The organism is Bacillus sp. JHAA, from assembly GCF_036961585.1.
Taxonomy (GTDB): Bacteria; Bacillota; Bacilli; order Bacillales; family Bacillaceae; genus Bacillus; species Bacillus velezensis.
In genome coordinates this window covers 459,709-575,051 of record NZ_JBAMDE010000001.1, presented here as the reverse complement: position 1 = coordinate 575,051, position 115,343 = coordinate 459,709, and the positions used below count along the sequence as shown (strand labels likewise).

Below are 115,343 nucleotides of genomic sequence, written 5' to 3'. Positions count from 1 at the left end.
GAACTTCCGCTGCTTTTATATCCTTCTGTCGCTAAGACTTGATAAGCCCAATTACTGCCTAGATTCATTCCATGGCTCTTCCAGGCGTTAACATGATTGCTGAAAGTGATTGCAGCGTTGCTTCCGGTTGGTCTCTTCGACTGGCGAACACTCCAGTACTGCGTAAAAGTAGTGTTATCGCCATCAATGGAAGGTGCGTTATAACGTGTTGTTGTATATATGTCATATGTACCTCCATCACTGTTTACAGTACCTTTATACGTTCCGGTAGGTCTGTAAGTACCCCATGAATCCACTACATAATATTCGATGAGAGGTGCTCTCGTCCAGCCATATAAAGTCAAATATCCATTGCCATTCGGCGCCCAGACTCCGGCATTATAGTTTATTGTTCTAAATGGCGAGCCTGTAGTCCAGCCTTTACCAACAACGAAATTTCCGGTATTAGACCAATTAACACTGTAATTCCCGCCAGATCCATTGACAGCGTTGACTGTTCCGCCCCCATCAGTCCAATTTTGCCAGTAATCTGTGCCAGCTGCAGAGGCGGTTGCCGAAAACATGCTGATACTCATGAAAGCAGCCGTTAATCCAACTAAGAATTTCTTTTTAAACTTAAACATATGTTACCTCCTATACTATTTTTTCTGACTTTGACATGAGGCAGCACTCGTAAATATTTAACGAACGCCAACGCTTTTGATCGTTCCTTTCAATATAATAGCATGAATACATGAGTGAATATTAAGAACAATTGTAATTTAATTACAAAGACCCAAAAAACTGTATGATAAGTGGTCTTGTTCCATCAGGGCTTTTATCCTTATTTTCAAACCTGATCAGGAACAGTCGAACAATTAAGTGATTTCAGTTGAAACTCTGAGGAAAAGTTTTATTTGAAAAAACTTTTTTGAGCTGAAGCCGGAATGTCTGAAAGAATATCTGCAGACAGCTGCATCAGCTGCATCAGCTGCGCCATTATGCCATCGCCGTATTGGTAAATCCGAAGCACAAAAACGAACGCTTTACCGTTATTGAAGAAGCGGAATAAGAAAAAATCCCGGGCGGATGCGCCGGGATTTTCCTTTTTAATATGTATTGGCATCAATATTATTAAACACGCCGTCCACGATGCCGAGCGTCATGAGGACAATGAAGAGAATGATACCGAGAACGGACAAGCCGACCGTAACAATCAGGTAGATCCCCTGCATTTTCACGAACTTTGCATAATTCTCCAGCATATGTTCCTCTGTCAGTTCATTGAACTGCTCCGCCATCTGTCCCGCTTCATTTGCCGAGCGCATCAGAAAAATGCCGGCAATGATCTGCAGAACGCCGGGAATGGCTCCGATTAAAAAGAAAAACGCGCCCGACAGCGCCGCAAACGCACCCACGATAATAAATAAAATACCTGTCGCTTTTCCCCATTTCGAAATAGAAATAAGCGAACGATTCACTGATTCAGGTTTCAAACTATGGCACTCCTTTACAAAAAAATACTCACTTTTCATTTATACACTATTCGGTCATTCTTTTGAATATAAAATGTGTTTTTTCATGCCGTGTCCGTTTTTATATCAGAAAATTCCCGAGAAACACCCCGGGAATTACAAAATCGGCGAAAGAAGTCTTGAAATCGATTCTTTAATGCGGATCCACAGCGAACGCTCCTGATATTCTTCATACGTATATTTTCTGGAGACGAGCAGATCTTCTTTAAATGAGGAAATGAGTTTTTTCGCAATGGTGACGTCATAAATAAAGGCGTTGACTTCAAAATTAAGTCTGAAGCTTCTGACGTCGATATTCGCCGTACCGACTGAAGCCGTCTCATCATCGACGACAATCGTTTTTGCATGAATAAAGCCGTTATCGTAAATGTAGACTGAGGCTCCGGCTTTCAAAAGATCGCCGATGTAAGATAAAGTCGCCCAGTAAACGAAAGCGTGATCCGGCTTGTTCGGAATCATGATTTTGACGTCGATGCCTGACAGACAGGCGATCCTGAGGGCATCTAAAAGACTTGAGTCAGGAATAAAGTAAGGCGTCTGAATCAGGATCGACCGTTTGGCCGTTGAGATCATCTTGATATAGCCGTTTTTAATTTGTTCCCATTCTGAGTCCGGTCCGCTCGTGACAATCTGCATCCCGACGTTGCCCTTCGGCTCGCATTCCGGAAAATGATTCGGAACGTATGTGAGCGTATGATGATGGGAGGCTTGGTTCCAATCGAGGATAAACCGTGTCTGAATGGCGTGTACCGCCGTGCCTTGAAGCCTGAGGTGCGTATCGCGCCAGTAGCCGAATTTCGGATTCAGGCCGAGATATTCATCTCCGACGTTAAAGCCGCCGACATAGCCGGTTTCGCCGTCAATGATGACGAGCTTGCGGTGATTCCGATAATTGAGCCGCAAATTAATCGGACGAAGCCTGGAAGGAAAAAAGACTTCCACATGGCCGCCGGCGTCCCGCAGCGGTTTGAAGAATTTTTTTCTGAGTGATCTTGAACCGAGTTCATCATATAACACTCTGACTTTTACGCCTTCGCGTGCTTTTTTCACTAAGGCATCGCGCAATTTTTTTCCCAGTTCATCACCTTTATAAATATAGTATTGAAGGTGAATGTGATCTTTTGCGTTGGAAATGTCCTTCATTAAGCGTTTGAACTTATCGCGCCCGTCCGTCAAAATCTCCACCGAATTATCCTCTGTAAAGACTGCGTGGTTGTTCATGACAAGCATATAGATGAGGTCTTTATTATCCACAGTCGCTCTGTTGTTAAATTGGAATTGCCTCGACTTCAGATCCTTCAGCTGAGACTTCAGCAGCTTTTCAATCCCGATTTTTTTACGGTCTTCCCATTGAAACAGATGCTTGCGTCTCAGGTTATGGCCGAATAACAGGTATAAAATAAACCCTAAAATGGGAATAAAAAAAAGAACCAAGAGCCAAGCCCATGAAGCGCTGGCATCGCGTCTTTCTTTAAAAATCATGATGACGGCCAAAAGTATATTTAAAACGAAAAAAAATCCGAATAAAATAAATGAAATGCTCACTTTGCAACCCCGCTATATCATATTTATCAAGACTGTGCCCATTAGTATTCCGACAAGTGCAGCAATCTGATTCCCATTTCAAATTATAACATTGACATTTTGAAAGAATAAAGAGCCGGAATCAAAGATGAATGCAGTTTTCTTTCAAAGAAAGTTCCGGGTGCGGTAAAATATGCATATATGAAAAAGAAGACAAAAATGACAGCAAAGGGGAGAGGGCATGAAGCTGGAGCATGCGGAACAATTGCCGGGATTCATAAAAAAAGAAATTCAGAAAATACAAATCGCCATCGCGCCGCTGATGAAAAAAAGCATCATTTACCGTTTTCTTGCTTTCCCGCTCGCCGCTTTTAGTCTGTTTCATCTGGCATCGCTTTTGATTCAGGCCCCTTCCGGGAGAGGAGCTCTCGTATCGGCCGGCATTTTTGCCCTCCTTGCGGCTCTGGGTCTTGCGTTTTTTAAGGAAGCCGGCTATCAGCGGAAACAGGTGCAAAAAACGATCCGCCTTTATATGCTGAACAGAATCAGAAAAAGCGACATTCTGTCCGAGGAACGGAAAAGCGCCTATACCCGGCTGATTGCCGAGGAGCCGTCTGCGATGAAGAGCTTTATTGAATTTTTAACGGAAGAAGACCGGAAAAAAGAAATGCTTTATTAAAAAAGAGCTGACACGCGATCAGCTCTTTTTGTCATTCAAACACCGGGTCGTTCTCATAGTAATATGAATCAGGCGTGTCATACGTATCAGTGCTGTGATAAGCGATAATTCCGATGACAGCGAAGATGACGACTAAAATAAAAGCGAGAATGCCCAATACCACACTGGATGCCGCGTAAAAAAACTGCATTTTGATAAATGACGCGTAATGTGCAAGCATATTTTCTTCCGCGTTTTCTTCTAGTCCTTCCTGAAGGGCGGCAGCCGCTTTTGCCGAGCGCATCAGCATGACGCCGGAAATGATGAGCAGAACCCCCGGAATGGCTCCGAGCAGCGTCACAATGGCTGACAGAGCGGAAAGAGAGCCCGTGATGATCAGAAACACGGCGGTGATCTTTCCCCATTTGGCGATGTCGGCAAGGGAACGGGCTTTTTTATTGAGCGGCTGGTTTTCGTCTTTGTCTTTATCGATGGTGATCATGACAGTTCTCTCCCTAAAATGTTCAAGTCATATCGTTTTCCGTCCATTTCGGCGATACCCGGGAATACGCCCCATTCGGTAAAACCGAATTTTTCAAACAGCTTAATGCTCGGCACATTATGTCCGAAGATAAAAGCCATCAGGCTGCGGATGCCGATTGCCGGAGCGAGTGCCAGGGCTTCTTTCAGCAGAAAGCTTCCTGCTCCTTTGCCGCGGCAATCCTGATGCAGATAGATGCTGATTTCCGCCGTTTTGTCATAGGCAGGACGGCCGTAAAACGTTTCAAAGCTGATCCAGGCCGCCACTTTGCCGGTTTCATCTTCCGCGACCATCAGCGGGCGCCGGTCCGTGTGCCGCAAAAACCAATCCATCCGGTCTTCGGGCGTCACTTCTTCCGTATCAGCCGTTACCATTCGTGAGGCAATCGTCGAGTTGTATATGGCCACCACCGCATCTAAATCCTCCAATACGGCTTTGCGCAGGGTCAAATTCATATTCCGGGATCTCCCTTCACATTTTATTACATAATCAAGTGCAATCTGCACATACTATTTCCAAAAAAGTTTTTTATGAATGTGTATATATTTTCAGAAAAGTGTTCAGAATGTTGCTGAGGTGATGAACAAATGAGAGAGGAAGAAAAGAAAACTTCTCAAGTCAAAAAACTTCAGCGGTTTTTTCGTAAACGCTGGATATTCCCTGCAATCTACTTAGTCAGTGCGGCCGTCATTTTAACAGCTGTCCTTTGGTATCAATCCGTTTCGAATGATGTGAAGGACAATCTGACGAACAACGGCGGAAACTCCGCGTATGACAGCGGCAAAGACGATGCCGTCGAAGTAGGCAAGTCAATGGAAAACGTCGCAATGCCGGCTGCTCATTCTGAAAATGTTTCTGTTGTGAAAAAGTTTTATGAAACTGATGCCGCAAAAAAAGAGAAAGAAGCAGCACTTGTTAACTATAATAACACGTACAGCCTCAGTAAAGGAATTGACTTAGCTGAGAAAGACGGAAAATCATTTGATGTTTCTGCTTCTCTGAGCGGTACGGTTGTTAAAGCTGCTAAAGACCCGGTACTGGGATATGTGGTTGAAATTGAACACTCAGACGGCCTGTCTACTGTCTATCAGTCTTTATCTGAAGTCAGCGTCGATCAGGGCGACAAAGTAAAGCAGAACCAGGTCATCGGTAAATCCGGAAAAAACCTTTACAGTGAAGAAAGCGGAAATCACGTGCACTTTGAAATCCGCAAGGACGGCGTAGCGATGAACCCGCTCAATTTTATGGACAAGCCGGTAACATCTATTGAAAAAGCGGCGGCTGAAGAGAAAAACGCTGTGACAGAAGAAACGGAAGGGTCAATTCAGCAGTCTTCCGAGAAAAAAGATGTGACGCCTAAAAAAGAAACCGAAGAAAAACCAGGTGACAAAGAGGACGGCACAAAAGACAAGACAGATGGTAAAGATGACGGCTCAATGAAAGATTCGGGCAAGTAATCTTGATCCCAAAGCGCCTATCAGCTCAGATAGGCGCTTTTCATATTCCCGCATGTGCCTTTATACTAGTAGAAAAAGAAGGAGATGCTGAATGAATAAATGTCTGGCGGCCGGGTGGCTCGTCTTTGTTTTCGTTTCGGCTTTGACGGAAAGCTTTCACGATATGATTGTGTCGCAGACGGTGTCCTTCCGTTTCACGCCGCATCCGGATGTGTCCGGTTTCTTTGTGTTCGATATGGCGGAGCTCGCCATACCGGAAGCGGCGATTCAAAAGCTCGGGCACGCGTTTTCATTTTTTGTGCTCGCCTATTTGTTTTTCAGGGAGCGCAGGCGCATGAAGAGGGCGGTGCTGTATGCATTGGCCGCCGCTTTCCTGACAGAAATCGTCCAGCTCTTTTTCGGCAGAAACGGATGCCTCCGCGATGTGCTGATTGACAGTCTCGGCATTGCCGCATTTTGTGCTTTACAAAGGAAAAAGCACACAGCCAAACATACAAAAACCGGCAGTCTGTGACAGACGCCGGCTTTTTTTTTTATATATTATGGTTTGTCGATTTGCTTTTATGAACGATACTTTCATAGATTCGCACGATCAGATCGACAATCGGACGAAGCACATTTGAAAATCTGAACAGCAGGAATCCGACAATGAGGGAAACGATAATGCTTCCGAGCACATCGATCGGATAATGGTGGCCGACCCAAATTCTTGAGAAGCCGGTCAAAAGGCCGAAAATCACAAGCGGCCAGCCGAGTTTTTTGTTGCGGAACAGAATCGCAATTGAAATCGCCAAAGCGCCTGTCGTATGGTCACTCGGAAATGAAGCATCCGCGGCATGGGGGATCAGCGTATGAACCGTATGCTCGACAAAGGGGCGCGGCTCGACATAGACTTTCGTGATGAGGTAGTTGATGATAAGCGCTGCAACACCCGTGAAGCCCGCGTACAGGGCGTTTTGTCTGCCTTTTGTGCTTCCGAACAGCCACATGGCAAGCAGGAAAAGGGCGTAGGCGTAAATGGCGTATTCCGTAATAAATACCATGATAGAGTCGAGAATGGCACTATGGTGCGACAAACCATTGATCGCTTTAAATAGTTCGTAATTCACAAATATCACCTTTTATCTTTATTTTATATGAACAGTGTAATGCTTTTTTCTATGAGACACAATTGGTATTAAAAATAATCATAAAAAAGTAAACAGAATGAAACGTGACTGTATTACTGTGCGTCAAGTATGCGGGAAAAGAATAGCCGAAGGAGTTTTGTCCGTTGCTGAAACGTTTGAAAAACGCCGATCTGCCGCTTGTGTTTGTCATTATGCTGCTTTGCGGATTCGGCTTGTTAATGGTGTACAGCGCCAGTGATGTGATGGGGTCTCAGCGGTATGGAGATCCATCCTATTTCTTCCATAAACAAAGTACCTCTTTACTGATCGGATTATGCTTATTTCTATTTGCCGCCTGTCTGCCGTATAAGCGGTATGCGCGGCTTGTACCGCTGTTTGTGGTCGGTTCGCTGGTATTGCTGCTGCTCGTATTGATACCGGGAATCGGGCTGGAGCGGAATTTTTCCCGCAGGTGGCTGGGAGCGGGCCCGCTTGTCGTACAGCCGTCTGAATTGGCTAAGATCGCGATGATTTTGTATTTCGCTTCGATTTATACGAAAAAGCAGCCGTACATTCATCAATTTGTGAAAGGGGTTCTGCCGCCTTTAGTGATTTTGGGAACTGCTTTTCTGCTGACATTGGCGGAGCCTGATTTAGGGACGGCTTCCTTAATCCTGGCGGCGTGCGGGTCGATTTTATTATGTGCCGGCTTGAAAAAGCGCCATCTGTTCGTGCTCGGCGCGACGGCGGTGTCCGGGGTTGTTTATCTCGCATTTTCCGCTTCCTATCGTGTGAAGCGCCTCGTTTCCTTTACCAACCCGTTTGGTGACGCGAACGGGGACGGCTATCAGCTGATTCAATCCTATTTTGCTATTTCCGGAGGCGGGTTTTTCGGAAGAGGGCTTGGAAACAGTGTTGAAAAAATGAACTATCTGCCTGAGGCGCATACCGATTTCATTATGGCCGTGATCAGCGAAGAACTGGGGATATTCGGTGTTCTGATCGTTTTGGGATTATATTTTGCGTTAATGCTTCTCGGCGTAAAAACGGCCGTGCGGGCTGATGACCCGTTCGGGAAGCTTCTTGCCATCGGAATTACGTTTCAATTAATGTTTCAGGTTGTATTGAATTTGGGAGCGATGAGCGGACTTCTCCCGGTTACGGGTGTGCCGCTTCCGTTTATCAGCTACGGCGGTTCTTCATTAATTATGACGCTGTTTTTGTGCGGCATACTGGTCAATATCAGTACATATGCGAAAAAACAACCCGTACGGCATAAGCGGCCTGTCCCGCATGAAAAAAAGGTTTCTTCTTTTTAATGAAGCTAGAAAAAACGCCCGGGACATTTCTGTCTCCGGGCGTTCTGCCTGTTTATAAAGCTCCTGGTCCTTCTTCTCCGGTGCGGATATTAATCGTGTTTCCGATTTCATAGACGAATATTTTGCCGTCTCCGGGCTCTCCCGTTTTCAGCACTTTTTTCGCCGTTTCCACGACTTGATCAACGGGGACCTTGCTGACAACGATTTCCACTTTCAGCCGTTCATACACATTGCTTTCAATTTTGACTCCGCGGTACAGTTCGGTGTGGGCTTTTTGAAGGCCGCAGCCGTGTACGTTGGAGAAGGTCAGCGATGTGACTCCGATTTTACCGAGTTCCTGTTTCAATGTTTCAAACTTAGCCGGACGCGTAACGATTTCTACCTTGAACATTTGACCGCTCATCTAAGCCACTCCTCACTTTATAAGTCCTGATATGCTTTTTCCCCGTGCATCGTTAAATCAAGCCCAAGTGACTCTTCTTCTTCACTGGCGCGAAGGGGAATGAACAGACCTACAATTTTAATGATAACGAAAGTGACAATAAATACAAATACATAGGTTGCCGCAATGGCCGCAATCTGCTTCCAGAGCAGTCCCGGATCGCCGTAAAACAGCCCGTTTGCCCCGCCGTCATTGACGGAAGTGGTTGCGAATAAACCGGTCGCGATGCCGCCCCATGTGCCGCCGATCCCATGCAGGCCGAAAGCGTCAAGCGCATCATCATAACCGAAAGTCTTTTTGAGCCAATAAACGCCCCAAAAGCAGACAAGCCCGCCGATGAAACCGATTACAATGGAAGAGAACGGCGTAACGAACCCGGCAGCCGGCGTAATGGCGACAAGCCCGGCGATAGCGCCTGATACAGCGCCCAGCATGGTCGGTTTTTTATTCAGCATCCATTCGATTAAAATCCAGCCGATAATTCCGGCTGCAGCCGCGGTGTTTGTGTTAATGAAGGCAAACATCGCGATACTGTCAAGCGTGAGGGCGCTTCCGACATTGAAGCCGAACCATCCGAACCAGATGAGCGCTCCGCCCAAGAACGTGTAAATTAAGTTGTGAGGCGAAGCAGCCGTGCCGTCCTTGCGTTTCCCGAGCACAATCGCCAGCACAAGCCCGGCGACTCCGGAAGAAATGTGGACGACGTTTCCGCCTGCGAAGTCAAGAGCGCCCATTTGGCCGATCCAGCCGCCGCCCCATACCCAGTGCGCAACGGGCGTATATACGAGGGAAGCCCACAAAAAGGAAAATACAAGAAAAGCACTGAATCTCATGCGTTCAGCAAATGCTCCGGAAATAATGGCAGTCGTCAGTACGGCAAACGTCATTTGGAACATCATGAACAAGGAATGCGGGATCGTATCACTGTAACTTCCGGGTTCAAAGCCGACCCCCTTCAGCCCCGCCCATTCAATCCCGCCAAGCCATGTATTGCCGGGGGCAAAAGCAAGTGAATATCCGTACAAAACCCAAACGACGGATACGATGGCGAGAGAAGAAAAACTATGCATCGCCGTGCTGAGCACGTTTTTGCTTTTTACCATTCCGCCGTAAAACAAAGCCAGCCCGGGGGTCATCAGCCACACGAGTAAAGCGCAAAAGAACATAAATACTGTATCGCCCATCTGCATGTTGTATTCCTCCGTATCATTCAGAATGTAATTGTGATTAATTCATTATTATAGAGAAAAAAGAACGATAAAACATTTTCGTGTAAGGTTATCTGACATGGTTTTTTGCGTTCATAATGCTGCTTTTTCAAATGGGTGTCGTGCGACTTTATATCCATAAAAAGAGCGCCGGAGCACGGCGGAAGAAATCCTGTCCGGGAAAGAGTAAAATAAACGGGGTGAGAAACACTAACTGCATCAGGAGGAATCATTATGACAACATCATTAAATCTGCAATTTGAAAAAACGGCTTTGGTCCTTATTGATTTACAAAAAGGCATTGTGCCGATTGATAAAAGCGGTACCGTTGTGCCGAACGCGAAAAAATTAATTGATGTGTTCCGGGAAAAAGGCGGATTTATCAGCTTTGTGAACGTGGATTTTCATGACGGAGCGGATGCGCTGAAGCCGCTGACGGATGAAGAGGCGGCGGGCCATTCGGCTCCGCCGGCGGACTGGGCTGAATTTGTGCCTGACATCGGAGTGAAAGAAAACGATTATACGGTAACAAAACGGCAGTGGGGCGCGTTTTTCGGCACGGACCTGGACCTTCAGCTCAGAAGACGGGGAATCGACACGATTGTGTTATGCGGGATTGCGACAAACATCGGGGTGGAAAGCACGGCGCGAGAAGCTTTTCAGCTCGGGTATCAGCAAGTTTTCGTAACTGACGCGATGGCGACATTCAGCGATGAACAGCACGAAGCGACACTCAAGTTTATCTTCCCGAAAATCGGCAGAAGCCGGACGACGGAAGAATTTATCGCACAGACAAAATGACAATCTCCAAAAAAAGACGCGTCCTGTTCTTGACGGCCGTGGCTTCGGGGACGATGCTGAACCCATTGAACTCGTCGATGATTTCTCTTGCGCTTCACAGTATTCAGCATGAATTTCACCTGTCGTTTACAACGGTGTCCTGGCTGATATCGTCCTTTTATCTGGCCAGCGCGGTGGCGCAGCCTGTTACCGGGAAGCTCGGTGATATGCTCGGCAGGAAGAAGCTGTTTTTGATTGGGCTTCTGCTTGTTGCCGTCTCGGCGGTCGGCGCGCCGTTTGCGCCGACTTTTATGACTTTGCTGATCATGCGTCTTTTTCAATCGATCGGAAGCAGCGCGATATATCCGTCCGGCGTCGGATTGATCCGTTCCAATATACAGGAGAAGCAGGCTTCGGCGCTGGCCGTCCTGTCAATCTTTGCATCAGCCATGACGGCGCTCGGTCCGACTCTCGGCGGTTTTCTGATCGTTTGGGGAGGGTGGCCGGCAATCTTTTTCGTCAATCTGCCGTTTATCATTCTCAGCTTTTTTCTCGGAATGTATATGTTTCCGAAAGATGAAAAACGCGAGATCGGCGGCTTGAAAGGCGTGCTCCGCCAGCTTGATACGATCGGGATACTCCTGTTTGCCGGAGCGATTATCCTTCTCCTGTCGTTTTTATTGTCCTTCAGTACGAAGCCTCACTATACAGAAGGCGTATTCGGGCTTTTGTTTGTCGGGCTGTTTATCTGGCGCGAGCTGAAAACAGAGAAGCCGTTTATTGATGTCAGGCTGTTTAAAACGCATCGGAAACTATCGTCGGTGTATATTCAATTTATTTTGCTGAATATATTCTTTTACTGCATCTTTTTCGGGCTTCCGAGCTATTTTCAGGATGAAATGCATTTGTCCGTTCAGACAAGCGGGTTGATTATGCTGTTTATGTCGGGCATGAGTATTCTGGTGTCGCCTCTGACCGGAAAATGGATAGATAAGAAAGGGCTTCTTCAGCCGATTGTTGCCGGAACCTGCCTGACTGCGATCGGGGCGGTGCTGTTAACGTTTTTCTTTCTTCAGGCGCCCATGATAGGAAAAGGGCTGATCCTGTCCGTGCTGGGTGTCGGCTACGGCTTCGGAAATGTCACGTTTCAGGCGGCCATGCTGAAAACGAGCCCCGCCGACATGGTCGGAACAACGTCCGGCCTGTTTCAGACCTGCCGGTATCTCGGCTCGATTTTGTCTTCTGTCATTTTGGGCATTCTTTTCGGAAAAGAAATTACCGCCGGCCATTTTCATATGCTTGGGACGATTCTTATCGTTGTCGGCGCTGTAAGCCTTTTGATGGCGTTCCGGTTTTCGGTTCTCCTCAAAAAAGCCTCTTAACAGGCGCGAAAAAAAGAGACGGGCTCTCCCCGTCTCTTTTTTTGTGTAATGTGCTCAAAAATCAAAACGATTATTGTCGACAGCGACCAATGTTATTTACGGAATTTTCAGTTATATTTTTTCACATGTGATGTAAGGAAAACGCACATGCGGGAGGGAGAAAATGAAAAAAACAACGAGTGATCGGCTAAGCAACAAAGATTTACTGCCTTTAGAAGACGGCGAACGGACATGGAAAGCGGTGAATTTTGCATCCATCTGGATGGGCTGTATTCATAATATCCCGACCTACGCGACTGTGGGCGGGCTCATTGCGATCGGCCTTTCTCCGTGGCAGGTGCTCGCCATTATCGTGACGGCGTCACTCATTTTGTTCGCCGCTTTGGCCTTGAACGGCCATGCCGGAACGAAATACGGACTGCCTTTTCCGGTCATTATCAGGGCTTCTTACGGAATATACGGCGCTAACATTCCGGCGCTTCTCAGGGCGTTTACAGCCATCATGTGGCTCGGAATTCAAACATTTGCCGGGAGCACGGCTTTGCACATTCTGCTTTTGAACATATGGCCGGGCTGGGGGAGTCTCGGCGGAGATTGGAATATATTCGGGCTTCATTTGCCGGGCTTTCTGTCGTTCATTTTCTTTTGGGGCATTCATCTGCTTGTACTGCGGCACGGCATGGAATCAATCAAAAAATTTGAAGTGTGGGCGGGCCCGCTTGTTTATCTCGTCTTCGGCGGCATGGTCTGGTGGGCGATAGATATTGCCGGCGGGCTCGGACCGATTTACTCACAGCCGGGAAAGTTCCACACCTTTTCTGAAGCGTTTTGGCCGTTTGCCGCCGGAGTGACGGGCATTATCGGAATATGGGCGACGCTGATTCTGAATATCCCTGACTTCACCCGGTTCGCCGCGTCGCAAAAAGAACAGATTCGCGGCCAGTTTTACGGCCTGCCGGGAACGTTTGCGCTGTTCGCGTTTGCAAGCATCACGGTGACATCCGGATCACAAGTAGCATTCGGAGAACCGATTTGGGATGTGGTGGAGATTTTGGCCCGGTTTGATAATCCTTTTGTTATCGCTCTTTCGGTCATCACACTTTGCATCGCCGCCGTCTCGGTTAACGTGGCGGCAAACATCGTGTCACCGGCCTATGACTTGGCGAATGTCCTGCCGAAGTATATTACATTCAGGAGGGGAGGGTATTTGGCCGCCGTTTTGGCTCTGTTCACAATACCGTGGAAGCTGATGGAGAGCGCCACGAATGTTTATGCGTTTCTCGGGCTCATCGGCGGGATGCTCGGACCGGTGGCCGGGGTGATGATGGCTGATTATTTTATCATCAGAAAAAGGCAGCTCTCAGTTGAAGACCTTTATTCGGAAACCGGACAGTACACTTATTACAAAGGCTATAATTACCGGGCCTTTGCCGCGACTTTTCTCGGCGCGTTTATTTCTTTAATCGGGATGTACGTCCCGGCGTTCGCCGGCATCTATGATATCTCCTGGTTTGCGGGTGTCATTTTGTCATGTCTCGGTTATACGGCGCTTATGTATATTCATCCTCCTTATGTAAAAGCGGCGGGACGAATCGTGCGGGAAAGAGCGGCCGAATAAAAAAAGCCGGGGGCTGCCCCCGGCTTTTTGTCATATCAGTCTGCGATTGAAACGTTTCCGTCCGCTTCAAGCGGCGTTCTTTTTTTCTGGCTCCAGCCATACAGGAGCAAAGCAATCAGGACGAACAGCCCCGCTGCCAGATAAATCGAATGGAATCCGGCCGAAGCGACAAAGAGGCCGAATACATAGGATCCGCCGGCAATCCCGCTGTCAAAGAAAGTGAAGAAGGTAGCCGTCGCAAAGCCTGAACGGTGTCCGGGCGAGTTCTGAATCGCCAGCGTCTGCATGCACGGTACGATAGAGCCGTATCCGAGACCGATTACGGCACCGGACAAGAGAAGCATGAGGGCGCTGTTTGTCATCGCCAGCATGCAAAGCCCCGCGGAGAACACGATAATCGACGGATAGATGACGATTCCCGGCCCCACTCTGTCAAACAGCTTTCCTGTGAAAGGACGGGCGGCCATCATCGTCACGGCGAAACAGACGAAGAAATAGCCGCTGACATCCAACAGGTGGATCGTCTTGGCATAAACGGATAAATATGAAGTCACACTTGAATAACAGAAAGAAATGGACAACCCGACAATCGCGATTTTAAGCGCGCCTTTTTCAAACATGTCGGAGAAAGAAAAACGGAAGACAGTCGTTCCGCTGTTGTTTTGATCCGGCACACGAATCATAAAAGCAATCAGCAAGCCTAAAGAAACAAATACGGCAAAAATCGTAAAGAAAACCGGGAACGAAATGACTTTCACAAGACTCAGTCCGAGAAAAGGACCGATCGCCATGGCAAGGTTCATAGACATCGCAAAATAACCGAGCCCCTCGCCGCGCCGCTTGGCGGGAATAATGTCAGCGGCAATTGCGCCCGTAACCGTCGTTAAAATGCTGAACCAGATGCCTTGGAAAAAACGCAGTCCGAGCAGGAGATAGAAATTGTGTAGCGGCAAATACAGATAAGAAGACAGGGCGAACAGCGCCAAGGATACAATCGTCATTCTTTTCTTGCCGAACCGTTCAATAATCGCCCCTGAAAAAGGACGGGTGATAATAGCAGATAACAGGAACAGGCTGATCAAAAGCCCTCCTTGCGATTCACTGCCGCCAAGCTCCTGAATCATATAGATAGGCAGCACGGCCAAAAATGTATAAAAGAACACAAAGACAAATAAATTCACGAGTACGACCATAATAAAATCTTTGGTCCAGATCGAGTCAGATTTACTCAAAAGTACAGCACTTCCCTTTCTTTTCTATTTCGTTAAAAACACATTCAGAAACTCAGAAAAAGCTTCCTTATCTCCATCTTGGAAATCCGCAAGCATGTCTTCCTCGAACTTCAGCATCTCTTGATTGATGCTGTCGTATTTCAATTCAGCTTCCTTCGTCAGGACGACGAGCTTTTCCCGCTTGTCTTCTCCCTGTTCCCGCTGAATCCAGCCGTTTTCTTCAAGGCGTTTGATCGTTCTGGTAACGGTCGGCGCCTCTACGTTCAGATAGGACCAGATTTCTTTTTGGGTCATCGGTCCGATCGTTTTTAAGCAATATAGGATTGACCATTGAGAGGAGTACAGGCCGAATGGTTCCAGCCGTTCATTGGCTTTCTTCGTAATCAGGCGGGCGCATTGATTGATTTGGTGAATGAGGCGTCTGTTGACGTGGATCATTTCCGTTCTCCTTTTCAAAAAACTTACCTAAGTAACTAATTGTGCTGTTTCATTCTACAGCAGGATCGCGCGGATGTAAACCCCCCGATCAAAAAGCAGAAAATTATGACCCGCCCCTTGTCCTTATTGAGTTTTTAGCATATTCCCAATTCATTGCTAATACACTGTTACAAACCTATCAAAGAGAGTGTTTGAGGTGAGGGATCGTGGGCATATTTCTAAAACCTTCTTATATAATCGGACAACGAAGAAGCTGCATCATCAGTGAATCTGTTACAGAATACGGATCTCATTTCACACTTCTCACATCCAACTGGGGAGGTCGAGTGGTGTGCACGATTACATCAAAGAGCGAACAATCAAGATTGGCAAGTATATCGTGGAGACGAAAAAAACCGTTCGTGTCATTGCGAAAGAGTTTGGTGTTTCCAAAAGTACCGTACACAAAGATCTGACAGAGCGCCTGCCTGAAATCAATCCTGACTTGGCGAATGAAGTAAAAGAAATACTCGATTATCATAAATCCATCAGACATTTAAGAGGGGGAGAGGCGACGAAACTAAAGTACAAGAAGGATGAAATTCTTGAAGGGGAGCCCGTTCAGCAGCCGTAGCGCCTGACGTCTGCCGGGCCCTTTTTTCTCCTCCCGGGCGGTTTCGCGAATATCCGCAAAATTTTGTCAAGAACTTATATCGTTCAGCAGCTTTTTTTTGATAAATTATGATAATATATATAATTAGGGCACAATGTGGATATTTTACTGTGAAACAGATATCAAGGAGGATATAAATAGATGTTTGCAAGGGATATTGGAATTGACCTCGGTACTGCAAATGTACTGATCCATGTAAAAGGAAAAGGAATTGTTCTGAATGAGCCTTCCGTTGTGGCACTTGATAAAAACAGCGGCAAAGTGCTGGCTGTCGGTGAAGAAGCCAGACGAATGGTTGGACGTACACCTGGGAATATTGTTGCGATCCGTCCGCTGAAAGACGGCGTAATCGCAGACTTCGAAGTAACAGAAGCCATGCTGAAACATTTCATTAATAAGCTGAATGTAAAAGGACTTTTCTCAAAACCGCGCATGCTGATCTGCTGCCCGACGAATATTACATCCGTTGAGCAAAAAGCGATTAAAGAAGCAGCTGAAAAAAGCGGCGGAAAGCATGTGTACCTTGAAGAAGAACCAAAAGTTGCCGCTATCGGCGCGGGTATGGAAATCTTCCAGCCGAGCGGTAACATGGTTGTTGACATCGGAGGCGGTACGACAGATATCGCAGTTATTTCTATGGGCGATATTGTCACCTCCTCTTCTATTAAGATGGCTGGGGACAAGTTTGACATGGAAATCTTAAATTATATCAAACGCGAGTATAAGCTGCTGATCGGTGAACGTACCGCTGAAGATATTAAGGTGAAGGTCGCAACGGTTTTCCCAGACGCACGTCATGAAGAAATCACCATCCGCGGCCGTGACATGGTTTCCGGTCTGCCGAGAACGATTACAGTAAACAGCAAAGAAGTAGAAGAAGCCCTTCGTGAATCAGTTGCCGTCATTGTGCAGGCCGCCAAGCAGGTTCTTGAAAGAACACCGCCTGAATTGTCCGCTGACATCATCGACCGCGGCGTTATCATTACCGGCGGGGGAGCGCTGTTAAACGGGCTTGATCAGCTTCTTGCCGAAGAGCTGAGGGTGCCTGTTCTTGTTGCTGAGAACCCGATGGATTGTGTTGCGGTCGGAACCGGCGTCATGCTGGATAACATGGACAAGCTTCCAAAACGCAAACTGAGCTGATGATAAAACCTCATTCTGAAAAAGAATGGGGTTTTTTTCTGTCAAACCCTTCACGAACGGGAATGTAAATCCGATAATAAGAAAAAATGCTGATTTTCATTATAGAACAAATGTTCCGGTGAGGCAACTGGAAATAATGCTATTTCAGAGGTGGAAGACTTGTTAAAAGGATTATATACCGCAACGTCCGCAATGATTACACAGCAGAGAAGAACGGAAATGCTGTCAAATAACATCGCAAACGCGAATACATCAGGGTACAAAGAGGATCAAGGTTCAATCCGCGCCTTTCCCGAGATGCTTCTGAGCCGAATAGAAGGCGATAAAAAAACGAAAATCGGTTCCGTCAACACAGGCGTATACATGCAGGAGCTGAAACCGTTGTTTACGCAGGGAAGCCTGAAAACGACCGATCAGCCGACGGATATCGCGCTGATGGAGAATCAGGTTCCCAAGAATGCCGAAACGAATGAAAACGCCGAGCTGTTTTATCCCGTGCAGACCGCAGGCGGCGTCCGCTATTCAAAAAGCAGCACTTTCTCATTAAATGAAAACAATCAGCTTACGATAAACGGAAACCTTGTGTTATCAACAAACGGACAGCCGATTACAGTCGACAATGAAAAATTCACCGTATCAGAAAACGGAACGGTCACGACAAACGGCCGGCCGGCGGGGCAGATTGATATCAGAATGGAAGAAGACGTGCGCAATCTGAAACGGGACGGCAATGACCTATACAGCACGGCCGACGGCTCTGAACTGCCGAGCGCGGCGGCGAATCCCCAAGTCTCGTATTCATTAAAGCAAGGCGTCTCGGAGCTTTCGAACGTGGACGTGACGAGCACGTATACAGAAATGACGGAAGCATACAGATCATTTGAAGCCAATCAAAAAGTCATTCAGGCTTACGATAAAAGCATGGATAAAGCCGCAAATGAAATCGGCAAAGTGTAACAAAATGGGGGACATTCAATTATGATGCTCAGATCAATGCTGACGGCTTCAACAGCCTTACATCAGCTTCAGCAGCAGATGGATACAGTCAGCAGCAACCTTTCAAACAGTGATACGACAGGCTATAAAGCGAGGGACTCCCGCTTTTCCGAGCTGATCAGACAGCAGTATGACCATATAGATGACAAAAAGGAAAATTCGCCGAACATGCGGAAAACGCCGCCCGGTCTGCGTCTCGGCGCCGGAACGGTCATGACTCCGCAGCTGGACTCAGGGCAGGGAAGCATCAAAAAAACCGACCGTGACCTTGATATCGCGTTCACATCACCTTATCAATATCTTCAGGCAGAAGCGGACGGACGGCGGGTGTATACAAGGGACGGCTCACTTTCCCTCAAGCCGGCCGGCGGAAATGACCGGCTGCTTCAGCTGATGACAGCGGGAGGCAATCCCATTCTCGATGAGAACGGTCAGCCCATACAAATTGACAGTTCGCTGACTCAGCTGAAAATCAGCAAAACCGGAACGCTGACTGCTTCAGACCAGGCGGGAACCCGTTCGCAGACGTTTAATCTCGGCATCGTCAATGTCAATAATCCGCAGGCGCTTCATGCGGAAGGGGATAATCTGTTTTCCGTAAACGGCGCGGGGGCTTCAGCGATTGAAGAGCTTACCGGCGCAAACCGGCAGGCAATCGGCATGGAGCAGGGCGCGCTTGAAGGTTCAAATGTCGATATGTCAAAAGAAATGACCGACTTAATCGTGTCTCAGCGTTCCTATCAGCTGAACAGCCGCACGATTACATTGGGAGACCAAATGCTGGGCTTAATCAACTCAGTGAGATAAAAGAAGGGGCGTTTTGATCAGCCGCGCATGATAAAAAATGCGGCTTTCTCAAAATCGCCCTTTTTTTTGTAGTAATCAGTAATATCCTGAAGCAGCACTTCCAAATCCACCCACGCTTCAATTTTCTGCAACTCCAGCACAAGCTTCTGCAATCGGTCGTACGGGTCCTCCTGAGCGGTGTACAGTATGTTGAGCGCGGTCAGCTTCAATTTCATAATCTTGTTCTGCACTTTTTCAGATATGTATAATCCTTTCTGCAGCACGGTTTGTCCTTCGGCGGCAGAGCCGGTTTTAAAAAGTGCTCTGACCGCTTCGTACACACAATGAAGGTAGGAAACGGGAGACTCTTTCTCGAAACGCTGATTGCCCAATACCTTTTTGTAAAAAGGGAGGGCCTCTTTATCTTTTTTCTGGGCGGTCTTTAAAAAACCAAAATTATAATAGGCGTGGCACAGCAGGTTATTGTCATTGATCCGGTCCGTTATCTTTATGGATTCATTGAAGAGCTGTTCTGCGTCGTCATAGCGTGCCTCGTCTATATAATTCACGGCGAGAAGCAGCCGGCAGCTGAGCGTTTTTTTGATGTAGCCGGCTTCATCTTGATAGATTTCCAGCGCTTTATTGACATATTGAATGGAGAGCGCAGGCGACTTCATCATGTAATATGCACCCGCTGTTTTATAATAAAATTCAGCGGCTTCGAAACGGTCCTGAATGGCCGGCAGGTACTGTTCAGCTTCTTTAAAGCGGCAGACAGCACGGTTCGGAGCGCCATTCACCATATGGAATAACCCTTTGAAAAAATAGAAATAATAAGTTAATTCATGATCCATCTCATCTTTGCGCCGCTTCAGCTCGCAGAACAGCTTATTCAGACCGTCTTTTTTCTCAAACAGCAGCTGAAACCGTGCGAAAAACAGCTGATATCTGAGTTTGAGCTTTGCATTCTTTTGTAATTTGGGGAGATGCTGATTGATTTGTTCGTGAAGGGAACGGGCTAGATCGAATTGGCGTTTTCCCATGGCGTCATACCACTCATTCAGCATCACCAGCGTACGTTTTTCAGTAAACTTAGCAATCATCTTCCAACCTCTTTGCATAGGGTAAAAGTCTTTATTTATCATAACACATTAATGGACGAGGCTCATTGCCAGCTGGTTACAGTTTACAGCGCGGTTGAAAAAGAAATTGATTCATAATATACTTCCAAATGTACAGATTGGTTGCCACATATGCCTTCTATACATACTATTGTCGATGAAGGAGATGTCAAGAGAATGCTTGATACTCAGCAAATTAAAGAAATTATTCCCCATCGCTATCCGTTTCTTCTGGTAGACAGAATTACGGAAGTCGAAGAAGGAAAACGGGCGGCGGGATATAAAAATGTGACGGCGAATGAAGATTTTTTCAACGGCCATTTTCCTGAATACCCTGTTATGCCGGGCGTATTAATCGTAGAGGCTTTGGCGCAGGTCGGAGCGGTTGCGATGCTGATTAAAGAAGAAAACCGGGGCAGACTCGCATTTTTTGCGGGGATTGATAACTGCCGTTTCAAAAAGCAGGTAAAACCGGGTGACAAGCTGGAGCTTGAGGTTGATATTACCCGCGCGCGCGGTACGATCGGACGCGGCAAAGGCGTTGCCAAAGTTGACGGCGAGCTCGTGTGTGAAGCTGAATTAACTTTTGCGCTCGGAGAATAAAAGCAAACAAATGGGCTTATAAAAAAGCCCATTTTGTATAGAAAGGGGTGAATGTGATGTGGTCAGAATTTAAAAGCTTTGCGATGCGGGGCAATATCATGGATCTGGCTATCGGTGTCGTCATCGGCGGCGCTTTCGGCAAAATCGTGACGTCGCTCGTTGAAGACATCATCATGCCGCTTGTCGGACTGCTTCTTGGCGGTCTTGACTTTTCAGGGCTGGCCGTGACATTCGGCGATGCTCATATCAAGTACGGAAGCTTCATTCAAACGATTGTGAACTTCTTCATTATTTCATTTTCTATTTTTATCGTGATCCGCACAATAGGCAAGCTGAGACGTAAAAAAGAAGCAGAAGAAGAGGCTGAAGAAGCCGAGGAAACAGATCAGCAGACAGAACTGCTGACTGAAATCAGAGATCTGCTGAAACAGCGGGCTCCTCACAATGACTAGGGCACAAAAAAAGGCTGGATGATTAACGTCCGGCCTTTTTCATGATCATAATTTTTGTTTAAACGCTTCAATCAGCCGGCTGCCCGAGTAGCCTTCTTTCACGAGCGACTCCAGAATGCTTTCTGATCCGGGGTGGTTTCTTGACACCATTTGACCGTAAATTAAAACTTGTATACTTCTTTCCAGCTCGACGATATTTTTGATGCTTCCCGTCAGCTGGGCGGGGCGGTTGCTTTTTTTCGTAATCGTTACAAACACCTTCGCTTCTTTCTGGCTTTTCATCAGCATGTCAAAAAAAGAAAAGTGTTCGGCCGGGACCAGTGCTTCAATTAACCAGTGATTTTCTCCGTCCTCTTTGTTGATAATCAATCCGTCTAAAAGGGGAAACTGCTCAATCGGCTGATCGTCTTTATCTAAACGTTCCACATTCAGATCAACCAGTTTAAAGGTTTTCATCTCTTATTTTCACCCCTGTTGTCCATGTTTCGTTCATTTATTATAACACATATCATTTTTCCCGGGAAAATGCTGTAAGACATGCTTCATCATTTTTGTAGGCGGTCAACATTTAATCATTTCTATTTTTTCATTATAATGTAAAAGAATATGGTCATGGAGAGATGCTTATGAATCAATTGCGCCTGAAGGAAATCTATATAGAAGACGGTTCAAGGCGAAAAGACGATCATTCCTACTTGGTATGCAAAAAGGAAGATTGTGAGGTGCATCTTAACAGAAGGGGAAATGTCGTCTTTTTATATGAAACAAAAGACCGCATGGAACAGTATAAAATTCAGCTTTCACTGACTGATAAAAAGCTGAGTTTTTACTGGTTCGCATGGGACGGCGGAAAGTTTGTCCGCATGTTTGAGAAAGACTGGCTCAAAACGAAACTTTTCTCGCGGCTGCTCAAAAATACATATTACATAAGCGGCCAAAAACAAAAGTTTTTTTTATCAGAAAGAAAAACGAAAACATAAGAGCAGCCTGAACGAATAACGGCTTTATCCGCTTTTTGCTTTCACGAGCCCTTGTACTACAATGAAGCCAGCCTCGAAAAAGAGAGGAGGATACGGCTTGTTTAACCACGTTATGCTTGTCGGCCGGCTGACGAAAGACCCGGAGCTCCGTTTTACAGCAGCGGGCATTCCCGTCGCACATATTACGTTGGCGGTAAACCGCAATTTTAAAAGCGCGTCGGGTGAAACCGGAACCGACTTCGTCAACTGTACCATCTGGAGAAAAAACGCTGAAAACACGGCATTGTACTGCCAAAAAGGGTCAATGGTCGGTGTAAGCGGCAGAATCCAGACGAGAAGCTATGAAAAGACAGACGGCGTAAAAGTTTATGTGACCGAGGTCATGGCTGATACCGTTCGGTTTATGGATCAAAAACGGAAAGAGCCGCTGGCTGAATAGCATGCTTTTTTCCTCGATTTCCCGCCTTTCAGCGGGCCCCGCAATACCTCCTTCCCACTCGCCAGTCGAAAGACTGGTTTTTTTGTGCGGGAGCTAAAAAATGGTTAAAAAGAAGTGATTTCGCTTATGAATACTTAAAAACATTGAATATATTGGGATAAAAACTTATAATTACTTACAGATAAGTGACGAAAAAGGGAATGAGGACGTGTATCAAGAAGAAAGACTGATTGCGATAATGGAATATTTGAAACAGCATCGGCGGATCACCGCTGAACAGATATGTTCGCTGCTTCATATTTCAAGAGATACCGCAAGAAGGGACCTTGTAAAGCTGAAAGAGCGCGGGGCCATTATCAGAACACGGGGCGGCGCGATTCTGCCGTCGGTGAATCAGGAAGTTCCGGGCTATTCGGGCCGGCTGAAAACCGTTTCTGAAGAGAAAAACAAAATCGGCAAGCTGGCCGCATCCCTGATCCATAAAGGAGACCGGATCATCCTGGACACTTCGACAACCGTGCAGGCCTGCGCGGAGCATTTAAATGTCACCGGCTGCACTGTTATTACAAATTCGATCAATCAGGCCGATATCCTTTCCGCAAAAGAGGGAATTGATATTCACCTGCTCGGCGGAAAGCTCCAGAAGGAACACCGGTTTTTATACGGGGCTTCCGTTGTAGAAAAACTGGGGGATTATCACGCCGATAAGGTGCTGATCGGCGTTGTCGGCATCTCGGAAAACGGCCTGACGATTCCGCATGAAGAAGACGGCATGGTAAAGCGTAAAATGATCCGACAGGCTGAACAGGTGATTGCGCTGAGCGATCACTCCAAGCTTGGCCGTACGAGTTTTTATCAGTATGCAGACCTGCACGAGGTTGACCTGCTGATTACCGATCGGCTGCCTGATCAGGATTTTTGCGATCTGCTCGACCGGCACGGCGTAGAATTGCTTGTAACTGAATCTGAAGAAGAGGATGAGGACATGTGAAACTGATTGCCATAGATCTGGACGGCACACTGCTGAACAGCAGTCATCAAGTAAGCGATGAAAATGAGCGGGCTTTAAGGGAAGCCCGGCAAGCGGGAATTGAAATCGTGGTTTCCACGGGACGCGCGCATTTTGACGTGCACTCCATATTCGAACCGCTCGGCATAAAAACGTGGGTCATCAGCGCAAACGGAGCCGCCATTTATGCTCCTGACGGCAGCCTGTACCACTGTGATGCGATTGAAGAAACAAGAGCCCGCGGGATTTTGTCATGGCTTGAAGAGAATCAATATTACTATGAGGTGTTTACAAACAAAGCCATCTATACGCCTGAAACCGGCAGGCAGCTGCTCGATATCGAAATGGACCGGGTGAAAAGCGCCAATCCTGAAGCCGATCTTTCCGTTTTGGAACAGGCGGCTTCAGTGCAATACAGCCAATCCGGCTTTGCTTACATTCATTCATACCGTGAGCTCTTTGAGAAAGAAGAGCATCTGGATTTTTATAATATTCTCGGATTTTCGTTTGATGAGCGGAAGCTGAAAGCGGGCTGGGACCGATTCAGCGGTCAGAAAGATCTCACCCTTGTCAGCTCTGCCGACCACAACTTCGAACTGGCGTCTCGAAACGCCTCTAAAGGGCAGGCGCTCAAACGGCTGGCGCAAAAGCTCGGCATTCCGATGGCTGAAACCGCCGCGGTCGGTGACAGCTTAAATGACTATTCAATGCTTCAGGCGGCCGGAAAAGGCATAGCGATGGGGAATGCGAGAGAAGATATTAAAGAGATCGCTGATGCCGTTACATTGACAAATGATCAAAACGGCGTTGCGCATATGATCAGGAATTTACTGTGAAAGGTATGGCGATACTGTTCATGACTGGCGTGACGCATTCATGGCAAATGCGGCGTAACAGTAAGGACGACATAAAAGACCGGCTCTTCTGAGAGAGCCGGCCTTTTTGCGTTTAATGTGATTGCGCCGATGCGCTGAGGGTGAATAATTCTTCAAGCTCAGCGGATGACAGCTCGGTAATCCAATTTTCACTTTGGATAATCTGATCGTTCAGCGTTTGTTTCGTTTCGAGCATGGCATCAATTTTTTCTTCAATCGTTCCCGTCGTAATGAGTTTGTGAACGTGGACGAACCGTTCCTGGCCGATTCGGTAGGCTCGGTCGGTTGCCTGGTTTTCCACCGCCGGATTCCACCATCTGTCATAGTGAATGACATGATTGGCAGCCGTCAGGTTCAGGCCGGTTCCGCCCGCTTTCAGTGACAAAATCAGCGTCGGGTATTCTTTCTTCTGGAACCGTTCGACGAGAGAATCGCGTTCCTGCTTGGACAGGCTTCCGTTTAAAAACTGAACCGGTTCTCCGAATGTTTTTTCCAGGAGGCGCTTCATCATATTGCCCATCTGAATGTATTGGGTGAAAATGAGGCAGCTTTCCCCTTGTCCGCGGATCACCGCCATTAAATCAAGCAGCTTTTCCAGTTTGACGGATCTCCCGTTTAACAGCTCTGTCTGTTCTTCCTTCAAATAGAGCGCAGGATGGTCGCATATTTGCTTCAAGCGGCCGAGCATGCTCAGAATCAGCGCTTTCCGCTGCATCCCGGTCAGAGAAGCCATATGTTCAAATGTATCTTTGACAAGCTGTTCATAAAGGGATGCCTGTTCGGCTGAGAGCGGGATAAACTCTTTTTGTTCCAGCTTGTCAGGAAGATTAAGCGCCACTTCTTCATCCCGTTTTGTCCGGCGCAGTAAAAACGGCCGGATTAACTGCTGAAGCTGGTTGATTCTTTTTTCGTCACGGTCTTTTTCAATCGGCAGCACATAGCGTTTATGAAAGCCGGTCAGACTGCCGAGATAGCCTTTGTTCATAAAATCAAAGATCGACCAAAGCTCTGTCAGGCGGTTTTCCATCGGTGTTCCGCTCAGCGCGATATGATGGACGCCTTTCAGCTTTCTGATCGCGCGGGACTGCTTCGTATGCGCGTTTTTAATATTTTGCGCTTCATCAAGGCAGATGGTGCTCCATGTCACGGAAGAAAGCTCTTCCTGATCGGCGTGCGACAGGCCGTAAGAAGTAAGAACGACATCCGCGTCCTGATAGGCCGGGACAAATGCTTCCCCCTTCGGCCGGCGGGGGCCGTAATGAAGCACGGCCTTCAGCTGCGGCGCGAAGGTCTGGAGCTCACGCTGCCAGTTGCCGAGCACCGATGTCGGCGCAATGATTAAGGCAGGCGCTTTTTGCCGGCCGCTTTCCTTCACATGGAGAAAATAAGCGATCATCTGAATCGTCTTTCCAAGTCCCATGTCATCTGCGAGACAGGCGCCGAAGCCGTTTTCCCGTAAAAACAGAAGCCAGTTCATGCCGTACATCTGATAAGGGCGGAGCTGGCCCTGAAACGCGGCGCTGACTTCATGCTCCGGCAGATCCCGGGCATCCGTCAGTTTGCGGATCAGGCTTCTGAGCTGCTTTGATAATTCGATCTTGATCCCGGCAAATGCCGATGAGTCAATGATGTCCGTGTCCTCGGCTCCGTTTTCCCCGTGATCCATCAGTTCGCGCGCCAGCACGTCGGACATGTGGAGGCCCTCAGATTCCGCTTTTTCCATCAGTTTTTTCATTTGTTTAATGAATTGAGGATCAATTTTCACCCATTGGCCGCGGATGTTGACGAGACGTCTGTTGTTTGCGACAAGCTCATTGAATTCATCCTCTGTCAGCTCAATTCCGTTTGTGGCGAATCTCCAGTTGAAATCAAGCAGAGCGTTCATGCCGACGAAGGACTCGCCCCGCGGCGAGGATGACACTTTCGCCTTGAGCATCATATTGCTGTCCCGGACAATCTGCCACCATGATGGGAGAAGAATCTCCACACCCATATCGACAAGCGTCTCACTCGCTTCCGATAAGAAGATCCAAGCCTCTTCTTCAGAAATCAGCGTCGTTCCTGAATCAAACGAAAGCCAGGGAACCGTTCTGCGGAAGCGGTCCTGTTCGCGCGCGATTTTTCCGCTGTATGCCTGCCACGCTTTTTTCAGTCCCTTCAGTCCGTCAAAAAAGGTGATGGAGCCGGTTTTTTTCTCACGTAAAAACATTTCGATTTTCCAGTCGTCACCGTCGAAATCAGGCTCGTTTAATCGGAGCCCGACGGTAAACGGCGTCAGATCGTCATGCCAGCCGATTCCCTCCAGAAAATCATCTTCATCCAAAAAGGAGCCTTTAAACGTATGAACGGCCGGTGAGCGGGTTTCGATCCGCCGCCATTTTTCCAGCAGGTCATCATTGTACTGAATGTAGTCCTGGACCGCGGCTGAGAACCAGTCTGCCGTAAAGCCTTCCAGCAAAAGCTCGCGGTCTTTGAAGCGCAGGACGCCATTTTGCCAAGCCTCATAGTCTGGAAGAAAATCGCCGTCGGCAATAAATTCGAATATCGTCGAAGCCGCTTCGATTAACGGTTCCGTTTCCTTTGTCAGCTGCACGGTGCTGAATGAATTGAACGAGTTTTTTCCGAGCAGCTCGACGGTCATCCACGGGCTGAGCAGAACGGCCGGGGTGCCGATGAAGCTGACGTCTTCAAGAAACGTTCCGTAAAAGGTGGACTCATGCCATTGGAACAAATGAGTCTTCATCTGACTGAGAGTAAGCGGCTGCTCCTTCTCATCATGGCTTGACAGCGTAAATGTCCAATCTTCCATTTGTTCTACATGAATGAAAATTTCCTTAAGACTCGCCATCAATCAACTTTCCTTTCTGCAATTCTTCTTGAAGGGCGCGCAGCCTCTTGTAACTTGCGCTCAGCCGGCTGATATACCGCTCCCATACCTGCTGTTTTTTTGCCTTTTTATAAAGCGTCCGCAGTTTTTTCAGATGGCGCGCAGCCTCTTTATAGGCGCTGCGGTTTTTTTGGTCGATAAAAAAGGCCGCCGCCCGGTGATAGGAGGGGATGAGCGCTTCCGGATCACTGGCGGCAATTTCCTTCAGGATGTCCTTTTCGATTTCCCAGACGGAAAAACCGACGAGGCTGTGAATCTCCACCCACTCCGCGTACCGCCGTTTTTCGTACAGGTACTGGCTGTATTCGGTAAAGGTATAGGGAAGGCAGCCGGAAGCAAACCGTTCAAACAGCTGATCATCCCGTGAGTGCCGCGCATAATCCGCCAATAGCGCAAACAGCTCTCCGATGATGTCGCGCATTTCTTTAAACGGCTTATCAAGCTTCGTATAGTTCACGGCAAGCGGTTCGATCCGGCCATACCATGCTTTCAGCCGTTTCCAGTCTTTTTTCGCGGTGAGTTCACCGAGCCATTGAAAGGTATACGGCAGCGCTTCAGGAGGGAAGCGGGACATATCTTGGAAGACCGCTTCATCATTTTTTTGCAAAAAGGCCAGATGAAGCCGTCCGAACCGCACTTCCGGCGAAAAACGGTGCCCGCTTTCCTGTTCGAGAATCTCCTGTTCACGCGCAACCCATTTCGGCCGGTTCAAAAGCGCGCTCCACATTTCACCGAATACCCGGAGGCGTTCGTATTGAAAAAGCTCTTCTTTCACAAGCAGTCTGCGGAGCACCGGGGGCGTCCGGTCTAAAAAGGGATCGAGTGAAAAAGACAAAGCGTACGTTTTCAGTCTGTCAATGGAGGAATAAATCGTATCCATCAGCTGTTCCACGTATGGATTGATGCTGTAATAATCTTTTTCGGCATCCAATCTGCCTGACTCAATCAAAGTGAACATGTGAAGCCAGACGGCAAGCGCCGAATGAATCTGATATAAGCTTTTAAGCTCGGGTTTTTTCGGAGCGTGTTTTTTGAGCGCTGACAGATAGCCGTAATAAAGGCCCTGCATCGTCTGGCTTCCGGCCGGCGTCCGCGCCTCCCACAGCGAGAATTCCGAATCAAAAAAAGCGAGCCAGCTTGACAGCGACTCTTCATTCGGCAGCACTTTTTCCTGAAACTGCCGGCGGACAAGCTCCCTGCTTTCCTCAAGCTTTTCTCTTTCCAGCCAATGTTCGGTAAAGGTACCGACCCGCTCGAATTGGGCATATACGTAAAGAAAAACGGCCAGCACGTGGCGGCAGATCGCCTCAGACGGGCATGCGCAGCCGCTTTTCACCATGAAAAATAAGTTCAGCGTGACCCTTACAGGCACAACATCCTGCACATATGCGGAAATCTCTGTCGGGGTTTGAACCTGTATACGATAGACGGAATCCTGCCGATATAAAATGAGTGCTTTCTTCATCAGCTGAACATTGTCTTCATTGTAAGGAAGAAGTTCTTTAAGCTGTTCAGCCGCTGCGAGCACATCTTCTTTAGCAATCATATCCTGAAGCATGATTATCGCTCCTAACGAGTCACAAAATAAAAAGATTCCAATTCCTCTATTATATCGCAACACATGGCCCGGAAAAAGTTTTTCCTAAAAAAGGACATAAAAACCCGAAAGTGTCGAATGATGTATTAGAGATTGCAAAACAGCACCCGACAGCATATAATAATCTTGTTTTCAATTTAATGGAAGCCGAAAGGAAACGAATGATGAAGAAAACGAAGTTAGATCAAGAGGAGTTTCTGAAGATTTTAATGCATGCGCACGACATTGGTGAGCAGTCCTCTGAGATGACCACAAAAGAAATGCTTGAGAATTTGATTTCTTATATTAAAAATGGATATGCAACATAAAATCCCGCAGGCTCTTGGCCGCGGGATTTTTTAATCTTCCTGTGACACCAGTATTTAAAGCGCTTACAAAAATAAAACAGATTGAAGTGATTGTCTATTTTTGTCGAATTTTGTCATTTGAAAAGGTTAGAAATGACAGTTTAAAACTGTATAATCGTAATTGGAAAAGATCATTGGAGGGAATGGGAATACGCGGAAAGTGATATGGAGGTTATATGGGAGAATCTACAAGCATAAAGGAAATATTCGCAATACTGAGAAAGCGTCTGCTGTTTATACTTATTATTACCGCGGCGGCATCTGCCGCAGGCGGACTCATCAGTTTCTTCGCTCTTACGCCGGTCTATGAAAACTCAACTCAAATTTTGGTCAGCCAATCCAAAAACAATCAAAAAGAAGTCCAATTCAATGATGTTCAAACCAACCTCCAATTAATCAACACGTATAATGTCATCATCAAAAGTCCGGTCATCCTCGATGAGGTGATTAAACAGCTGCATCTGTCCATGACTTCGAAAGAGCTGGAATCGAAAATCACGGTGTCCAGCGAGCAGGATTCACAAGTCGTGACGATTGCCGTGAGGGATACGGATGCTAAGCGGGCGGCCGTTATGGCAAATGCGGTTGCAGCCGTTTTTCAGGACAAGATCACCGCCATTATGAACGTGGATAATGTCAGCATCCTTTCAAAGGCCGAAGCGGCGGACAGCCAGTCACCGGCAGAGCCTAACCGTAAGCTGAACATCGCGATTGCGTTTGCCGCCGGACTTTTGGGCGGAATCGGTCTCGCCTTTTTGCTGGAACATCTGGATAATACGATCAAATCGGAAGAACAGCTGGAATCGCTGCTCGGCATCCCGATCCTGGGAACGGTTACTTCAATCAGTACTAAAGACAGCGTTGCCAAAAACTTGAGGATGGCGGAAACCAAACAAGCGGGGGGGCGGACATGTTGACGCGTAAAAAAGACAAACCCGGAAAACGAAGCGTGATTGCGATGTCTGAGCCGAAATCCATCAACTCAGAACAATATCGCACGATCCGCACAAACATTGAATTTTCTTCCGTTGATACGGAGGTGAAGTCCCTTTTGATCACATCCGCCGGTCCGGAAGAAGGAAAATCGACAACCGCGGCCAACCTTGCCGTCGTATTTGCACAGCAGGGGAAAAAAGTGCTTTTAATTGATGCGGATCTGCGCAAACCGACGGTTCATTTCACCTTCAAATTGGATAACGGAACCGGATTAACGTCACTGCTGTTAAAACAGATGCCGTTTCAGAAAGCCGTCCTGCCGGCTGATGAAGCAAACCTGGATATTTTAACGAGCGGGCCGATCCCGCCCAATCCGGCGGAGCTTTTATCGACGGGTGCCATGAAAGATCTTCTGTCAGAAGCAGCCGCAGTTTATGATAAGGTGATTTTGGATACGCCTCCCGTCTTGGCCGTAGCCGATACGAAAATATTAGGCAGCTACACTGACGGGGCCATTATGGTGATCTCAAGCGGGAAAACGGACAAGGAAAAAGCGGCCAAGGCAAAAGAAGCGCTCGATTACTGCCCGTGCAAGCTCCTTGGGGCCGTGATGAACGGGAAGAAACAAACGAAACACTCGGACTACGCCTATTACGGACAATAATGTCATAATGGGCGCGGTCCATTCTTTTTAAGGAGGGATTGAAATATGATAGATATCCATTGTCACATCCTTCCTTCCATAGACGACGGCGCGGCGGATGATACAGAAAGCCTGAAGATGGCGAGAGAAGCGGTCAGACAGGGGATTGATACGATCATCGCGACGCCGCATCATGTGAAATACCGCTATGACACGGACCGGCATACGGTCAACGAAGCGGTCAGCCTGTTAAACAAACGTTTGAACAAGGAAGGCATTCCGCTGACTGTTCTGCCCGGCCAGGAAATCAGAACAGACGGAGATCTGCTGGCAGGTCTTCAAAGCGGCACGCTTGTCCCGCTCCATAATACAAAGTATGTGCTGGCGGAATTTCCGGCGGATCATGTCCCGGCCTACGCTGAAAGGCTGTTTTATGAACTGCAGCTGAACGGATATGTCCCCGTCATCGCCCATCCGGAGCGGAACAGGGAAATTCGCGAAAACCCTTCCGTCCTTTACAGTCTTGTGAAGAAAGGGGCGGCCGCCCAAGTGACGGCCGGCTGCATTGCCGGAGCATTCGGTCGGAAAGCGAAATCCTTTTCGCTGCAGCTGATTGAAGCGAATTTGATCCACTTTCTCGCATCTGACGCCCATAATCTCGGACCGAGAAATTTTTATTATCAGGAGGCGCTCGGCGTTCTGAAAAAAGAAGCAGGGGCTGAGCTGATTTACATGCTCGCGGAAAATGCGGCGCTTCTCGCTGAAAACAAAGCCGTTTATAAGGAACCTCCGCTGCCTGTGGCCCGCCGTAAGCGCTGGGGTCTTTTTTAATCGTCGTCTCCATCCCGTTTAAATGAAGCGTAAGCGGCTGTTTTGCAAGATGATTCTTTTATGCTTATGCTATTATCAGCGGCCGGCGCCGTTTTTTCCTATCATGACCTCAGGCTTCCGGCATTCAGCCGGCGCCGGGATCATATGATAATAACGGTAAGCTGCCCAGCAGCAATTTCTAAACGGTTGGGGGAACACGATGAAAATAACAGTGATCGGAACAGGCTACGTCGGTCTTGTGACAGGAGTGTCTCTTTCAGAAATCGGCCATGACGTAACATGCATAGATATTGATGAACGTAAGGTTGAGCAGATGAGAAAGGGATTGTCCCCTATCTTTGAACCGGGCCTTGAAGATATGATGAAACGAAATATCGGCCGGCATCGGCTGGCATTTGAAACGAGCTACGAAAAAGGGCTTGCGGGAGCGGACGTTATTTTTATAGCGGTCGGAACGCCGCAAAAAGAAGACGGGCACGCAAACCTTACTTATATTGAAAATGTCGCCGAACGGATTGCCGAACATATTTGTAAAGATGCGATCGTCGTGACAAAAAGCACGGTTCCCGTGGGAACGAATGACAGGATCAGCGAAGTTATTCATTCACGGCTGAAAGCGGACGTGAATATTTCAATCGCCTCGAATCCGGAATTTCTCCGTGAAGGTTCGGCAATTCACGATACCTTTCACGGAGACCGCATCGTGATCGGGGCTGAAGACCGGCAGACGCGGGAAACGCTTGACCGGGTTTTCGGGCCGCTTGCGATTCCGGTATATCATACGGACATCAGAAGCGCTGAGATGATCAAATATGCGTCAAACGCATTTTTAGCGGCGAAAATCAGTTTTATTAATGAAATTTCTCATATATGTGAAAAAGTCGGTGCGGATGTGGAATCAGTCGCACACGGAATGGGATTGGATAAACGGATCGGCAATCAATTCTTAAGAGCCGGCATCGGTTACGGCGGTTCCTGTTTTCCGAAGGATACAAACGCCCTCGTGCAGATCGCGGGACATGTGGAGCATGATTTTGAATTGCTGAAGTCCGTCATTAAAGTCAACAATAACCAGCAGTCCATGCTGGTTGATAAAGTGCTGAACAGGCTCGGCGGTGTGACGGGGAAGACCATCGCGTTATTAGGGCTGTCTTTTAAGCCGAATACAGATGATATGCGGGACGCGCCGTCCATTGTCATTGCAGATCGTCTGGCGGCTCTTGACGCCCGGATGACAGCGTACGATCCGATCGCTTCATTCCGGGCTTCCGGACTGCTTCCGGCTGAAGTTTCCTATCGGGAGTCCATAGAAGAAGCCGTCAGGGGAGCGGATGCCGTCCTGATTCTGACAGATTGGGAACAAATTAAACACTTCCCGCTTGAAGCGTACAAAGAGCTGATGGAAACCCCGGTTATTTTCGACGGGAGAAACTGCCACTCGCTTGAGGAAGCGGAACAGGCGGGCGTGGAATATATCTCAATCGGAAGAAGAGCCGTCGTGCCTCAGACTGATTCTGTCACTTGAAAGGCCGGCGGACCGCGCCGGCCTTTTATCATACAATCTTTAGAGACGAAGGAGATATTTATCGTGGAAAAAACATGGAAATTGCCGAAGCAAATGGAATCATCCCGCGGTCTGCTGGAAACGTCAGCACGGCCTTTTATCAAACTGCACGTCAAAAAAGCTGAAACGGGGCGGTATGACAGTAAAATTGCAGGAGACCCCTATTTTCCGAAACATGAACCATATCCTAAAGATGAAAGCGGCAGGCCGATGAAGCTTCTCGCCCAAATCAATTTTGCGGATATGCCCGGACTTCCTGATTTTCCGGACACCGGCATTCTTCAGTTTTACATATCGGTCAGTGATGACGTATACGGTCTGAATTTTGACGACGGGTGCGCGCAAACGGGTTTCTGCGTCAAATATTTTGAACATGTGACAGCAGAAGAAGCGGAGCTCATGGATGATTTTTCTTTCGTTCAGGTTGAAGAGGAGTACGATTTTCCGATTCAATCCGAAGCGCTGATCACCCCTGAGCTGTCTGCTGAATGGGTGCTCCCGTCTGATTTTCAATTCAGGCAGTATGCCGGGATGGATGCCTTTGACTATTTCGAGCAGTTTGACGATGAGGTGTATGACGAATATACGGCGAACGCATTCGGCCATAAAATCGGCGGCTATGCGTCCTTCACCCAGGAAGATCCGCGGTCTTACTCCCATCAAAACCATACAATTCTGCTTTTGCAAATTGATTCAGATGATGACATTGATTCGATGTGGGGAGATGTGGGAATCGCCAATTTCTTTATCAGACCGGAAGATTTGAAGAGAAAAGATTTCTCAAACGTTTTGTACAACTGGGACTGCAGTTAACGACGGTATGATGATCATGATACAAGGCAAAGGAGACGGTTAATCACTGTCTCCTTTTTTTTAGGGAATTTATCATGGATACATAGAGGAGATCGATGAATGGATATGCCGTTTATGTGAGTCTTTTGGCGTTAATGATGAGCATCTCGGCTGTTGAAAATAAGCCATTTAACCTATTTAAGCTGCTTTCTGTCTATTTTAAAATATAATATATGGAAATATAGTATGGAAAAGTCTGTGCTTTTTGTACGACTTTTTGCGTAAGACGAGGTGAAAACAGATGAGCCATTCAAGCACATTAAGCCATATTAACAGCACGATCAGCCATAAACTGGGCGAGGTTGAACACCAAATTGATAAATTAAAAGAAGCGAAAAGAGAGATAGAATCTCTGCAGGAAGAGGGCGTATCTGAAATCAGGGACATCCTCAGGCCGCACCTGGACCATCATTGGACCGGCACTTTTGCTGAAGAATTTGATGACCGGCGCGATCAGGCCCATACAGAAGCATACAGAATCGTCACAGACAAATACGACGGTTATATTTACCGAATCGGCTTAAAGATGACACAGCTTGAAATTGAAAAAGGAGGGCTCCTTGCCGCCAGAAGCATCGCGAGAGAGGCAGAGCACCTGCTGACGCTGGGAGAAGAAGCCCTTGACACGGTCGGAGAAAAAATACAATCAATCAAAAGAAGCTGGAGTTGGTTTTAATGGCAGAAATAAAACTCAAATACGGAACCGTCATGAAGCAGCTTGAATCCGTCAGCAGCGCTTTGGAGGCTGTTTCGATCGGGAACGCCGGTTCAAACGGAAAAAACAAGCTCGACTATACCTCCAAGTACCAATCCCGCGAGGCAAAGCTTGTATCGATGATCAGCGAATACAAGCAGGCCGTTCATAAGAATATCGCGGACGTTAAAGACAACGTAGATTCTTTGAAAGAACAGGACGAGGCGATCGCCGTAAAATAACGAAAGAAAGGACTTGCCGATGAGCAAAGTGTTTGAATCACAATCGTTAACGGACGAAGCAGATAAGAGAAAGAAACAATACGAAGCCCTTGAAGAGCAGCTGCGTGCGCTCAAACAAGCCTTTCAAGGCGTGGCCGATCTAGGTGATGCTTTGAAAGGGAAAGGCGCAGACAATATAAAAGATTTTTTTCAGGGACAAGCGGAAATCGCCGACAGCTGGCTGACGCTTGTCTCTGCTCAAATTGCGTTTTTAAATGGCATTTCAGGTGACATTAAAGATCAAGAACTCAGCGATACATATGTGGAGACTTCATTTTTGGAGCATGAGCTGCCCAACGCGGATTTGAAAGCTTCAGAGATTGTCTCCGCTCATAAAGCAGAAATCGATTCAATTTTGTCAGGCATCAGCGATATTATTCATCTCGACACATATACGCTGGATGATTACGCTGATAAAATGGGCGATGCCCAGAAAACCAGACGTGACACAATCACGGCAGTCGATACGCTTGATGAATCCCTGACTGCTGAATATCAAAACTTAGAATCTCTGGACAACGCCGTGCTCAGCAAATATTCTGTTCTCATGCAGGCCACCAGCAACGGGAAAAGCGCATCCCCTATGTACTATGACAAAAAAGCCTTCCACAGCAATGAAATCTACAAAAGCGTCACGGCGACAGAAAAACAGGGAACGGACTATATTGACGCAAAAGCCCAGCAGGCCGAAGCAAGACGGCTTCAGGAAAAGGCTGAAGAAGAAGCCAATAAACCATGGTACGAAAAAACATGGGACGGCATCTGCAACTTTACCGGCGAAGTCACCGGCTATTATGATTATAAAAGAGCAGCCGAAGGCGTTGATCCGGTGACCGGAGAAAAGCTCTCCACCGCAGAACGCGTCACAGCAGGAGCGATGGCCGCCGCCGGATTCATACCGGTCGTCGGCTGGGCGGGCCGCGCTTTCAAAGGCGGAAAAGCCATTTACAAAACCGGAAAAACCGTCATTGCCGCAGAACATGCTTTAGATGCCTATAAAACCGGAAAATCCTTAGACATTCTCAAAATGACAGAAATGGGCGCATACGGCCTTGTCGCCTCAAACGGATTCACAGAAGCCGTCACAGGCAGAGATATGTTCGGAAACAAAGTGTCCGAGGAGAAGCGGAAGCAAGGGGCACTGGAAGCTGCGCTGAGTTTGGTTGGAGCGGGCAGTCTGGCCAAATCGGTTGATCATAGTGTATCAATGTATCGAAATATGGATAAAGGTTCGACAGTTAAAGTGAAACTATCAGATATACGACATGTCGTGAATCCGACCCATGTGAAAAAAGTAGCTCATCAAACCTATCAATCAGTTAAAAAACGATCTTTATCGGTGATAGAATCAGCTGGTGAAACCGTACGTTTTGCGAAACAGCTGATGGGAACATTCCGAAATCAGCCAGCATACGCATATGCTAAAAGCAGCCACTATACCGAGAATTTGATTAATAAAGAAGCTGTCAAGAAAGTCGCACAGTATCCAGTTAATTACCTAAAACAAGTTGCTAAAGACCATATTCACTATATTACACAAACAGGGAAGGTATTCTATGATGCCTCGTCGAAAGTGTTTCGCACAAGCGATGGAAAATTTGCGAAAAAACCGAAAGCAGATCATGTAGAAGAGCCTAAGGTGCTGAAAGTTGAGAGGCAAAAAACAGACGTTCATAGTGAAGGCACTAAAGCTACTGGTGAACTAAATAAAGACTTAGCGAAAGCATATCTCAGAGATATAGAAGCCAAAACTGGACGAAAGGTTTGTAAAGAGCAGATCGACCATATAAAAGAAGCTTTAAGAAATAATAACTATGAGAAATTAACACCAAAAGAAACAGCTAAGCATAGGAGCAAATTCACATCAAGTTTGAAAGATAGATTGATTGCAGAATGGGAAGAAAAAACCAATCAAAAGTGGCCTAGATATACAGAAGAGGTTTTTGATAAGCATGGAGAAGTTGCTCGAAGTATTGGTCAACCGTACGATGCCCATCATATCATAGAGAACAACTTTGGTGGCCCTCACGAATGGTGGAATATTCATCCGGCAAAATATCCGGATGAACACCAAGCGGGTATACATGGAAAGGGAGCACCATCAGGAAAACTTTTTCCAAGGAGGTAAAAATAGTTCATGGCTGAATTTGAATTTATAAATCATTTAGAAAATAAAACATATAAGGTACCTGAAGAGGATATATTAAAAGCTGAACAAAGAATGAAAGTAGATATTCCAAATGATTTAAAACAATTATATTTAGAAGTCGGTTATGGTTTTATTAAAGGTGAAAGTGATAATGCAATTAATAGGATATTGGGGCCAGGGGCAGTAGCCGACATTAGACTAAGAGAAGGAATTTTTGAGTTTGACCCAGATTTAGATGAACTTTATGATGATGAAAATAAACTTATTTTTTTTGAAGTAAACGAGGGTGTTTATATTTCTATAGATTTACAATTAGAAAACAATCCAATATTTTATTTTGACACTCAAATAGCTGAGTCGTTAGAGGATTTTTTTAAAAAGTTCCTCAATGATAACGAATATTATATTGATTTAATTGAGGATTAGACTTAAAAATGGGATAGTTAGAAGAATTAATTGACCTTGATTGGCTAGTGAAGCCTTTCAAGGTTTTTTACAAATGAATTGTTATTTTCTGTTTAAAATGACTTAAATGTCTGTTGGGCTATGACCCCGTCACAGGAGAAAAACTCTCCCACTTAAAGGAGGTAAATAATTGTGAAATATGATTTTATTAAAACTTACAAAGAAAATACATTTTATCAAGTAAGTGAGAATGAAATCTTAGAAGTAGAAAATAAGTTAGGTTTAAGGTTACCTTATGATTTGAGACAGTTTCTTCTTGAGGTTGGATACGGCTTTCTGAAAAAATCAGAATATAATATTAATCGCATTCTTGGACCTGCTTCAATTAGAGATGCAAGATTAAAAGTTAATGACTTTGAGTTTTATCCAGATATAGAAGTTTATGAGGAACTTGAAGAAGATAAATTGATTTTTTTTGAAGCAAATGAAAGTGCTTTATCGTTAATTGCATTAGGCAATGAACAAAACAATTCAATATATTACGATGATATAAAAATTGCAGATTCATTAGAAGAGTTTTTAATAGAACTTATGAAAAATGATAAATATTATCTTGATTTAATTGAGGATTAGACTTATAAGAGGGAATGGTTAGAAAAATTAATTAAACTTGATGGCTGCTGAAGCCTTTCAAGGTTTTTTCATAGGTGAATTGTTGTTTTCTGTTTTGTAAATTCTGAAAAATTTATTTAGCTTTAGGCTGCGTTCCGGTTACCGGAGAGTTGGTAACCCTACGGTTGTACTTAGGAAAGGTGTATAAAGTAATGAAATACGGACATTATCATAATCAGGTAAAAGAAGTTATTGATTTTTCCAAAACCTTTAAAGCAGTTGCATCACATGATATCTCTTATTTTACTAAAATTATTAATGATGAAGAAAAAGCTAAGTACTATGCTTACGAAGATGTAATTGGTGAAGATGAATATGCGTGGAAAGATATAAAAGAAAACGAGATGAGTGAGGTATGGGGAAAATTTTATAAATTAAACGATGATCAAAAACCACAAAACCTAGACATGCTTCTGAAAATTTTTTCGGAAAATGTCAGAAGTGCTACGACTGAATTTAATACTTTTCTTGAAGAGATCGTAGCAGATCTGAATAATTGTGCAATAAATAGAGCAGTAAACGGGAAAACAGACAATTTTTTTGAAAAACTTTTCAAAATTTATAAAGCGGGCTATTTTCCATGTGGCTGGGATGGAGATTATCCTTATGGAAGTTTTATTGCATTGTATATCGAAATGAAGAACTTGAACTGAAAAGACGATTTTAGAAATGAAAATGAGGAAAACCAATGAAATGAAAATACATCAAATTCACGATTTTGATCTAAATGATGAATCGGATTTTATTCAAACACAACAATCCCTAATACATAAAATCAACCTATCCCCCGTCATCCATCCAGACTCCGTCAACACCTGCGCAGGCGTCGACCTCGCTTATTGGGAGCAGGACGGGGAACCGTACGGCGTATGCAGTATCATCGTGATTGACGCTGATACAAAAGAAGTGATTGAAAAAGTACACAGCATGGGGAAAATCAGCGTGCCGTATGTTTCCGGTTTTCTTGCGTTTCGCGAGCTGCCGCTGATCATTGAAGCGGCCGAAAAGCTGGAGGCGGAGCCGGATGTGTTTTTGTTTGATGGCAACGGGTATCTGCATTACAATCATATGGGCGTTGCCACCCATGCGGCTTTTTTTCTGGGTAAGCCTACAATTGGGATTGCGAAAACCTATCTCAAAATCAAAGGATGCGATTTTGAGATGCCCGAAAATGAAGTCGGCGCCTGCACCGATATTCTCATTGACGGCGAGGTATATGGCCGGGCGCTTCGGACACGGCGGGACGTGAAGCCTATCTTCTTGTCTTGCGGACATAACATTGATTTAGAGAGCAGCTATCAGATCACAATGAAAATGATCAATCGAGACAGCAGGCTGCCGATCCCTGTCCGTCTGGCTGACCTTGAAACGCATGTTTTGCGAACGTTTTATCGGAAAAATCACGTGTAACACTTGCAGTCCGGGAGGCTGCAAATGTTTTTTATTGATCAGGCCATCTGGGAGGATGACAGGAATCACATGTAAGAAGCATAGACGAAGAAACAGTTATCTATATCGAACAACATATCGGGACTGAAACAAAAAGCACCTGTCCAGGTGCTTTTTTCTATAAATGAGGAACCACAAGACCTCCATACAAAAACGCCGCGATAATCAGGAAGGCCGGATGCATCTTGAATTTTGTCAAGGCAAGGAGGGAAATCCCCGCAATCACTATCGCTTGAACCCAGCCGATCGCTTTGATGCCGTCTGCGCCGATTTGCCAGGTAAGAATGAGCATCATGACGGCGATGACAGGCTGGACGGACAGCGTCATGCCTTTGATGACGGGTGATTGGCGGAAGCGCTGAATGATGCGCAAGAGGACGATCAATGCGAGCGCCGACGGTACGACGGTGGCGATCAGCGCAATCAGGAACCCGGGCCACCCGCCTGCGCTGTAGCCGACATACGCCGCGATTTTGGTGGCGATCGGGCCCGGCAATGCGTTCGCAAGCGCGAGCATATTTGAGAATTGATCGTTTGAGAGCCAGCTGTATCTGTTGACGACTTCTTCAAACATCAGCGGGATTGACGCCGGTCCGCCTCCATATCCGAGTGCGTTTGCGACAAAAAACGCCATAAATACATAAATCATGATCATGAGGCCGACATTCCTTTATCTTTTGAACGTTTATTTGTGATTTTGTCTTTCAATTTAAAATGAAACGCGCCGTATGCTAAGAAAATAATAATGACAAAGCCGGGATTGATCTGCAGCGTTTGCAGGCCGATAAAAGCGATGATAAAAAACAGAATGCCGGTGACCCAGCCGAAACCTTTAAGCGCTTTTTGGCCAAACTCGTACGCCATAATGCCGAGCATGACGGCGATTACCGGTGTTACGGCGCCAATCATGCCGGCAACAATTGCTGAGTGGCTTAAGACATTGACAGCCGCAAACAAGCCCGCCATAGCAAGGCATGTAGGCAGAATATGGGCAAGGGTTGCCACGATTGCGCCTAACGTGCCTTTCAGCTTAAAGCCCAGATACGCGGCCATTTTTGTGGCAATCGGTCCGGGAAGCGCATTTGCGATCGCTAATATTTCTCCGAATTCATCATCATCTATCCATTTGTATTTATTGACGGCTTCATGGCGGATGAGCGGGATCACCGACGGGCCGCCCCCGAATCCGAAAATGCCCGTTCGGATCATCGCCGCCGTAATGTCCCAATAGGGATGTTTCATGGCTATGTCCTCCTTACAGCTTCATGCCCGTTCTGCTTTTATACCGTTTAATCAGCATTTGGCAGTCGACGCTGACGACGCCTTTTTGCGTATAGAGCCGTTTTGTCAAAAACTCTTCCATCTCCTGATCATTTGCGAAAATACCGTGCATATGCAGCTTGCTCGGTCCGGTCATATGATAAAGGCTTGTCACTGCCGGTTCCTTTTCAAGCTTTAATGCGGTTTCCTCCAAATACTGCGGCTCCACCTCCACATTAAAAAACACGGACACATGGCGGCCTATTTTCGCCGGGTTAATGACAGCGGTGAATTTTTCAATCACACCGGCATCCAGTAAATGCTGAATGCGGTGCTGAACCGCCACTCGCGACAGGTTAACCCGCTTTCCTACGTCTGTATAGGAAATCCTCCCTTCCTCGTGCAAAATCGAAAGAATCTGTTTATCCGTTTCATCAAGGACAAGATTCGGAATGCTGTATTCATGTTCCAACCCGCTTCACCTTCCTTCATTTGGTAGACATTATTGTATCATGAAACATTACGGTATGAAGGCAGAAATTTTTTATTGTTTTCGATACGTAATGACTTAGAATTATTTCTTATCGAAAAGTAAATAGTGTGTGAGATTTTCTTTCAGGAATGTGGATGGCCGCGAAGCCGATTTTTATAATTGAGAAAATTTGTAAAGGGGCTTGCCATGAATACTTCAACCATCGGAACGAAACAAATGGTCGTCAGTCCGCATTATCTCGCTTCTCAGGCGGGGGCCGGCATTCTGGAAAAGGGCGGAAACGCGTTTGACGCGGCAGTGGCGGTCAGCGCCTGTCTGGCAGTCGTGTATCCGCATATGACGGGCCTTGGCGGGGATTCATTTTGGCTCACTTACCATAAAGAAACGGGACGAATCAAAGCTTATAACGGGAGCGGCCGTTCAGGGAAGCATGTGACGAGAGACTTGTATCGGGGCAGAGAAGCGATCCCTCTGCGCGGGACAGAAAGCGCCATTACCGTTCCGGGAATGGCGGACAGCTGGGATGCCGTGCTTTCGGCGTACGGGCGTCTTTCGCTCGCTGAGGTGCTGAAGCCAGCTCTTGATTATGCGGCAAACGGATTTCCGGTCTCTGCCGACCAATGCGCCCACACAGAACGCAATCTCGCTCTTTTAGCCTCGACGCCTTACACCTCGGCCATTTATACGAGAAACAAAAAAGCGCCCATGCCCGGTGAACGGTTTGTCCAAAAGGATCTGGCGGCCAGCTTGGAGCAGCTTGCCGAGAAAGGCAGAAGCGCTTTTTATGAAGGAGACCTCGCTCAACGCATCACATCCTTTTTGCAAAACAACGGCAGCCGTCTGACACTTGATGACTTTAAAGCCCACCGCGGCGAGTGGACGAACCCGGTATCCTCCGATTACCGCGGGTGCAAAATCTATCAGGCTCCGCCGAATTCACAGGGTTTTACAGGCTTAATGACGCTCAATATATTGGAAAACTATGATTTTTCTCAGATCGAACACGGTTCCTTTGACTATTATCATCTGCTGATCGAGGCGCTGAAGAAGAGTTTTCAGCACCGGAATGAAGTGCTGACTGATCCGGCATTTTCTCATATTCCGCTGGATCGGCTGCTTGATAAACGGTATGCAAAGCAGCTTGCGGAAGAAATCGGTAACGTGGCTGCGCCGGCGGTAAGCCGGCCGGTCGGAAGCGACACAGCTTATGCCGCCGTCGCCGATGCGGAAGGAAATGCCGTTTCCTTTATTCAGAGCCTCTATTTCGAGTTCGGATCTGCCGTTACAGCCGGGGAGACGGGCATTCTGCTGCAAAACCGCGGGTCATTTTTTTCGCTGGACGAATCCCATGTCAATACACTTGAACCCTGCAAGCGGACGTTCCACACCCTCATGCCGGCGATGGCCTGTAAAGAAGGAAAGCCTCACATCCTGTACGGAACCCAGGGAGGAGAAGGCCAGCCGCAAACTCAGACAGCGATGATTACGCGCATCATTGATTACAAAATGGACCCCCAGCAGGCGATCAATGAGCCGCGCTGGGTCTGGGGACGGACATGGGGAGAGGAGTATGAAGGGCTGAGGGTTGAAAGCAGAATCAGCCCTGAGACGAGAGAAGCTCTAAGGCAGAGCGGCCACCGCGTCGAGACCGTTGGTGATTTTGACGGGCTTATGGGCCATGCGGCAGCGATCGCCATTGATGAAGTAGGCTTTCTCAAAGGCGGGGCCGACCCGCGCGGCGACGGAGCGGCCGCAGGAGTATAGAGCTAGGCTGACTGATGAAAAAAATAAGCACGCCAAGCGCGGCAGAAAGACCCGCGTAAAACGAATCGTACACATATTGCTTTTCCTCCCGCCGGTGCCGCCATTCCATTATGCCGCTGCAGCAAAATAGAAACAACTCCCGCAAATACGTACATTTCATTGAAAAAAGTCACCGCTGCGATGCCCGTAATAAGCAGTGTGAATTCGATTAATCGATATTGAGAACTTTGACGGCAAATACTTGAAACATAAGGCTGAGCAAAATAAATACGGCTGAAAAAATCAGTAACTGAATGAAATCCATCATCTGCCTCCTAAAAATGTGTCACTCGTTTCATACGGGTGATGGCCTTGTAAGTTTCGGCATTCTATAAGACATTAGGCTGAGTTATATGGTAAAAGACTCAAAAAGACCCCTTTCGAAAGGGGTCTTTTTGACTAGTTTCTTCTATTATAATGGTTCCTGCTTCAGGTCGGGCGGACAAGCGTATATGTCTTCCCGAGTCTGGCGTATTCATTCCCCGCGAGCCTTGCCGCAGGCTTCAGCTCATCTGTCCGTATGTAGCCTTTATCGGCGTCATATACTTGGTCATTCAAATGAAAACAAACGACTCTGCCGATGATGAGGTCTGTCGTCGTTTCTCCGCTGTCATTTTGGAACGGAAGATGGCGTTCGAGTATACATTCAAACCTCACTTTTGCTTCTTTTATACCGGGAACGCTGATGCAAGCGCTGTCTGTCACAGAAAGGTCTGTCATGCCAAGTTCACTGACATCAGGATCAAGCCTTGCCGCCGTTTTGTTAATGTCTTCAATAATGGACTGATCACTGACGTGCACCACGAATTCCCGATGAGCGAGTGCGTTTCTCGCGGTGTCTTTCTGCCGACCGTCCGCGCGGCTGACTGAGATGGCCAGAAGCGGCGGTTCTGCGGAGACAACGTTATAGAAACTGAAGGGCGCCGCGTTTACGGCGCCGTTGATGGATGACCGCGTAGTGACAAATGCGATCGGCCGGGGAACGACTGTGCCCGAAAGCAATTTGTAAGTGTCTTTTGCGTTCAGTTCGTCTGCTCGTAAGATATGCATGATTTCGGCCGCCTTTCTTTATCGTATGACCTGATTATACAGAAAGAAAATTCGGAAACACAACAAAAGAAAACCGGCTGCATATCTTATCACGTGGCATATATCTGATTGAGGAAAAAGGCTTCCGTTTAGCCGGCAGCCTATTTACGAATGGTGTTACTTGTAGTTTTTCTTTACAACCCAGATGTTCCCGTCTTTCCAGTACTCTGTTTTGCTGCAGTAATCGTCTTTTTTGCAAGGGTCTTTTTTCTGAGGACGATAAGGTTTTTTCTGCGTGCGTTTTTTCTTGCGGCGGCATGATTTCTTGTGGCTGCGAGATTTTTTGTGAGACCGGCATGATTTTTTACGGCTGCGAGATTTTTTGTGAGAGCGGCGCGATTTTTTATGGCTGCGAGATTTTTTGTGAGAACGGGACTTTTTATGGCTGCGAGATTTTTTGTGAGAACGGGATTTTTTATGGCTGCGAGATTTTTTGTGAGAGCGGCACGATTTTTTATGGCTGCGAGATTTTTTGTGAGAGCGGCACGATTTTTTATGGCTGCGAGATTTTTTGTGAGAACGGGATTTTTTATGCTTGCGAGATTTTCTCTTCTTACTGCTTTTTGGTTCTTGGTACAAATAATCTTCCAATCCCTCGGTGCTTGCGGACTTTACTGCTTCTTCGATATCAGAATGGGAATAGTGGCCCATTTTGAAACCTCCTCATGATATATGTTTTAAGGATGCGATCCTTACTACCACATAGTACGCATGAATGAAAAAAGTGTATGTGTGATTCGCTGAGTTTTATATAAAAAGCACAGCCTAAATTAATACAGGGAGGTTTACTGATGAAAGACCAATCAACATTGCCTCTATACCAGCTGTTTATTCACCCGAAAGACTTAATGGAGCTGAAAAAAGACATTTGGGATGATGATCCGGTGCCCGCGGTGCTGAGAGTGAATCAAAAACGGCTTGACATTGATCTGGCGTACCGCGGCTCGCATATAAGAGATTTTAAGAAAAAATCGTATCATATCGCTTTTTATTCGCCGAAAACATTTCGCAGGGCGAAAGAGATACATTTAAACGCTGAATACAAAGATCCGTCGATGATGCGGAATAAGCTGTCTCTCGATTTCTTCGCGGAGCTTGGGACGCTGTCACCAAAGGCGAATTTCGTAACCCTGCAAATCAATGGCAGACATGAGGGGGTGTATCTTGAGCTGGAGTCAGTGGATGAATATTTTCTGGCGAAACGGAATTTGGCGGACGGCGCTGTTTTTTACGCGGTTGATGACGACGCCAATTTCTCCCTCGTCAGTGATCTGGAGCGGGATACGAAAACATCGCTCGAACTTGGTTATGAAAAGAAAACGGGAACGAAAGAAGACGATTTATACTTGCAGGATATGATCTATAAAATTAATACCGTGCCGAAGTCAGAGTTCAAGGGGGAGATCGTCAAACACTTGGACGCCGATAAGTATTTGCGGTGGCTTGCGGGCATCGTGTTTACCTCAAACTACGATGGATTTGTCCATAATTATGCTTTGTACCGGAATCATGAAACGGGACTTTTTGAAGTCATTCCGTGGGATTACGATGCGACGTGGGGAAGAGACATTCATGGTGATCGGATGGAGGCCGATTATGTCAGAATACAAGGGTTTAATACCTTGACTGCAAGGCTTCTGGATGAACCGTATTTCCGCAAAGCGTACAAAAGGCTTTTGGAAGAGACGCTTCAGACCCGGTTTACCATTGAACATATGAAGCCGAAGGTCATGTCACTGTATGAGCAGATCAGGCCGCATGTCGCGAAGGATCCATATAAGAAAGAAGAGATGGATTGCTTTGACCGGGAGCCTGAAGTGATTTGCGAATACATTAAGGAGCGGTCAGCCTTCATCAGCAGTGAGTTAGAGCGGTGGAATATCTGATTTGGAAATGAAGAAAGATTTTTTACAAATAGGCTGGTGAATCAGTTCCCGAAAATAATCGTGATACGTATATATGCATTATGCTTTTTACATTATGAGAAAAATGACTAGGAGGACAATAGATGAAACGCAATACGAAGCGGCAGCGGTCTGATGACAACTTTTTGCATGCGATGGAAGGAAAAGTGATTACTGTCTACCGGGGAGGCCCGGAGTCCAAGACAGGGAGATTAGCAGACATTCAATCGGATTATATCGCTCTTCAGGTTGATAATAAAATCGTTTATTATCAATGGAAACACGTGAAAAGTGTGACGGAAAATACGAGTGAAACCGTATCGCCGGCCGAAGCGGCAGAATGTGAAAAAGCTGATGATTTTCAAGACCTGATCAGCCGGATGACCAATCGCACGGTGCAATTGAATCAGGGAGGTCCCGAATCGAAAAGAGGAAAGCTTCACGAAACAGGGGATGATTTTCTCGTGCTGGAAACGGAAGATGACGGAATTGTATATTTTAACGCCGACCATGTCAAAAGCATCAGCGCGGAACAAGAAGAGGACGGCCAAGAGGAGGAGCGCCCGGAATTTGAAATGGCTGATGATTTTCACGGCATATTTAAACGCCTGATCCACAAATGGGTATCCATCAACCGCGGAGGTCCTGAAGCAGTTGAAGGAATACTTGTGGATAATTCCGACGGCCACTACACTCTTGTGAAAGATAAAGAAGTGCTGCGGATTTATCCTTTTCATATCAAGAGCATCAGCGAAGGGGCAAAAGGAGCAGCTAAAAAAGAGGAGAATAAAGACGACGAGAATAAAGGTGAGAAAGAGAGCGCCGAAGAAGAAAAGCCGCATGAAGAAGAATCACGCGAAGAGCAGCGTACTTCCTCCAAAAAGTCGAAAAGATCATCAAGATCCGTTCGATCCTCAAAACGGGAGAAAGAGGTCTCTTATAGCTACGCCACTGTATTAAGGACAATAGATTATCGGTGGAAACGCGGCCGTAAATGATTGGAAAGATTGTCCGTAAACGCGGGAGAGGGGGGAATGAAATGGCTGGATTAAGCAGATTTCTGGATAAACAAGTCGATATTGAGATATCGGGGAATACGACATTTCCAGGAACTCTTTTGGATATCGGTCAGGATATCATTGTGATTCATGACGGCCGGACGTTTCTTTATATTCCGCTGCTGCACCTTCAGCGAATGACATTGACGCTCCCGGACGAAGAGAATAAAGAACCGTACGCAAGAAAAAAAAGTCCGCATCCCGAAAAACAGGAACATTCCTTTTCTTACCGGAATACCCTCCAGCATATAAAAGGCAGATTCACAGAAATATTTGTTACGGGAGACCGTTCCATTCATGGGTATGTGACAAGTGTTTTAAATGATTATTTTGTTTTCTTCTCTCCGGTTTATAAGACTCTTTTCATCTCGATGCATCATTTGAAATGGCTGACACCCTATTCCGATGAGCAGACGCCGTATACATTAAACAGTTCAGAACTGCCGGTTGTTCCCGCTAATGTGCCCCTTGTCCGGAATTTTGAGGAACAATTAAAAAGATATATCGGGAAGCTGATTATTCTGGATTTAGGAGATATACCGAATAAAGTGGGGCTGTTGCAGGATGTCTCAGATAATATTCTTGAACTGACCAATGCAGACGGCGATACTGTTTTTTGGAAATTGAATCATTTAAAAACCATGCACCTGCCATAAATGATAAAACTGCCTCTCTTATACAGCAGGCAGTTTTTTTTCATGGGAGCTAAAGGTAAATCCAACTGATCCAAACATATAAAACGGTAATGGTAAACACGACAGTGAGAGGGACAACGATAATGGTCGTTTTGATATATTCTGACCAAGAAACTTTTTCGCCGTGCTGTCTGATGATATGCATCCAGATCAGCGTGGCTAATGTCCCGATCGGCAGAAGCAATGATCCGATATCACTGCCGATAATATTAGCCAGATAAATGATTTTTACGGTTAATGGGTCGATGGACATTTCAGTTAATGTCAAAGTGCTGATCATTAAGGCGGGATGGTTATTGAACAAATTAGAGAGGACGGATGTAGCAATGCCCATAATAGATGCAGCGTGGGCAATGCTTTGTGAGACATAAGGCTCAATAGACTGAACAAGCAGCGCCGTCAGTCCGATATTATGCAGTCCGTAGATGATAATGTACATCGTGAAGGCAAAAATAAAGATATGCCAAGGCGCTTTCCTTAATAAATCTGCCGGTCCGATTTTTAAATAAAACCATCTCCAGCCAAGCAGGATGACTGAACTGATGACAGCCACGAGCGAAACGGATATGCCGTTGTAAGAAGCTGCAAACAGACTGATCCGGACGAACAATACAAATGCCAAAACACAAAACATGATGTTCGTACGGCTGTTTTGGGTCGGGTCTGGCGGAGGCTGAAGCGGATGATATCGTTTGTGTTCCAGCGAGTCAAAATGAACCGGAATATCGGGGAGCTGTTTCGGCAAACGGCGGTAAAAAACGGCAAACAGCAGAAAGGCCATAAACACCAGTCCCAGCGTGCCGGGGATAAACATCATATTGGTGTACAAATAAAGGTCCATGCCTATCATTTTGAGAGAAATTAAATTGACGATATTACTGACGCCGATCGGGGTGCTTGCCGCCGTCGCAATTAATACGCCGCTTATTAAATACGGTGTTTTCTGATGTCTTTTAAGTCCGAGATATTGTAAGACCAATAGTAAAATAGGAGTGGTGATTAAGACGCTGCCGTCATTATTCAGAAAGAGCGTCATTGAAAAACAGAGCAGGTTGGTCAGCCAAAAAAGCCGGATGCCCGATCCCTTGGCGCGGTGAAGCAGTTTGGCCGCCGCCCAGTTAAAAAAACCGAAGCTTTCCAGCGCGATCGCCATAATCATTGTGGAGATAATGGTTATTGAGGCTCCGGTGACTTTTGACCCTATATCCCCCAAATCATGAAAGGAAACGGTTCCGCATAACAAAACGAGAATGGCGCCCAGCGACGCCGGAACGGCTTCATTTAATCCCCCGGGTCTCCAAAATATAAAAATAATGGTCACAAAGAAAGAAATCAGGGTCAAAATGACGGTAATATGTGTAATGTGTTCTGCCTCCTTTTAGATGGGTCATTGCCGCCCCGTTATTTTTATCCCTCCTGATCAGTTGTACTGTATGTATACGGGTACAGGTCGTAAGGTGTACTGAGCGTTTCTACCAATTTAGTAAAAATCCATAAAAGCACAAAAAAAAGAGGCTGCTTTCGGCGGCCCTCTTTTTTATGCATTTTCCTTATCCGCCTGCAATAAAGCCTGGCGTTTATTCATAATATCCAGAAAATGTTTCAGGATCGGATTTTGATTATCCTTGCGGTAGGCAATGACCCATTCGGCCGTGAGCTGCACCTGATTAATGCCGCGGTAGGCGACTTCGAGATTAAACAGCTTTTTAGCAGAAGAAGGCACGAAGGTTACACCGATGCCGGCACTAACCAATCCGATCACCATTTGATACTCCGTCGCTTCCTGAACGATTTTCGGTTTGAAGCCCGCCTGCTCGCAGTAGTTTACAAACTCTAGGTATAAAGTCGGCCATGTTTCTTTCGACAGTGTGATAATCGGTTCATTTTTTAAATCCTGAATGTCGATTGTCTGTTTAGCGGTAAGCGGGTGCTGCTTCGGCAAAGCCAGAATGCACGGACTGCTCTGCACCTTTTCCATATGTAACGCGGAATGCTGTAAAGGCGGATGAAGGATGCCGATATCAATGTTCCCCTTCAGAAGTTCTTCCTGCTGTCTGAAAGAAGAAATTTCACGCAGATCAAGCTTGACGGAGGGGAATTTTTCGCGGAATTCCCGAATGATCGGCGGCAGAAATTCATATGTGGCCGAGCCGACAAAACCGACGACAAGGCGGCCGAGCTCTCCCCGCGCCGTTCTCTGCGCCATTTCAATCGCTTTGTCTATTTCTTCGATCGCGTTTCTGCTGTGTTTTAAAAAACTTTCTCCGGCAGCTGAAAGCTCTACAACCCGTTTCGTGCGCTTTAATAAGGTCACGCCGACTTCCTTCTCAAGCTGTTTGATCTGCTGGCTGAGAGGCGGCTGTGTCATATTTAACCGAAGCGCAGCTTTGCCGAAATGAAGTTCTTCGGCAACGGCAATAAAGTATTGAAGATGGCGAAGCTCCATCCTTATCCATTCCTTTCTCTTTGTTAATTATTCGTGAAACATATTAATCATACGGCGAATTGATATTGGAGGTCAATTTCCAAAGAGTGTATAGTGAATAATATCACAAATTACTTAAAATTTTATATTTAATATGCATAATAAGGAGTGAGGGTGTTGGCAAAAGCAACAAATGAACTAAAAACCTCTGGAAAAAATCGGGGGGCGGAGCTTGTTGTTGATTGCTTAGTGGAGCAAGGTGTCACACATGTTTTTGGCATTCCGGGTGCAAAAATTGATGCAGTATTTGATGCGTTAAAAGATAAAGGACCTGAACTGGTTTTATGCCGTCACGAACAGAACGCTGCATTTATGGCTGCGGCTGTCGGAAGACTGACTGGAAAACCAGGCGTTTGTCTCGTTACTTCAGGCCCGGGGGCATCCAACTTGGCGACCGGCTTGTTAACGGCTAATACAGAAGGTGATCCGGTAGTGGCGCTGGCGGGTAACGTAATTCGCGCAGACCGGTTAAAACGGACACACCAATCATTGGACAATGCGGCGCTATTTCAGCCGATTACAAAATACAGTGTAGAAGTACAGGAAACAGGGAATATACCAGAAGCGGTAACAAACGCCTTCAGGGCAGCGTCAGCAGGTCAGGCAGGCGCGGCTTTCGTGAGCTTTCCGCAGGATGTTGTGAATGAAATCACAAATGTGAAAAACGTACGCAGCGTGCCGGCGCCGAAACAAGGCCCTGCACCGGAAGAAGCGGTCAGCGCGGCTATCGCGAAAATCCAGACGGCGAAACTTCCCGTTCTGTTAGTCGGCATGAAAGGCGGAAGACCGGAGGCGGTAAAACAAATCCGCAAACTGCTTGCCAAAACAAAACTGCCTTTCGTAGAAACGTACCAAGGGGCCGGCACATTGTCCAGAGAGCTGGAAGACCAATATTTCGGCCGGATCGGACTGTTCCGCAACCAGCCGGGCGATCTTCTGCTTGAACAGGCGGATGTCGTATTAACGATCGGTTATGATCCGATTGAATACGATCCGAAGTTCTGGAACGTAAACGGTGACCGTGCTATTATCCATCTTGACGAAATCCAGGCCGATATCGATCATGCCTATCAGCCGGAATTAGAATTATTAGGCGATATCGCCGCTACGGTTAAACAAATTGAACACGACGCTGTGACATTTGATATGGGCAGCCGTGAACAAGAAGTGCTGAGCGAATTAAAACAGATGCTCACAGACAGCGAGAAGGCGCCAAGCGACCATAAATCCGACAGAGTGCATCCTCTGCAAATCGTCCAAGAACTGCGCAATGCAATTGATGACGACGTAACCGTCACTTGCGATATCGGTTCGCACGCGATCTGGATGTCCCGCTACTTCCGCGCTTATGAGCCGCTGAAACTGTTGATCAGCAACGGCATGCAGACATTGGGCGTAGCGCTTCCTTGGGCGATTGCCGCCACATTGGTGAATCCGGGTGAAAAAGTCGTATCCGTTTCAGGAGACGGAGGATTCCTGTTCTCTGCAATGGAATTGGAAACGGCAGTCCGCTTAAAAGCGCCGATCGTTCACCTTGTATGGAATGACAGCACATATGATATGGTCGCATTCCAGCAAATGAAAAAATATAACCGTACGTCATGCGTAGATTTCGGAAACATTGACATCGTAAAATATGCAGAAAGCTTCGGCGCCACCGGCTTGCGCGTTGAGTCACCGGAACAGCTGGCAGACGTGCTGCAAAAAGGCTTGAACACAGAAGGTCCTGTCATCATTGACATTCCTGTCGATTACAGTGACAATGTCCATTTATCAAGCGACATGCTTCCGAAGCAATTCAAAGAAAAAATGAAAGCAAAAGCTCTCTAGCACTCTGCGCACCATGACCTGTTTTCTAAAACAGCCCAATTTAAAAGGAGTGAAGGGAATATGAAAAACGCAAGCGACATCCATATGATGAGCCGCGGAGAAAAAGGCTCACCTGAGGATCAGATCTATCAAGTATCAACAATGACATCTCTGCTGGACGGAGTATATGACGGAGATTTTGATATGGCTGACATTCCGAAGTTCGGTGATTTCGGAATCGGCACGTTCAATAAACTGGACGGCGAATTAATCGGATTTGACGGAGAATTTTACCGTCTGCGCGGCGACGGAACGGCTACGCCTGTTAAAGGCGGAGACCTGTCACCATTCTGCTCATTCACATTTTTCACGCCGGATATGACGCATACGATCGACGGCGAAATGACCCGTGAAGAATTCGAGCAGGAAATCGCCAGCCTTCTGCCTAGTAAAAACTTATTTTATGCGATCCGTTTAGACGGCGTATTTAAAAAGGTGCAGACAAGAACGGTAGAACGCCAGGAGAAACCGTACGTTCCGATGATCGAAGCGGTGAAAACACAGCCTGTGTTCAACTTTGACGACATTCAGGGTACAATCGCCGGCTTCTGGACGCCGGGGTACGCAAACGGCATCGCTGTTTCCGGATATCACCTGCACTTCATTGATGAAGGACGCAATTCCGGCGGACACGTATTTGACTATGTCATTAAAGATTGTAAAGTGACCATTTCTCAAAAAATGAATATGAACCTCAAGCTTCCGAATACGGCGGACTTTTTCAACGCAAATTTAGATAATCCGAATTTTGCGAAGGATATTGAAACAACTGAAGGAAGCCCGGAATAAATTAAAAAAGAAAGCCCCATTTTTCTCGGGGGCTTTCTTTTTATTTGGCTGAACCGGCAAAGATTAGGTAAAATACAGTCAAAAGGGAAAGGTGTGGTAGCTGTGAAAGTATTGGTATTAGCGGTTCATCCTGACATGGACAACTCAGCGGTCAATAAGGCGTGGACAGAAGAATTAAAAAATCATGATGAAATCACGGTCCGTGAGCTTTATAAAGAATATCCGGACGGGAAAATAGATGCGGAAAAGGAACGGCAGCTGTGTGAACAGTATGACCGGATCGTATTTCAATTCCCGCTGTATTGGTACAGTGCGCCTCCGCTTTTAAAAACATGGATGGATCATGTGCTGGCGTATGGCTGGGCTTACGGCTCCAAAGGAAAGGCGCTGCACGGCAAAGAATTGCTGCTGGCTGTTTCCGTAGGTGCCGGAGAGGATGCATATCAGGCAGGCGGGTCTAACCATTTTTCACTGAGCGAGCTCTTAAGGCCGTTTCAGGCAATGGCTAATTTTACGGGTATGACCTATTTGCCGGCTTTCGCGATGTACGGGGTAAGCAGCGCCGATGCTGCGGCTATCCGTGACAATGCAAAACGCCTGGCGGATTACATAAAGAAGCCATTTTAGAGTCGTATGCATTCATCTTCATCCGACAATATTTCCTGAGAAATATTTCGAACCTTAGACGTTTCTGACTGCTCAAGAAAGAAAAAACGGATTTCGCGCTGAATTTGCGAAATCCGTTTTGATATTATGTCAGTTTTTGCAGATCTTTTGTGCTGATATATCCCGTTGCGCCCCCGTAATCGACAAGCGCCCAGCCGAAGTCAATGCCGCCGCCGGCTGTCTTTTTCCATCCGAGGAAAGAAACGCTTGTGTTTTTAGCAAGGGAAGCTTTGACCGCTTGTTTGTCTGTATATACTTTTGTTTTTGCCGTCGTTTTTACGGTTGTTGCTTCTTTAACAATATAATGAGTAGATACAAATCCTGTTTTTCCGTTTTTATAATGTACTTTTGCCCAGTCAGCGTTCTGGAATGAAACGATCTTTAAGCTGTCGCCTAAATGAAGGGTGTCAGCTCTCGGACTGGCTGCTGATGCTTTTGTTCTGACGTTCAATGCTTCCGCGGAAACGAGATAAGAGTCAAGCGGGTAGCTGTACAGATCGTCAATTTTGACCGCTTCCTGCGCGTGTGTCTCGGGAAGAGGCGTTATTCCGGCAGCTGAAGCCGCTGTTATTCCCGCTGCAAGGGTCAGAATGGATGCCGCTTTGGCTGTTTTCTTCATCTGTATCTCTCCTTTTACTTCATCCTTTCACGTTTTACCGGAAGTCTAAACATCGGCCGGTTATTTTTGTGTTTGAAGTTTCAATGGAGCGGAAATGGTTTTTTTGACTTTTTCTCCTTTGAGCACCTGCTCCGCCGCTTCGGCCGCCAGTTTTCCGATCAGCTCCGGCTGCTGGGCGACCGTGGCTGTCAGCTTTCCGTTTTTAATGGAAGAAATCGCATCTTTATTTCCGTCGAAACCGACGACCAGAATGTGTTTGCCTGAGCTGTTAATCGCTTCGAGCGCGCCGAGTGCCATTTCATCATTATGGGCGAACACGGCTTTAATATCCGGATGTCCCTGCAGCAGGTTTTCCATGACGGTCAATCCTTTTGTACGGTCAAAATCCGCCGCTTGCTTTGTTACGACATCCAGCTTTTTGTCGGCAATATGATGAAAGCCCGTTCCGCGTTCCCGTGTCGCGGATGCGCCCGGCACCCCTTGCAATTCCGCCACTTTGGCGCCTTTTCCGAGCTGATCGGCGAGGTAGTCAGCCGCCATTTCTCCTCCTTTGACATTGTCAGAGGCGACAAGCGTTTCGACTTTTCCGTGTTCGGCTGAACGATCAAGCGCAATGACGGGAATGCCGAGGGAATTTGCCGATTCGACGGCTGTTGAAATCGCTGATGAATCGGTCGGATTGATCAGCAGCGCATCGACTCCCTGCTGGATCAAATCTTCTACGTCATTTGACTGTTTAGATGAATCATTTTGAGCATCGACAATAATGACCTTCATGCCCCGTTTTTTGGCTTCCTTTACAACGCCTTCTTTTAATGAAACGAAGAACGGATTGTTCAATGTGGAGACGGAGAGCCCGATAGTGAATTCTTTTTTATGTTTTGTGTTTGACGGTTTTGCCCATTGTGGCGGTTCAAGTGAACAGGCGGACAGCAAAAACAGTGATAATGCCGCGATCGTGATGATGGCTTTCTTCATAATGGTCCTCCTACTATGCCGATTTTTTGCGGTCCAGCAGCACCGCGATTAAAATGACGATTCCTTTGACGACGAGCTGATAAAAAGATGATACGCCGAGAAGGTTCAAGCCGTTGTTCAGCGTACCGATAATCAAAACCCCGATCAGCGTACCGATGATGCGCCCTCGACCGCCGGACAGGCTCGTTCCGCCGAGAACGACCGCTGCGATGGCGTCCAGCTCGTATGATTCCCCGGCCGTCGGCTGTGCGGAATTTAAGCGTGATGTCAGAATCGCTCCCGCCAGCGCTGATAATAAACCTGTCAGAGAATAGATCATGATCTTGATGCGGGGCACTTTGATTCCCGATATCAGCGCCGCTTTCTCATTGCCGCCGATGGCGTATGTCCGGCGGCCGAACGGTGTTTTGTGCAGAAGAACCCACAGGGCCGCAAACGCAATCAGCATCGTAATGGCAGGTACGGGAATGCCGAGAAAATAACCGCGTCCGAATAATTGAAATGCGTAATTTGAACCGAGCCCCGTAATCGGATTTCCGTCCGTATAGACGAGGGTCAGTCCGCGAAAGACGGTCATTGTCGCCAAAGTGGCGATGAACGGCGCCATTTTTCCTTTTGTGATTAATAATCCGTTTATCATGCCGAGTACGGCGCCGATTACGCAGCCGATGATGACGGCTAAGATCGGGTCGATGCCTGAGACCATCATACCTGCGACCAATGCGCTCGATAAGGCGAGGATGGCTCCGACAGAGAGATCAATGCCTCCCGTTAAAATGACAAACGTCATTCCGAATGCAATCAGAGCGTTAATCGCAACCTGCCGAAGAAGGTTGAGAATATTGAGGGGTTCAAGAAAACTCGGGTTTAAAACGGAAACGATCAGCACAAGAATCAGTAAGCCGAGAAACGGACCGAGTTTTTGTGTGAAGGTGTGAATGGAAAATCGCTTTTGTTCAGTTGATGTCATTGGTTCAGTTTTCATACTGCTGCCCTCCCGTGGCAAGTGTCATGATGTGTTCTTGTGTTGCGCCGGCCGCATTGATTTCTCCGCTGATGCGCCCTTCGTGGACGACGATGATTCTGTCACTCATGCCGAGAATTTCCGGCAGCTCGGAAGACACCATGATGATGGCGACTCCGCGATCGGTCAGTTCATTCATTAATGAATAGATTTCCCTTTTCGCGCCTACGTCAATGCCTCTTGTCGGTTCATCAAGGATGAGAACTTTCGGGCCGATTCCGATCCATTTGGCGATGACGACTTTTTGCTGATTTCCTCCTGATAAATGCCGGGCGGCGGTTTCCGGAGATGCGGTCTTAATGGTCAGACGCTTGATGAGCAGCTCAACGAACTCCGCCTCGCGTTTTCGATCAATGATGCCTTTCGGAGAGAAGCTGGTCAGGTTCGGCAAGGAGATATTTTCACGAATGGACGTATCCAGCAGCAGCCCTTCATCTTTGCGGTTCTCCGTAATCAGGCCGAGTCCCTTACGGATGGCATCGTACGGACCCCGAATGCCGGTTTTTCGGCCGGAAATCCAGATCTCTCCGGAATCGAGCCTGTCAATTCCGAACAGCGCCCTCATGATTTCTGTCCGTCCGGCACCCATTAAGCCGGAAACGCCGAGGATTTCTCCGGCGCTCACATGGAAACTGATCTGTGAAAAGCTTCCTTTTTTTGAGGCGTTTTTCACTTCGAGCACCTTATCGCTGAGTGACGGCGTGCGAGTCGGATACCGATCGGTCAGCTCCCGCCCGACCATTTTTTTGACCACTTCATCAAAATTAGTGTCTTTCATATGCGCCGTATCGACAGTGAGGCCGTCCCGCATAATGGTGATCCGGTCGCAAATCGAAAATATCTCTTCCATTCGGTGCGAAATATAGACGATGGATACGCCGTCCCGCTTTAACGCCGTCATCACGTCAAATAGTTTGCTGATTTCCCGTTCGGTCAGCGCCGCGGTCGGTTCGTCCATAATAATGACTTCGGCGTTTGTCATCAGCGCTTTGGCAATCTCAATCATCTGCTGCTGTCCGACGGAACATTGTCCGGCTTCCCGGTCAAGAGGAAGAGAGACTCCCAATTTTTCAAGCTGTGATTTTGCTAGCGCTTTCATTTTCTTCGTTTCCAAAACGCCGAACGCCGTCGTCAGCTCTTTGCCGATAAAAAGGTTTTCAAGCACCGTCATGTCCGGCCATATATTCAGTTCCTGATGGATAAAGGCAATTCCGTGCTTTTCGGCTTCCTTTGGATTGGAGAAGCTCATATTTGTTCCGTTTATCGTAATGTTTCCCTTGTCGAGCCGGTAGAGCCCGGTGAGCAGATTCATTAACGTCGATTTGCCCGCTCCGTTTTCTCCCATTAAAGCGTGGATTTCTCCCGGCAGAAGCTCAAATGAGACGCCGGATAGCACTTGGTTTTTGCCGAATGCTTTATGAATGTCTGTCATGCCGATGTGCATGCTGGATCCCTTCTTTCTAGAAAATCACACCCGCCTGCAGGATGCAGTTGGCGTATGGTGTCATTTCACCCGTTCGGATGACGGCTTTTGCTTTCTGTGTGAGCCGTTTGAATTCCTCATGGGACATGTACTCGATCGTCTGCGCTGAGAAATGGCTTTCTATGAAACTTGCATTCTCAGGATTTGCGTCTTTGATCTCGGAAGCGGCGATCACCTTTTCGACTGCCATCTCCCCGGCTACCAGGCTGGTCACGTCCCGAAAGGCGGGAACGCCCGCCGTTAAGGACAAATCAATTTTAGGGACACCGTCAGGGACGGGGAGACCCGCATCGGCGATTGCGATGAGGTCTGTATGCCCGAGATCAGCTAATACTTTGGCAATGTGGCTGTTTAACATTCCGTGTTTTTTCATGACAGCAGCTCCTCAACTTCTTTTCTGGCCGGCATCCCGCCTTGGGCGCCGAAGTGCTGCACGGACAGGGAGGCGGCGCGGTTGGCAAACAGGAGCGCTTGCTCAATGTCCCGTCCTTCCGCGAGTGCGACGGCAAGTGCCGCATTAAAGGTATCGCCGGCTCCCGTCGTGTCAACCGCTTCTGCAGGGAAGGCGGGAACAAGCCGTTCCGCGGTGCCGTCTGAGTAGCGCACGCCTTGTTTTCCTTCGGTAATGAACAGTTTGCCGGGATAGCCGGCGAGCGCTTCTTCTTTCGTCCGGTCAGGAAATAAAATGGACGCTTCATGTTCGTTCGGCGTAAGATATGCGGCATCCTCAATCGTCGATTGTTTCAGCGGCCGGGCCGGCGCGGGATTCAGGATAACCGGAATTTGCTGCGCGCGGCAGTAGCTGCACACTTCTTCAACGGTTTCTTCAGGAATCTCCTGCTGGATCAGCACGATATCAATGCCGGGAAGTTTTGCTAGCGCACTTTTGGCATAATCGGGGGAGATGTCATCGTTTGCGCCTTTTACGACGACGATGCTGTTGTCTCCTTCTGCGAGCACAATATGAGCCGTTCCGCTTTTTTTATGTGTAACCGTTTCCATATGGTCCGTATTGACACCGTTTGCCTTCAGGTTTTCAATAATCGCTTTTCCGTAGCTGTCATTGCCTGCTTTTCCTACCATATATACGTTTGCGCCCAGGCGGGAAGCGGCTACGGCCTGATTTGCGCCTTTTCCTCCGGGCACGGTTTGAAAGTCTGTGCCCAGTACGGTTTCACCGGCTTTCGGACGCCGTTCAGATGTGACGACAAGATCCATAGAACAGCTTCCGATAACACAAATTTCACTCATGGTGATCATCCTTTCTCGTCGTTTGTCTTCTTATGTAAGTCACGGGCATTTGAATGGCCGTCTCTTTCGGCGGCTCTTTCTTTATCAATTGCAGCAGCAGGTTTGCTGCTTGTTTTCCCATCTCATATGCAGGCTGGCGGATGGTTGAAAGCGGCGGAAACAAAAGCCTGCTCTGCGGAATATCGTCGTATCCGATGATCTGAATCTCCTCCGGAACTTTTTTGCCGAGCCGCAGCGCCTCATGGAGGACGGCAGCCGCCGCAATGTCGTTGCTGGCAATGACTCCGTCGGTTTCAGGGTATGCTGCAAACAATTCTTCTGCTAAAATGGCGGCATCCTTGATGGAAAATGAAGCGGCGGAGATGACATTGAACTGCGCGTTCGCTTTTTGCAGCACGTTAAGTGCGCCGTTAAAACGTTCCTGAGCGGTCGGAAGGTGGGCTGGGCCTTTGACAAGCGTGATGCTTGTGCTTTTGCCGCGAAGTATTTCCTCAGCCGCCCGTTTTCCGCCTGCCCGTCCGTCACTGAATACGGATGGGGCGCCTTCTTTTGTCCGGTCCAGAAATACGACCGGGTAAAGGCTGCCGCTGTATTCGGGAAGGTCGGGGTAATGGGTGGCCGCCAAAATACCGGCAACTTGATTTTGTTTAAATGTTTGCAGGTAGTCGAGTTCTTTTTCCAATTCTTCATCGCTGTTGCCGATGATCAGCCGGTATCCTTCCCGCTGCAACTCGTCTTCAGCGCCGCGGGCAAGCTGAGGGAAAAAGGGATTCGTAATATCCGGAAGCAAAAGCCCGACCAGTCTGGATTCTCTTTTATAAAGAGAGCGGGCAACTTCATTCGGATAATAATTCAGCTTCTCCATGGCAAGCATGACCTTCGTTCGTGTATCTTCATGCACGTAGCCGTTGTCATTGAGGACACGCGAAACCGTGGCAACAGAGACGCCGGCAGCGCCTGCGACATCTTTAATCGTTGCCAACAAACACTCCTCCTTCAACTATGTAACCGTTTACATAAAAAGAGTAACACGAATCATTTCGGTTGGCAACAAAAAAAGAGACCGCGGTCTCTTTTAGTTCACGATGCCGATTTGTGAGATACTCACTTTGATATCAGGGATTATCTCGATGGAAGGATAGACCCCACGCCAATTGAGCAGCTTGCCCCGCTCATAATAATGGGTTTGATATTTCCGGCCGATGCCGAGGATATCCGAGTTGTGCTCCTGAATATGGCTGATCACCGATCTGGCCTGGCTGTTCAAATTTGCTGAGGCTTGTTTGTTTATTTGGTCGATTGCCGTATAAGAATTCAGCTTGTCCTTTGGATATTCCAAGACGCGTGCATTCAGCTTTAAACGGATTTTCACTTTTATATGCTGCGGATCTGTATCTATAAATACAATCTTTCGCGTGGCATCCGTGATGCCGAGAGAAAGATAATTTTCAATATCCATTTTGTATTTGTCCCACAGCTTCAGATTAATATTAGCCGATTTATTAAATTGCCCGCTTAAAAGGGTCAGGAGGGTCGAATCCTGACCGAGCACCTCAGTCACTTTCCGCTGGCCGCTGAACAGGGCAGAACCCTCTACCTTTATCGTCTGTCCGTTAATCGATAAATAAGGAAGGGCGAAATCCTTATCAGCCGTCAGCATGCTTGAACGGATGGATTGCAAATTTTCCATGCTGATATTTGATTCCGCATTAGCGCTTGTTAATAAATTCGTTAAATACTTGCTGACGATCAATTTCTGCCGGACGATCAGCTTCAGCACTTCAATCGCCTCGCCGTCTTTTACAACCGCCGGATGAGCGAGAAGCGGGCTTTTCGGATCTCTGTAGAAGACATCGAGATAAGGAAAAAGCGGTTTTTCCGCCATTTTCTCACCGATTAATAAGACTCTTTGCTTGGACGTGTCAATGCGCTGATCGACAAGCTTATCCAATTGAAACCGCGCTTCACGGATGGTGTGCCCGGAAGCGCTGAGCACCGTCGTAATGAATGAGCCGCCCGTTTCCTGTTCCGCCTGGGAGGACTGAACCTTCCGATAGGTGATGCCGATTTTATTTTTACCGTCATGATCAACATCAAGGCTTGCGGTCAGCACGAGAGAAATATCTTTCAGCAAATTTTGATCCCAGCAGCCCGCAAGTGTCAGGCTTGCGCACATGAGACTGATAAGAACCGCTTTTTTAATGCGCATGGCGGACACCCTTTTTGCGTACAAGGACAATCAATACCATAAACAACGGAAACAAATACACAAACACAATATCGGAAAAGCGGAAAAACTGATCCAGCTGCTGTATCGTTTTATCTGTGCTTGTGGCCCAAATAGACAGAAGGAAGACGAGCAGGGCCAGCGGATAAACAAACCGGCTGTGATCTTTTTGATTGAACAGCTTGGCAATGCCGGTGCTTGCCAAGTAAAACACGTTGGCCAGCGTTGAAAAGACGGTCACGAACCAAAACGTCAAAAAGAGCAGATCCGTCCGTTCGATAATTCTGAATGAAACGGTTTTTAACAGGTACAGCACAGGCTCCGGGATCATTTTTATTTCTTCGGGGCTGATTGTGACAAAGCAAGTAAGGGTGATATACAGGTAATAAAGGATAATCAAGATGTTTGAAATCGTCAGTATTTTGTAGCGCTGGCTGACGGTGCAGTTGATTAGGGGCCCGATCACGAGCGCCGCCTGAAAGCCGGTAATGCTGACAAGTGTTTGCTGCACCCCGGTAAGCATGTCTTTTGCGGTTCCGTGAAAAATCGGCATAATGTATGTGATATCGGCTTTTCCCAGCGTGTATAAAAGCGGCAGAGAGATCAGCAGCAAAAACGGCGTTAAAATAAAGCTGAACCTGGCGATCGCATTCAGCGGAGCCTGGGCGATATAGACAGAACCGAGGATCAGCATTAAGCTGATCACCCAATTTGGAGTCTGAGGGAGCACCCAGATATCCAATATCCGTGTAAATACAGAAAGAATGAGCGTGCAGAGAAACGCGAAATATAAAATATACAGCACCTGCACCCCTTTGCCGGCAAGTGTTCCGAACACCTCCTCCAGCATTTCGTACAGGTTCAGCTTCGGAAACCGGTGAAATAATATCATATACAGGCTGAATGTAAGCTGGACGAGCAATCCGGTAAGCAGAATGGAAATCCATCCGCTGCTTCCCGATCTCATCATCAGTAAATGGGGAAGCGCCAAAATGCCGATGCTGATCTGCGTCTGATTAATGAAAAACACGCCTTGAAGCGGGCTTATTTTTTTAGGCTTCATCTTTTCTCCACCCCCGAACATGTTTCATCTGCTTTGAGTCTTGCGGTCTCAAATAAAAAGGCCTTCTTTTAATAAACCAAGCCGGCAGCCGGATAAATGCATCCTTCAAGTCACTGAAATGAAACGGCGTCAGAGATGATAAATAAGGAACGCCGAGTGATTCAAGCTTGCACAGGTTCATCAGAATAAGCCCGAAGCCGAGTGCGATGCCGATAAAACCGAACGAGGATGCCAGAAACATAAGCGGAAATCTGAGCGTTCGGATGGACGTGCTCATTTCATATGAAGGAAGCACAAAAGAAGAAACAGCTGTAACGGCTACGACGATAATCATCATATTAGAAATGAGTCCCGCCTGAACGACTGCGTCACCGATCACGAGACCGCCGACAATGCCGATCGTCTGACTGATCGGTCTCGGCAGTCTGATACCGGCTTCGCGGATCAGTTCAATCGTAATTTCCATAATCATGGCTTCTATCAGCGGGGGAAAGGGAATATCAACAATCGAATTTTTCATGGTGATAATCAGATCGTTGGGAATGACTTCAAAATGAAACGCAATCAGCGCGATATAAAAAGCGGGCAGCGTAATCGCGATCATAAAGGCGAAAAATCTCAGCACTCTTAAAAAACTGGCGGAAATCCATCTCGTGCTGTAGTCGTCCGGAGATTGAAAAAAGGAAAAGAATGTGATCGGCGCAATCAAAGCCGACGGACTCCCGTCCATCATGATCAGTACACAGCCTTCCATTACGCATGCTTTTGCTTTATCCGGCCGTTCCGTATGAATGATCTGCGGAAAAATGGAAAACGAATTATCTTCTATTGATTCCTCGATAATCCCGGGCGCAAGCACGCTGTCTATACGCAAGTATGACAGGCGCCGCTTCACTTCCTCCACAATCTCCGGATTGGCGATATTCTCAACAAAGATAACCGCAACCTTTGATTTGGCTCTTTCCCCGATATCCATATAATGAACGGAGAGATGGCGGTCCTGTATGTGAAACCGCAGCTGATGAATGTTCGTTTCCAAACTTTCCACAAACCCGTCATGGGCGCCGCGGACGATACTTTCAGATTCGGGTTCCATAATGGAACGCAGCGGATTCTGGCCGACGGAAAACAGCTTCGCTTTCCTCGATGCATCGCTGAGAAAAACAACCTGTCCTGCCAAAATCCCGTCAATGAGTTTTCTGATTTCATCCGTTTCCGCACTGCTGACGGCATTCATCGTTTCCTCAAGCGGGCCGTTCTGCAGGGTGTCGCTTAACAGAAACTCATTCAGCTTCTGTTCTTCTATCATTTGTTCAATATAAAAGAAAGCGGTATGACGGTCCTGCAGTTTAATCCTTCGTATTTTAAAATCACCGCAAACACACATCAGCTCCTGCATTTCCCGTACAGCCGATTCAAAATCGCCGGGAATCCGTTTGTTTTGTTTATCCGCAGACATCAGACCGCCTCCTTCCCTGGTTATCTGTAGTTTTCAGCGGGTATTCCTTTTTTATGCATTCTATAAAATAGAGGAGTTCCTCGATGTTTTACCAAGAACTTCACAATTATGGATGAATATTTCTTGAACGAATATAAAGATTTATTAAAATTATTTCAAAAGAGTGATAAACGTCCTGTAAATGGTTTAAAAGGAGAAAGGCTTTCCGCATATAAAATGTGTATTTCTTGTAAACACTCCGGACCCGTCTTATTCTGTGATGTACCAGTCATTCCGCTAGTTATTTTGGAATGGGACTGAAAGCAGGATACGGGGGAAAAATGAATGACTTTAAGACCTTATCCTTAACAAAACAGGCAGTCTGCACACAGCGGACAGAGAGTCCCGAAACGTATGCGCAGTGCGAAAAACGCTGATACAAGCGGGCTGGAAAAGATGGATTATCATTACATCTTTTTCTTCCGGAACGCGAATAGTTCCATTGGTCCAAATGAATTTCTGCGCGAAAATGTAAACGTATTCATTTTTCTTTTGAAAAGTTGAAGTAAGGTTGAAGTCCTGCCTATTCCCAAAAAAAGCAATTCGATAATAGGAAGAATAGCGTCACTAATAGAGAAGTTTGGCTCAGTGAAAGCGGGAAGATTATGTTACATAATGCCGATTGAGAATTCATAGTGAAGCTATATACTGATGAATGAATTTATCAATACAGAAGGAGATGTCAAAAATCAATGTGGTTACTCATTATAGCCTGTGCTGCCGTACTAATCATCGGAATCATTGAAAAAAGGCGGCATCAGAAGAATATCGATGCTCTGCCAGTACGCGTCAATATTAATGGTATCCGCGGAAAGTCAACCGTAACGAGGCTGACGACCGGAATACTGATGGAGGCGGGCTACAAAACAGTCGGAAAAACGACGGGAACAGATGCAAGGATGATCTATTGGGATACACCTGAGGAGAAACCGATCAAACGGAAACCGCAGGGCCCGAATATCGGCGAGCAAAAAGAAGTAATGAAGGAAACCGTAGAACGGGGCGCCAATGCCATTGTCAGTGAATGTATGGCGGTAAACCCGGATTATCAGATTATCTTTCAGGAAGAACTCCTTCAAGCCAACATCGGCGTCATCGTGAATGTGCTTGAAGACCATATGGACGTCATGGGGCCGACGCTTGATGAAATCGCTGAAGCATTTACCGCGACGATACCGTATAACGGTCACCTTGTCATTACAGACAGTGAATACACAGACTTCTTTAAAGAAAAAGCCGCAGAGCGGAATACCGAGGTTATTATTGCGGATAACTCTAAAATTACAGATGAATACCTTCGAAAATTTGAATATATGGTCTTTCCTGATAACGCTTCCCTTGCGCTCGGCGTTGCCCAGGCACTTGGGATAGATGAAGAAACGGCGTTTAAAGGAATGCTGAATGCGCCGCCTGATCCTGGCGCCATGAGAATCCTGCCGCTGCTCAGCACGAAGGAGCCCGGTCATTTCGTAAACGGCTTTGCCGCAAATGATGCATCTTCTACTTTAAATATATGGAAACGTGTAAAGGAAATCGGCTACCCGACAGATGAACCGATCGTTATTATGAACTGCCGCGCCGACCGTGTGGACAGAACGATTCAGTTCGCAAACGACGTGCTTCCGTACATTAAAACGAAGGAACTCATACTTATCGGCGAGACGACTGAACCGATCGTCAGAGCTTATGAAGAAGGCAAGATTCCTGCCGATACATTGCACGATCTGGAATATAAATCAACAGACGAAATCATGGACGTGCTGAAAACAAGAATGCAAAACCGTGTCATATATGGCGTCGGCAATATCCACGGTTCAGCGGAACCATTAATTGAAAAAATTCAAGAGTATAAGGTGAAACAGCTCGTTAGCTAGGAGGAAAAGGATAAATGTTCGGATCAGATTTATACATCTCACTTATTTTAGGCGTGTTAATCAGTTTAATTTTCGCGGAAAAAACAGGTATCGTACCTGCCGGTTTAGTCGTGCCGGGTTATTTAGGGCTCGTTTTTAACCAGCCGGTCTTTATTTTACTCGTATTGTTAGTGAGTCTTCTTACATACGTGATCGTCAAATACGGTTTATCCAGATTTATGATTTTGTACGGACGCAGAAAATTCGCAGCTATGCTGATAACGGGAATCTGCTTAAAAATCGCCCTTGATTTCCTTTACCCGATCGTACCGTTTGAGATATCAGAATTCCGCGGAATCGGTATCATCGTACCGGGTCTGATCGCCAATACCATTCAGAAACAGGGATTAACGATTACATTTGCCAGCACGCTGTTCTTAAGCGGCGCAACTTTTGCCATTATGTTTGCTTACTACTTAATCTAATGTAAGGTGTGTCAAACGATGAAAAAACAATTAAGCTTTCAAGAAAAACTGCTGAAGCTGACCAAACAGCAGAAAAAGAAGACCAATCTTCACGTTTTTATCGCGCTGCCGATCGTCTTTTGCCTGATGTTCGTCTGCATCCTGACAGGGAAGGCGGAAACGCCGAGTGTGAAAAGAAATGCCGATGACCTTGTATCTGCCTCATTCGTCGGAGATATTATGATGGGCCGGAATGTCGAGAAAGTGACAAAGCATAAAGGCACGGAAAGTGTCTTCCGTTACGCACAGCCATTCTTCGAAGCATCCGACTATGTGTCGGGGAACTTTGAAAACCCGGTTACATATAAAAAGAACTACAAAGAAGCAGAAAAAAATATCCACCTTCAGTCAAACAAAGATGCCGTAAAAGTATTGAAGGACATGAATTTCACCGTTCTCACGGCAGCCAACAACCATGCGATGGATTACGGCCCTCAAGGAATGCGGGATACGGTTGAAGAGTTTTCAAAGCAAAATCTTGAACTTGTCGGCGCGGGCCTCACGCTGAAGGAAGCCGAGCAGAACATTTCTTATCAAGATGTAAACGGAATCAAAATCGCAACACTGGGTTTCACTGATGTTTCCGGAAAAGGCTTTGCAGCTAAACGAAATGCGCCGGGTGTGCTTCCGGCCGATCCAGAGCTGTTTATTCCGATGATTTCTAAAGCCAAAAAGAAAGCCGATCTTGTCATTGTTCAAACACACTGGGGACAGGAATACGATAATGATCCGAATGACAGACAGCGCCAATTGGCAAGAGCAATGTCAGATGCCGGAGCGGATATTATCGTCGGACACCATCCGCACGTGCTAGAACCGATCGAAATGTACCACGGCACCGTTATTTTCTACAGCCTGGGCAACTTCGTATTCGACCAGGGGTGGACAAGAACGAGAGACACGGCGCTTGTTCAATATCATCTGCAGAAAAACGGCACGGGACGCTTTGAAGTCACGCCGATGAATATTCATGAAGCAACACCTGCACCGGTTAAAAAAGGCAGCATCAATCATAAAACGATCGTACGTGAACTGACGAAAGAATCGAATTTCGATTGGAGCGTCAAGGATGGAAAATTAACGTTTGATGTGGATCACAGCGATATCTTAAAAAAGAAAGCGGAGTGAAAAACAAATGAAAATCATTAAAGCGGGATGGCCGTTTGCCGCGATCATTATGGTATTTATGTTTATGTCAGCGTTTAAATACAATGATCAGCTCACAGATCAGGAAAAACAAAAAATCGACACGGAAATGCAAAAGATTCAGCAAGAGGACACAGCGGGCGCAAAATAAGCGCATGATTCCGCTTGCCGGCATATTGTTTGTTCCGAATCCAGTAAAGAATGCCCATATCGGGCATTCTTTTTTTGTGTGCTCTCCTAAACATTTGTTAAAAGTTACCGATGTAAAAACTACTAAAAATGAGGAGAGTGAATAGAAAACATGCTCACAAGCTGGAGGAAGTACATCCTTGCCGGCCTTATGATTTGTCTTGTGGCACCCGCAGTAACGAGAACGGAAATTGCTGAAGCGGATTCTCAAGTTTCTGTCCTGATGGTTTCAGACGCGCAAAAACTTGTCGGAAATAAATATGTTTACGGAGGCGAAGAGCCTGAGGACGGTTTTGATCCGTCCGGATTGATGCATTATCTTTTCAGCAGGCAGAACATCCATCTGCCGAGAACGGTCAGTGATCAATGGAAAGTCGGAGCCGCCGTCAAAGAAAATGACCTTTTACCGGGAGATCTTGTGTTTTTCAAAAAGTCAGATTCAACACAAAACGCACCCGTCCATGACGGTCTTTATATCGGAAACGGAGAGATGATACACAGTTCTCCGTCAGAAGGCGTAACCGTCACACGGTTTCAAAAAAGCAGTTATTGGATGAATTTATATCTTGGCGCAAAGCGGATTACAAAAGATCCGGAACTGGCTGATGACCCGATCGTTCAGGAGGCAGCCCGTTACCTTGACATTCCGTATGTATTCGGCGGAAGCACGCCCGAGGAGGGATTCGACTGTTCGGGGCTGGTCCAATATGTTTTTGAAAACAAGCTTCACATTTACCTGCCTAGATCAGCGGAACAGCAGTGGCTGGTCGGTGAGAAAATCAAACTGAGCGGCATAAAGCCCGGGGACGTGATTTATTTCAGCGACACGTATAAAAAAGGAATTTCCCATGCGGGCATTTATGCGGGAGAGGGAAGGTTCATCCAAGCAAGCCGCTCCGAAAAAGTCACCATTTCTTACTTGTCGGAAGATTACTGGAAAAAACATTTTACAGGTGTGCGCCGATTCAGCAATTTAGCCATTTCTAAAGAAAATCCCGTTGTGTCCACAGCGGCCGATCATATCGGAATTTCTTATCTGAAAGGCGGCGTTTTACCGGAAACCGGCTTTGATACGGCGGGATTTGTTCAATACATCTATCAAAAAGCGAAAGGAATCAGCCTGCCGCGTTATGCGGACAAGCAGATGCAGGCGGGCGTTCCGGTCGATAAACAAGATCTGAAGCCCGGCGATCTGGTCTTCTTTAAAGCGGAAAGCCTGAATCCGGCCATTTATATCGGGAGCGGACAAGTGATTCATGTCACCGTGTCCGCAGGCGTTACCATAACAAATATGAACACAAGCGCTTATTGGAAGGACAAATATGCGGGCGGGATCCGGCTTCCGTAAAAAAAGACGTCAGAGAGTGTCTCTGACGTCTTTTTCTTTTACCGTTTCGGCGCTCTGTATCCGGCCGCTACCGCATCCTCTATGGAACAGAACATTTCCGCGGGATCTGTCGTCCGGTCGTAGTATGTACTTCCCGGCGTGTGATAAATGCCGTTCCGGCTGCCTTTAATGTCGCATCCCTGTGAGGTGCCGGCTGCTTTCGTTTCGGCATGTCCGCCGGAGGAAGGGGCGTTGTTTTGCGCCGTTTCCGCGTTTTCGGATGTTTTTGTTTCTGCTTTCTGCCGCTTTAAAGTTTTATTTTCTGACTGAAGCGTTTCAGCGGACTTTTCGAGCTTCTTTTGTGAATTTTTTAATTTCTCATTGTCTTGTTTGAGTGATTTGTTTGTTTTTTTCAGCTCACTTATCTCTTGGCTGAGTTTGCTGAGTTTTTCTTCATTGCCGGCTTCGGCTTCGGATTTCTCCTTTTCGGCCGCGGCACTGATGCTTTCATATTTTTTCTCAAGCGCCTGGTGTTCCTTCGTCAATTTTTGATAAGCGGTATCAAGGGTGCTGTATTTCTCCTCTGCCTTCACGGCCGAGGCGTCCGGCTCTGCGAGGGAGGCGCCGGTCAGAAGCAGGATAAATCCGCCGATGAGAAGGGGCCAAAACAGCTTTTTTGAAAAACGTTTTTCTTTTTTGGCAGCTTTGCATATGAGGTGGAATATTCCGTATCCGACTGCGCAGAGAAAAGCTAAACATCCTATAATAGCGATTGCATTCGACATCATGAAACTCCTTTTTTCTTTATCTTACAATTTATTTTCATTTTTGGGAATTTCTTTTTTGGAAAACGTGAAAAGCCAGGCCGTGAAAGACCTGGCTTTTTCCTTTTATTGATCGTTGTCGAGAAGCCGGTTGATGAAATATGCGACGCCGTTTTCATCGTTGCTTTTTGTAATATACGTGCTTTTTTCCTTCAGTTCATCAATCGCATTGCCCATGGCGATGCGGTTTCCCGCCGCTTCAAACATGGAGAAATCATTCGGGCTGTCGCCGATGGCGTAAATATCCTGTTTTTCAATTCCGTACAGTGAGGCAAGCTCCGTCAGAGCACGTCCCTTTCCGGAACCGGCAGGGAGGATTTCGATAATGTGTTTTCCGGAAGATGTCTGGGATAATTTCGGATGATGTGTAATTTCTTCTTTGGCGTTTCTCAGTTTTTCCATATCAAAAGAGAAACAAAGAAGCTTGTAAACATGTTCGTCTCCGTTAAAAATCGCCTGTATATCCTGTACGGGTTTAATGCCGAATTGTTTGAACTGCGTCTTTGCGCCCTCCCATAATGTCTGAATATCTTCCTTGGGATTGGCGCTTTTCAGAATATCCAGTTCTGCCTGCAGTTTGGACTCGCCGTCAAATGGGGACAGCAGATGATCATCTGTATAGACCTCAAAGTAAATGTCTTTGTCCGTTAAATAAGCGGCGATATCCTTCCCGGCCTGCTGATCCATTAAGAGCCGGCTGACGGAGCGGTATCCTTTGTCATGGACTGTCCCGCCGTTTGCCGCAATGATCGGAATATCTAAATCCTTCAAGAGCGCTTTTACATCAAACGTGGCTCTGCCCGTGCAGATGGCCACGAGAATGCCCGCTTCATCCGCTCTTTGTAAAGCCGCTCTGTTTTCCGGAGAAATCACACTGTCCGAGTTCAGTAATGTGCCGTCTAAGTCAATGGCTATCAATTTCATATGTATGGATGCCCTCCTTAAAAATAAAGCTGCTTCATGTAGTATGTTCAGCTTTGTGTGAAATCAGCAGAAAGCCTTCAGTTAAAAGGCTATACCTTCATGTCCTTTTTTTCAACAGAAAAACGGCGGGGTTTCTAAAACCCCGCCGTGACGTCTTACGCGTCTAAATCATTTTTTAATTTTGTTTTTACTTCTTGAAGGTTTTCCTCATTCAGCTTGAAGTAATAAATATTTTTGCCGTACTGAGGAGTGTAAATATAGCTGTCTGAACCTGTCAGCTGCAAAGAATCCACCGATTTCAGCGATGTGATAAACGGGAACAGACCGATGGCGTCATTAAGAGATAAGTTCATTTTTAAGTTTTTCCCTAAGCTGTCGACGATATCGTCATAAGAAGGGATCGAGCTTAACGATTTAGATTTTTTAATAATGGCGCTCAGCACCTCCATCTGTCTTTGTCCGCGCATCAGATCGGTGTCCGCTTTGCGTGTTCTTACATAAGCCAGTGCCTGCTCACCGTCAAGCGTCTGGACGCCCGGCTTCAGCACGACTTTTCCTTTTGTATCGACTTTAATACGATCGGCAATTTTCTGGCTTTTCACATTTACCGTAACGCCGTTCAACTCATTGACGACATCGCGGAACGCGTCGAAGTTGCTCTCAACCACATAATCTACCGGAATATCAAGCATGTTTTCTACTGTTTTATAAGTTAAATTATAACCGCCGTAAGCATGTGCGTGCGCGAATTTGTCATAGCCGTGTCCCGGGATGTTGACATAGGAATCCCGCGGAATGCTGAGCATCGTCGCTGTTTTCTTTTTCCGGTTGAAGGTGACGAGCACGTTGGCGTCACTTCTTGCGTCATCTACTGATTCGCCCTTATTGTCACGGGCGTCTATTCCTAAAAGCAATACGGTGAAAGAATCCTTCTTCGGGTCAAATTCTTTGATCCGTTTTACGGACTGGTCGCCGCGGTCAAGGCTGACGTGCGCTTCTTTGGTCGCATTATTCAATTTCACAAATGCGTAGGTGCCGACGGAACCGGCGATCACCAATAAGAAAGCGGCGAATACCAGTACAAATTTCACCCATTTTCTGAGGCGTCTTTTCTTTTTTCTGCGTTGAGATCGTTCTTCCATATCATTACCTCTCGTTTCTATTCTTTGTGAAGCGTACCATGATTGTTGACTTGGAGCAACTCTGCAAATGAGAAAATTCCAAATCTTTCTCTCTATTTCGACAACATCTACTGTTATTTTTGCATCAGGTTCACATTATATTGGACGGCAGGAAGCGGGAAATGTTTCGTCGCTTTGTAAAAAATAATTAGTAAAATAATGGATATTAACGGTGCGGAAGGTTTGAAACGGACGGAAACAGGCAAAAGAAGCAGTAGAACAATTCCGCGCGGATACAGCGTTGGATGAAGGGAGTCTACATAACATGAAAAGCATACACTCGAATAAATGGCTCTATTTTTTCGGCGCACTCGGCGGCGCGTTATACGGATATGATACCGGAGTCATTTCCGGAGCTATTTTATTTATGAAAAAAGAACTGGGACTGAACGCCTTTACAGAAGGCCTCGTCGTCAGTTCGTTATTGGCGGGGGCGATTCTCGGATCGGGATTCGCCGGCAAACTGACCGACCGGTTCGGCAGGCGGAAGGCCATCATGGGAGCGGCGCTTCTGTTTTGTATAGGCGGTTTAGGAGTCGCTTTTGCCCCGAATACAGAGGTGATGGTTCTTTTCCGGATCATTCTCGGACTGGCTGTCGGAACATCTACAACGATCGTTCCGCTCTATTTATCGGAGCTGGCTCCGAAGCATAAACGGGGGGCGCTTTCTTCGCTGAATCAGCTGATGATTACGGTCGGAATCCTCGTTTCTTATATCGTGAACTATATATTTGCCGATGCAGGCGCTTGGCGCTGGATGCTTGGACTTGCGGTTGTGCCGTCAGTCATTCTGCTGATCGGAATCCTATTTATGCCGGAAAGCCCGCGCTGGCTGTTTACGATCGGCAAAGAAGAGAAAGCAAGAGAAATCCTTTCATCATTGCGGGGAACGAAGAATATTGATGATGAGATTGATCAGATGAAAGAAGCGGAAAAGGAAAACGAAGGCGGCTTGAAAGAATTGTTTGAGCCGTGGGTGAGACCCGCGCTGATTGCCGGCCTCGGACTTGCCTTTTTGCAGCAATTCATCGGGACAAATACAATTATTTATTACGCCCCGAAAACATTTACCAGTGTGGGGTTCGGCAATTCCGCGTCTATATTGGGAACGGTCGGAATCGGCGCCGTCAATGTCATCATGACGCTTGCGGCTATTAAAGTCATTGATAAGATCGGCCGGAAGCCGCTGCTGCTGGCCGGTAATGCGGGCATGGTCATCAGTCTGCTCGTATTGGCCGCGGTCAATCTTTTCTTTGAACATTCAGCAGCCGCATCATGGACAACGGTGATTTGTTTAGGCCTGTTTATCGTTGTATTTGCGGTCAGCTGGGGGCCTGCCGTGTGGGTCATGCTTCCTGAATTATTCCCGCTGCATGTCCGGGGTATCGGGACGGGTGTCTCCACTTTGATGCTGCATGCCGGAACATTGATTGTCTCATTAACCTATCCGATGTTAATGGAAGCAGTCGGCATCAGCTATTTATTTCTCATTTATGCCGCGATCGGGATACTGGCATTCCTGTTCGTCCGGTTTAAAGTGACCGAGACGAAGGGGAAAAGCCTTGAAGAAATTGAGCAGGATCTGAAAAGCCGTAACGGAGGCTCGGGATCAGAATCAAATCGGCGGACAGTTCATCCGTAATATTCAGTTTTAGGGGGCGGTTATTCACCGGCCCCTCAAAACGGATGCCGTGCGGGCGCCCGGTCACATAAATGACGGGGATATGTCATACGTTGTATAAAGTCACGATAAAGGCGGGGATGCCGGTGAAAACGAGTATTATTATCCTTACATATAATGAACTTGAGCTGACGAAAAAATGTCTGGCCAGCATTGAACGATACACCGACAAAGATAAGATTGAACTGATTATAGTTGACAACGGTTCCTCAGACGGAACGAGAGAATACATATCAAATCTGCCTGACGTCAAAGTCATCCTAAATGAAAAAAACCTCGGGTTCGCCAAGGGGTGCAACCAGGGAATCGAAGCGGCAGGGGGAGAAAATCTGCTGTTTCTGAACAACGATACGATGGTCACGAAAAATTGGCTCACCTCCATGCTGAGGGTGCTGTATCAATCTGAAAAAACCGGTATGGTCGGGCCCGTCAGCAACTATGTCAGCGGCGCGCAAATGATCCATGACGCATATCAATCGCTTGATGAACTGGAGTCATTCGCGGAGGCGTATTGCGAACGGGAAAAGCATCATACAAAGCGGGTGCTACGCCTTGTCGGCTTCTGTCTTCTGGTGAAAAGAAGCGTCATTGAAGACATCGGCCCGTTCGATGAACAATTCGGATACGGTTCTTTTGAAGATGATGACCTATGTCTGCGCGCCCTGCAAAAAGGCTACAGCCTGCACATCGCCCTCGATGCCTTTGTGCATCACCACGGGCACGCGACGTTTACGGCTAATCAGGATATCAATATCAATCAGTTATATTCGGAGAACCGCCAGCGTTTTACGGAAAAATGGGGCACTGATTTCACGTACTTTACTCATCCGAGACCGGAAATTGCGGAGCTCGTTCCCCGGGAGGCGAAACGGATACTTGATGTCGGCTGCGGTGCGGGAGCTACGGGGCTGGAACTTCAAAACAGACAGCCTTGCGAACTGTACGGAATAGAACTGCACCCGCTGGCGGCGCAAGCGGCAAAAGGACACTATGAAGCGGTGCTGCAGGAAGATGTCGAAGAAGTGAAGCTGCCTTATCCGGAAGGCTTTTTTGATTGCATCATTTTCGCGGACATCCTTGAGCACTTAAAAGACCCGTGGCGCGTCATTGAAACGTACTCATCCTATTTGTCGCCTGCCGGATCAATCGTTTGCAGCATTCCGAATATTTCCCACGCCGAAGCGCTGTTTCCGCTTCTGCTCGGTGACTGGACATACAGAGACGCCGGCATTCTCGACCGCACCCACTTGCGGTTTTTTACGCCGCAGACGGTGCGCACGCTCTTTCCGGAAGAGACATTTGCTGTGAAAAAGCAGTCCTATACGTATGTTCACGTGGATGAGCGGGTGCAGCTGTTTTTACAGGAAATCACACGAATGGCGCAATCGATGCAATTTCCGGTGACACAGCTGCCCGAACAAAGCCGGATTTATCAGATTCTCCTCCGTGTCGAAAAAACAGGCTGAAGGCTACCGTCCCATCGTTCCGAAGTTGGTAATCTGAATGGAAACATCATAGTCAAAAGCCGCTTCGGAGAAGGTCTCATCCCAATGATGCTTTACTTTCTTCCAATAGTCGGGATATTGAATGCGGACTCTGTCAGAAAAGAATACCGGGTCCGTTTCATATTGATTCTGCAGCTTATCGATGACTTCTTTCACATCGCTTTTCAGTTTTTTTTCAAAAATCTTTTCCAGCCCGTTTAAATAGTGCTGATCGAATGAATCTTCTCCGGCATATTGATCCTCTGACAAAAGTCCTTTTGTTTTTACCGCTACATGAAATGACAGCTTCCCGTTTTTCAGCCTGGGAGTGATGGCGGATGTTGATTTTTTGATCTCGAAGGTAATCGGGTGCCCCCCTTTATCCAAAGCGGGCAGCACGCCGCCCCGTATCGTCCCCATCAGCCAATTCAGGCTCTGTATTTCGTATGATGACAGAAATCCCGCCAATCTGTTTTGTTTTGCGTTTTTGATAATGGCCGCTCCGTCATACACCGTTTTTCCTTTTTGATTGCTGACGGCCTGAATGAGAAAACTGAGTTTATTATGGCAGTAAATCGAAGCTCTCCCGATTCGGAGCGGTTTTAAAATCTTCCCGTTGTAGCCGCCGTTGTTCGTAAGGTCGATCAGCTTTTCCGCGGCCATGGGCTGCTGCTGATTCGGCGTCGGCTCCGTCAGAATATCGGACGCTTTTCCTCTTGCCGCGAAGAGGTAGCTGCTCCGCCTTAATTCATCATCGCGGATAAAATGATTCATCATCTGCAGTATATTTTGGTCGGCCAGCAATTTGTCGCTGAATATCAGCACTTTTAAATGATCGCTGTAAACAGGCGGATCTTTTAAAGAGACTTCACTGACGGCTTCAAGAATGGTATCCCCCCGCGTCGTCACATTGACAAACACGGGCCGGCCGGAAGCCTGGCTGTTTTCGCTTTGGGGCAGCAGGTTTTGATAGGTTAATTTATATCGGCGGTCACTCGTCTCGTCTATCGCCAGCCCCCGGGCGAAAGACAGCTTTTCGACTTCCTTCGCGTCCCAGCATCCTGAAAGCGTCATCAGTATGAAAAGCGCCGCCGCCCATTTTATGAAAAGTGTCATGACGTCTGTTTCCTCCCGGCTATTTTTTTCATCCAGCTGACAAACCAGATGAGAAAAGGAATCATAATGACGGCAAAAAACGCATATCCGAGAATATTCGCGAATGCAAACACACTGTTGATATCATCGGGGTACATTGAAAGGCCGAATGTCACTGCCAATAAGCCTCCCAGCAGCCAGGCATTGTTTTTATTTTTCAGTTTGAAAATGGTGTTTAATCCGAGATGCGCCCCTTTAAAAGAACCGAGCATACAGGTGAACTGCTGGCATGTCCACGTAATTAAAAGAAAGATATCAAACCGCTCTATGAAAATGCCCCGGATTTCCAAGGCATGAATCAGGGAAATGGTCGGATACGTCACCGTTTTGGCTTCAGCGACCGACATACAGCCGATGACGACAAGCAGCGTAAAGCTGTAAAAAATGGTCGCGCCTGCGATGCCGAAGACAGCCGCCTTTTTCGCCTGCTTCGGGTTTTTCATAAACGGCACCAGATAAAGAATCACCTCAAGTCCCGAAAAATACAGAAGGGTCCGCGGAAACAGCTCAAAAAAGCTTTTGTAGCCTCCTTCCATGACCGGGCGGACGAAATCCAGCTTAAACAGTCTCAAACTGAATATGAGCAGCGTAATCAGAATGACGATCGCAATCGGAAACAGATAGGCATAAAGCTTTGAAATGGGATAGACCCCGCCGGTCACATGGTAAATGCCGACCGCCAGAAAGATGAATATGACGACACCCATCGGCGTATTTTTCAGTAAAAAGTAATTGATGACTTCACCGAGAAAACGGGCTTGAAAACAGACGGTGACGACAAAATAACAGCTGATGAATAAATTCAGAAGAGAACCGATGGCGCGGCCCATGATGCTTTGATTCAGCTCATAAATGGTTTCCCCGCTGTTTTTCTGCAAAAACGGCATAAAGAGCAGGACGATGCCGATAAACACGACACTCTGCACAAGAATAATGATCCATCCGCTCGGACTGTCCGCTGTTGCGGCGGAGCGCGGCAGTGTTAACACGCCCGCTCCGATCATTGTTCCGCTTACCATGAGAAGTGTCTGCATAAACGACAGCTTGTCTTCCGGTTTTTTCATGGGGATCACCTTTGCTTGATTTTATCTTTCGTCTCTTTTCTGGTCGGCCGTTTTTTCAAAAGAGGCGTCGGCAGTCTGACGATCGTATCCTTTAAGTCCTGGCCAGGCTGCGCCATGATCGGAATAAGATAGTCCTGACCGAAGCTTTTCAGACGCATCAGATGGCCGATGACAAGCAGATAGCACATGATCAGTCCGTATAAACCTAATATCGCCGACAAAATCATCGAAAAAATACGGATGAGCCTCAGCGGAAAATTGAACGCATAGGAGGGCGCCGTAAAAGAAGCCAACGCCGTAACGGATACGACAATGACCATCATCGCACTGACAATATTCGCCTGAACGGCGGCCTGTCCGATCACCACGCCCCCGATCAGGCCGATCGTCTGTCCGATCGGCTTCGGCAGCCTGAGTCCGGCTTCTCTGATCATCTCGATCGTAAAAATCATGATGAACGCTTCAACAAAAGGGGGGAACGGAACATTCAATCTGCTTCCGGCAATCGTAACCGCCATTCTCGTCGGCAAAAGCCCCGTGTGAAACGTAACGAGCGATATGTAAAGGCCGGGTAAATAAATCGTGATTAAAATGCATGTATACCGAAGCAGCCTGAGAAAGGTAACCGGAACCCACCGCTGATTATAATCGTCAGGGGAGTGGATAAATTCATCAACGGTAGCCGGCACCAAAAGGGTAAAAGGCGTTCCGTCTACAAGAATGGAAACCCTTCCCTCCAAAAGAGCGCCCATAACCCGGTCAGGCCGTTCAGTCGTCAAGACGGTCGGGAAAATGGAATACGTGTTATCTTCAATAAGCTGCTCGATCGCTCCTGATTCCGGGATGTCGTCAATGGTGATGGACTCCAGTCTTTTCATCACTTCTTTTACGACATCATCAGGCGCGATATCCCGAATGTAGGCAACGGCGATCCGCTTTTTTGTCCGTTCGCCGAGTGTGATCTCTTTGATCTGGAGGTTGGGATCACCGGACTGCTCGCGCAAAAGCGCCGTGTTCGTCCGAAGCTTTTCGACAAAACCTATCCTCGGCCCCCGTTCAAGCACTTCAGAAGACGGTTCTTCAATATCACGCATTTTAAATGTTTCCGTCTCAAACGAAAGGGCTTCCCCCCATCCCTCCGCCAGCAAAACCGATTTGCCGGAGAAAATGTCTGCCTCCGCGTCCTTAAGTGAAGAAAGCCGGGTATGACGATAGCCGAAAGAGATGGATGACGGCGGTATTTCAGCCGGTTCCTCTTGATGCCGGGCGGCCGCCTGCACGGGCGAAATAATATATTCCGCAAGCAATTGATTGTCGGTCAGTCCGTCTATATAGATAAGACAGGCGTCACATTTGCCGTTTCCGTACGTAAACGAATAAAACATCATGTCATCGCTTTGGCCGAACCGTTTTTTCAGCACTTCAAGGTTTTTGCTGAGCTCCGCATGTATCGTCACAATGTTCCCCCCTTTCCATCAGTTATTTTAATTTGCGACAAACAAGGCATTTTATTCTGGAATAGGAAATGACTGAGCATTCCGCCCCATCCGAATGGTATAATGAGCAGGTCAGCCATTTTATACATATTGTTTTTAACCGCGGCTCCCTCCGTGTTTTAAAAAAGACACAGGGGGAATGGGATATGAGCCGCTTTTTAAGGGGAGGGGAACGAACATGACGCAAGAGCCGATTTTTTTACAGCCTGTATGTAAAGAAAAACTATGGGGCGGCACGTTATTACGCGAACGATTCGGATATGACATACCTTCAGAAACAACCGGCGAATGCTGGGCGATATCAGCCCATCCGCACGGAATGAGCACGGTCAAAAGCGGTCCGTATCAAGGGAAAACCTTGATGGAACTGTGGGATCAGCATAGAGAATTATTCGGCGGAACGGAAGGGGACCGGTTTCCGCTGCTGACGAAAATACTGGACGTCAAACAACATCTGTCCGTTAAAGTCCATCCTGACGATTATGACGCTGAGGAGCATGGACTGGGCGAAACGGGGAAATCTGAGTGCTGGTACATTATTGACTGTAAAGAAAATGCGGAAATCATATACGGTCACACGGCCCGTTCGAAAGCGGAACTTGTCACCATGATTAACAGCGGTGACTGGGAAGGCCTGCTGCGCCGTGTGAAGATCAAACCCGGCGATTTTTATTATGTGCCGAGCGGAACCATCCATGCCATTTGCGCGGGGGCGCTCGTGCTTGAAACACAGCAGAATTCAGAGGCCGCCTACCGGATATATGATTACGGGCGTACAGATCAAACCGGCCAGGCGCGTGAGCTGCATATCCGCGATGCCGTCAACGCCGCCACCGTTCCTCATGTGGACGGATTTTTAGATGAATCAACTGAAACGAGAAAAGGCGTCACCATCAAAACCTTTGTGCAGGGAGAATATTTTTCTGTATACAAATGGGATATCAGCGGGACGGCGGAAATGACCCAGGACGCTCCGTTTATGCTGTGCAGCGTCACAGAAGGAAGCGGCTCCATCCTCTGTGAAGGCAAGTCCGCCAAGCTTGAAAAAGGCGCGCATTTCATACTGCCGGATCAGATGCCTGACTTTACGATAAACGGAGATTGCACGATCATCGTTTCTCATATATAAAACCAAACTTAATCCCAGCTCTGGGATTAAGTTTTTTTTATTTGGAAAATTGGGTGATTTCTCTCTGTAAAAATGAAGAAGGCCGGCCGATAAATAAACTAGTTTGATAGAAACCAATTGAATCAGAAAGAGGAGAAGGAATGAAAAAGAGATTCGTTGCACCTATGTTATTGTCCGCCGTTTTCCTTGTCTTTTGCACCCTTACACAGCCCGCTGAGGCCGCATACAGCGACTACTCCGTTTACGAGCTGGAAACGAAGCAGCAATTTGCTTCTGAGAACGAGGCGCTTCAAGCGGCAGCGAAATTGAAAAAGGATACGGGGTGGCAGGCTGACGCAAAGAAAGCCGGAAATACGCCGCTCACTTATCAAATCTCAGCTTCAGGCTTACACGATGAAACGGATGCGAAAACCGTGCTGAAAGATTTTACGAAGCAGACGGGCGTGTCCGGCACTTACAGCGCAAGCGGAAGCAAACAGCCGTACGTGACCGTCACATCAGGCGTCCTATCAGACGAGCGGCAGACGAAAAATCTTCTTGCCGAACTGACGAAAAAAACGGGCGTGACCGGCGCCGTCAAGCCGGCGGGGACAAAACAGCCGTACATGCAGGTCGTGACTGCTGAGATGGCGGCCGAAGCGGACGCAAAAGCGCTCTCGCAAGCGTTGACGAAGCAGACGGGCGTGAGAGCGTCATACCGTCAGATCAAACGGGAAACAGCCCGGTTTCAGATCCAATCAGGAACAATCTCCGGCGATCAAAAAGCCGCTCAAATCCAAACTGATTTTCAAAAGGAAACAGGATTGCAGGCGTCGCTGAAAGTCACGGCAAAGGCCAGTCCGAATATCACCGTGACAGCCTCTGACATTTCAAATGCAAATGATGCGGCAGGTTTAGCGAAACAGCTGCAGCAGAAAACTGGCGTCAAAGGGAATGTTCAAAAGTATGCCCAAAGCAAAACAGCAACCGTGTACAACGTGCAGTCAGGATATTTTAACGGAGTAGGGGCCGTACAAAATGCTATCACCCAAATCAAGAAGAATACGGGTGTGAGCGGAAGCTATCAAAAAGCCGGCAAGAAAAATAATTACACGGTCGGGATGAGCGGACTGACGGCTAAGCAGCTGCAAAGTGTTCAAGCTTTCTTTAAAAAGAAAAAATGGCATTGCGACGCATCGCCTGTCAAAAAGACAGCATCAGTGTCCGTTTATCGGATCACGGCAGGGCAGCTTACCGCTGCAAAGGCAGATCAAGCGGAGGCGTTTTTCCGCCAGCAGCATGTAAAGACGGCAAGAACAGCGGCGGGAAAAACAGCAGAAAACGAATATCAGCTGCTTTCTCAGCAGACGGCAGACCAGTCGAAGATAAAAAAAGGATTGAATCTGCTGGCGGGATATAAACTGACTGCTATTTCAAAAACGATATCCAAGCAGACGGACACAACGTACCAAGTCACAACCGAATCACTGCTTGATAAGGCAAAGATCAATCGTTCGCTGGACTTTTTCAAAGGGAAAAAAGTATCCGCCTCCGCACAGAAAACAGGTGAAGCAGCGTATACACAATTCAGAATTGAAACGGCACCGCTGCTTAAAAAGGAAGACATTGACCGCGTGACTGCTTTTTTCAAGCAAAACAAAGCGGCCGGCACTGTGAAGGAGACGGGGAAAACCGGCTCTGCACAGTACGTCATCAAAACCGATACATTCAGCAGTAAAACCGTTTTAAATAAAAGCATGAGCTTTTTCAGCGCCAAACAATTACAGGCCGGCTATACGAGTGAAAGCCATCCGGTTTATGAACTCCGCATTCGCGATCAATTCACGGGAGCGCAGTCAGCGGACGCCGCCTCCCAAAAGCTGAAAAAGCTGTACGGATGGACGATGGCTATTTTGAAAATAAAAAACGGACCGCAAATCATGAATACCAATTACAACATCTCGCTGGCAGATATGGTCAAAAAACAAATGACAGTCAGCCCGCAGACTGATGCCGCGGCTTATGCATCGCTTACGTACATCAATACGGCCTCCGGAACGGTCACAGCCGACGTCCTGAACGTCCGGTCAACCCCGGAAGTCAGCTCCGGCAATATTATCGGGCAGTTGAAAAAAGGCGATAAAGTCAGCATCACAGGCCAGACAAACGGCTGGGCCAAACTCAGCATGGGCTGGAGAAACGCCAGCAGTGACGAAGTCGGGCAGTATGTCAATCCGGCTCACTTCGCACAAGACAGCAAGTATTACTTTCAATTTCTGAAGCTCTCTCAGACAGCCGGACTGAACGCATCGGAACTGAATCAAAAAGTGCTGGTCAATAAAGGAATACTGACAGGGAAAGGCCAGGCCTTTATTACAGCCGCCGGCAAATACAGCATCAATGAAGTGTATTTGATTTCGCATGCTTTGCTTGAAACTGGCAATGGCACGTCAGAGCTTGCGAACGGCATTATGTATAATGGTAAAAAGGTTTACAACATGTACGGCATCGGGGCTTATGACAGCAACCCGAATTACTACGGCGCACAATACGCGTATAATCAAGGCTGGTTTACTCCGGAAGCCGCGATTATCGGCGGAGCCCAATTTATCGGTGCGTCTTATATTCACAATCCTTCATACGAGCAGGATACGCTGTATAAAATGAGATGGTCTCCAGCCGCGGCCCATCAGTATGCGACAGATATCGGCTGGGCGTATAAGCAGGTAAACCGCATGTACAGCTTATACTCACTGCTGGATGACTATACGCTTTACTATGATGTTCCCGTGTTTATGAAAGTATAAAAAAAGGGCTGAAGTGTATGCTTCAGCCCTTTCTTCATGCAAAAAACACCCGCCGTCGGATTCAGGCAGGTGCTTCAGCACAATTTTTCATTTTTGTTTCCGCAAATTTCAATAACGCTTCACTCGAATTCCCATCTGAATACATATTCCATTTGTCCGAGAACCGCTTCATTTCTTCTGCACGAAATGGCTTTTTCGTCATTTCCTCCAGAAGAGCTTCGCTGTCATGACAAGCCTTTCCGGGAATGACGGAAGTATAATTGTCGATTAAACCGCGTTTTCGATCATATTCCTCCAGATCATACGTGAAAAAGAAAATCGGTTTATTTAAGAGCGCGAATTCAAAAGGCACGGAAGAGTAATCCGTAATTAAAATATCAGCCGCTTTCAAGAGATCATGAAGACGCATGTCAGACACGTTCTTGATCAATTCGCTTTCAAACGAAGCCGAAATCTGATGCAAAACGGCAGGGTGAAGCTTTACAAGCAGCATATACTCTCCGTTTAACGCGTTTGTGAGCTGTTCTTCGGTGAATGGCAGCCGAAAGGACTGCATATCATAATCCCTGAATGTCGGTGCGTACAGGATGATTTTTTTCGGCCATTTGAGCTTCAGTTCCGGCTTGTGTTCTTCATAATAGACGTCAGTCAGGGGGATACCCGTTTTTAACAGCTGGCCGTCCCGTATGCCGAACGACTTTTTAAAAACGTCAGCCATCGCGTCTGAACCGACGGTGACAAAGTCAAACGATCGGTACACTTTTTTAAACCGGCTGATATCTGATGCCGGGCGGTTTTGATTCGTCACATCCTCAAGGCCGAACTTTTTCAAAGAGCCGTTCGCATGCCACACCTGAATGCATGTCGTTTGCGGCCGGCGGTTTAAGACGCTTGTCATGAGGAAATAGTTATCCGTTATCACCACTTTGCTCTTAAAAAGGATCAAAACAGCCTTCAAAAGATGCAGCGGATGTTTTTCGTTCAGATAAAAAGAGCCGATACCTTCCAGCTCTTTTTTCAGACTGACGGCGTGTCTCGTATACAAAACCGTCATTTCATAAGAAAGCGATTCAGCGTGCGCTTTGTAAGAACGGATGAGAGCCTGCGCATTCTCTTCAAAAGATACCAGCAGGGTCAGATGGTTCTTGGGCTTTACAGGCTTGAACAAAACGCCGAGAACAGACAGATATATAGAATAAAAAGCGGCGAATAAAGATCGCAAGTTCATAGATTACCAATCTCTTTTGCTGTTTTATTTGTTTAAAGCTGTTTCGTTTGATCTTCGGCCTGCTTGGAATACAGGCTTTTATTTGATTTATTATTTCTCAAAACGGTAAAAGCATACTTCGGAATGTTCAGCATCCTTTTCCATCTCCACGGATTCGTCACCAGTCTGTACAGCCATTCCAGATTCGTTTTGATCATCCATTCAGGGGCGCGTTTCACCGTTCCGCTGAACACATCAAAGCTTCCGCCCAAACCGATCGATACAGCCTGAGGGAAAAGATGTTTGTATTCATAAATAAATTGTTCCTGATGGGGATATCCTAAGGCGACAAACACGAGATCGGGTTTCGCCCGGGAAATCTGTTTGGCGACGAAGCGTTTATCCGCTTCATAACCGTTGCTGGCTCCGACAACCTCAATATTCGGATACTCTTTGCTGATCCGGTTCAAAACGGCGTCAAGCACGTCTTGCTTAGCTCCGTATAAAAATATTTTTTTAGACTGCCGGTTTGCGAGGCCGAGCAGCGCAAGAAACACATCGAATCCCGCAATTCTTGATTTCAGCGGGTGCTGCGTCAAACGTGACATTAACACGACGCCGATACCATCCGGCAGGACGAAATCCGCGGAAGAAATGACTTGATGATAACCTTTGTCTTTCGCCGCAGCGTATCCGATCTCAGGATTGACCGTCGCAATGACGGCTCCTTGCTTTTGTGCGATATAATAAGTGTCTAAATATGAAATAAACTCCTGTAAATTTCCATTAACGTAAGAAAGGTTGTGCACCATTTCAGTCTGCATCTGCCGTCCTCCTTTTTGTACGGGATTTTCTTTCACTTTTTCGTGACTTAGGCTAAGCTTTATTTTAACATAATACCTTCAGATAAACTTAACAATAGTTTTACAAAAATATAAATAAGATAACAATTTCTTTAATCATACGCGCAAAAACCCTGCTAAACTCCTATTGTAATAACATTTGTTAATAAGTGGATTTTAACTTCGTTTTACATTGGCTTAACCTTTTCAGGGCTATGTGATATAATGAGGTTCCATGAGTACGAAATTGGCACTTTAGTGATTAAGGATACAGCTGCGCAGCATTTCAGAGCAGTTGCTTGTTATACGTATGATGATAGAAAGGAGCTTTTGTTTCATGAAGAAGGTCATTACTTACGGTACGTTTGATTTACTGCATTGGGGTCATATTAAACTGCTTGAGCGCGCAAAGCAGCTTGGAGATTACCTTGTTGTTGCCATCTCAACAGACGAGTTCAACCTGCAAAAACAAAAAAAGGCCTACCACAGCTATGAACACAGAAAGCTGATTCTGGAAACGATCCGTTATGTCGACGAAGTCATTCCGGAAAACAGCTGGGATCAAAAAGTACGTGACGTAGCGGATCACAACATCGACGTGTTCGTAATGGGAGACGATTGGGAAGGCAAATTCGATTTCCTTAAAGATCAATGCGAAGTCATCTACCTCCCTAGAACCGAAGGCATTTCCACCACACAGATTAAAAAAGAAATTGCCGGGGTGTAATTGAAACATTCGGATATACAGATGATAAAGAAGTACTCCCTCCGGATAGGGAGTACTTCTTGTAATATAAGGTTATTTTCGCTATATTTGTTATGCGCTTTTGAAAAAAAGCTAGACAATAAGAGGAGAATTTAAAGATGAATCTTAGTAACTTTTTTAAGTTGAATAAAAAAGAGTCCAAGCCGTCCGTAGAAGAACGCGAATATACCATTTTAAACAAAGAAGCATTGGCGGAAGAGAAGAAGGTAGCGGTAGTCGTTCCTGTTTATAATGCAGAAGAATATGTAAGGAAAACAGTTGATTCAGTGATCCTTCAAAACATCGGCTTTCAGCATATTTCTTTAATTCTTGTCGATGATTGCTCTACTGATGATTCCAGAAACATCCTGACTGAGTACGCCGAGTTGTATGAAAATATTACAGTCGTCTTTTTGAAAGACAACACGGGGACCCCGGCTTATCCGAGAAACTTGGGAATTGAGCTGGCAAATGCAAAGTACATTACATTTTTGGATGCGGATGATTGGTTTGCGCCGAACGGAGTTAAAATCTTATTCGACATGCTTGAAAGAGATCAGGTAAATTATGCGGTCGGAAAAACGATCGAAATGCAGGTGAACGGTCAAAAAACGATCGGGAAACATGAGTCTTCTCTGAACAGAGCGAAGGTATCGCCTTTTTCAATCCGGCATATTTTCTATCATCTCGGCCCGCGGGCAAGAATGATGAACTTACAATTTCTAAAAGATAATGATATCAGATATCCGGAAATGAAATTTGCTGAAGATAAGCAATTTTTTATGGATGTTCTTTTGGCGTGCGGAGATATTTCAACGTCAACCGAACCGGTCTATTATCTGAACAGAATGGACAATAATGAGTCGCTGACAAAGCAGACTAATATAATGGAAAAAACCGACACGAACATAGCCGTAATGAAGTATATTCTGAACAAAAAATTAGATACTGAAAAAGAGAAGATGGCGATGAACCGCCTGATCGAATTCGATTCCATTACGCGTCTTTTCGATCGGATGCACTTCCTGAAAAGCGAAAACAAAGAAGCCTACTACAATAAATTCAATGAAATTCTGAATGTGTTAAAGAAGACGAAATACGATATTTCCGAGACATTTTTTCATCCGATTCATAAGACAGCCTTCCGTCTGCTGACTCAAAAACGGTATGATGAGGTCGAAAAGCTGTTCCGCTGGTCCAAAAAAGAGCCCGATAAAACCATCGTGACGCAAGGCGGACTGGCTTATTTAGAAAGCCCGCTGACGGATGAAGAAAATAAACTGGTCGAACTTCGCATGCACGGAGAAACGGAAAGCGCGGTGTTCGCCGATCATAAATTCACCGTTACGTTCCGCTTGTTCGGACAGGACAGAAATAATGCCCAATATATTCTGTTTCAGCACAGAGATAACATGAAAGTACACCACCAGTTTCCGGTTCAGTCACTGGGAGACGGGCGGTACGTCCTTGAAATCCCGTTACGTGACATTGAAAAAGTCGGACTTGGCGGTTATATTATGTATGTCATTTATAACGATTATGAACGTGTCATGTTAAACAGAGACGACGGTGAAAAGGTGACCGCAGAAGCGAACGGACTGCAATATCAATTCTACCGGACGGTGAAGGAGAACCTTTCGCTGAAAGTAACAAAATGATGATTGTGATTGGATATGTTTAATTGAAACAGAGGAGTAGACTTATTTTATGGGTATAGAAAATCCTGTCAGATACAAGTTAAAACATCTTAACATAAAGGAAGAGACATTCAGCATTACGATATCCTGTGAAAATGTCACTGCAGGGGAAGAGCCTTCTCTTCAGATTATAAATCGTAAGACAAAAGCGGAACTTTCCGTCCCTCTGAAACGGTTGGCCGGAGAAGGCGGGGAGTACCATGCTGTTATGAGCACGGATCTGCTTTCTGACCATACGGACGGCAAAGGATGTCTGGATTTCTATGTCTCCTTTATCAATGATGACAGTGATATCAGTAAAAAACGGTTAAAATCCAGCCTTGAACCTATTGAACTGTCTTCTTATAAAGATGAGGCTCATCATATGTTCTTTTTCCCTTACACGACGAAGAAAGGGAATTTCTCCTTAAAGCTGCTGCAGAAAAAGTTCGTCACGCGGATTGATGAAATGGAGCTCGAATCTGACGGCAGCTTACATCTGAAAGGTTTTGCATTCCGGCTGAATGCGGCAGAAACCTTAAAGATAAAAGAAAAAAACCTGATTCTGAAAATGAAAAAAGGAAAAGAAGAGGAGCCTCTCATTCTGAAGTATCCGCTTCACGACGTGCCGAGACACGACCTTGATGAATATGTTCAGGACACAACGATGCTTGACACGATAGGCTTTGATACAAAAATTGATTTGAATGCCGTTTATAAAGAATTGAATCAGCAGCTAATCTTTCAATTCCATATTCAATTCATTTTTGAAGATGCCGGGACGGGTGAAGAGATTATCACCAACAGCAAACCGTTAAAGGTTCTGAAATCTGAACAAGTAAACCCTAACCAATTCACGATCCTGAAAACGGAGAAAGGGCCTGCCAGATTTCACGTTTTCACGAAAAAGAAAACGAAAAATCTCCACCTGAGAATGAACGATTACAGCTTCAGCACCCGCGTGGAGTATTTTGTGAAAGGAAAGCTGAAACGGGGCGCTTCCTTTGTACGCAAGAGAAAGAATAAGCTGAAAAAGTTCATTGAGAAAAGAATACAAAACACTTATAAAGCGGGATTCAGGGTTGCGGGGAAACTGCCTGTCAAACAGAAATTTGTCATGTTTGAAAGCTTTGCCGGAAAACAGTACAGCTGCAATCCGCGGGCGATTTATGAATACATGAGCAAAGAGATGCCGGAATACCGTCTCTGCTGGAGTGTAAATCCCGCTTACTCACAGACATTTAAAGATAAAGGAATTCCTTATATCGAACGCTTTACGTTCAAATGGCTGTTTGCCATGGCAAGAGCCGAGTACTGGGTTGTCAACAGCCGTATGCCGCTGTGGATTCCGAAACCTGAGCATACGACATATGTCCAGACATGGCATGGCACGCCTTTAAAGCGCCTTGCCGTAGATATGGATGAAGTGCATATGCCCGGAACAAACACTGAAAAATACAAGCGCAACTTTACGACAGAGGCTTCAAAGTGGGATTACCTGATTTCACCGAACGCATATTCAACCGAAATATTCGCCCGGGCGTTTCAGTTTAATAAAACCATGATTGAATCGGGATATCCGCGGAATGACTTCCTTCAAACGGATAACAGCCCTTCTGTCATCAAAGCGCTGAAAGAAAAAATGAATCTTCCGCAAGATAAAAAAGTGATTATCTACGCACCGACATGGCGGGATGACCAATTTTATAAGAAGGGAAAATACAAGTTTGACCTTGATTTAGACCTTCATCAATTGAGAGAAGCGATTGGCGATCGTTATGTCATTATTTTACGAATGCATTATCTCGTGGCGGAAAACTTTGATCTCGGACCGTATGAAGGATTTGCTTATGATTTCTCCAGCTACGAAGATATCCGTGAGCTGTATATGGTCTCTGATTTACTCATAACGGACTATTCCTCTGTCTTTTTTGACTATGCAAATCTGAAAAGACCGATGCTGTTTTATGTGCCTGATATCGAAACGTACCGGGATAAACTCAGAGGGTTTTACTTTGACTTTGAAAAAGAAGCGCCCGGCCCGCTTGTCAAAGAAACAGGTGACGTTATCAAATGGGTCAATGAAACGGAATCAGATGATTATAAGCTTCCGGATTCATTCGGGCCTTTTTACGAGAAGTTCTGTTATTTAGAAACCGGAGAATCGTCTGAAAAAGCCGTAAAAGTGATTTTCGGGGACAAGTAAATAGGTGCAAAAAAGCATAATTTAACCACGTTAATTATGCTTTTTTGCTTAAGTGACGGCATGTTGCGCTCATGGGATTCAGGCTTGTTATGAAGTGAAAAATACATCGTAATCTGTTACAATTATGAGCGGTGCTTTTGTAAGTCAAAGCTATTACCTAAAACTTACGACTAAGGAAGATTAGAATGAATGCATTGGTAAAAATTCTGAAAGAGCAATTCAACTCATTTCCGCTGATTATGCGGCTTGCAGTGTACGAAACGAAATCAAAGTATCAAGTGAACTATTTGGGTATATTGTGGCAGTTTCTCAACCCTATGATTCAAATGCTGGCTTACTGGTTCGTATTTGGTCTCGGGATTCGCGGCGGACATGATATGGTGCTTGGAAATGGAGACAGCGTACCGTTCATCGTCTGGATGCTGGCCGGCTTAATTCCTTGGTTCTTTATCAGTCCGACGATACTGGATGCATCTAACAGCGTTTTTAAACGGATAAATTTAGTGTCGAAAATGAACTTTCCGATCAGTTCACTGCCTTCTGTAGTGATAGCATCGAATTTATTCAGTTACTTTGTGATGATGGCGATTTATATTATTGTGCTGCTGAGCAACGGACTGTTTCCGACGCTTCACTGGCTGCAATATATTTATTACTTGTTTTGCATGATCAGTTTTATGTTTGCTTTCGGCCTGTTTAATTCAACCATCAGCGTTTTAATCAGGGACTATCAGTTTTTGCTTCAAGCCGTCACAAGGCTGCTCTTTTTTCTTCTGCCGATTTTCTGGGACATTGCGGAGAAATTCGGAAACAGACCTGAAGTTTTGACCATCTTGAAGTTAAACCCTCTTTTCTATATTATCGAGGGCTTTAGAGACAGCTTTATGGAAGGGCAGTGGTTTTTCCACGATGTGAAATACACGCTGTATTTCTGGTTCGTCACACTGCTGTTATTAACAGTCGGTTCACTTCTTCATATGAAATTCAGAGATAAGTTTGTTGACTTTCTTTAATATAGTAAGGAGATTATACGATGAAACTAAAAGTTTCGTTCAGAAATGTTTCAAAACAGTATTTTCTATATAAAAAACAGTCTGACAAAATTAAAGGACTGTTTTTCCCAAACAGAAATCAAAAAGGTTTTTTCGCTGTCCGAAATGTTTCTTTTGACGTCTATGAAGGGGAAACGATCGGATTCGTAGGGATCAACGGCTCGGGAAAATCAACGATGTCCAATTTGCTTGCAAAGATCATTCCGCCGACAAGCGGGGAGATTGATATGAACGGGCAGCCGTCTTTAATCGCGATTTCTGCCGGATTAAACAATCAATTAAGCGGTAAAGACAACATTCGTTTAAAATGCTTGATGATGGGTCTCAACAATCGGCAGATAGACGAGCTTTATGAAAAAATCGTTGAATTCGCGGATATCGGCGACTTTATAGATCAGCCTGTTAAAAGCTATTCAAGCGGTATGAAATCCCGTCTCGGTTTTGCCATATCGGCGCATATGGATCCTGACATCCTTATTATTGATGAGGCGCTCTCAGTAGGGGACCAGACTTTCTATCAGAAATGTGTGGACCGCATTACGGAATTTAAAGAACGCGGCAAAACGATCTTTTTCGTCAGTCATTCCATCGGACAGATTGAGAAAATGTGTGATCGGGTGGCTTGGATGCATTACGGCGAAATGCGCATGTTCGACGAAACGAAAGCCGTTGTGAAAGAATATAAAGCTTTTGTGGATTGGTTCAACAAGCTTTCAAAGAAAGAAAAGAAGAAATATCAAAACGAGCAGATTGAAGGCAGAACGCGGGCAGCCGAGGAACAGAAAATCAGTCAGGCGCAGCAAAAGAAAGCGAAGCCTAAATTCATTGCCAATACGATTCAGATTACGCTGCTTGCATTGCTGGCTGTCGGCGCGGGCGCTTCGATGTTTTCAGACAAGCCTCTGCGTGCGATTACATCTTTCGGTGACGTCAAACAGAGCGATGCCGGCCTTTATGAGTCTGTGAATAAACCTGCTTTGGTAAAAGCTGAAAAGGCGGACCTTTATACTGAAAAAGATATAAAAGGAAAAGCCTCCGCAAGTGTAAGTTTCGGCACGAAGGTGCAGGTAGAAGCCGAAAATAACCAGGCGGCCAAAGTGAAATTAAACGATAAAGAGTACTTTATGAAAAAGTCTGATCTGTATAAAGTGAACGCTTTAAAAAAGACGGATGTTCAGCTTAATGATTTCAGCGGCAGTTTATCAAGCCAAACAGCAGAAGAGTTTCTCTCATATCTCAATAAAAGCCGGGACGATGTACAGAGTAAATTGAAAAATCCAGCTGCCGGACAAACGGCTGACGGACGGAACGTATTAAAAACATCCGATGAAAAAACGGATGTAGTGATTGACAAGGATACAGTCTCCGAAGTGGTTTTTCATTTATCGCGTCCCGCAGACATCCCAGCTTTAAGTGAAAAAGGCGGCAGCAAAATCAATCAGAATTTGCTCATGCTTAAAAACCAGGAATATACTTTTTCTGTGAACAATGCTGATCAAACACTGACCGTAACGTCTAAAAAGTAAAGATCACATAAAAAAGCTGCCGGATTCGGCAGCTTTTTCTATTCGTCAGCTTCTTCTTTTTCAAGAAGATCCTTCATGAACGGAATTAATTTATGGCGGATATCCTGATCCTGTAAGGCAAATTCAAGCGTCGTCTCGATAAATCCGAGTTTTTCACCGACATCGTAACGTTTTCCTTCGAAATCATAAGCGAAGACACGCTGAATGTCATTGAGCTTTTGGATGGCGTCCGTTAATTGAATTTCTCCTCCTGCACCGACTTCCTGCTGTTCCAGGTACATGAAAATTTCAGGAGTGAAAACGTATCTTCCTAAAATAGCCAAGTTGGAAGGAGCTGTACCCGGTTCAGGCTTCTCTACAAAATTTTTGACCTGGTAACGGCGGCCTTCATTTGTTAACGGATCGATAATTCCGTAGCGGTGTGTGTCGTTTTCAGGAACTTGCTGAACACCAATGATTGAAGACAATGTTTTTTCGTATTCATCCATCAGCTGACGAAGTCCCGGTTTTTCAGCCTGGACAATATCATCGCCGAGAAGAACGGCGAAAGGTTCATCGCCGATGAAGTTGCGTGCGCACCAAACGGCATGACCGAGTCCTTTTGGCTCTTTTTGGCGAATATAGTGGATATCCGCAATATTTGACGATTTTTTCACTTTTTGAAGCAGTTCGATTTTCCCTTTTTCTTCTAAATTACGTTCCAGTTCAGGGGCATTGTCGAAATGGTCTTCTATTGCTCTTTTTCCTTTTCCGGTTACGATAATAATATCTTCGATGCCGGATTCGACAGCTTCTTCGATAATATACTGAATTGTCGGCTTATCAACGATTGGAAGCATTTCTTTAGGCATTGCTTTTGTGGCCGGCAAAAAACGAGTGCCTAAACCTGCTGCCGGAATAATGGCTTTGCGTACTTTCTTCACTGAATAACACCATCCTTGTTTCTGCAAAATCTTTTTTTCAGAACTATAACCTAGTCTTTTTCCACTTTACCACAATTGATTAAAATTCACACCTTTTAATCCGCTTTCAAAGAGTCTTGGAACGGTTTTTGCTTTGTTTGCCATTAAGCTTTACAATATCTAAGAAACGGCATAAATATGTTAACATGAAGGGATATCCGACATATAAAACGAGGTGCAGACAAACCGTTGAAAAAACTAAAAGTAATGACCGTATTCGGTACAAGACCTGAAGCAATTAAAATGGCTCCGCTTGTATTAGAGCTTGAAAAATATCAGGAAATTGATTCGCTGGTGACTGTAACCGCACAGCACAGACAGATGCTGGATCAAGTGCTTGAAGCATTCAGCATTACGCCTGATTTTGATTTGAATATTATGAAAGAGCGTCAAACGCTTTCAGAAATTACATCTCATGCTTTGCTGAAACTGGACAAGCTGTTCCAAGAAGTAAAACCAGATATCGTTTTGGTCCACGGAGATACGACGACAACGTTCGCCGGAAGCCTTGCCGCCTTTTACCATCAAATCGCTGTCGGCCATGTGGAAGCCGGTCTGCGTACGCATAATAAATACTCTCCTTTCCCCGAGGAAATCAATCGGCAGATGACGGGCGTGATCGCTGATGTGAATTTTGCGCCGACAAGCCAGGCCGAGCAGAATCTGCTTTCAGAAAATAAAAAGCCGGATTCTATATTTGTCACGGGAAATACGGCGATAGACGCGCTTCAAACGACAGTGCGGGAAGATTATTTTCATCCGATTTTTGACAAGCTGGAAGGAAGCAGGATGATTCTTTTAACAGCGCACAGACGTGAAAATTTAGGCAGGCCGATGGAACAGATGTTTAAGGCCGTCAGAAGAGTCGTTGAAGAGTTTGAGGACGTACAAGTCGTTTATCCCGTTCATTTGAATCCCGCAGTTCGTGAGGCCGCAGAAGCCCATTTTGCTGATTCGGACAGGGTGCACTTAATAGAACCTCTGGAGGTCGTGGATTTTCATAACTTCGCTGCGAAAGCAAACTTCATTTTGACCGACTCAGGCGGGGTTCAGGAGGAAGCGCCTTCTCTCGGAAAGCCGGTCTTGGTGCTTAGGGACACAACCGAGCGCCCCGAAGGAGTGAAAGCCGGGACATTAAAGCTGGCGGGTACAGATGAAGAAACGGTGTATCAGCTGACAAAACAGCTCTTAACCGATCAGGCTGAATATGAACGGATGTCAAAGGCGTCAAACCCTTATGGTGACGGATCGGCTTCAAAACGGATTGTGGAAGAACTGCTTTATCGGTACGGCTATAGAAAAACCCGTCCGCAGCCTTTTACAGAATAAAAAAACTCTGCATCATATGCAGAGTTTTTTTATTATTTCAGGCTTTCTTTTAATTCTTTTTTGACTGAAGCGAGGCTTGCTTCATCTAATTTGTAATAATAGATATTGTTGATTCTCGTTCCCGTTCCCTTCAGTTCATGCTGAGTGACTTTGCTGCGGGCGTTTTTATAGTCAGTCATAACCGTCCACATATCATCGAATGACATGTTTGTTTTCATATTGTTTTCAATGACCTTAAACATATCTCCGAATTTCGTGACAGACGAGATGTTTGCCCCTTTAGAAATAATCCCTTCAATCACTTGGCGCTGGCGCTGCTGCCTGCCGAAATCCCCCCTGGGATCTTCTTTTCTCATACGCGTGTAGGCAAGTGCTTCTTCGCCGTTCAGGCTGATGTTCCCCGTTCCGAAAGAGTGCCCGTCGTAGTTGAAGGCAAACGTGCTGTTCACCGTAATCCCGCCGAGTGTATCCACGGTATCTTTGAAGCTCTCCATGTTTACTTTCACAAAATAATCTACCGGCACGTCAAGCAGGTCCTCGACGGTATCCGCGGCCATCTGCGTTCCGCCGAAAGCATAGGAGTGGTTGATTTTATCCATCGTACCTTTGCCGGAGATTTTCGTATACGTATCACGCGGAATGCTGACCATTTCTGTTGTATTCGTTTTAGGATTGACGGTCATATAAATCATCGTATCCGCGCGCCCCTTGTCATTTTTCCGCTCATCGACGCCCATGATTAAAACAGAAATCGGATCCTTCTTTCCGAGATCTATATCCGTGTCACGTTTGTCCGATTTTTTCAAGTCTTCCTGAATGCTTGCCACCGTTGAAGCCGCTTTGTGCCACAAGTAGTAGACGTAGCCTCCTGATGATAAAACTAACAGCCCGATGATTGTTACGATTGTCAGAAGAACTTTTTTCTTCTTTCTTTTTCGTTCAGCTCTCATTTGTCATCACCTTTTCTATTAACTTTCCTGATACAATTTACTAATCTTTATAAACCCAGTCATATTTTTACTTATAACCATGTAATAGACGAAATTCTTAAAAAAAGGTTACAAAAAGACCTTAAAATTACCTTAAAAAAAAGTTAGTATAAGACGATACATAAAGATGAGGTGAAAAAAATGAAAAAAACTATTGCAGCTTCGTTCTTAATACTGCTTTTTTCTGTTGTATTGGCAGCGTGCGGAACGGCGGATCAATCAAAGAAGGGAAGCGGTTCTTCGGAGAACCAGGCTCAAAAAGAAACGGCATATTATGTCGGTATGGCGGATACGCACACAATTGAAGTAAAAGTGGATGATCAGCCCGTCAGCTTTGAATTTTCTGATGACTTCTCTGATGTTCTGAATAAATTCAGCGAAAATGACAAAGTCAGCATTACGTATTTCACAAATGATAAAGGCCAAAAAGAGATCAAGGAAATCGAGAAAGCAAAATAATACACCATGATCAGCAAAAGGCGGGATAAAAATTGAAGAAAACAATATGGGCTGTCTGTTTTTCTGTGATATTCAGCCTGGCTTTATTACCGGAAAGCACTTTTGCGTCCAGTTCTGATATCTCAGTAAAACTGACGAATTATATTGGTAATAAATCGACTCTGAATATCGAACCTTCAGGAACTTATAAACTGACGGGAAGCGATGTCTCCTCCGTTGCCAGATTGGGAGGCGCGTCCAAATATGATACGGCTAACGCCGCGACATCCAAGTATTGGAAAAACCCGTCCAACATAGTTGTCGTTAATACGGATGCTTATTTTGCGGACACGCTTTCCGTCATTCCTTTAGCGAATAAACTGAAAGCGCCTGTTCTGCTGACTGAAGCGAAAAAACTGAGCAGCAGCACAGAAGCGCAAATCAAGAAATTCAGTCCGGATAATATTTTAATCATCGGCGGGACGAACAGTATTTCGTCGGCCGCGGAAAAGACATTGAAGAAATACGGCCGCACGAAACGGATCAGCGGAAAAAACAGATATGATCTGTCCAAAAATATTGCGGCCGAAATGGGCAGCTATGACCAGGCGGTCGTAGTAACGGGGGATGTATATACGGATGCGCTGGCAATCGCGCCTTATGCTGCGCAAAACGGCTATCCAATTCTCCTGACGAAAAAAGACTCCCTTCCGAGCTACAATCTGCCTAAAAAAGTGATCATCATGGGAGGCACTTCAAGCGTCAGCAAAGATGTGGAGAATCAAATTAAAAAGAAGGCCTCGGTCACCAAAAGAATTACCGGATCAAACAGATATCAAATATCAGCAAACGCAGTCACTTCGCTCGGCATGGATGCAAGCAAAACGGTGGCTGCCAACGGGACTAAATTAGCGGACATCGTTGTCGGATCAAATATTGCCGCCGCAAATCACATGCCGCTTGTATACATCAAAAAAAGCGAAACACCCGCCGACGAGGCCAGCCTTTTTAAAACGAAAGGCACCTATTCTTATACATTAATAGGCAGCGCGAATTCAATTGCCGATTCAGTTAAGGCTGCTTACGCAAAAGAGTTTTATCTCGTAAACGGAAAGACGTACCGTATTGAAACGTCCGGCGGCAAATTAGGCGTTGCAGGCATTAACAGCGGAAAAACGTCTTTCAAGGCGGTTCCTGCAAAATATTCAACAGCAAACACAATCAGCATTGACGGGAAGCCATATCTGGGGAATATGAGTTTCACTGCGGAATCCGGCAAATATGTAAGACCTGTTAATGAAAACATTCCTTTTGAGGATTATCTGAAAGGTGTCCTGCCGAATGAAATGCCGGGAAGCTGGCCGACAGAAGCGCTGAAAGCCCAGGCTGTTGCCGCCCGCACCTACTCTATCGGCAAGATGGGACAAACAGTCGCGGATACAACGGCCTTTCAGGTTTACGGGGGATACAGCTGGTATCCAAACGCCACCGCAGCCGTTAACGGAACAAAAGGGAAAGTGCTCACTTATTCCGGCAGATTGATAGATGCCACTTACTCATCAAGCAATGGCGGTTACATGGAAGCCGGCGATGAAGTGTGGGGATCGAAAGTGCCGTATTTAGTAGCCAAAAAGGATACAAAAGATCCGGAAATCAGCTGGTCTTTAACATTGCAGAAGCAGCAGCTGCCAGCGGGTCTGGATATGAAAAATCCCGCATCCTGGTGGTCTAAAACAAACGAAGCAAATGCTGCGCAGCTCAACGGAATAAAAAATTGGCTGATGAAAAATAAAGAAACCAATGCAAGTTCCATAAAAATTGCAAGCATCTCTGATCTCTCGCTAACCGGAAAAACAAAAGGCCAGCGCGCGGAAGACGCCGCGGTGAAGGTCACGTACCATGTGAATGACAAGTCGAAGGGCTATGTCATGAACAAGACTGCATCTGTTGAGGTGAAAGCGTCTGAACTCAGGACGATGATCGGAGCTTCATCTTTTAAAAGCACATACGCCAGTGCGTCCGGTAATTCTTCGCAAATCACGATATCAGGAAAAGGATACGGTCACGGCGTAGGAATGAGTCAATACGGAGCAAAAGAAAGAGCGGAGGCCGGAGAGCCGTATACTTCTATTCTTGCGTTCTATTACCCTAATACAGCACTTACAAACTACTAAACTTCTGTGGAGGAGATCGGATTGAAATTCATCATAAAATGTCTCCCCGTCTTTATTCTCGGGGTCATTCTATTTGTCCCTTCCGCTTTGGCTGATAACACGGTTAAAAGGATCGGCGGAAGCACCCGGTATGATACGGCTGTACTGGCGGCAAAACAATCATGGGGTGAAGCGAAAACGGTAATTATCACCGGCGGAACTTCATATGCCGATGCAATTGCCGCTGCGCCGCTTTCATATCAAAAAAATGCGCCGCTGCTGTTTACAAATAAAGATCAGCTGTCTGCCGGCACAAAAAAGGGATTAATTGATTTAAAAACGAAAAATGTGATTATCGTAGGCGGCACACCTGCCGTTTCGAAAAATACTGAAAATCAAATTGCTAAATTAGGCATCAGTGTCAAACGATTATCAGGGAGCACGAGATATGCCACAGCCGCAAAAGTGGCGGGTGAAATGACAAGATCTTCTACAGCCCTTGTGGTCAACGGGTTTGTTGATGCAGATGGAATGGCTGCGATTTCTTATGCGTCCGCTAAAAAATATCCGATTTTATTCACTAATGATTCGACATTAAATGGTTCTACGTCCAATGCGATCAAAAGCTTAGGGATTAAAAACACGATTGTCATTGGCGGGACAAGCAGCATCAGCAGCTCACTTTATAATAAGCTGCCGAACCCTTCAAGAATCAGCGGCAAAAACCGCTATAACCTGTCTGTGAATCTTGCAAAAAAGACAGGCTTAAGCACAGGCTATACGTTTGTTACCAATGGTTTTAAAGAGGCGGATACCATCGTCGGAGGCGTGCTGAGCGCCAAACAGGGAAGAGTTCACCTGCTGACGAATGGAGACAGTCTGTCAAAAGACGTCCGGACGTATATCGGAAGTAAAAACATCACCAGCTTCACCGTCATAGGAAGTGCTTCATCTTTAAGCAACAATGCCGCGTCGCAGCTTAAAAATCCCGTTGTCGGCAAAACGGTCTTTATTGATCCGGGGCACGGCTATCAGGATTCAGGAGCAACCGGCAACGGCTTGCTTGAGAAAAATGTAAATCTTGATATCGCTACGCGTCTTAACAATCAATTATACGGCGCGGGCGCGCTTACTGTAATGTCGAGGAAGGGCGACACCTTTGACTCGCTTGAGGAGAGAGTGAACAAAGGGGCGAAGGCGAACGCCGATATTTTCATCAGCGTCCATGCGAACGCAAATGATAACAGCAGTGCAAACGGTACGGAGACGTATTATGATAAAACGTACCAATCCGCAAACAGTCTGAGGCTTGCCCAAAATATTCAGCCGAGAATGGTTTCTGCTCTCGGCACGCGTGACCGCAGTGTGAAAACTGCCGGATTTTACGTCATTAAGTATTCTAAAATGCCGAGTGTCTTGTTAGAAACCGGTTTTGTCACAAGCCCGATTGATGCCAATATTTTAAAACAATCAACGAAAAAGGACAGACTCGCGGCGGGGATCACCCAAGGCGTTTCCTCCTATTTCCGATAATTTTTTCATGGAAACAGACCGGTTCATACCGGTCTGTTTTTTTATTTTTCATTATGCTTTGTCTCAAATATGGATATGAATAGATTTACAATAAAAAAACAATAATCGAAACATTCTAATAAACATTAACGCTTCCTTTACTTCCAATTAACATCCATCTGCTAAACTCACGGCATAGGTCATCAAACATCCCAACAAATCGTGAGGTGTGTGTCAGTGGGAGCAGAGAAAAGCATGAATGTAAATAATAACTATGCAGTGCGGCAGGGGACTTCCGCTGCCGTTACGGAAAGAACGGCCCGTTATTTGGCTTTTAAGCGATTCATGGACATTGTGTTTGCGCTTGCGGGGCTTTTGGCGGCGCTCCCGGTGATGGGCCTGTTCTCCATACTGATTCGTTTGGAGTCGCCCGGCCCGGCTTTTTATAAGCAGGAGCGGGTAGGCAAAGACGGGAAGCCGTTTTATTTGTATAAGCTCCGCTCTATGAAAATAGATGCTGAAAAATCGGGGGCGGTCTGGGCGCTGAAAAAGGATCCCCGCGTGACAAAGGTCGGCGCTTTTATCAGAAGGACCCGTATAGATGAGCTGCCGCAGCTGGTAAATGTGCTTCGGGGAGAAATGAGCCTGATCGGCCCGCGTCCCGAGCGTCCCGTGTTTACGGAACAGTTTCAGGCTGAGATTCCGGGGTTTACGGAGCGGCTGGCCGTTAAGCCGGGATTAAGCGGCTGGGCGCAGGTCAACGGGGGATATGACATGACACCGAGGGAAAAACTGATGTTTGACTTATATTATATCCGCAACCTGACCTTTTCATTGGAACTGAAGATTATGCTCAAAACGTGCAAAGTGATCTGGACCGGTGACGGGGCGCGATAAAAATTCTGGTCAGCAGACAAAAAAGTAGGGAAAACGATGCCTAGTATTACAAATCAAATCTTGAGCGGCGCCAAATGGACAAGTATTTCGACAGCGTGTATTACGGTCATTCAAATCGTCCAATTCGCCCTGCTCGGGCGGGTCATGTCACTGGCTGAATTCGGCCTTGTCGGCATGATCACAACGGTAGTGGTGTTTGCCCAAATCGCGCTTGATATGGGTTTTGGCGCCGCGCTCATTCAAAAAGATCATGTGACTGATAAACAGATGTCTTCCTTGTACTGGCTGAATATCATAACGGGGCTTGCGCTGTTTGCGCTGCTGTTTTTCAGCAGTCCGCTCATCGCCGATTTTTATCGGCGGGAGGAGCTTGTCTATTTAATCCGCGTGCTGGCCGTCATGTTTTTAATCGCGCCGATCGGTCAGCAATACCAGTATATGCTGCAAAAAGCGCTGGCATTTAACACGTTAAGCAAGATTGAAATCTTTTCAAATGTGTTGTCCTTCGTGTATTTGGCGGCCGCGGTTTTTTATACGGACCCGATTCTCGCCTATGTGATTTCCCAGGTGCTGCTGCAATCGTCAAAAGGGATTCTGTACTGGATGTCCTGCAGAAAAACATGGAGACCGGCGTTGGTTTTTGATCTGAAAGGAATGAAAGGCTTCTTTTCTTTCGGGGCCTTTCAGCTGTCTTCCCGGCTTGTGAACCGGCTCGGAGCGAATATTGATATGATTCTGATCGGCAGTTTTATCGGCGCCGAGGCGCTCGGCATTTACAATCTGGCCTACCAGATTGTCACGCTTCCGGTATTAAAAATTAATCCGATCATTACGAGAGTCGCGTTTCCCGTCTTTGCGAAAAACAAGCATGAAAACAGCGTTATCAGAGAAGGATTTCTCAATATGACCAAAATACTCGCGCTGATATCCTTTCCGCTTTTGCTCGGTTTGGTTTCAGTGTCGGATGCATTCGTGGCTTCGGTATTCGGAGAAAAATGGCTGGCGGCTGTCCCGGTTTTAAACGTTCTCGCCATCGTCGGGATATTAAGGGTTCTGATGAATCCGAACGGATCTGTGCTGCTCGCAAAAGGGCGGGCCGATCTGGCGTTTTATTGGGACGCCGGGGTGATGCTGCTGTATGGTGCATCTTTGTACGCCGCCGTGCTGTCCGGAAATCTCTTGACGGTAGCCTGGACGTACGCTTTCATCAGCATCCTGAATTTCCTGATCGGGCGCTGGCTGTTGGCATATGTCATTAAGCTGCGGCTGTCGGCTTACTTCAAAGCCGTGGCCAAACCGTTTCTGCTTACGGCGGCAATGGGTGTCATCGCTTTTACAGCCAGCTTCGGCACGGAGCGGATCAGCCTTGATGTCAAGCTGCGGCTGGCGATCTCCGTAGCCTGCGGCGCGTTGTGTTATTTATTCCTGTTAGGAAAAGCTTATCCGCATATGAAAAGTAAATTAAGAAAAGGACGTTTGCTATGAAGGTATTGTGGATGACAAGTGTCTATCCGAGCAGTGAGAAGCCGGGAGAAGGCGTTTTTCATGAGACGCAGGCCCAAGAACTGAGAAAGCTTGGCGCGGAGATGACCGTCATTTGTCCGCGGCCGAAACTCGCCGCGCCATTCCGGGTGCTGAAAAAGACATATCGGCAAAAGGATATCAGGCCGGCGCATGAATGGCGGAAAGGCGTGTCCGTCCACCGGCCGTTTTATCAGGCGGTTCCCGGGCAGCTGAAATGGGCGCAGCCGCATAAAAGAATGGCGTCATCGGTTCTTTCCGCGATTAAAAATCATGGCCTGAAGCCCGATCTGATTCACGCGCATTTCGCCATGCCGTCAGGCGGAGCGGCCGCCATTGTGTCAAAGGCTTTAGGCATTCCGTATGTGCTGACCTTGCATGGCAGTGATGTCAATGTCTATCCGCATTACAGCAAAAGCGCTCATCGCGCATTTACATTTGCGGTGCGGGAAGCAGCCGATATTTACGCTGTGAGCGGCAGTCTGCGGGAACAAATGAAAAAGCTTATCGAAGCGGAGTGCACCGTGCTTCCGATCGGCATCACGCTTGACGCCTTCCGAAAAAGGAACGAGACGAAAGAAGCCGTCAGAAAACGGCTCGGCCTTCCTCCGGATAAAAAACTGATCGTGTTCATCGGCAGGCTTGTCAAAGAGAAAGGCGTTTTCGACTTATCAAAAGCCGTTCAATCATTGGATGAAAGGTATGAAGCCGTCTTTGTCGGTGACGGTCCCGCCGCATCTTCATTGCGTGAAGCCGCTCATATCGTCACGGGGCAATTGCCGAACGACAAGGTACAGGACTATCTGCTGGCTTCGGATGTAATGGCGCTGCCGTCCTACAGCGAAGGCATGCCGACTGTGGTCATTGAGGCGCTCGCTCTGAAGGTGCCGGTGATCTGCACCGATGTCGGAGGATTGGCTTCTTTATTCGGGAAACACCGGGGGTTGCTGATCAAGCCGGGTTCACCTGAGACGCTGGCAGAATCGATTCTGCAATATGACGAAGGAGAGGCTTGGACGCCGCAAACAGCCGAGGAACTTTATCAAACCGTCCGCATGTATTTTGACGCAAGCCAAAACGCGAAAACGCTGAAAGAGAAATACCGATCCGTAATGAACCGGGCCGGGCAAGAGGAGAACCTTTCGAAAGAGGGATGAAGCTGTGAAAAAAATCGCTGTATTAGGAACAGGGTATGTAGGTCTTGTATCTGGAACTTGTTTTGCGGAAATCGGCCATCATGTGACTTGCTGTGACATCAATGAAGCGAAAATCAGAAGCTTGCAAAACGGAGTCATCCCGATATATGAACCGGGACTTGAGGAATTAGCCGAAAAAAATGTCAGTGCCGGGCGCTTATCCTTTACGGCCGGCATTGAGCCGGCTGTGAAAGCCGCTGATATCATCTATATCGCCGTCGGTACGCCGATGTCAAAGACGGGTGAAGCCGATCTGACCTACATTAAGGCAGCGGCGCAAACAATCGGAGAACAGCTGAACGGATACAAAATCATTGTCACCAAAAGCACTGTTCCGGTCGGGACGGGAAAGCTCGTTTACCAAATCGTCAGCGAAGCGTCAAAGGGAAAATATCCGTTTGATGTCGCGTCAAATCCTGAATTCCTCCGTGAAGGTTCGGCGGTGCGGGATACGATGCAGATGGAGCGGGCGGTCATCGGCGCCACAAGCGAACATGCCGCTTCGGTCATTGAAGAGCTTCATAAGCCGTTCCGTACGAAGGTCGTAAAGACGAATCTTGAAAGCGCGGAAATGATTAAGTATGCCGCAAATGCTTTTTTAGCCGCGAAAATATCTTTTATTAACGATATCGCCAATATTTGCGAACGTGTCGGGGCGGACATTTCCCACGTGTCAGAAGGCGTCGGTCTTGACAGCCGGATCGGGAATAAATTTCTCCAGGCGGGCATCGGATTCGGCGGATCCTGCTTTCCGAAGGATACAACGGCTTTATTGCATATCGCAAACGCCGCCGGCTATCCGTTTCAAATGATGGAAGCCGTCATTGAAACCAATCAGAAGCAGCGGGTCCGTATTACGGAAAAATTGAACCGCGCCATCGGTCCCTTAAAAGGGAAAACCGCGGCCGTACTGGGGCTGGCCTTTAAACCGCACACAAATGACGTCCGCTCCGCCCCGGCTCTTGATATCATCACAAGCCTTAAAGAGCAGGGCGCTCATGTGAAAGCGTATGATCCGATCGCGATTCCCGAAGCGTCAGCGATATTAGGAGACGGCGGCATTGAATATCACACAGAGCTGTACAGTGCCATCAAAAACGCGGACGCATGCCTGATTACAACAGATTGGCCGGAAGTCAAGGAGATGGATCTTCAGAGAGTGAAGCAGCTGCTCAAACAGCCGGTTATCATTGACGGCAGAAATATGTTTCCGCTGGAGTATATGAGGATTTCAGGATTCACTTATCATTCCGTCGGACGTCCGGCGGTTCATGCCGATCGGCAAATAAAAGAACTGGCAAGATAGAAAAAGATTTGTCTTCAGGCTCTCGGCAGCCCGGCTCGGCTGCTGTTTTGGAAAGGGGTTTGCCATGTGAGTATCAAACGTTCAGCGGCACATGTTCTTGTGCTGCTTGCCGCTCTCATTACAGGAGGATTCATCACGCTGGAGGCGGTCAGGACGGATGCCGGATTCGGAAAAATCACCGTGCTGCTGCTTGCCGCCATGATCGGTATTGCCGGACTTGCTTTGCTATCCGCCTTTACAACAAACGGTCAGATGTTTATGGGGCTCATTTATATACTGATCGCGTGTACATTTTTAAACCAGGCCTTCTTTGCGGTCCATCTCGGATTTTTCAGCTTATTTATATACCGGCTGTTATTAATCGGAGCGGGCGCCCTTCACGTCGCCGGCATCCTGACAAACCGTCATCATATTGACAGATGGAATCGGGTGAATGTAAAAGGGGTTCTGATGTTTTTCGCCTTATGGTTTACATACGGTCTCCTATCGTTATTGTGGGCAAAATCCGTGACGTACGGGATTAAATATTTAGCTTTAATGGGAATGGGCATGTTTCTGATTTATCTTATTGTCATGTTCATTCAGCGCTTTGATCAGCTGATGGTTTTTTACGGCATATGGCTTGTGATGACCATTTTTGTGATGGCGATCGGCTTTTACAATCATTTTACACACCACCATCTGCCGAGCTCCACGCTTTATAACGGCCCGCAGTACAAACAGCATTATCCGACGTCCGTTTTCTTTAATCAAAATGATTTCGCAACGTTTTTGTGCATCAGTTTCTTTCTGTATGCGGCGGCGGTGAAAAATATGAAAAACGGCTATGTGAAGGCCGTCAGCCTGCTCTTTGCGATCTGCGCTTTGTATTTAATCATTTTGACCGGTTCGCGCGCGAGTCTGCTGGGCATATGCGCGGGGGCGGCTGTATACGTCTTCATCCTGCTGCCTTCCCTGTTGAAAAAACTCGCGCTGTACGCAGCGGGAGCGGGTGCGGCGCTGTTTGCGGTTTTATTTGCGGGCCGTATCACCAATGCCGTCTTGAATCTGTTTTCAGCTCCGCAGGCGATGCCGGGACAGCATCCGCTTCCTTCCAACCTCGCGAGGGCGAATCTTTTAAAAAACGCCTTTCACTATGTGATTGATTCCTGGGGGTTCGGAGTGGGTGCCGGAAACGTCTCTTACTATTTAAAAGCAGAGCCCGTTTATGATACGGGCGGCGTAGTTGAGGTGCACAACTGGCTCGTCGAGATTATGGCGAACTTCGGCGTTCTTACGATGCTCGGTTACCTGACAGTCTATTTGTTCCTTTTTTGGACACTTTATAAATGTCATGAAAGAAAATCGGAAAATCAGTCAAGACTGATCACAGAAGGACTTATCACGGCGATGGCCGGTTTTTTGGTAAGCAGCATCAGCCCAAGCTCCGTATCAAATTTATTTTTCCACTGGGTATTTCTCTCGCTCGTGATCGCGGCGGTCAATATATTGAGGCGTTTACAAAAGGAGCCTGCCGTCACGGCGTACTATGAAAAACAGGGAGATGCGAGATGAAGGATATGTTGACAAGAATAACCCAGCGTATCAAAAAGAATATCATTTGGATCATTGCGCTGCCCGTTGTGTTAGGGGCAGCGGGATATGTATTGCCGTCAAAAATCAGCGGGGGCAGCAGTTTTACATCAGAAGCCGCGATCGCCGCGGGAAATTATGATCATCCGCTTTATAACAATACAAAAGAAATCCCGCTCCTTTTGACGAGCGATGCCTTTTTAAAGCAGGCTTTGCCTGATAAAACAGACGAAGAAAGAGCGGCCGTGAAAAGTAAACTGACTGTCGAAACACAATCAGATTCATTGATCACGGTCAGCTACAGCGGCCAAAACAAACAGGAGACCGAATCGGTGTTTCAAGCCGTCATAAAAACTTTTCTGAAGAATGATCAGGACCTGTTTGAAAAACGGGCAAAAGTAGTGCGGCAGAGTATTGCTGCGCTTGAAGGAGAAACCGTCAGCGCGGACGCCAAAGTGGATAAGGAACGATTTTTATACGAATTGAAAAATACGCAGCTGAACCTGAAAGCGGCCGGCATCATCAATTCAGAGCCGATGAATGAAACGGCGGGACAAGGCATGCCGCCGAAAAAGAAAGCGGTTCTGGGCGTTTTAATCGGCATTGCAGTTGCATTTATGTTCATTGTCATTCCTGAGTTTTTTAGAGAGTCCTTGTAAAAATCTGCGATGGAGATGTGACCATGACAAACTGGAAACCTTTCGTATCTGTCATTACACCGTCTTATAATGCAAGTGAATATATCGAAGACACGATTCAGTCTGTTTTACATCAAAGCCACCCGCATTGGGAAATGATTATCGCGGATGATTGTTCAACGGACGGAACGAGAGATATTTTACGGCAATATGAACAAAAGGATGAGCGGATCCGCGTCGTTTATTTAGAGAAAAACGGGGGAGCCGCGGCTGCCAGAAATACAGCCCTTAAACATGCCAAGGGCCGTTATGTCGCATTTCTGGACAGCGATGACAGATGGAAAAAGGAAAAGCTTCAAAAACAGCTTGCGTTTATGGCAGAGCGGTCCTGCGCTTTTTCATTTACGGGCTACAGCGTCATGGAGCAGGACGGAACGCCGACGGACAAAACGATTCAAGCCCCTGAAAGCCTGTCATATGATGAAGCTTTAAAAAACACGATTATCGGATGTTTAACGGTCATGATTGACAGAGAGCAGACGGGGCAGATTCAAATGCCTGATATCAGAACGCGGCAGGATTTAGCGACATGGCTTTCCCTGCTGAAAAGGGGATTTACGGCTTACGGCCTGAATGAGTGCCTTTCAGAATACAGGCTTGTGCAGAATTCGATTTCAAGCAACAAGTGGAAAGCCGCAAAAAAAACGTGGTTTGTTTATAGAGAAATTGAGCGCCTGCATTTTATCAAGGCTTCGTGGTGTTTTATGCAATATGCAAAAAACGCGGTCTTGAAAAGACTGTAGGCGTCAGAGGAGCTGGGTGATGAAGGTGGAACCGATTATTCACGTAATCGTCGGAGCGGCGGAATGGGGGCATGACCGGCTGAGATACAGACGGCACCGGCTGGCTGAATTTCTCGCCCGGCAAAAAGAAACGAAAAGCGTCATTTGGGTATGCCCGTCTCCGCGAGCCAATGATGGTCAGATGGCCGGGATCGCCGAGGGAATCCGGCAGTTCACTGTAAAGGATCTCATGCGGCAAAAAGCTTTCCGCTTCGGCAGGTATACAGACATGTGCTACAGGCATAAGCTTTCACCATTGGTGAACATGCTGAAGGAAGAAGGTGAAGGGGCCCGCTGCTGCTTATGGTACACCTTCCCCGGTTTTCCGCTGCTGGCAGATCTGTTTCCTTGGGATGAAGTGATTTACGATTGCAGTGATCTGTGGGCCGCTCCGATCAGCGGCCGGTCCGGGGTGCTGTCAAATGTTAGAAGAAACATCATTAAACAGGCGGAAATGAGAATCATTCAGCGTGCCGATTCCATTACGTGTACATCTGACTGTCTGCACCAGGAGGTCGGAAAAAAGCTGGAGAACCCGCACCAGAAAGTGTTCACCATTGAAAACGGAGTGGAATATGACCTGTTTTCACGGGAAAATAAACAGCCGGATGAAGACATTTTACGGGGACGGAACGGAACGGTTCTCGGTTTTATCGGCGGAATCAAACCGAAGCTCGATTTTGCGCTTATGGCGGAAACGGCAGATGTGAGGCCTGACTGGACGATTTTATTGGTAGGCCCGAACACGGCTCAGGACGATCCGGATTTCAAGTCGCTTCTGGAGCGTCCGAATGTCATCTGGACGGGACCTGCCGCGCCGAATGAAGTGCCGTCCTATATGCAGCTTGTCGACATCGGCATCATGCCTTATAAAAATTCACCTTATAATGACGCGGTATTTCCGCTCAAGCTTTTTGAATTTTTAGCCGCCGGAAAACCGGTTGTCGGCTGCAACCTTTCTTCTACGTCAAAAATCAAAAGGCCTTTCGTTTATGAACACGTTGAAGGCAGTGACCCCGCAGATTTCATCGCGGCCTGCGACGCGCTTCTGGCAGCGGACCGCAGCGGATCATACGAGGCTTTGCGCCGTGAATTGGCCCGGAGACGGGATTGGAATGTTTTATTCGGCCGAATGCTCGAATGCACGGGTATATTGAAAAATGCGCAATCCCATTAAAAGGGAAAGCGCATTTTTTCATTTGCGTGTTTCTTTTTGATGATGCTTGTTATAATAACTAGTAAGAATTATAATGGAAGGAACGGTTCAATATCAGAAAAGACTTCATATAATTCCAAAGGAGACTTCTTTATGCTTGACGAACGCATGTTTCGCATAGTTGTTGCGTTTTTTGTCTCTCTGCTAACGGTTTTAATCCTAACTCCTATCGTAAAAAAAATTGCGATCAAAATAGGTGCAGTTGACCAGCCCAGCAACCGAAAAGTACATGATAAAATAATGCCCCGTATGGGCGGCCTGGCCATCTTTATCGGCGTAGCGGCGGGTGTGCTCGCGGCCGGCATATATAATGAAACAAAAATGACCGCCATTACAGTGGGTGCGTTTATTATTGTTATTTTAGGAATCCTCGATGATAAATACCAATTAAGCGCAAAGGTAAAGTTTTTCGTCCAGCTGGCCGTGGCCATTATGATTGTGAGCACGGGACTGAAAATGGACTTTTTCTCCGTACCGTTTTTAACGGAACGTTTAGAATTGGGATGGGTCGCTTACCCGCTGACTGTGTTATGGATCGTCGGAATTACGAACGCGATGAACCTGATTGACGGTTTGGACGGACTCGCTGCCGGCCTGTCGGTCATCGGACTCTCCACTATCGCCGTTATGGCGTTATCCGGAGGGAAAATCCTTATTCTGTCACTTTCACTTGTCGTGATAGGAAGCACACTCGGATTTTTATTTTATAATTTTCACCCGGCAAAGATATTTATGGGAGATACCGGATCGCTCTTTCTCGGATACGTCATCTCAGTACTCTCATTATTAGGTCTTTATAAAAGTGTTACTTTATTCAGTATCATCATTCCGATCATCATTTTGGGCGTGCCGATTTTTGATACGACATTCGCCGTCATCAGGCGGATTTTAAACAAACAGCCGATTTCGGCGCCTGATAAGTCACATATACACCACCGGCTGATGGCCTTCGGGCTGTCACACCGCACGGCTGTCATTATCATTTATTTAATCGGCTTTATTTTCAGCGTCAGTGCCATCCTGCTGAAAAGCGCGACCATATGGCTTTCGCTGTTTATTATTTTTGTATTGATTGTATTTATGCAAATCATAGCAGAGGTCACAGGGTTAGTAAATGAACAATTTAAACCATTTACCAAGTTTTACAAGAGACTGGTAAAGAAAAATTAAAAAGAGCAGATCATGCGAATGGTCTGCTTTTTTGTGGATTCTGCTATTCTCTTATTATATAAAAAAACCCGATCCTGCTCAAAGGATCGGGTTTACTCTTAATAGCCTGTTGTGCCGCCGGACTGTGTGCTGTCCGTACCGTTTGCACCGGCAGTACCGTTGGTTGAATCAGTGGTACCGCTTGTTCCTGCGCTGCCGGAAGTCGAATCAGCCGTACCGCCTGTTCCTGTGCTGTCAGAAGTCGAATCAGTCGTACTGTCCGTTCCGGTGCTGTCAGAAGCAGGATCGGACGCCGTGCTGCTTCCGGACGGGTAATCCAGGTGTTTCTGCAATTCCTGCCGTACTTTTTCGAGATTGGTCGGATCGGGCTGGAAATAATACGTTCCGCCCGTAGACGCGGTTCCGCCGCCGCCTAAATATAAATCTGATCCTGTTATGGTCAGTGTATCAATCTTTTTGCTGGTAAAGCCGTTGTAAATCTGCTGAAGGGCGAGTCCTTCAGTGATTCGAATATTCGTTTGGACATTATTGCTTGCTGTTTCAGCGATTTTATCGATTTTAGCAATATTTCCAGCCTTAGACATTTGGTCGATCAGTGCATTTAGGATTTGCTTTTGGCGGTCATTACGGCCGAAGTCTCCGCGTTTATCCTGCTTTCTCATGCGTGCGTAAGCCAGAGCCTGCTCACCGTTCAAATGCATGTTTCCTTTCTTGAAGTAGATCCGTTTCTTTTTACTGACGTCACTCATCTCGTCGAAGTCAAAAGGCACTTTTACATTGACTCCGCCGACTTCATCAATAACATCCTTAAAGCCGTTAAAATCGACAGTGACATACTTATCAATCGGTATGCCTAATAAGTCTTCGACGGTTGAGACGGTTTCATCCGCCCCGCCTTTAGCAAAAGCCGCATTGATTTTTGATTTTTTACCGGTTGTATCGCCGGCAAGCGTCACCCGCGTATCACGCGGAATACTCAGCATTTTCATTGTTTTATTTCTCGGATCAAGGGTAACGACAATAAGAGAGTCTGATCGTCCGCCTTTTCCGCTTGTGGCATAATTTTCGATCCCCATAAACAAAATGGAGAACGGTTTTTTCTTCATATCGATGACTTTATCCCGAAGTTTTGATTTGTCTCCGCGGGAAAGGGCATCATATGCATTATCTGCCGCATTGATCGTTTTGTATACTTTGTATCCGCCAAACCCGGCAGCGACTAACAAAACGAGGGTAAGCAGCAGCAAAATTCGTTTGAATATGATCTTTCGTTTGCTTTTCTTTTTCTTTCGAACACGCACTCTTACACGTTCAGCCATTACATTAGTCTCCTTTAGGGCTGACGTCTGTTTCTAAATACGTCAGTTCTCCCTCTGTATTCTTACTCTTGCCGTTCGTCAGTTCTGTCATCCATTTGATAAACGCTTCTTTGTCTTTTTCTTCAACGTACGTTTCAAATTCGACATGATCCGCATAATGGATATCTTTCAGTAAAAAAACTGACTCTCTCAGTTCGTTCTCTATCTTGCCGAGCCACGTATAATCCGCTGATGTATGCATAATCCGCATCAGCTTCCGCTCCGTAACTCCTATATGATTTAAGCCTTCAGACACTGACTTCCCATATGCACGAATCAATCCGCCTGCACCGAGCTTTATTCCGCCGAAATACCGGGTAACCACCGCGCAGGTATCTTTCAGACCGCGTTTTTTCAGCACTTCCAGCATGGGGACGCCGGCTGTGCCGCTTGGTTCTCCGTCATCATTCGCCTTTTGTATATGGTCGGTTTCGCCGATCAGATAAGCTGAGCAGTTATGAGTCGCATTCCAGTGCTGTTTTTTTATCTTTTGTATAAATTCCTGCGCTTCCTCTTCAGAAGCAGCACGGCTCAGGTGACACATAAAACGCGATTTTTCAATCACAATCTCATGTTCACCCGTTTCTTTAACTGTTAAATAGCTGTGCAGCATGATTGCTGGACCCTCCTGACAAGCATTAAAAGACTTGTTTCTACAAATTCGAACAGACTTTAGAATTTTTGCGCATATTTTGGTATCATGAAAGAGTAAGATACTATATAAAAATGTTTTTTTCTAGAATATACGCATTCTTTCATTATAATTCGACATAAATTGCAGTTCAATTACATTTATAATAAAAATACATAACAACACCGTTACGGAGGGAGACAGATGAATAAATCGAAGATGGACTCCAAAGTTTTGGATTCTATACTTATGAAAATGCTGAAAACCGTGGACGGGAGCAAGGACGAGGTTTTTCAAATCGGAGAGCAGTCGCGCCAGCAATATGAGCAGCTGGTTGAAGAACTCAAACAGATCAAACAGCAGGTCTACGAAGTCATTGAGCTGGGCGACAAACTTGAAGTTCATACGCGGCACGCACGAAACCGCTTGTCTGAAGTAAGCAGAAATTTCCATAAGTTCAGCGAAGAAGAAATTCGCAACGCCTATGAAAAGGCGCACAAACTTCAAGTGGAACTGACGATGATCCAACAGCGTGAAAAGCAGCTGCGGGAGCGCAGAGATGATTTAGAACGCCGGCTTTTGGGGCTTCAGGAAATCATTGAACGGTCAGAATCATTGGTCAGCCAAATAACCGTCGTTCTGAATTACCTGAATCAAGACCTTCGCCAAGTAGGGCTTCTTCTTGCCGATGCGCAGGCTAAACAAGATTTCGGTTTAAGAATCATTGAAGCCCAAGAGGAAGAAAGAAAAAGAGTTTCCAGAGAAATTCATGACGGTCCCGCGCAAATGCTGGCAAATGTCATGATGAGATCGGAATTAATTGAACGGATCTTCCGCGACCGCGGCACGGAGGACGGATTTCAGGAAATCAGAAATCTGCGGCAGAATGTGCGGAATGCCCTTTACGAAGTCAGAAGGATTATATATGATTTAAGACCGATGGCATTGGACGATCTCGGGCTGATTCCGACACTGAGAAAATATCTTTATACAACTGAAGAATACAACGGAAAGGTGAAAATACATTTTCAGTGTATCGGAGACACGGAGAACCAAAGGCTTGCCCCGCAATTTGAAGTGGCGCTTTTCCGTCTCGCTCAGGAAGCCGTCACAAATGCACTCAAGCATTCAGAATCAGAGGAAATTACAGTAAAAGTGGAAGTAACCGCTGATTTTGTCGTTCTCATCATTAAGGACAACGGAAAAGGCTTTGATATTAAGGATGCTAAACAAAAGAAAAACAAGTCATTCGGCTTGCTGGGAATGAAAGAAAGAGTAGATCTGCTTGAAGGAACGATAACGATAGACTCTAAAATAGGTCTTGGGACATTTATCATGATTAAGGTTCCGTTATCTCTCGGCCTATAATTTGTTAAATAGAGCCAAAAGACATATTGACCGAACAGCGGCGTATATAGAACAATAGGATAAGGAGGCGTAGCGTGTGACTAAAGTAAATATTGTTATTATCGACGACCATCAACTATTCCGTGAGGGTGTAAAAAGAATATTGGATTTTGAACCTACCTTTGAAGTGGTAGCAGAAGGTGACGATGGAGATGAGGCGGCTCGAATCGTCGAGCATTATCATCCCGATGTTGTCATAATGGACATCAATATGCCGAATGTAAATGGAGTAGAGGCTACTAAACAGCTTGTTGAGCTGTACCCTGAATCTAAGGTGATTATCCTCTCCATCCATGATGATGAAAACTATGTGACTCATGCTTTAAAAACAGGTGCAAGAGGCTATCTCCTGAAAGAGATGGACGCAGATACTTTAATCGAAGCAGTGAAAGTGGTAGCCGAGGGCGGTTCTTACCTTCACCCGAAAGTAACCCACAATCTTGTCAACGAATTCCGCCGTCTTGCGACAAGCGGAGTTTCTGCTCATCCTCAGCATGAGGTTTACCCGGAAATCCGGAGACCATTACATATATTAACGAGACGGGAATGTGAAGTGCTGCAAATGCTTGCAGACGGAAAAAGCAACCGCGGAATCGGTGAATCATTGTTTATCAGTGAGAAAACAGTGAAAAACCACGTGAGTAATATTTTGCAGAAAATGAACGTTAATGACCGGACACAAGCCGTTGTCGTGGCCATTAAAAACGGCTGGGTAGAGATGCGTTAGCCATGTGTGAGAAGACTTGCCTGTTATGGCAAGTCTTTTTTTACAGCTGCATATCTATTAAAATACTTATTAAGTACTTAATAAGGCAGGTAAAGTGATGAAGATTGCAGTTGTAACAGACAGTACAGCATATATTCCGAAAGAGATGAGAGAAGAACATCATATTCATATGATTCCTCTCCAAGTGGTTTTCGGTGAAAAAACATTCCGCGAAGAAACAGAACTCGACTGGAGAAGTTTTTATAAAGAAGTAAAAAATCATGATGAGCTGCCGACTACGTCTCAGCCTTCTTTCGGTGAATTAATCGCATTGTACGAAGAACTGGGCAAAACATATGATGCAGTCATAAGCATACATTTGTCCAGCGGAATCAGCGGAACATATAACAGCGCCGCCTCGGCAAACACTATGGTTGATCATATTAAAGTTTATCCCTTTGATTCAGAGATCAGCTGTTTGGCACAAGGTTTTTATGCATTAAAGGCAGCACAGCTCATTAAAGACGGTGTTGACTCACCGGAAGAGATTATAAAAGAGCTGGAAGAAATGAAAAAAACAGTCCGTGCGTATTTTATGGTGGACGATTTATCACACCTCCAGCGGGGCGGGCGTCTAAGCAGTGCTCAGGCTTTTATCGGCGGTCTGTTAAAGGTAAAGCCTATTCTTCATTTTGACAATAAGGTAATTGTTCCTTTTGAGAAGATTCGGACACGCAAAAAAGCGATTTCGAGAATTTTTGAGCTGTTTGGGGAGGATGCAAGTAAAGGAATCCCGATGCGGGCCGCTGTCATCCATGCAAACAGGGAAGAAGAAGCGGCGGATATTATACAGGAGTTAAGCGGTAAATATCCTCATGTCGAATTCTATAACAGCTATTTCGGTGCCGTGATCGGAACCCATTTGGGCGAAGGCGCCATCGGAATCGGCTGGTGCTTTAAAAACTAAGTGAAAATCTCCGTTTTCAAGGGCGGAGATTTTTTTATTTTTTAATTTTCGCAATTCGACAAGTGGGTTCCCGACAAGGCATACTTTGAGCAGAAAGGAGGCAGGGAGATGTCCGAAGGTGCTTCAGAATTTTCAAAGGTGCGGGATTTCTTTTACGGCCGGCATTTATTGAGATCTGAGATACCGTTTTCAGATCAGCGCATCAAGCGTTTTACAGAAAAAGAATATATAACGGACGAGCCGTCAATCATCCGCCGGAAAAACCGTTACGTCTGCCAACGATGCGGTCAGTCTGATCAAGCCAGCTTTGCGGCATTTTGGGCGCCCTCTGCCAAAAGGCAGATTACCTATTGCCGTGCCTGTGTCATGATGGGAAGGGCTGATGAACTGACATCATTATATTATTGGAATCAGGCCTATGAAAACAGCTGGGAACCTGTAAAGCTTTCTTGGGAAGGAACACTGACAGACGGACAGAAGCGGGCGGCCGCCGCGCTTACAGATGCGATAAAAGAGAGACAAGAGCTGTTAGTATGGGCGGTTTGCGGATCGGGGAAAACAGAGATGCTGTTTCCGGGTATCGAGTTTGCTCTGAATCACGGTTTGCGCGTCTGTGTCGCGACTCCGCGTACAGATGTCGTACTTGAACTGCTGCCGAGACTGAAAAAAGCATTTGA

General features: G+C 46.4%; 112 protein-coding genes and 1 pseudogene (2 of these 113 only partly in view). 68 read left to right on the top strand and 45 right to left on the bottom strand.

The genetic code is table 11. The features are described 5' to 3' along the window. The 4 genes from xynA to cls all read right to left on the bottom strand — a co-directional run. Window positions 1-623, bottom strand: partial view of an endo-1,4-beta-xylanase XynA gene (gene xynA, locus V7728_RS02910; protein WP_020956463.1) — the 5' portion only. Its footprint begins 19 nt before the window's first position; 623 of the gene's 642 nt are visible here — the first part of the coding sequence; the start codon lies at window positions 621-623; the stop codon falls past the left edge of the window. A gap of 269 nt (window positions 624-892) precedes the next feature. Beyond that, complete coding sequence (locus V7728_RS02905) at window positions 893-1,105, bottom strand: hypothetical protein (RefSeq protein WP_099567153.1); 213 nt, start codon at window positions 1,103-1,105, stop codon at window positions 893-895. Then, window positions 1,089-1,475 carry a DUF5362 family protein gene (locus V7728_RS02900; RefSeq protein WP_061581668.1) on the bottom strand — a complete coding sequence of 129 codons (387 nt, stop codon included), beginning with the start codon at window positions 1,473-1,475 and terminating at the stop codon, window positions 1,089-1,091. Before V7728_RS02900 ends, V7728_RS02905 begins: the two co-directional genes overlap by 17 nt. A 135-nt stretch (window positions 1,476-1,610) precedes the next feature. Further along, window positions 1,611-3,059 carry a cardiolipin synthase gene (gene cls / locus V7728_RS02895; RefSeq protein ID WP_012118648.1) on the bottom strand — a complete coding sequence of 483 codons (1,449 nt, stop codon included), beginning with the start codon at window positions 3,057-3,059 and terminating at the stop codon, window positions 1,611-1,613. A gap of 220 nt (window positions 3,060-3,279) precedes the next feature. On the opposite strand from cls, the gene V7728_RS02890 reads away from it, so the two are divergent. Further along, complete coding sequence (locus V7728_RS02890) at window positions 3,280-3,717, top strand: DUF5392 family protein (RefSeq protein ID WP_007614328.1); 438 nt, start codon at window positions 3,280-3,282, stop codon at window positions 3,715-3,717. A 31-nt stretch (window positions 3,718-3,748) separates the two neighbouring features. On the opposite strand, the gene V7728_RS02885 is transcribed toward V7728_RS02890, so the two are convergent. Then, window positions 3,749-4,198 (bottom strand): DUF5362 family protein, encoded by a 450-nt coding sequence (locus V7728_RS02885; protein ID WP_007407573.1) that lies wholly within the window; start codon window positions 4,196-4,198, stop codon window positions 3,749-3,751. Next, entirely contained in the window at window positions 4,195-4,686 is a 492-nt protein-coding gene (locus V7728_RS02880) for a GNAT family N-acetyltransferase (RefSeq protein ID WP_089072492.1), read from the bottom strand. The genes V7728_RS02885 and V7728_RS02880 overlap by 4 nt, the downstream gene beginning before the upstream one ends. Before the next feature lie 138 nt (window positions 4,687-4,824). Here V7728_RS02880 and V7728_RS02875 point away from each other — a divergent pair, with 138 nt between their 5' ends. Together V7728_RS02875 and V7728_RS02870 are read left to right on the top strand one after the other, a co-directional pair. Further along, window positions 4,825-5,694 (top strand): M23 family metallopeptidase, encoded by an 870-nt coding sequence (locus tag V7728_RS02875; RefSeq protein ID WP_007407571.1) that lies wholly within the window; start codon window positions 4,825-4,827, stop codon window positions 5,692-5,694. Window positions 5,695-5,785: 91 nt separating this feature from the next. After that, window positions 5,786-6,208, top strand: a complete 423-nt coding sequence (locus V7728_RS02870; RefSeq protein ID WP_007407570.1) for a VanZ family protein — start codon at window positions 5,786-5,788, stop codon at window positions 6,206-6,208. A 19-nt stretch (window positions 6,209-6,227) separates the two neighbouring features. On the opposite strand, the gene V7728_RS02865 is transcribed toward V7728_RS02870, so the two are convergent. Continuing rightward, a complete protein-coding gene (locus V7728_RS02865) occupies window positions 6,228-6,803 on the bottom strand; it encodes an undecaprenyl-diphosphatase (RefSeq protein WP_003151220.1) in 576 nt (191 codons plus the stop codon). A 164-nt stretch (window positions 6,804-6,967) separates the two neighbouring features. Between V7728_RS02865 and ftsW the strand changes: the two genes are divergently transcribed. Then, the gene (gene ftsW, locus V7728_RS02860) at window positions 6,968-8,122 is read left to right on the top strand and encodes a putative lipid II flippase FtsW (RefSeq protein WP_015418402.1); all 1,155 of its coding nucleotides are present in this window, start codon (window positions 6,968-6,970) and stop codon (window positions 8,120-8,122) included. Window positions 8,123-8,174: 52 nt separating this feature from the next. On the opposite strand, the gene V7728_RS02855 is transcribed toward ftsW, so the two are convergent. Next, a complete protein-coding gene (locus V7728_RS02855; RefSeq protein ID WP_003151222.1) occupies window positions 8,175-8,525 on the bottom strand; it encodes a P-II family nitrogen regulator in 351 nt (116 codons plus the stop codon). Window positions 8,526-8,542: 17 nt separating this feature from the next. Beyond that, on the bottom strand, window positions 8,543-9,754 hold the full coding sequence (locus tag V7728_RS02850) for an ammonium transporter (protein ID WP_003151223.1): 1,212 nt from the start codon (window positions 9,752-9,754) through the stop codon (window positions 8,543-8,545). A gap of 252 nt (window positions 9,755-10,006) precedes the next feature. Between V7728_RS02850 and V7728_RS02845 the strand changes: the two genes are divergently transcribed. The 3 genes from V7728_RS02845 to V7728_RS02835 all read left to right on the top strand — a co-directional run bounded on the left by V7728_RS02845 (window position 10,007) and on the right by V7728_RS02835 (window position 13,552). Next, a complete protein-coding gene (locus V7728_RS02845; RefSeq protein WP_012118644.1) occupies window positions 10,007-10,573 on the top strand; it encodes an isochorismatase family protein in 567 nt (188 codons plus the stop codon). Beyond that, window positions 10,570-11,934: an MFS transporter gene (locus V7728_RS02840; RefSeq protein WP_082998280.1), complete on the top strand. Its 1,365-nt coding sequence runs from the start codon at window positions 10,570-10,572 to the stop codon at window positions 11,932-11,934. Before V7728_RS02845 ends, V7728_RS02840 begins: the two co-directional genes overlap by 4 nt. Window positions 11,935-12,097: 163 nt before the next feature. Further along, complete coding sequence (locus V7728_RS02835) at window positions 12,098-13,552, top strand: NCS1 family nucleobase:cation symporter-1 (protein ID WP_099567152.1); 1,455 nt, start codon at window positions 12,098-12,100, stop codon at window positions 13,550-13,552. Window positions 13,553-13,587: 35 nt separating this feature from the next. On the opposite strand, the gene V7728_RS02830 is transcribed toward V7728_RS02835, so the two are convergent. Both V7728_RS02830 and V7728_RS02825 read right to left on the bottom strand, forming a co-directional pair. Next, window positions 13,588-14,784, bottom strand: coding sequence for an MFS transporter (locus V7728_RS02830; protein ID WP_012118641.1), 1,197 nt, complete (start codon window positions 14,782-14,784; stop codon window positions 13,588-13,590). Between the two features lie 24 nt (window positions 14,785-14,808). Next, window positions 14,809-15,222: a MarR family winged helix-turn-helix transcriptional regulator gene (locus V7728_RS02825; protein WP_007407562.1), complete on the bottom strand. Its 414-nt coding sequence runs from the start codon at window positions 15,220-15,222 to the stop codon at window positions 14,809-14,811. Window positions 15,223-15,553: 331 nt separating this feature from the next. Here V7728_RS02825 and spoIIID point away from each other — a divergent pair, with 331 nt between their 5' ends. From spoIIID to V7728_RS02805, 4 genes are all read left to right on the top strand, one after another. After that, window positions 15,554-15,835, top strand: a complete 282-nt coding sequence (gene spoIIID, locus V7728_RS02820) for a sporulation transcriptional regulator SpoIIID (protein ID WP_003151236.1) — start codon at window positions 15,554-15,556, stop codon at window positions 15,833-15,835. Window positions 15,836-16,015: 180 nt separating this feature from the next. Further along, on the top strand, window positions 16,016-17,017 hold the full coding sequence (gene mbl / locus V7728_RS02815) for a cell shape-determining protein Mbl (protein WP_003151237.1): 1,002 nt from the start codon (window positions 16,016-16,018) through the stop codon (window positions 17,015-17,017). A 159-nt stretch (window positions 17,018-17,176) separates the two neighbouring features. Next, a complete protein-coding gene (locus V7728_RS02810) occupies window positions 17,177-17,974 on the top strand; it encodes a flagellar hook-basal body protein (protein ID WP_007614310.1) in 798 nt (265 codons plus the stop codon). Between the two features lie 24 nt (window positions 17,975-17,998). Further along, complete coding sequence (locus V7728_RS02805) at window positions 17,999-18,820, top strand: flagellar hook-basal body protein (protein WP_099567291.1); 822 nt, start codon at window positions 17,999-18,001, stop codon at window positions 18,818-18,820. 17 nt (window positions 18,821-18,837) lie between these two features. On the opposite strand, the gene V7728_RS02800 is transcribed toward V7728_RS02805, so the two are convergent. Next, window positions 18,838-19,902 (bottom strand): tetratricopeptide repeat protein, encoded by a 1,065-nt coding sequence (locus V7728_RS02800; RefSeq protein ID WP_007407559.1) that lies wholly within the window; start codon window positions 19,900-19,902, stop codon window positions 18,838-18,840. 195 nt (window positions 19,903-20,097) lie between these two features. On the opposite strand from V7728_RS02800, the gene fabZ reads away from it, so the two are divergent. Both fabZ and mscL read left to right on the top strand, forming a co-directional pair. Then, window positions 20,098-20,523 carry a 3-hydroxyacyl-ACP dehydratase FabZ gene (gene fabZ, locus V7728_RS02795; protein ID WP_003151242.1) on the top strand — a complete coding sequence of 142 codons (426 nt, stop codon included), beginning with the start codon at window positions 20,098-20,100 and terminating at the stop codon, window positions 20,521-20,523. Between the two features lie 56 nt (window positions 20,524-20,579). Then, window positions 20,580-20,975 carry a large conductance mechanosensitive channel protein MscL gene (gene mscL / locus V7728_RS02790; RefSeq protein WP_003151243.1) on the top strand — a complete coding sequence of 132 codons (396 nt, stop codon included), beginning with the start codon at window positions 20,580-20,582 and terminating at the stop codon, window positions 20,973-20,975. Window positions 20,976-21,020: 45 nt separating this feature from the next. Here mscL and V7728_RS02785 read toward each other — a convergent pair whose 3' ends face one another. Next, a complete protein-coding gene (locus tag V7728_RS02785) occupies window positions 21,021-21,431 on the bottom strand; it encodes a YwpF-like family protein (protein ID WP_007407558.1) in 411 nt (136 codons plus the stop codon). A gap of 170 nt (window positions 21,432-21,601) precedes the next feature. Here V7728_RS02785 and V7728_RS02780 point away from each other — a divergent pair, with 170 nt between their 5' ends. From V7728_RS02780 to V7728_RS02765, 4 genes are all read left to right on the top strand, one after another. Beyond that, entirely contained in the window at window positions 21,602-21,955 is a 354-nt protein-coding gene (locus V7728_RS02780) for a hypothetical protein (protein ID WP_003151247.1), read from the top strand. Window positions 21,956-22,052: 97 nt separating this feature from the next. After that, window positions 22,053-22,394 (top strand): single-stranded DNA-binding protein, encoded by a 342-nt coding sequence (locus V7728_RS02775; RefSeq protein ID WP_007407557.1) that lies wholly within the window; start codon window positions 22,053-22,055, stop codon window positions 22,392-22,394. Between the two features lie 208 nt (window positions 22,395-22,602). Further along, on the top strand, window positions 22,603-23,385 hold the full coding sequence (locus tag V7728_RS02770; protein ID WP_003151250.1) for a DeoR/GlpR family DNA-binding transcription regulator: 783 nt from the start codon (window positions 22,603-22,605) through the stop codon (window positions 23,383-23,385). After that, window positions 23,382-24,239, top strand: a complete 858-nt coding sequence (locus V7728_RS02765) for a Cof-type HAD-IIB family hydrolase (RefSeq protein WP_025285398.1) — start codon at window positions 23,382-23,384, stop codon at window positions 24,237-24,239. The genes V7728_RS02770 and V7728_RS02765 overlap by 4 nt, the downstream gene beginning before the upstream one ends. A gap of 112 nt (window positions 24,240-24,351) precedes the next feature. Here V7728_RS02765 and V7728_RS02760 read toward each other — a convergent pair whose 3' ends face one another. Both V7728_RS02760 and V7728_RS02755 read right to left on the bottom strand, forming a co-directional pair. Then, complete coding sequence (locus tag V7728_RS02760) at window positions 24,352-27,126, bottom strand: DEAD/DEAH box helicase (RefSeq protein WP_099567151.1); 2,775 nt, start codon at window positions 27,124-27,126, stop codon at window positions 24,352-24,354. Continuing rightward, window positions 27,113-28,723 (bottom strand): SWIM zinc finger family protein, encoded by a 1,611-nt coding sequence (locus V7728_RS02755; RefSeq protein WP_099567150.1) that lies wholly within the window; start codon window positions 28,721-28,723, stop codon window positions 27,113-27,115. The genes V7728_RS02760 and V7728_RS02755 overlap by 14 nt, the downstream gene beginning before the upstream one ends. A 203-nt stretch (window positions 28,724-28,926) precedes the next feature. On the opposite strand from V7728_RS02755, the gene V7728_RS02750 reads away from it, so the two are divergent. The 13 genes from V7728_RS02750 to V7728_RS02690 all read left to right on the top strand — a co-directional run bounded on the left by V7728_RS02750 (window position 28,927) and on the right by V7728_RS02690 (window position 39,546). Further along, window positions 28,927-29,070, top strand: a complete 144-nt coding sequence (locus tag V7728_RS02750) for a hypothetical protein (protein ID WP_003151259.1) — start codon at window positions 28,927-28,929, stop codon at window positions 29,068-29,070. A 215-nt stretch (window positions 29,071-29,285) separates the two neighbouring features. After that, on the top strand, window positions 29,286-30,026 hold the full coding sequence (locus V7728_RS02745; protein WP_099567149.1) for a YveK family protein: 741 nt from the start codon (window positions 29,286-29,288) through the stop codon (window positions 30,024-30,026). Beyond that, window positions 30,020-30,709 (top strand): CpsD/CapB family tyrosine-protein kinase, encoded by a 690-nt coding sequence (locus tag V7728_RS02740; RefSeq protein ID WP_007614272.1) that lies wholly within the window; start codon window positions 30,020-30,022, stop codon window positions 30,707-30,709. Before V7728_RS02745 ends, V7728_RS02740 begins: the two co-directional genes overlap by 7 nt. A 45-nt stretch (window positions 30,710-30,754) precedes the next feature. Further along, complete coding sequence (locus V7728_RS02735; protein WP_059367660.1) at window positions 30,755-31,519, top strand: tyrosine-protein phosphatase; 765 nt, start codon at window positions 30,755-30,757, stop codon at window positions 31,517-31,519. A gap of 199 nt (window positions 31,520-31,718) precedes the next feature. Then, window positions 31,719-33,044, top strand: coding sequence for a UDP-glucose dehydrogenase family protein (locus V7728_RS02730; protein WP_099567148.1), 1,326 nt, complete (start codon window positions 31,719-31,721; stop codon window positions 33,042-33,044). Window positions 33,045-33,107: 63 nt separating this feature from the next. Further along, on the top strand, window positions 33,108-33,896 hold the full coding sequence (locus tag V7728_RS02725; RefSeq protein ID WP_099567147.1) for a YwqG family protein: 789 nt from the start codon (window positions 33,108-33,110) through the stop codon (window positions 33,894-33,896). 280 nt (window positions 33,897-34,176) lie between these two features. After that, the gene (locus V7728_RS02720; protein WP_007407544.1) at window positions 34,177-34,611 is read left to right on the top strand and encodes a DUF5082 family protein; all 435 of its coding nucleotides are present in this window, start codon (window positions 34,177-34,179) and stop codon (window positions 34,609-34,611) included. After that, window positions 34,611-34,871: a YwqI/YxiC family protein gene (locus tag V7728_RS02715; RefSeq protein WP_007407543.1), complete on the top strand. Its 261-nt coding sequence runs from the start codon at window positions 34,611-34,613 to the stop codon at window positions 34,869-34,871. Before V7728_RS02720 ends, V7728_RS02715 begins: the two co-directional genes overlap by 1 nt. 19 nt (window positions 34,872-34,890) lie before the next feature. Then, window positions 34,891-37,038, top strand: coding sequence for a ribonuclease YeeF family protein (locus V7728_RS02710; protein WP_076424638.1), 2,148 nt, complete (start codon window positions 34,891-34,893; stop codon window positions 37,036-37,038). Between the two features lie 9 nt (window positions 37,039-37,047). Further along, window positions 37,048-37,485 (top strand): SMI1/KNR4 family protein, encoded by a 438-nt coding sequence (locus V7728_RS02705; protein WP_039063764.1) that lies wholly within the window; start codon window positions 37,048-37,050, stop codon window positions 37,483-37,485. Window positions 37,486-37,656: 171 nt separating this feature from the next. Next, window positions 37,657-38,097: an SMI1/KNR4 family protein gene (locus V7728_RS02700; protein WP_060562462.1), complete on the top strand. Its 441-nt coding sequence runs from the start codon at window positions 37,657-37,659 to the stop codon at window positions 38,095-38,097. 191 nt (window positions 38,098-38,288) lie between these two features. Continuing rightward, window positions 38,289-38,789 carry a hypothetical protein gene (locus V7728_RS02695; protein WP_099567146.1) on the top strand — a complete coding sequence of 167 codons (501 nt, stop codon included), beginning with the start codon at window positions 38,289-38,291 and terminating at the stop codon, window positions 38,787-38,789. 40 nt (window positions 38,790-38,829) lie between these two features. Next, complete coding sequence (locus tag V7728_RS02690) at window positions 38,830-39,546, top strand: endonuclease V (protein WP_099567145.1); 717 nt, start codon at window positions 38,830-38,832, stop codon at window positions 39,544-39,546. A 157-nt stretch (window positions 39,547-39,703) separates the two neighbouring features. Here the strand turns inward: V7728_RS02690 and chrA are convergent, their stop codons facing one another. From chrA to V7728_RS02675, 3 genes are read right to left on the bottom strand one after another with little or no spacing between them, the layout of a single operon-like run. Continuing rightward, a complete protein-coding gene (gene chrA / locus V7728_RS02685) occupies window positions 39,704-40,240 on the bottom strand; it encodes a chromate resistance efflux protein ChrA (protein WP_015240730.1) in 537 nt (178 codons plus the stop codon). After that, a complete protein-coding gene (chrB, locus tag V7728_RS02680; RefSeq protein WP_015240729.1) occupies window positions 40,237-40,827 on the bottom strand; it encodes a chromate efflux transporter subunit ChrB in 591 nt (196 codons plus the stop codon). Before chrB ends, chrA begins: the two co-directional genes overlap by 4 nt. 13 nt (window positions 40,828-40,840) lie before the next feature. After that, window positions 40,841-41,317, bottom strand: a complete 477-nt coding sequence (locus V7728_RS02675) for an Lrp/AsnC family transcriptional regulator (RefSeq protein ID WP_007407537.1) — start codon at window positions 41,315-41,317, stop codon at window positions 40,841-40,843. A 207-nt stretch (window positions 41,318-41,524) separates the two neighbouring features. On the opposite strand from V7728_RS02675, the gene ggt reads away from it, so the two are divergent. After that, window positions 41,525-43,102 carry a gamma-glutamyltransferase gene (gene ggt / locus V7728_RS02670; protein ID WP_099567144.1) on the top strand — a complete coding sequence of 526 codons (1,578 nt, stop codon included), beginning with the start codon at window positions 41,525-41,527 and terminating at the stop codon, window positions 43,100-43,102. Window positions 43,103-43,112: 10 nt separating this feature from the next. On the opposite strand, the pseudogene V7728_RS02665 reads toward ggt, so the two are convergent. The 3 genes and pseudogenes from V7728_RS02665 to cotG form a co-directional block, all read right to left on the bottom strand. Continuing rightward, a pseudogene (locus V7728_RS02665) lies at window positions 43,113-43,406 on the bottom strand (hypothetical protein); the annotation flags it as partial. 164 nt (window positions 43,407-43,570) lie between these two features. Further along, on the bottom strand, window positions 43,571-44,191 hold the full coding sequence (locus V7728_RS02660) for a flavin reductase family protein (RefSeq protein WP_099567143.1): 621 nt from the start codon (window positions 44,189-44,191) through the stop codon (window positions 43,571-43,573). A 156-nt stretch (window positions 44,192-44,347) separates the two neighbouring features. Beyond that, window positions 44,348-44,881, bottom strand: a complete 534-nt coding sequence (cotG, locus tag V7728_RS02655; RefSeq protein ID WP_076424634.1) for a spore coat protein CotG — start codon at window positions 44,879-44,881, stop codon at window positions 44,348-44,350. Window positions 44,882-45,021: 140 nt separating this feature from the next. Between cotG and V7728_RS02650 the strand changes: the two genes are divergently transcribed. The 3 genes from V7728_RS02650 to V7728_RS02640 all read left to right on the top strand — a co-directional run bounded on the left by V7728_RS02650 (window position 45,022) and on the right by V7728_RS02640 (window position 47,848). After that, entirely contained in the window at window positions 45,022-46,116 is a 1,095-nt protein-coding gene (locus V7728_RS02650) for a CotH kinase family protein (RefSeq protein ID WP_025285385.1), read from the top strand. Window positions 46,117-46,238: 122 nt separating this feature from the next. Beyond that, window positions 46,239-47,132, top strand: coding sequence for a hypothetical protein (locus V7728_RS02645; protein ID WP_015240724.1), 894 nt, complete (start codon window positions 46,239-46,241; stop codon window positions 47,130-47,132). Window positions 47,133-47,173: 41 nt separating this feature from the next. Next, a complete protein-coding gene (locus V7728_RS02640) occupies window positions 47,174-47,848 on the top strand; it encodes a DUF2642 domain-containing protein (RefSeq protein WP_099567142.1) in 675 nt (224 codons plus the stop codon). A gap of 49 nt (window positions 47,849-47,897) precedes the next feature. Here the strand turns inward: V7728_RS02640 and V7728_RS02635 are convergent, their stop codons facing one another. Together V7728_RS02635 and alsR are read right to left on the bottom strand one after the other, a co-directional pair. Next, window positions 47,898-49,229 carry an arsenic transporter gene (locus V7728_RS02635; RefSeq protein WP_012118610.1) on the bottom strand — a complete coding sequence of 444 codons (1,332 nt, stop codon included), beginning with the start codon at window positions 49,227-49,229 and terminating at the stop codon, window positions 47,898-47,900. Between the two features lie 195 nt (window positions 49,230-49,424). Continuing rightward, window positions 49,425-50,333 carry an acetoin biosynthesis transcriptional regulator AlsR gene (gene alsR, locus V7728_RS02630; protein WP_007407528.1) on the bottom strand — a complete coding sequence of 303 codons (909 nt, stop codon included), beginning with the start codon at window positions 50,331-50,333 and terminating at the stop codon, window positions 49,425-49,427. A gap of 156 nt (window positions 50,334-50,489) precedes the next feature. Here alsR and alsS point away from each other — a divergent pair, with 156 nt between their 5' ends. The 3 genes from alsS (at window position 50,490) to V7728_RS02615 (ending at window position 53,657) form a co-directional block, all read left to right on the top strand. After that, window positions 50,490-52,202 carry an acetolactate synthase AlsS gene (gene alsS, locus V7728_RS02625; protein ID WP_007407527.1) on the top strand — a complete coding sequence of 571 codons (1,713 nt, stop codon included), beginning with the start codon at window positions 50,490-50,492 and terminating at the stop codon, window positions 52,200-52,202. Between the two features lie 60 nt (window positions 52,203-52,262). Continuing rightward, on the top strand, window positions 52,263-53,030 hold the full coding sequence (gene budA, locus V7728_RS02620; RefSeq protein WP_003151318.1) for an acetolactate decarboxylase: 768 nt from the start codon (window positions 52,263-52,265) through the stop codon (window positions 53,028-53,030). A gap of 102 nt (window positions 53,031-53,132) precedes the next feature. Next, on the top strand, window positions 53,133-53,657 hold the full coding sequence (locus V7728_RS02615) for an NAD(P)H-dependent oxidoreductase (protein ID WP_007407526.1): 525 nt from the start codon (window positions 53,133-53,135) through the stop codon (window positions 53,655-53,657). Between the two features lie 124 nt (window positions 53,658-53,781). Here V7728_RS02615 and V7728_RS02610 read toward each other — a convergent pair whose 3' ends face one another. The 10 genes from V7728_RS02610 to V7728_RS02565 form a co-directional block, all read right to left on the bottom strand. Continuing rightward, window positions 53,782-54,315, bottom strand: a complete 534-nt coding sequence (locus V7728_RS02610; protein WP_007407525.1) for an SH3 domain-containing protein — start codon at window positions 54,313-54,315, stop codon at window positions 53,782-53,784. A gap of 60 nt (window positions 54,316-54,375) precedes the next feature. Then, window positions 54,376-55,293, bottom strand: a complete 918-nt coding sequence (rbsB, locus tag V7728_RS02605) for a ribose ABC transporter substrate-binding protein RbsB (RefSeq protein WP_007407524.1) — start codon at window positions 55,291-55,293, stop codon at window positions 54,376-54,378. Window positions 55,294-55,306: 13 nt separating this feature from the next. After that, a complete protein-coding gene (rbsC, locus tag V7728_RS02600; protein ID WP_012118605.1) occupies window positions 55,307-56,278 on the bottom strand; it encodes a ribose ABC transporter permease RbsC in 972 nt (323 codons plus the stop codon). After that, on the bottom strand, window positions 56,268-57,761 hold the full coding sequence (locus V7728_RS02595; RefSeq protein WP_099567141.1) for a sugar ABC transporter ATP-binding protein: 1,494 nt from the start codon (window positions 57,759-57,761) through the stop codon (window positions 56,268-56,270). Before V7728_RS02595 ends, rbsC begins: the two co-directional genes overlap by 11 nt. Before the next feature lie 16 nt (window positions 57,762-57,777). Continuing rightward, window positions 57,778-58,173, bottom strand: coding sequence for a D-ribose pyranase (rbsD, locus tag V7728_RS02590; RefSeq protein WP_007407521.1), 396 nt, complete (start codon window positions 58,171-58,173; stop codon window positions 57,778-57,780). After that, on the bottom strand, window positions 58,170-59,051 hold the full coding sequence (gene rbsK / locus V7728_RS02585) for a ribokinase (protein WP_099567140.1): 882 nt from the start codon (window positions 59,049-59,051) through the stop codon (window positions 58,170-58,172). Before rbsK ends, rbsD begins: the two co-directional genes overlap by 4 nt. Continuing rightward, window positions 59,044-60,033 carry a LacI family DNA-binding transcriptional regulator gene (locus V7728_RS02580; protein WP_099567139.1) on the bottom strand — a complete coding sequence of 330 codons (990 nt, stop codon included), beginning with the start codon at window positions 60,031-60,033 and terminating at the stop codon, window positions 59,044-59,046. Before V7728_RS02580 ends, rbsK begins: the two co-directional genes overlap by 8 nt. 93 nt (window positions 60,034-60,126) lie before the next feature. Further along, window positions 60,127-61,260 carry a Ger(x)C family spore germination protein gene (locus V7728_RS02575; protein WP_015240718.1) on the bottom strand — a complete coding sequence of 378 codons (1,134 nt, stop codon included), beginning with the start codon at window positions 61,258-61,260 and terminating at the stop codon, window positions 60,127-60,129. After that, a complete protein-coding gene (locus tag V7728_RS02570) occupies window positions 61,250-62,341 on the bottom strand; it encodes a GerAB/ArcD/ProY family transporter (RefSeq protein ID WP_025285377.1) in 1,092 nt (363 codons plus the stop codon). The genes V7728_RS02575 and V7728_RS02570 overlap by 11 nt, the downstream gene beginning before the upstream one ends. Beyond that, a complete protein-coding gene (locus V7728_RS02565) occupies window positions 62,331-63,800 on the bottom strand; it encodes a spore germination protein (protein WP_015240716.1) in 1,470 nt (489 codons plus the stop codon). Before V7728_RS02565 ends, V7728_RS02570 begins: the two co-directional genes overlap by 11 nt. A gap of 731 nt (window positions 63,801-64,531) precedes the next feature. Here V7728_RS02565 and pgsB point away from each other — a divergent pair. From pgsB to V7728_RS02540, 5 genes are all read left to right on the top strand, one after another. Further along, window positions 64,532-65,713 (top strand): poly-gamma-glutamate synthase PgsB, encoded by a 1,182-nt coding sequence (gene pgsB, locus V7728_RS02560; protein ID WP_003151337.1) that lies wholly within the window; start codon window positions 64,532-64,534, stop codon window positions 65,711-65,713. A gap of 14 nt (window positions 65,714-65,727) precedes the next feature. Next, entirely contained in the window at window positions 65,728-66,177 is a 450-nt protein-coding gene (pgsC, locus tag V7728_RS02555; protein WP_003151340.1) for a poly-gamma-glutamate biosynthesis protein PgsC, read from the top strand. 18 nt (window positions 66,178-66,195) lie between these two features. Beyond that, a complete protein-coding gene (locus tag V7728_RS02550; protein ID WP_015240714.1) occupies window positions 66,196-67,344 on the top strand; it encodes a CapA family protein in 1,149 nt (382 codons plus the stop codon). A gap of 7 nt (window positions 67,345-67,351) precedes the next feature. After that, window positions 67,352-67,513: a hypothetical protein gene (locus tag V7728_RS02545; RefSeq protein ID WP_003151344.1), complete on the top strand. Its 162-nt coding sequence runs from the start codon at window positions 67,352-67,354 to the stop codon at window positions 67,511-67,513. 150 nt (window positions 67,514-67,663) lie between these two features. Next, window positions 67,664-68,899, top strand: a complete 1,236-nt coding sequence (locus tag V7728_RS02540) for a C40 family peptidase (RefSeq protein ID WP_099567138.1) — start codon at window positions 67,664-67,666, stop codon at window positions 68,897-68,899. Between the two features lie 38 nt (window positions 68,900-68,937). On the opposite strand, the gene V7728_RS02535 is transcribed toward V7728_RS02540, so the two are convergent. From V7728_RS02535 to V7728_RS02525, 3 genes are all read right to left on the bottom strand, one after another. Beyond that, window positions 68,938-69,663 (bottom strand): sunset domain-containing protein, encoded by a 726-nt coding sequence (locus V7728_RS02535; RefSeq protein WP_076424621.1) that lies wholly within the window; start codon window positions 69,661-69,663, stop codon window positions 68,938-68,940. Between the two features lie 105 nt (window positions 69,664-69,768). After that, window positions 69,769-70,626, bottom strand: a complete 858-nt coding sequence (locus V7728_RS02530; protein WP_025285373.1) for a Cof-type HAD-IIB family hydrolase — start codon at window positions 70,624-70,626, stop codon at window positions 69,769-69,771. Window positions 70,627-70,781: 155 nt separating this feature from the next. Next, window positions 70,782-71,768: an LCP family protein gene (locus tag V7728_RS02525; protein ID WP_012118595.1), complete on the bottom strand. Its 987-nt coding sequence runs from the start codon at window positions 71,766-71,768 to the stop codon at window positions 70,782-70,784. 304 nt (window positions 71,769-72,072) lie between these two features. On the opposite strand from V7728_RS02525, the gene V7728_RS02520 reads away from it, so the two are divergent. Together V7728_RS02520 and V7728_RS02515 are read left to right on the top strand one after the other, a co-directional pair. Continuing rightward, window positions 72,073-73,449, top strand: a complete 1,377-nt coding sequence (locus V7728_RS02520) for a sugar porter family MFS transporter (protein ID WP_025285372.1) — start codon at window positions 72,073-72,075, stop codon at window positions 73,447-73,449. A gap of 92 nt (window positions 73,450-73,541) precedes the next feature. Next, window positions 73,542-74,954 (top strand): bifunctional glycosyltransferase family 2 protein/class I SAM-dependent methyltransferase, encoded by a 1,413-nt coding sequence (locus V7728_RS02515; RefSeq protein WP_099567137.1) that lies wholly within the window; start codon window positions 73,542-73,544, stop codon window positions 74,952-74,954. Window positions 74,955-74,957: 3 nt separating this feature from the next. On the opposite strand, the gene V7728_RS02510 is transcribed toward V7728_RS02515, so the two are convergent. Genes V7728_RS02510 through V7728_RS02500 form a run of 3 tightly spaced genes read right to left on the bottom strand, consistent with a single transcriptional unit; the run spans window position 74,958 to window position 78,648 of the window. After that, complete coding sequence (locus V7728_RS02510; RefSeq protein ID WP_020956435.1) at window positions 74,958-76,088, bottom strand: Ger(x)C family spore germination protein; 1,131 nt, start codon at window positions 76,086-76,088, stop codon at window positions 74,958-74,960. Continuing rightward, entirely contained in the window at window positions 76,085-77,191 is a 1,107-nt protein-coding gene (locus V7728_RS02505; protein WP_025285369.1) for a GerAB/ArcD/ProY family transporter, read from the bottom strand. The genes V7728_RS02510 and V7728_RS02505 overlap by 4 nt, the downstream gene beginning before the upstream one ends. A 5-nt stretch (window positions 77,192-77,196) precedes the next feature. Next, entirely contained in the window at window positions 77,197-78,648 is a 1,452-nt protein-coding gene (locus tag V7728_RS02500) for a spore germination protein (RefSeq protein ID WP_099567136.1), read from the bottom strand. A gap of 217 nt (window positions 78,649-78,865) precedes the next feature. On the opposite strand from V7728_RS02500, the gene manA reads away from it, so the two are divergent. Further along, on the top strand, window positions 78,866-79,816 hold the full coding sequence (gene manA / locus V7728_RS02495; protein WP_098082002.1) for a mannose-6-phosphate isomerase, class I: 951 nt from the start codon (window positions 78,866-78,868) through the stop codon (window positions 79,814-79,816). Between the two features lie 140 nt (window positions 79,817-79,956). Further along, on the top strand, window positions 79,957-82,602 hold the full coding sequence (locus V7728_RS02490) for an N-acetylglucosaminidase (protein ID WP_099567135.1): 2,646 nt from the start codon (window positions 79,957-79,959) through the stop codon (window positions 82,600-82,602). A 61-nt stretch (window positions 82,603-82,663) separates the two neighbouring features. Here V7728_RS02490 and V7728_RS02485 read toward each other — a convergent pair whose 3' ends face one another. Together V7728_RS02485 and V7728_RS02480 are read right to left on the bottom strand one after the other, a co-directional pair. After that, window positions 82,664-83,830 (bottom strand): CDP-glycerol--glycerophosphate glycerophosphotransferase, encoded by a 1,167-nt coding sequence (locus tag V7728_RS02485; RefSeq protein WP_015240704.1) that lies wholly within the window; start codon window positions 83,828-83,830, stop codon window positions 82,664-82,666. A 32-nt stretch (window positions 83,831-83,862) separates the two neighbouring features. After that, entirely contained in the window at window positions 83,863-84,633 is a 771-nt protein-coding gene (locus tag V7728_RS02480) for a WecB/TagA/CpsF family glycosyltransferase (RefSeq protein ID WP_007407501.1), read from the bottom strand. Window positions 84,634-84,988: 355 nt separating this feature from the next. Here V7728_RS02480 and tagD point away from each other — a divergent pair, with 355 nt between their 5' ends. From tagD to tagH, 5 genes are all read left to right on the top strand, one after another. Then, a complete protein-coding gene (tagD, locus tag V7728_RS02475) occupies window positions 84,989-85,378 on the top strand; it encodes a glycerol-3-phosphate cytidylyltransferase (protein WP_003151361.1) in 390 nt (129 codons plus the stop codon). A gap of 137 nt (window positions 85,379-85,515) precedes the next feature. Next, the gene (locus tag V7728_RS02470) at window positions 85,516-87,054 is read left to right on the top strand and encodes a glycosyltransferase family 2 protein (protein WP_085341558.1); all 1,539 of its coding nucleotides are present in this window, start codon (window positions 85,516-85,518) and stop codon (window positions 87,052-87,054) included. A gap of 49 nt (window positions 87,055-87,103) precedes the next feature. Continuing rightward, on the top strand, window positions 87,104-89,278 hold the full coding sequence (locus V7728_RS02465; protein ID WP_043021850.1) for a CDP-glycerol glycerophosphotransferase family protein: 2,175 nt from the start codon (window positions 87,104-87,106) through the stop codon (window positions 89,276-89,278). 185 nt (window positions 89,279-89,463) lie between these two features. Beyond that, window positions 89,464-90,291 carry an ABC transporter permease gene (locus tag V7728_RS02460; RefSeq protein ID WP_003151365.1) on the top strand — a complete coding sequence of 276 codons (828 nt, stop codon included), beginning with the start codon at window positions 89,464-89,466 and terminating at the stop codon, window positions 90,289-90,291. Window positions 90,292-90,311: 20 nt separating this feature from the next. Continuing rightward, window positions 90,312-91,856: a teichoic acids export ABC transporter ATP-binding subunit TagH gene (gene tagH, locus V7728_RS02455; protein WP_099567134.1), complete on the top strand. Its 1,545-nt coding sequence runs from the start codon at window positions 90,312-90,314 to the stop codon at window positions 91,854-91,856. 38 nt (window positions 91,857-91,894) lie between these two features. On the opposite strand, the gene galU is transcribed toward tagH, so the two are convergent. Beyond that, window positions 91,895-92,779 (bottom strand): UTP--glucose-1-phosphate uridylyltransferase GalU, encoded by an 885-nt coding sequence (galU, locus tag V7728_RS02450; RefSeq protein WP_020956427.1) that lies wholly within the window; start codon window positions 92,777-92,779, stop codon window positions 91,895-91,897. 228 nt (window positions 92,780-93,007) lie between these two features. Between galU and wecB the strand changes: the two genes are divergently transcribed. Beyond that, complete coding sequence (wecB, locus tag V7728_RS02445) at window positions 93,008-94,147, top strand: non-hydrolyzing UDP-N-acetylglucosamine 2-epimerase (RefSeq protein ID WP_099567133.1); 1,140 nt, start codon at window positions 93,008-93,010, stop codon at window positions 94,145-94,147. A gap of 32 nt (window positions 94,148-94,179) precedes the next feature. Here the strand turns inward: wecB and tagU are convergent, their stop codons facing one another. After that, window positions 94,180-95,097, bottom strand: coding sequence for a polyisoprenyl-teichoic acid--peptidoglycan teichoic acid transferase TagU (gene tagU / locus V7728_RS02440; protein ID WP_003151369.1), 918 nt, complete (start codon window positions 95,095-95,097; stop codon window positions 94,180-94,182). A 180-nt stretch (window positions 95,098-95,277) separates the two neighbouring features. Here tagU and V7728_RS02435 point away from each other — a divergent pair, with 180 nt between their 5' ends. The 12 genes from V7728_RS02435 to V7728_RS02380 all read left to right on the top strand — a co-directional run bounded on the left by V7728_RS02435 (window position 95,278) and on the right by V7728_RS02380 (window position 109,597). Then, window positions 95,278-95,595 (top strand): hypothetical protein, encoded by a 318-nt coding sequence (locus V7728_RS02435; protein WP_007407496.1) that lies wholly within the window; start codon window positions 95,278-95,280, stop codon window positions 95,593-95,595. Between the two features lie 32 nt (window positions 95,596-95,627). Next, window positions 95,628-97,748: a SpoIID/LytB domain-containing protein gene (locus V7728_RS02430; RefSeq protein WP_099567132.1), complete on the top strand. Its 2,121-nt coding sequence runs from the start codon at window positions 95,628-95,630 to the stop codon at window positions 97,746-97,748. Between the two features lie 21 nt (window positions 97,749-97,769). Continuing rightward, window positions 97,770-99,260, top strand: coding sequence for an N-acetylmuramoyl-L-alanine amidase (locus V7728_RS02425; RefSeq protein WP_012118582.1), 1,491 nt, complete (start codon window positions 97,770-97,772; stop codon window positions 99,258-99,260). A 216-nt stretch (window positions 99,261-99,476) separates the two neighbouring features. Further along, a complete protein-coding gene (locus V7728_RS02420; protein ID WP_003151373.1) occupies window positions 99,477-100,136 on the top strand; it encodes an exopolysaccharide biosynthesis polyprenyl glycosylphosphotransferase in 660 nt (219 codons plus the stop codon). Between the two features lie 36 nt (window positions 100,137-100,172). Next, the gene (gene tuaB / locus V7728_RS02415; RefSeq protein ID WP_076424614.1) at window positions 100,173-101,621 is read left to right on the top strand and encodes a teichuronic acid biosynthesis protein TuaB; all 1,449 of its coding nucleotides are present in this window, start codon (window positions 100,173-100,175) and stop codon (window positions 101,619-101,621) included. Then, on the top strand, window positions 101,618-102,814 hold the full coding sequence (gene tuaC / locus V7728_RS02410) for a teichuronic acid biosynthesis protein TuaC (RefSeq protein WP_099567131.1): 1,197 nt from the start codon (window positions 101,618-101,620) through the stop codon (window positions 102,812-102,814). Before tuaB ends, tuaC begins: the two co-directional genes overlap by 4 nt. Window positions 102,815-102,818: 4 nt before the next feature. Then, window positions 102,819-104,159, top strand: coding sequence for a UDP-glucose 6-dehydrogenase TuaD (gene tuaD, locus V7728_RS02405; RefSeq protein WP_122504230.1), 1,341 nt, complete (start codon window positions 102,819-102,821; stop codon window positions 104,157-104,159). Window positions 104,160-104,225: 66 nt separating this feature from the next. Further along, window positions 104,226-105,713 (top strand): teichuronic acid biosynthesis protein TuaE, encoded by a 1,488-nt coding sequence (gene tuaE, locus V7728_RS02400; RefSeq protein WP_099567129.1) that lies wholly within the window; start codon window positions 104,226-104,228, stop codon window positions 105,711-105,713. Continuing rightward, entirely contained in the window at window positions 105,710-106,390 is a 681-nt protein-coding gene (gene tuaF, locus V7728_RS02395) for a teichuronic acid biosynthesis protein TuaF (RefSeq protein ID WP_099567128.1), read from the top strand. The genes tuaE and tuaF overlap by 4 nt, the downstream gene beginning before the upstream one ends. A 23-nt stretch (window positions 106,391-106,413) precedes the next feature. Next, a complete protein-coding gene (gene tuaG, locus V7728_RS02390; protein ID WP_012118576.1) occupies window positions 106,414-107,172 on the top strand; it encodes a teichuronic acid biosynthesis protein TuaG in 759 nt (252 codons plus the stop codon). Between the two features lie 19 nt (window positions 107,173-107,191). Next, window positions 107,192-108,388, top strand: coding sequence for a teichuronic acid biosynthesis protein TuaH (gene tuaH, locus V7728_RS02385; RefSeq protein WP_076424609.1), 1,197 nt, complete (start codon window positions 107,192-107,194; stop codon window positions 108,386-108,388). A 132-nt stretch (window positions 108,389-108,520) separates the two neighbouring features. After that, window positions 108,521-109,597, top strand: a complete 1,077-nt coding sequence (locus V7728_RS02380; RefSeq protein ID WP_003151382.1) for a glycosyltransferase family 4 protein — start codon at window positions 108,521-108,523, stop codon at window positions 109,595-109,597. 98 nt (window positions 109,598-109,695) lie between these two features. Here V7728_RS02380 and V7728_RS02375 read toward each other — a convergent pair whose 3' ends face one another. Both V7728_RS02375 and V7728_RS02370 read right to left on the bottom strand, forming a co-directional pair. Further along, on the bottom strand, window positions 109,696-110,916 hold the full coding sequence (locus tag V7728_RS02375) for an LCP family protein (protein ID WP_012118574.1): 1,221 nt from the start codon (window positions 110,914-110,916) through the stop codon (window positions 109,696-109,698). Window positions 110,917-110,920: 4 nt separating this feature from the next. Further along, entirely contained in the window at window positions 110,921-111,568 is a 648-nt protein-coding gene (locus tag V7728_RS02370; RefSeq protein ID WP_076424607.1) for a YigZ family protein, read from the bottom strand. 222 nt (window positions 111,569-111,790) lie between these two features. Here V7728_RS02370 and degS point away from each other — a divergent pair, with 222 nt between their 5' ends. The 4 genes from degS to V7728_RS02350 form a co-directional block, all read left to right on the top strand. Further along, window positions 111,791-112,954 (top strand): two-component sensor histidine kinase DegS, encoded by a 1,164-nt coding sequence (gene degS, locus V7728_RS02365; protein WP_007407484.1) that lies wholly within the window; start codon window positions 111,791-111,793, stop codon window positions 112,952-112,954. Window positions 112,955-113,030: 76 nt separating this feature from the next. After that, window positions 113,031-113,720 (top strand): two-component system response regulator DegU, encoded by a 690-nt coding sequence (gene degU, locus V7728_RS02360; protein ID WP_003219701.1) that lies wholly within the window; start codon window positions 113,031-113,033, stop codon window positions 113,718-113,720. Between the two features lie 97 nt (window positions 113,721-113,817). Then, a complete protein-coding gene (locus tag V7728_RS02355; protein WP_003151387.1) occupies window positions 113,818-114,666 on the top strand; it encodes a DegV family protein in 849 nt (282 codons plus the stop codon). Window positions 114,667-114,774: 108 nt separating this feature from the next. Then, window positions 114,775-115,343, top strand: partial view of a DEAD/DEAH box helicase gene (locus V7728_RS02350; protein ID WP_094032535.1) — the 5' end (the start) only. 817 nt of this gene lie beyond the right edge of the window; the window shows 569 of its 1,386 coding nt (coding positions 1-569); the start codon lies at window positions 114,775-114,777; its stop codon lies beyond the right edge, outside the window.

Excerpts from the sequence above, each read along its gene's own strand:
- V7728_RS02610 (WP_007407525.1), bottom strand. The coding sequence starts at position 54,315 with ATGAAGAAAACAGCCAAAGCGGCATCCATTCTGACCCTTGCAGCGGGA.
- chrB (WP_015240729.1), bottom strand. The coding sequence starts at position 40,827 with ATGAAACATCCCTATTGGGACATTACGGCGGCGATGATCCGAACGGGC.
- ggt (WP_099567144.1), top strand. The coding sequence starts at position 41,525 with ATGAATACTTCAACCATCGGAACGAAACAAATGGTCGTCAGTCCGCAT.
- tuaG (WP_012118576.1), top strand. The coding sequence starts at position 106,414 with ATGACAAACTGGAAACCTTTCGTATCTGTCATTACACCGTCTTATAAT.
- tuaB (WP_076424614.1), top strand. The coding sequence starts at position 100,173 with ATGCCTAGTATTACAAATCAAATCTTGAGCGGCGCCAAATGGACAAGT.
- V7728_RS02595 (WP_099567141.1), bottom strand. The coding sequence starts at position 57,761 with ATGCACATCGGCATGACAGACATTCATAAAGCATTCGGCAAAAACCAA.
- V7728_RS02710 (WP_076424638.1), top strand. The coding sequence starts at position 34,891 with ATGAGCAAAGTGTTTGAATCACAATCGTTAACGGACGAAGCAGATAAG.
- cotG (WP_076424634.1), bottom strand. The coding sequence starts at position 44,881 with ATGGGCCACTATTCCCATTCTGATATCGAAGAAGCAGTAAAGTCCGCA.
- V7728_RS02550 (WP_015240714.1), top strand. The coding sequence starts at position 66,196 with ATGAAAAAACAATTAAGCTTTCAAGAAAAACTGCTGAAGCTGACCAAA.
- V7728_RS02355 (WP_003151387.1), top strand. The coding sequence starts at position 113,818 with ATGAAGATTGCAGTTGTAACAGACAGTACAGCATATATTCCGAAAGAG.
- chrA (WP_015240730.1), bottom strand. The coding sequence starts at position 40,240 with ATGATCATGATTTATGTATTTATGGCGTTTTTTGTCGCAAACGCACTC.
- V7728_RS02835 (WP_099567152.1), top strand. The coding sequence starts at position 12,098 with ATGAAAAAAACAACGAGTGATCGGCTAAGCAACAAAGATTTACTGCCT.
- tagD (WP_003151361.1), top strand. The coding sequence starts at position 84,989 with ATGAAGAAGGTCATTACTTACGGTACGTTTGATTTACTGCATTGGGGT.
- pgsC (WP_003151340.1), top strand. The coding sequence starts at position 65,728 with ATGTTCGGATCAGATTTATACATCTCACTTATTTTAGGCGTGTTAATC.
- V7728_RS02640 (WP_099567142.1), top strand. The coding sequence starts at position 47,174 with ATGGCTGGATTAAGCAGATTTCTGGATAAACAAGTCGATATTGAGATA.
- tagU (WP_003151369.1), bottom strand. The coding sequence starts at position 95,097 with ATGAGAGCTGAACGAAAAAGAAAGAAGAAAAAAGTTCTTCTGACAATC.
- V7728_RS02520 (WP_025285372.1), top strand. The coding sequence starts at position 72,073 with ATGAAAAGCATACACTCGAATAAATGGCTCTATTTTTTCGGCGCACTC.
- V7728_RS02705 (WP_039063764.1), top strand. The coding sequence starts at position 37,048 with ATGGCTGAATTTGAATTTATAAATCATTTAGAAAATAAAACATATAAG.
- V7728_RS02645 (WP_015240724.1), top strand. The coding sequence starts at position 46,239 with ATGAAACGCAATACGAAGCGGCAGCGGTCTGATGACAACTTTTTGCAT.
- V7728_RS02780 (WP_003151247.1), top strand. The coding sequence starts at position 21,602 with ATGAATCAATTGCGCCTGAAGGAAATCTATATAGAAGACGGTTCAAGG.
- V7728_RS02690 (WP_099567145.1), top strand. The coding sequence starts at position 38,830 with ATGAAAATACATCAAATTCACGATTTTGATCTAAATGATGAATCGGAT.
- V7728_RS02470 (WP_085341558.1), top strand. The coding sequence starts at position 85,516 with ATGAATCTTAGTAACTTTTTTAAGTTGAATAAAAAAGAGTCCAAGCCG.
- V7728_RS02695 (WP_099567146.1), top strand. The coding sequence starts at position 38,289 with ATGAAATACGGACATTATCATAATCAGGTAAAAGAAGTTATTGATTTT.
- V7728_RS02535 (WP_076424621.1), bottom strand. The coding sequence starts at position 69,663 with ATGTCGAATGCAATCGCTATTATAGGATGTTTAGCTTTTCTCTGCGCA.
- V7728_RS02745 (WP_099567149.1), top strand. The coding sequence starts at position 29,286 with ATGGGAGAATCTACAAGCATAAAGGAAATATTCGCAATACTGAGAAAG.
- mscL (WP_003151243.1), top strand. The coding sequence starts at position 20,580 with ATGTGGTCAGAATTTAAAAGCTTTGCGATGCGGGGCAATATCATGGAT.
- V7728_RS02850 (WP_003151223.1), bottom strand. The coding sequence starts at position 9,754 with ATGCAGATGGGCGATACAGTATTTATGTTCTTTTGCGCTTTACTCGTG.
- V7728_RS02890 (WP_007614328.1), top strand. The coding sequence starts at position 3,280 with ATGAAGCTGGAGCATGCGGAACAATTGCCGGGATTCATAAAAAAAGAA.
- V7728_RS02380 (WP_003151382.1), top strand. The coding sequence starts at position 108,521 with ATGCTTGACGAACGCATGTTTCGCATAGTTGTTGCGTTTTTTGTCTCT.
- V7728_RS02575 (WP_015240718.1), bottom strand. The coding sequence starts at position 61,260 with ATGCGCATTAAAAAAGCGGTTCTTATCAGTCTCATGTGCGCAAGCCTG.
- V7728_RS02510 (WP_020956435.1), bottom strand. The coding sequence starts at position 76,088 with ATGACACTTTTCATAAAATGGGCGGCGGCGCTTTTCATACTGATGACG.
- tagH (WP_099567134.1), top strand. The coding sequence starts at position 90,312 with ATGAAACTAAAAGTTTCGTTCAGAAATGTTTCAAAACAGTATTTTCTA.
- degS (WP_007407484.1), top strand. The coding sequence starts at position 111,791 with ATGAATAAATCGAAGATGGACTCCAAAGTTTTGGATTCTATACTTATG.
- V7728_RS02530 (WP_025285373.1), bottom strand. The coding sequence starts at position 70,626 with ATGAAATTGATAGCCATTGACTTAGACGGCACATTACTGAACTCGGAC.
- V7728_RS02505 (WP_025285369.1), bottom strand. The coding sequence starts at position 77,191 with ATGAAAAAACCGGAAGACAAGCTGTCGTTTATGCAGACACTTCTCATG.
- rbsD (WP_007407521.1), bottom strand. The coding sequence starts at position 58,173 with ATGAAAAAACACGGAATGTTAAACAGCCACATTGCCAAAGTATTAGCT.
- V7728_RS02740 (WP_007614272.1), top strand. The coding sequence starts at position 30,020 with ATGTTGACGCGTAAAAAAGACAAACCCGGAAAACGAAGCGTGATTGCG.
- V7728_RS02720 (WP_007407544.1), top strand. The coding sequence starts at position 34,177 with ATGAGCCATTCAAGCACATTAAGCCATATTAACAGCACGATCAGCCAT.
- mbl (WP_003151237.1), top strand. The coding sequence starts at position 16,016 with ATGTTTGCAAGGGATATTGGAATTGACCTCGGTACTGCAAATGTACTG.
- V7728_RS02370 (WP_076424607.1), bottom strand. The coding sequence starts at position 111,568 with ATGCTGCACAGCTATTTAACAGTTAAAGAAACGGGTGAACATGAGATT.
- V7728_RS02905 (WP_099567153.1), bottom strand. The coding sequence starts at position 1,105 with ATGCCAATACATATTAAAAAGGAAAATCCCGGCGCATCCGCCCGGGAT.
- V7728_RS02805 (WP_099567291.1), top strand. The coding sequence starts at position 17,999 with ATGCTCAGATCAATGCTGACGGCTTCAACAGCCTTACATCAGCTTCAG.
- V7728_RS02570 (WP_025285377.1), bottom strand. The coding sequence starts at position 62,341 with ATGAAGCCTAAAAAAATAAGCCCGCTTCAAGGCGTGTTTTTCATTAAT.
- rbsK (WP_099567140.1), bottom strand. The coding sequence starts at position 59,051 with ATGAGTGAAATTTGTGTTATCGGAAGCTGTTCTATGGATCTTGTCGTC.
- rbsC (WP_012118605.1), bottom strand. The coding sequence starts at position 56,278 with ATGAAAACTGAACCAATGACATCAACTGAACAAAAGCGATTTTCCATT.
- V7728_RS02800 (WP_007407559.1), bottom strand. The coding sequence starts at position 19,902 with ATGATTGCTAAGTTTACTGAAAAACGTACGCTGGTGATGCTGAATGAG.
- V7728_RS02465 (WP_043021850.1), top strand. The coding sequence starts at position 87,104 with ATGGGTATAGAAAATCCTGTCAGATACAAGTTAAAACATCTTAACATA.
- V7728_RS02540 (WP_099567138.1), top strand. The coding sequence starts at position 67,664 with ATGCTCACAAGCTGGAGGAAGTACATCCTTGCCGGCCTTATGATTTGT.
- V7728_RS02715 (WP_007407543.1), top strand. The coding sequence starts at position 34,611 with ATGGCAGAAATAAAACTCAAATACGGAACCGTCATGAAGCAGCTTGAA.
- V7728_RS02755 (WP_099567150.1), bottom strand. The coding sequence starts at position 28,723 with ATGCTTCAGGATATGATTGCTAAAGAAGATGTGCTCGCAGCGGCTGAA.
- V7728_RS02650 (WP_025285385.1), top strand. The coding sequence starts at position 45,022 with ATGAAAGACCAATCAACATTGCCTCTATACCAGCTGTTTATTCACCCG.
- manA (WP_098082002.1), top strand. The coding sequence starts at position 78,866 with ATGACGCAAGAGCCGATTTTTTTACAGCCTGTATGTAAAGAAAAACTA.
- V7728_RS02435 (WP_007407496.1), top strand. The coding sequence starts at position 95,278 with ATGAAAAAAACTATTGCAGCTTCGTTCTTAATACTGCTTTTTTCTGTT.
- V7728_RS02565 (WP_015240716.1), bottom strand. The coding sequence starts at position 63,800 with ATGTCTGCGGATAAACAAAACAAACGGATTCCCGGCGATTTTGAATCG.
- pgsB (WP_003151337.1), top strand. The coding sequence starts at position 64,532 with ATGTGGTTACTCATTATAGCCTGTGCTGCCGTACTAATCATCGGAATC.
- V7728_RS02460 (WP_003151365.1), top strand. The coding sequence starts at position 89,464 with ATGAATGCATTGGTAAAAATTCTGAAAGAGCAATTCAACTCATTTCCG.
- V7728_RS02750 (WP_003151259.1), top strand. The coding sequence starts at position 28,927 with ATGAAGAAAACGAAGTTAGATCAAGAGGAGTTTCTGAAGATTTTAATG.
- alsR (WP_007407528.1), bottom strand. The coding sequence starts at position 50,333 with ATGGAGCTTCGCCATCTTCAATACTTTATTGCCGTTGCCGAAGAACTT.
- rbsB (WP_007407524.1), bottom strand. The coding sequence starts at position 55,293 with ATGAAGAAAGCCATCATCACGATCGCGGCATTATCACTGTTTTTGCTG.
- tuaF (WP_099567128.1), top strand. The coding sequence starts at position 105,710 with ATGAAGGATATGTTGACAAGAATAACCCAGCGTATCAAAAAGAATATC.
- V7728_RS02485 (WP_015240704.1), bottom strand. The coding sequence starts at position 83,830 with ATGAACTTGCGATCTTTATTCGCCGCTTTTTATTCTATATATCTGTCT.
- V7728_RS02545 (WP_003151344.1), top strand. The coding sequence starts at position 67,352 with ATGAAAATCATTAAAGCGGGATGGCCGTTTGCCGCGATCATTATGGTA.
- tuaC (WP_099567131.1), top strand. The coding sequence starts at position 101,618 with ATGAAGGTATTGTGGATGACAAGTGTCTATCCGAGCAGTGAGAAGCCG.
- V7728_RS02825 (WP_007407562.1), bottom strand. The coding sequence starts at position 15,222 with ATGATCCACGTCAACAGACGCCTCATTCACCAAATCAATCAATGCGCC.
- V7728_RS02845 (WP_012118644.1), top strand. The coding sequence starts at position 10,007 with ATGACAACATCATTAAATCTGCAATTTGAAAAAACGGCTTTGGTCCTT.
- V7728_RS02855 (WP_003151222.1), bottom strand. The coding sequence starts at position 8,525 with ATGAGCGGTCAAATGTTCAAGGTAGAAATCGTTACGCGTCCGGCTAAG.
- V7728_RS02525 (WP_012118595.1), bottom strand. The coding sequence starts at position 71,768 with ATGGAAGAACGATCTCAACGCAGAAAAAAGAAAAGACGCCTCAGAAAA.
- V7728_RS02760 (WP_099567151.1), bottom strand. The coding sequence starts at position 27,126 with ATGGCGAGTCTTAAGGAAATTTTCATTCATGTAGAACAAATGGAAGAT.
- V7728_RS02885 (WP_007407573.1), bottom strand. The coding sequence starts at position 4,198 with ATGATCACCATCGATAAAGACAAAGACGAAAACCAGCCGCTCAATAAA.
- V7728_RS02375 (WP_012118574.1), bottom strand. The coding sequence starts at position 110,916 with ATGGCTGAACGTGTAAGAGTGCGTGTTCGAAAGAAAAAGAAAAGCAAA.
- V7728_RS02490 (WP_099567135.1), top strand. The coding sequence starts at position 79,957 with ATGAAAAAGAGATTCGTTGCACCTATGTTATTGTCCGCCGTTTTCCTT.
- budA (WP_003151318.1), top strand. The coding sequence starts at position 52,263 with ATGAAAAACGCAAGCGACATCCATATGATGAGCCGCGGAGAAAAAGGC.
- V7728_RS02735 (WP_059367660.1), top strand. The coding sequence starts at position 30,755 with ATGATAGATATCCATTGTCACATCCTTCCTTCCATAGACGACGGCGCG.
- V7728_RS02480 (WP_007407501.1), bottom strand. The coding sequence starts at position 84,633 with ATGCAGACTGAAATGGTGCACAACCTTTCTTACGTTAATGGAAATTTA.
- V7728_RS02730 (WP_099567148.1), top strand. The coding sequence starts at position 31,719 with ATGAAAATAACAGTGATCGGAACAGGCTACGTCGGTCTTGTGACAGGA.
- tuaH (WP_076424609.1), top strand. The coding sequence starts at position 107,192 with ATGAAGGTGGAACCGATTATTCACGTAATCGTCGGAGCGGCGGAATGG.
- V7728_RS02660 (WP_099567143.1), bottom strand. The coding sequence starts at position 44,191 with ATGCATATCTTACGAGCAGACGAACTGAACGCAAAAGACACTTACAAA.
- V7728_RS02785 (WP_007407558.1), bottom strand. The coding sequence starts at position 21,431 with ATGAAAACCTTTAAACTGGTTGATCTGAATGTGGAACGTTTAGATAAA.
- fabZ (WP_003151242.1), top strand. The coding sequence starts at position 20,098 with ATGCTTGATACTCAGCAAATTAAAGAAATTATTCCCCATCGCTATCCG.
- V7728_RS02875 (WP_007407571.1), top strand. The coding sequence starts at position 4,825 with ATGAGAGAGGAAGAAAAGAAAACTTCTCAAGTCAAAAAACTTCAGCGG.
- V7728_RS02870 (WP_007407570.1), top strand. The coding sequence starts at position 5,786 with ATGAATAAATGTCTGGCGGCCGGGTGGCTCGTCTTTGTTTTCGTTTCG.
- V7728_RS02840 (WP_082998280.1), top strand. The coding sequence starts at position 10,570 with ATGACAATCTCCAAAAAAAGACGCGTCCTGTTCTTGACGGCCGTGGCT.